The following is a 115343-nucleotide window of genomic DNA, read 5'->3' on the forward strand; positions in this document are numbered from 1 at the left end:
CGTCCGTACCTCGCTGAAGACCGTCCGCGAGATCTGCCCGACGATGTAGTTGTTCGCGTCGTTCGTACGCACCTGGAGGGCGCCCGTCTCCGGGGAGTCGCCCGAACTGGAGGCGATCCTTCTACTGAAGTCGGACGGCATGGTCAGCGACAGGTAGTAGTCGCCGTTCTCGACCCCTTCACGGGCTTCGGCGGCGCTCACCTCGTGCCACTCGAAGGTGTCGCTCCTGTGCAGACCCTTGGTGATCTCGTCGCCCAGCACGACCTTCTCGTCGGCGGCGGTGGCTCCCCGGTCGTCGTTCACGAGCGCCACGGGGATGCGGTCGAGACGTCCGTACGGATCCCAGAACGACCACAGGTAGAGGGCGCCGTACAGCAGGGGCAGCAGCAGGAGCGCGGCCAGCGCAGCGCGCGGGAGCCTGCCCCTGCCGAAGCGCCTGAGTTCAAGCGCGGCCAGTTTCGGCGAGCGCATCCACCGTCTCCTTGTCGTGGTCGTCGGGCTCTTCCTGGCCGCGGTCCTGGTTGCGGGCCGGTGCGGCGGCGGATTCCGTGGACACCACGACCGCGCCCTCCGGGGCCTCGCTGCACACCGCCACGACCGTGGTCCCGGCGTCGGCCAGGGAGCGCAGCAGCGCCCAGGCCTCGGTCCGTTCGGCGTCCGAGAGCTTCAGGTCGGTGTCGTCGATCCCGAGCAGCCGGGGGCGGCCGATCAGGGCGAGGGCGACGGACAGCCGCAGTGCCTCCAGGCGTTCCAGGTCGCGCACGGCGGTCCTGGAGCCCTTGGGCAGCGCCTCCTGGTCGAGTCCGGCGGCGGCCAGCGCGCCGTCGACCCGTAGCCGGGCCTCCGCCAGCCGCTCCTGACGCGGTCGCAGCAGCCCGCGTACGGGGCCGCCGAACCGCCGTTGCAGCAGTGCGCGCTCCCGGAGGTGCTCGGCTACGGACAGGGCGGGCTCCAGGTCGGTGACGCCGGGCACATGCGCCAGCGCGCTGAACCTGCGGACCGCCGCCATCTGCTTCGGCAACTCGCAAGGCCCCACGCGCGCGTGCCCCTCGGTGGGCTTCATCCGCCCGGTGAGGGCCAGCAGCAGACACGTACGGCCCGAGCCCGACGGTCCTTCGACCGCGATCAGCGAGCTGGGCTCCGCGTCGACGTCCACGCCGCGGAACGCCCAGCCGCGGGGTCCTCTGAGCCCGAAGTCCTCGGCCGTGACGCCGAGTCCGTGCGGACCGTCCACAACTTCCCCCACCCTCCGGGTCCTTCGACCGGCTGTCGCACCGGTTGAAGCGCAAAGTTTTGAACTGACTGGTCAGTGCAAAAGCTACTCCGAACCTATGAGCGAAGCAAAAGCCCAGGTCAGAACGGATTGTCAGTGGCATACCGCACGATAGGCACATACGGCATCTCCCGTCGGGTGTGCCGTCACACGACGAGTGGAGGTTCGTCATGGCCAGCTCATCCGCAGCCGCCGCCCGCCGGCGCCGCGCCACCGGCCCTGCCCCCTCACTGACCGGACCGGCGAGCGACGTGCACCCCGTGCTCCGCCGTGCCACGGCCCCGCCCGCCGCCCTCGATCTGCTCGCCCAGGCCCGCGCCGGACTCGACGAAGCGGCCCTGCTGGAAATGCCCAACGACCGGTACGCGACGGCACACCTGGCCGCCCTGCGCACCGCCGCGGCCGTGCTCGCCGCGCGCGGCCGGCCCGAGACCACCGAGAGGCGCCGGGCCAAGATCCGGAGCGCTTGGGAAGTGCTGCCCGAGATAGCGCCCGAACTCGCCGAGTGGAGCGTGCTGTTCGCCTCGGGAGCCCGCCGTCGGGCCCGCGCGGAAGCCGGCATCCAGGGCGCCGCAAGCATCCGGGACGCCGACGACCTGCTGCGTGACGTGGCGATGTTCCTCCGCCTCGTCGAACGCATGCTGGTGCTCCAGCCGGTGCTGCCGCAGCCGCGGCACGAGGGTGGGCAGGGCGGGCACGGGGTCCAGGGCGGCCACCCCGCCCAGGAGACACGCGGCGTCCCGGGGCCCCGGGACGTGCGGGATGTCCCGGACGCGGGGTGATGACGAGGGCCGGGCTCGGGACCGGGTTCGGGCTTGACCCGGCTGCGGGCTTCAGCTCCGGCTCCGGAGGGTGCTTCGACGGAGGTGCGGGGACAGTCAGGGCGGTCGCCCGGCGGTCTGGGGCAGCGGCCCGGGCCGGTCGTCAGGGTTGGTCAGGGGCCGTGCGTCCGGCGCGCGAGACGGGGGGTCGGGCAGCGGGCGTGAGGCAATAGGGTTGGAACGCCTGAATCTCCCCGGCGCCGGACACGGCGGGGGAGGTATGCCCATCGCTCCGCCGTACCGAGGCGGTGCCGCGCCGAGGAGTCAACTGCCGTGTCGGACCCGATGCGCCCGCCCGTCTCCCACCGCCCTCGGCCGGCGTCGCCGCGCTCCGGCCCTTCCAGTCCCCGCGCCTCTCTCCGTACCGCCGTGGTCTGGGACGTTCTGAAGGACGCCCTCGACCGCCAGGTCAAGGCCACGGGCCGGGAGTCGCTGGACGTGCTCGACACCGGAGGCGGCAGCGGCAACTTCGCCGTGCCGGTGGCCCGGCTCGGCCACCGCGTCACCGTCGTGGACCCCAGCCCGAACGCGCTGTTCGCGCTGGAGCGCCGGGCCGCCGAGGCGGACGTCGCCGACCGCGTCCAGGGTGTCCAGGGCGACGCCCACGGCCTCTTCGACGTCGTCGAGCGCGCCGGCTACGACGCGGTGCTGTGCCATGGCGTCCTTGAGTACATGGACGACCCCGCCGAGGGCCTGCGCAACGCCGTCGGCGCGCTGCGCCCCGAGGGCGTCCTCAGCCTGCTCGCCGCCGGGCTGGGCGGCGCCGTCCTCGCGCGGGCCCTCGCCGGACACTTCACGGAGGCTCGCCAGGCCCTGAGTGACCCGGACGGCCGCTGGGGCGAGGGTGATCCCGTTCCGCACCGCTTCACGGCCGACCAGCTCACCGCTCTGGTCGAGGCCGCGGGCCTCGGCGTGGCCTCGGTGCACGGCGTGCGGGTCTTCGCGGACCTGGTCCCCGGGGTCCTCGTGGACACCGAGCCGGGCGCCCTGGACGCCCTGCTGAAACTGGAGACCGCGGCCGCCGAACTAGCCGCCTTCCACTCTGTTGCCACGCAGCTTCATGTGCTCGGTGAGACGCGGGAGTCGGTCGAGGGGTGAGCCGCCACCCGCGTCGCACCGCTGATCAGGGGCGCGACAGCAGATGGAGTACGCCACAGGCCCCCCGATCGGGCGCTCGGAGCCGTATGATCGGGGGAGACCGTCCGGCATGACGGGCCGGTCGCTGGGGAATCTACGCCTCAGTGGATCGGAAAGCCATGGCGGGTTCCGGTTGGCGAATTGGCGCAGAGGGGCGGGTTTCACGGGGGCGATTCCCTGCCTATCCTGAAGGGGCCCCCCGGTCGTCGCCCCGGCGACTGCACGATGAGGAGGACGCCGTGCCGCTCTCGGAGCACGAGCAGCGAATGCTCGAGCAGATGGAGCGAGCGCTGTACGCCGAAGATCCCAAGTTCGCGACAGCGCTTGAGGGAAGCGGGCTGCGTACGTACACCCGGCGACGGGTCTACCAGGCGGTCGCCGGCTTCCTCGTAGGTATCGCGCTCCTCATGGCCGGAATGGTCGCACAGCAGATCTGGGTCAGCGTGGTGGGTTTTCTCGTCATGCTGGGCTGCGCGGTGCTCGCCGTCACCGGTTGGCGCAAAGCCCCCAAGCCGGGTGAACAGCCCGCGGCGGGTGCGCCGGGTGCTCCGCAGGCCCGTGGTCAGGGTCGGCAGCGGCGCTCCATGATGGACCGCATCGAACAGCGCTGGCAGCGGCGCCGTGACGAGCAGGGCGGCCAGTAGCCCACTGGGCTCAGGCCGGACAGACGCACGCAAGAAGGGGTGACCACCGCCGAGGTGGCCACCCCTTCGGCGCGCCCGCCTTCAGCCCGCCTGCCCTCGCCTTCGGCGCGCCCGCCCTCGGCGCGTCCGGCCGCCACGGGGTGGGCCGACGCGGCCGGGCGGGAGCCGAGACCGGCCGAGGACGCGGCTGCGTGATGGGGTGCCTGCGGTGGTGGCGCATCAACGCCGGCCCAGCGCCAAGCGCGCCCAGCGTGGAGCCGTACGACGAAGAGGGGGTGCCGGCCCGCAGTCCGGGTCGGCACCCCCTCTTCGCTGCCTCGGCGGCAGCCGGTCAGCCTCCGCTGCCGCCCTGTTCCGACGGGGGTCGGAGCAGGGCCGTCCAGCGGGTCGCGGCGCGGTACTTCAGCGCGTGCCACCTCTCGGAGGCTGCCCACACCACCCGGACGGACGAGCGTGGTGCGAGCAGTGCGCGCAGGCGCGTGCCGCGGCTGGCGGTGGCCCGCAGGCCCTGCGTCATCCGGCGGACATCGGCGCCCAGCCCCGGGGCCGGCCGGGGGCTCGGCGCGTACAGGACCTGCTCCACCGCGTCGGCGATCCGGTGGACGGAGGCCGCGGCCTCCGGCTCCAGATGCCCGACGCGGACGATCCGCGCCGCCGCCTTGCGCGGTGTCTGCGACTCGTCGGGCGGGATACCGAAGTCCCACGCCGTGTCACTGACCTCCTGCCAGGCCTCCAGCGCGACCGCCGTGGTGCGCGCCTCGCCCCGGCCGTGCGATTCGAGCCGGATGTCGCGCACCCCGTCGCCGCCGATGTCCTGCCCGGCCGAGGCGCCGCCGGTGTCCGCGGTGATCCAGTTGTGTGAACCGAGCCGCACCGACCGGGTCCGCATCCGCCACAGCATCGGCAGCAGCGGCAGCGTGCCCACGGCGAGTCCGCCCGCGAGCCAGAGGAGCAGGGACAGCCACCACGGCGGATCGTCGTTCGTCGCGCCGAACGCCGCCTGCGGGGACTCGCTGGCGCAGGACTGCTCCAGCTTCTTCTCGGCCGCCGTGCACTCCTCGCTGCCCGAAGGGGCGGCGGAGGGCGCCGTGGACGAGGAACGCGACGGCGCGTCCGGGTCGGGGACGGCCGCGCCGGGCGTGTCCGTGCGGGTGTACTCGGGGACCGAGCCCCGGTTCGGTGTCGGCTCGAAGCGGGTCCAGCCGATGCCCTCGAAGTACAGCTCGGGCCACGCGTGCGCGTCCCGCAGCCCCACCGACATCGTGCCGTCCGACTTGGGCGAACCGGGCGTGAAGCCCACCGCGACCCGGGCCGGTATGCCCAGCGTGCGGGCCATGGAGGCCATCGCGAAGGAGAAGTGGACGCAGAAGCCCTCCTTGTCCCTGAGGAAACGCGCTATCGCCTGGGACCCGCTGCCGACCTTGACCTCCGTGTCGTACGTGAAGCCGCCCTCCAGGGCGAACCAGTCCTGCAGCTTCACCGCACGCTCGTAGTCGTTGGCCGCGTCCGCCGTGATCTCCCGTGCCGTGGTGGCCACCACCGGCGGCAGCGAGTTCGGCACCTTGGTGAACTCGCGCTTCAGCACCTCCGGCGCCTCGGGCGCGTTCGCGAGCTGATCCGCGGTCGGCTGCACGATCAGGCTCTTGACCGTGTACTCCTGGCCGCGGGTGGTCTGGCCGTGGTCGCCGACGAGCGTGCGGCCCACGGGCTCGAACCGCCACTTGCCGTTGATGCCCACCTGGCTGGCCGGGTAGGGCAGCGGCAGCCAGTCCTGTGCGTACCAGTCGGCCGCTGAGATCCTCGTCTGCACCTCGGTGCGCTGGACGTCGTCACTGAGACCGGGCGGTGTCGGGAAGGTCCCCGGCACGTCCTCCACGTGGCGCTTGGCCGGCTTCCACGCCGTGCCGTCGAACTCGTCGAGCGAGACGATCCGCAGATAGAGGTTCTGCGTCTCCTCGGAGTTGGTGCGGTAGGACATGACCTCGCGGTCCTCGTCCACGTTCAGGCTGTCGCTGAGCGAGACCAGCGGGTTCACCGCGGAGATGGTGTTGCCCCCGCCGGAACCCGCGGCGACGCCCGTGCGAGCGGCGTCCAGCAGCCCGCCGTCGAGCGCGGGCAGGGCGAGCGGGACGACCAGCGCGACACCGAGTGCGACGGCGCCGATGCGCCGTCCCGTACGCACCGGCGCGGTCAGGCTGCCCGAGGAGTCCCCGCCCGGTGTGCGGGGCCCGCCGCCGAAGACCCGCCCCCACTGCGAGAGCCGGTCACGTCCCTCGGCGAGCAGCAGCACCAGATAACCGGTGGCCGCCAGCAGGAACCAGATCCATCCGGCGCCGCCGTCCGCGAGACCCGCGGCGACGGAGTACAGCGCGAGCAGCGGCAGTCCGGCGGGGGCGGCGCTGCGGAACGTCACCGCGAGCGCGTCCACCGCGAGTCCTATCACCACGACCCCGCCGACCATCATCAGACGGATGCCGTCGGAGAGCGGCGCCGGGATCGAGTACCGGCTGACGTCGTCCGCGCCCGCCTGCAGCAGCTCGCCGAAGTAGCGGAAGACGTCGGGGCCGGGCAGCAGCCCGGCGATGGCCTGCTCCCGGGCGAACGACAGCGTCAGCAGCATCAGGGTCACGAGCGCCTGCACGGCGATCGTCAGCGGTCGTGCGAGCGGCACCCGCCGGGCCGCCGCGCCCACCCCGGTCTGCACCGCGACCAGGAACGCCGCCTGGAGGAACCAGCTCGCCGGATCGACCAGCGGCAGCAGGGCGCAGGACGCCATCAAGGTCGCCGCAGCGGCGCACAGCGCCAGTCGTGCGCGCCCGCTCATGACGTACCGCCTCCTGTCGTACTGCCCGTGGACGCGACCCCGTTGCGCTGTCGGTCCGCCTCCCGCCACAGGTCGGCCAGGCTCACGCCCGGTGGGACGGCCACAGCGGTCCAGCCCGCCTCACGCAGCATCCGAAGCCGCTCCTCGCCCTGTTCGTCGGGGGTGCCCCGCACCCATGCCCCGCTGTCCAGCAGGAAGGCGATCGCCCCGCCGCTGCGCTGGCGCATCTTGGCGAGCACCGACGCCTGCTCCTCGTCCAGGTCGCCGAGGAAGGCCACCAGCAGTCCTTCGTTGCCGCCGCGCAGCACTTCGTACGCCCGCGACAGGCCCGTACCGTCGGAGTGGTCGATCACCGCGAGGGTGTCCATCATCAGCCCCGCCGCGTCCGCCGACTCCTGGCTGGCCCCGGCGAACCCGTCGGCGCCCTCGCCGGGCACCGAGGTGCCGGTGTCGGTCAGGAGACGTACGGAGAAGCCCCGTTCGAGCATGTGCACCAGCGTCGACGCGGTGCCCGAGACGGCCCACTCGAAGGCCGAGTCGGGGCCCGCGCCGTCGAAGGCGATGCCCCGGGTGTCGAGGAGCACCGTGCAGCGGGACCGCTGCGGCTGCTCCTCGCGGCGCACCATCAGCTCGCCGTACCGCGCGGTCAGCCGCCAGTGGACCCGGCGCAGGTCGTCGCCGTAGCGGTATCCGCGCGGGATCACGTCGTCCTCGCCGGCCAGCGCGAGCGAGCGCTGCCGCCCGTCGCCGTACCCCTTCGCCTCGCCGGTCAGCCGGACCGGCGGCAAAGGCTCCACGCGCGGGACGACGGTGAGGGTGTCGTAGGTGGAGAAGGAACGGGTCAGCTCGCACATGCCGAAGGGGTCGCTGAGCCGCAGTTGCAGCGGGCCCAGCGGGTAGCGCCCGCGCAGGTCCGACCGCACGCGGTACGACACCTCGCGGCGGCCGACCGCCTCGACCCGGTCCAGGACGAACCGGGGCCGCGGCCCCAGCACGTACGGCACCCGGTCCTGGAGCATCAGCAGGCCGGTGGGCAGCCGCGAGACGTTGTCCATCCGCAGATGGACCCGTGCCTCGGAGCCCGCGGGCACCCGCGCGGGGGAGAGCCGGCGGCTGCCGGCGACCCGGTAGCGCGTGCGGTACAGCACGGCCGTGCAGACCAGCGGCAGCACGGCGAGCAGGAGTCCCACCCGGAGCAGATCGCTCTGCCCCAGGACGTACGCGCAGATGGCGGCCGCGATGCCGGCGGCCAGGAAGGAACGCCCGCGCGTGGTGAGCCCGGCGAGAGCCGTGCGCATCCCGCCCCGGTCCTCCTCGGCCGTCGCCGCGGGCATCCCGCCGCCGGTCATCACAGCCTCCGGGGCGGCTGCTGGCCGAAGGCGGACGTGCCCCGGCCCATCGCCGGGCCGCCCGGCGCCTGGGGCGCCGCGGGCACGGCCGTGCGCTGAAGGATCTCCAGGACGACCTGCTCGGCCGTACGACGGTTCAACTGGGCCTGGGCGGTGGGCAGCAGCCGGTGGGCCAGGACCGCCACGGCGAGCGCCTGCACGTCGTCCGGCAGTGCGTAGTCCCGGCCGCTGAGAGCGGCGGACGCCTTCGCGGCGCGCAGCAGATGCAGCGTTGCGCGCGGCGAGGCGCCGAGTCTCAGGTCCGGGTGGCTGCGCGTGGCGCCGACCAGGTCGACCGCGTACCGGCGGACCGGGTCGGCGACGTGGACCGTGCGGACCGCGTCGATGAGCTTGACGATCTCGTGCGCGTGCGCCACCGGCTGCAGGTCGTCCAGCGGGGAGGCCCCGCCGTGGATGTCGAGCATCTGCAACTCGGCCTCCGCGCTGGGGTAGCCGATGGAGACCCGGGCCATGAATCGGTCCCGCTGCGCCTCCGGCAGGGGATAGGTGCCCTCCATCTCGACCGGGTTCTGCGTGGCCACCACCATGAAGGGGCTGGGCAGCTCGTAGGTGTGCCCGTCGATGGTGACCTGGCGCTCCTCCATGGACTCCAGGAGCGCCGACTGCGTCTTGGGCGACGCGCGGTTGATCTCGTCGCCGATCACGATCTGCGCGAAGATCGCCCCCGGTTTGAACTCGAACTCCCTGTTCTGCTGGTCCCAGATGGACACCCCGGTGATGTCCGAGGGCAGCAGGTCGGGCGTGAACTGAATACGTCGCACCGAGCAGTCGATGGACCGCGCCAGTGCCTTGGCCAGCATGGTCTTGCCGACGCCGGGGACATCCTCGATGAGCAGATGTCCCTCGGCGAGCAGTACGGTCAGCGAAAGCCGTACGACCTCAGGCTTGCCCTCGATCACTTCCTCCACCGAACTGCGGACTCTCTCCACAGTGGCGGTCAGATCTGTGAGGCTCGCTCGATCGTCATAGGTCGTCACCCGGCCCTCCTCGGCCCGTTCTTTCTCCGGGCCGACACGCTGCGATGCGAACCGGCCCACCCCGAACACGGACGCCACGCTTGAAAAGTTCCGCGCGACGCCACATACGCATTCTTGTTGCCGTTACCGGTTCGTGTCATCCGCCTGTGGATAACTGGCCGTGATATGTCGGGTCTTGCGTTTTATGGCCGGGTCCCACTGGCGTCAGGTGGGGTCTATCTCACTCAGTAGGCCCGTCTTCACGTCGAACACGAAACCACGTACGTCGTCGGAGTGCAGAAGGAACGGGGAGGTCCGCACGCGCTGCATGGACTGCCGGACGTCCTGTTCGACGTCGCGGAACGCCTCGACGGCCCATGCCGGGCGCTGGCCGACCTCCATCTCCAGGTCGTGGCGGAACTCCTCGGTGAGGGACTCCAGGCCGCAGCCGGTGTGATGGATGAGCACGACGCTGCGGGTGCCGAGCGCGCGCTGGCTGATGGTCAGGGAGCGGATCACGTCGTCGGTGACGACGCCGCCCGCGTTGCGGATGGTGTGACAGTCGCCGAGTTCGAGGCCGAGCGCGTCGTGCAGGTCGAGACGGGCGTCCATGCAGGCCACGACCGCGACACGCAGGACCGGCCGGGCGTCCATGCCCGGATCGGTGAACGCGGCGGCGTACCGCTCGTTGGCGTCGACCAGGCGGTCCGTGACGGTGCCGGGGCGGGCCGTGGCGGCCTCGGGCTCGGTGGGAACGGATGCGGAAGTCGTCATACCTATGACGGTAAGGGGCACGTGCTGTTCGGGCCCGCTGTGAGAGGAGACAAAGAACATCAATGAGCGTTGTTGTGAGGTAACCCACAAGGGTGGACCGAGTGCACCCGTTCGGGTGGAAAACACCAGGTTTTCGCTTGATCGCGGGGGAGAGTCGCGACGCGCAGGCCGGTTCATTGACCGCGAGACACCGTGGACTAAAGTGACGCGAAGCGGGAGGCGAGCTGTCCTCCCTGCTGGACTGCTAAACCCCGGAGGCCCGGCGACATGCCGGGATCTCCTCGCGTGCGCGGCGCGTACGTACGGCTCGGCCTCCTCCCGCTCCCGGTCGGCTGACGCTTCCGGCGCCGGCAGGCCTTCCCTTCGGCAAGCCGAGGGGTGTCTCCCGTGACGACCACGGGCGGGCGGGGACCCGGCGGTGCGTACCGGCCGCGCGGACCTGAGAGGGCCCCTTGAGCCAGAGTCGACATGTCCCGGTGATGCTCCAGCGGTGTCTGGACATGCTGGCCCCCGCACTGGAGGCACCGGGAGCCGTCGTCGTCGACTGCACCCTCGGCCTCGGCGGCCACAGCGAGGCCCTGCTCGACCGCTTCCCCGAGTCCCGTCTGATCGCCCTCGACCGCGACAAGGAGGCACTGCGCCTCTCCGGGGAACGGCTCGCGCCCTTCGGTGACCGGGCCGAGCTGGTGCACGCGGTCTACGACGAACTCCCCGACGTGCTCGACCGCCTGGGCCTCACGAGCGTCCAGGGCGTCCTCTTCGACCTGGGCGTCTCCTCCATGCAGCTCGACGAGGCGGACCGCGGCTTCGCCTACGCCCAGGACGCCCCGCTCGACATGCGCATGGACCAGACGACCGGCATCGGCGCGGCCGAGGTGCTCAACACCTACGCCCCCGGCGAACTCGTACGGATCCTGCGGGCGTACGGCGAGGAGAAGCAGGCCAAGCGGATCGTGTCCGCGGTCGTCCGCGAGCGCGACAAGGAGCCGTTCACCAACAGCGCGCGGCTCGTCGAACTGATCCGAGACTCCCTGCCGCAGGCGGCCAAGCGCACCGGCGGCAACCCCGCCAAGCGCACCTTCCAGGCGCTGCGCATCGAGGTCAACGGCGAACTCACCGTCCTTGAGAGAGCGATCCCCGCCGCCGTGAAGGCGCTCGCCGTCGGCGGCCGGATCGCCGTGCTGTCGTACCACTCCCTGGAGGACCGGCTGGTGAAGCAGGTGTTCGCGGCGGGCGCCGCCAACACCGCGCCGCCCGGACTGCCGGTCGTCCCCGAGCGCTACCAGCCCCGGCTCAAGCTGCTCACGCGCGGTGCCGAACTCCCCACCGAGGAAGAGGTCGCGGAGAACCGGCGGGCCGCTCCCGCGCGGCTGCGCGGGGCGCAGCGCATCAGGGAGGACGCCGAGTGACGGAAGGGTGCGTGAGTTGGATGACCGAACTCACCGGGCACAGGGGCCGGAAACCCGGACCCACCGGCCAGGAACCCGAACTCACCTGGAGGGTGAGTGAATAGGAAACCCGAACTGAGGGGCAGAGCGGCCCGGCTCGCGCGGCTCTTCCCGACCGGCTCCGGACAGGCCGCCCGTACCCCCTTCGTCCTCCTGGTCGTGCTGCTGCTCGGCGGCGGTCTGATCGGTCTCCTGGTACTGAACTCCGCCCTCAGCGAGGGATCGTTCCAGCTCGACGACCTCCAGAGGGACACCAAGAGCCTCACCGACGAGGAGCAGGCGCTCCAGCGTGACGTGGACGCCTACTCCGCCCCCGACGCCCTCCAGCGCCGCGCCCGCGAGCTCGGCATGGTGCCCGGCGGAGACCCGGCCTTCCTGAATCCCGACGGCAGCGTCCGCGGTGTCCCCAGCGCGGCCGCCGAGCAGTCGTCCGTGTACGTGCCCGTGATCCGGCCGCCCGAGGCACTCGACCCGGAACCGGCCGGGACGACCCCGGAGCCCACCCCGACGGCCACCGGGACCCCGGCGCAGACCGGGGCGCCGGAGCCGGCCACGGAGACCGCCGCGCAGCCCACGCCGACCTCTACGATCCCCGGCAGGTGACGGAAGTGTCCGACAGGGAACCCCCGCGCCGCAGGGTGCCCGCGCCCGCCCGGTCCTCGAAACCCGGCGGGTCCGCCCGCCCCGCCAAACCCGGCAGCCAGCGCCGCCCCGGGCCGGGCGCCCGCCCCGCCCGCCGTCCCGCGCCGCCCCGCGCCAAGGCGCCGCGCGTCATCCGCCTCGGCAGCCCCCGCCCGCGGCTGCGCCTGGTCAGCCTCGCGCTGGCCCTCGTACTGATCGCCTTCGTCGTACGGCTCCTCCAGGTACAGGCGGTCGACGCGAGCGAGTACACCGCCAAGGCCGAGAAGAACCGGTACCTCAGCCGTACGCTGGCCGCCGCGCGCGGCGGGATCACCGACCGCAACGGCGTCGACCTGGCGATCAGCGTGGACGCCAACGACATCACCGCCGACCCCACGCTCTTCACCAGGAAGGCGACGAGGATCAGCGACGCCCCCGAGCAGGCCGCCGCCCTGCTCGGCCCGATCCTCGGCAAGGACACCGACGAACTCGCCGCCAAGCTCCGGACGGAGAAGACCCGCTACGTAGTGCTCGCCCGCCGCCAGACCCCCCAGGTCTGGACACAGATCAAGGACCTCAAGAGCACCCTCGCCGAGAAGGCCGGCGAAGGCGGTCCGGCGAACATCCTGGCGGGCGTCCTCCAGGAACCCAGCAGCAAGCGGGTCTACCCGAACGGTGACCTCGGCGCCGGGATACTGGGCTGGGTCAATGCCGACGGCAAGGGCGGCGGCGGCATCGAGCAGCAGCTCAACGGCGACCTGTCCGGCAAGGACGGCGAGATCCGCTACGCCCAGTCAGGCGGACGGCAGGTCCCGACGGCCGGTTCCACCGAGAAGCCCGCCGTGGCCGGCTCCGAGGTGGAGCTGACGATCGACCGCGACATCCAGTGGGCCGCGCAGCACGCCATCGCCGAGCAGGTCGAGAAGTCCAAGGCGGACCGCGGGTACGTCATAGTGCAGGACAACAGGACCGGCGAGATCCTCGCGATGGCCAACTCGCCCGGCTTCGACCCGAACGACCTGTCCAGGGCCGACGGGGGAGCCCTGCACAACTGGAGCCTGGAGGACGCCTACGAGCCCGGCTCCACCGCCAAGGTGATGTCGATGGCCGCCGTCCTGGAGGAGGGCGCCGCCACCCCCGCCACGCACGTCACCGTGCCTAACCGGCTGCACCGCGGCGACCGGCTCTTCAAGGACGACATCGACCACCCGACCTGGTACCTGACGCTCAACGGCGTCCTCGCCAAGTCCAGCAACATCGGCACCATCCTGGCCACCGGACAGCTCGGCAAGAGCCAGGAGGCGGCCAACAAGGTCCTCCACTCGTACCTGCGCAAGTTCGGCATCGGCGGCTACACCGGCCTGGACTTCCCCGGTGAGACGAAGGGCATCCTCGCCCCAGCCGACCAGTGGTCGACCTCCCAGCAGTACACGATTCCTTTCGGCCAGGGCGTGTCCGTCAACGCGATGCAGGCGGCCTCCGTCTACTCGACGATCGCCAACGGCGGCGTACGCGTGGAACCGACACTCGTGCGCGGCACGAAGGGAGCCGACGGACAGTTCACCCCGGCCGCCAAGGCCAAGAAGACAAGAGTCGTCAGCGAGAAGACCGCGAAGACCCTGGCGCACATGCTGGAGTCCGTCGTGGACGACGAGGAGGGCACCGGCGCGAAGGCCCGCATCCCCGGCTACCGCGTGGCGGGCAAGACCGGCACGGCCAACCGTGTGGATCCGGCCACCGGCCGCTACCGCGGCTACACCTCGTCCTTCGCCGGTTTCGCGCCCGCCGACAACCCCCGCGTCACCGTGTACTGCGCCATCCAGAACGCCACCAAGGGCAGCTACTTCGGCGGCCAGATCTGCGGACCCGTCTACAAGGAGGTCCTGGAATTCGCACTGAAGACCCTCCAGGTACCGCCCACCGGGGACACCACCGACAGACTTCCCGTCACCTTCACGCCCTGACCGACGCCGGCCACGCCTTCACCGGCACCCCTCGGCACCGCCCGGAACACCCCGTGCACCGCCCGGAACACCGACCAGGAACAAGCTCGTGACAACGATCACTCCCGACCCCGGCAACGACGGCCCGCCGTCCGCACCGCCACGCCCCTCGCTTCGCTCCGGCGGGGGTGTGCCCGGTACGCTCACCGCCGTGCCACACGCCGATCAGTCCCAAACCACCCGGAAGGGCGTCCCTGTGACATATCCGGGGCCGCCGCGACCGGTGCAGAACCCCGCCACACCCCTCGCGGAGCTCGCCGGTCAGCTGGGTGCGGACCACCCGCAGAGCGCCGCGGACGCCGTCGGGGTCACGGGCATCACCCACGACTCCCGCGCCGTCCGTCCGGGCGACGTCTACGCCGCGCTGCCCGGCGCCCGCATGCACGGTGCCGACTTCGTGACGCAGGCCGCCGGCCTCGGCGCCGTCGCCGTGCTGACCGACCCGACGGGAGCCGACCGGGCCCGCGCCACCGGCCTGCCGGTCCTCGTCGTGGACGACCCGCGCGGCTCGATGGGCGAGCTGGCCGCCTCCATCTACGGCCACCCCGGCCGCGACCTGCTGCAGATCGGCATCACCGGCACATCCGGCAAGACCACCACGGCGTACCTCGTCGAGGGCGGTCTCAAGGGCGTCCGCAGCACCGGGCTGATCGGCACCGTGGAGATGCGCATCGGCGACGAGCGCATCAAGTCGGAGCGCACCACCCCCGAGGCCACCGACCTCCAGGCGCTGTTCGCGGTCATGCGCGAGCGCGGCGTCGAGGCGGTCGTCATGGAGGTCTCCAGCCACGCCCTGGTCCTCGGCCGGGTCGACGGCTGCGTCTTCGACGTCGCGGTCTTCAACAACCTCAGCCCGGAACACATGGAGTTCCACTCGGGCATGGAGGACTACTTCCAGGCCAAGGCGCAGCTGTTCACGCCGGAGCGCAGCAGGCTCGGCGTGGTCAACCTCGACGACGAATACGGCCGCAGGCTCGTCAAGGAGGCCGGCGTCCCCGTGGTGACGTTCTCCGCGGAGGGGCACCCCGACGCCGACTGGCGCGCCGAGGACGTCCGGGTCGGCCCGATGGACTCGGTCTTCGTCGCGGTCGGGCCCAAGGGCGAGCGGATCACCGCCAGGTCGCCGCTCGCGGGCACCTTCAACGTGGCCAACACGCTCGCCGCGATCGTCGCCCTCGCCGCCGCCGGGATCGACCCGCAGACCGCCGCCGACGGCATCGCCGCCGTACCGGGCGTGCCAGGACGCCTGGAGCGCGTGGACGTCGGCCAGCCCTACCTCGCGGTCGTCGACTACGCGCACAAGACGGACGCCGTCGAATCCGTCCTCAAGGCCCTGCGCAAGGTCACCGAGGGCAAGTTGCACATCGTCCTCGGCTGCGGCGGCGACCGGGACAGGACCAAGCGGATGCCGATGGGCGCCGCCGCGGTCCGGCTCTCCGACACCGCCACACTGACCTCGGACAACCCCCGCGGCGAGGACCCCCTCGCCATCCTCGCCACGATGCTCGCGGGCGCCGCCGAGGTGCCGGCGCACGAGCGCGGCGAGGTCCAGGTCTTCGAGGACCGGGCCGCCGCGATCGCCGCGGCCGTCGCCCGCGCACAGCCCGGCGACACCGTGCTGATCGCGGGCAAGGGCCATGAACAGGGCCAGGACATCGCCGGGGTGATCCGTCCCTTCGACGACCGCCAGGTGCTCCGCGCAGCTATCCAGAAGACCCAGGGATGAACTTGTGATCGCCCTCTCTCTCGCCGAGATCGCCTCAGTCACCGGCGGGCAGACCCATGACATACCGGATACGTCGGTCCAGGTCACCGGACAGGTCGTCAGGGACTCCCGGGAAGCCGGTCCGGGCAGTCTCTTCGTCGCCTTCGCGGGCGAGCGCGCGGACGGCCACGACTTCGCCGCGGCCGTCGTCGAGGCGGGCGCCGTGGCCGTCCTGGCCTCCCGGCCCGTCGGGGTGCCCGCCATCGTCGTGGACGACGTCCAGCGGGCGCTGGGCGCCCTCGCCCGCCACGTCGTGGAGAGGCTCGGCGCGACGCTGGTCGCGCTCACCGGCTCCGCGGGCAAGACCAGCACCAAGGACCTGATCGCCCAGGTGCTGCGCACCAAGGCGCCGACGGTCTTCACGCCCGGCTCGCTCAACAACGAGATCGGGCTGCCGCTCACCGCGCTCAGCGCCACCGAGGAAACACGTTTCCTCGTCCTGGAGATGGGCGCCCGCGGGATCGGTCACATCCGCTACCTCGCGGATCTGACGCCCCCGAAGATCGGCCTCGTCCTCAACGTCGGCACCGCCCACATCGGCGAGTTCGGCGGCCGCGAGCAGATCGCCCAGGCCAAGGGCGAGCTGGTGGAGGGTCTCCCGGAGGACGGAACCGCCGTCCTGAACGCCGACGACCCCCTCGTACGGGCCATGGCCTCGCGTACGAAAGCACGCGTGCTGCTCTTCGGAGAGTCCGACGAAGCGGACGTACGGGCCGAGAACGTGCGGCTCACCGGGAACGGACAGCCCTCGTTCAGCCTTCACACACCCACCGGGTGCAGCGAAGTGACCATGCGCCTGTACGGTGAGCACCACGTGTCGAACGCGCTCGCCGCCGCCGCCGTCGCCCATGAGCTGGGCATGTCCGCAGACGAGATCGCCACCGCGCTCTCCGAGGCGGGCTCCCTCTCCCGTTGGCGGATGGAGGTCACCGAGCGCCCGGACGGCGTGACTATCGTCAACGACGCCTACAACGCGAACCCCGAGTCCATGCGAGCCGCCCTGCGGGCGCTCGCGGCCATGGGCAAGGGGCGGCGGACCTGGGCGGTGCTCGGTCAGATGGCCGAGCTCGGGGACGAGGCGCTCGCCGAGCACGACGCGGTCGGACGGCTCGCCGTCCGGCTCAACGTCAGCAAGCTCGTCGCGGTCGGGGGCAGGGAAGCGTCCTGGCTGCAACTGGGCGCATATAACGAGGGTTCGTGGGGTGAGGAGTCGGTGCACGTGTCCGACGCACAGTCGGCGGTCGACCTGTTGCGCAGTCAGCTGCGCCCGGGAGACGTCGTACTCGTGAAGGCGTCCCGGTCGGTCGGTCTCGAACGGGTCGCGCAGGCGCTCGTCGAGGGCGCCGAGGGTGAGGTCGCCGTCCGATGATGAATCAGATCCTGTTCGCGGGAGTCATCGGTCTCTTCCTGACCCTGATCGGTACTCCGCTGCTGATCAAGCTGCTGGCCCGCAAGGGCTACGGCCAGTACATCCGTGACGACGGCCCGCGCGAGCACCACGCCAAGCGCGGTACGCCGACCATGGGCGGTATCGCCTTCATCCTGGCCACGCTGCTGGCGTACTTCCTCAGCAAGGTGATCACGGGGAAGCCGCCGACCTTCTCGGGACTGCTGGTGCTCGGCCTGATGGCGGGCATGGGCCTCGTCGGCTTCCTCGACGACTACATCAAGATCGTCAAGCGGCGTTCGCTCGGTCTGCGGGCCAAGGCGAAGATGGCCGGACAGCTGATCGTCGGCATCGGCTTCGCGGTCCTCGCGCTGCAGTTCGCGGACAACCGCAACAACACCCCGGCCTCCACCAGGCTCTCCTTCGTGCAGGACTTCGGCTGGTCCATCGGCCCGGTGCTGTTCGTGGTCTGGGCGCTGTTCATGATCCTCGCGATGTCGAACGGCGTGAACCTGACGGACGGTCTGGACGGCCTCGCCACCGGCGCCGCGACCATGGTGTTCGGCGCCTACACGTTCATCGGCGTCTGGCAGTTCCAGGAGTCCTGCGCCAACGCGCAGACCCTCACCAACCCGGGCGCCTGCTACGAGGTACGAGATCCACTGGACCTCGCGGTCGTCGCCGCCGCCCTCATGGGCTCCTGCTTCGGCTTCCTGTGGTGGAACACCTCGCCCGCCAAGATCTTCATGGGGGACACCGGTTCCCTGGCGCTCGGCGGCGCGCTCGCCGGCCTCGCGATCTGCTCCCGCACGGAGATCCTGGTCGCTCTGCTCGGCGGTCTCTTCGTCCTCATCACCATGTCGGTGGTCATCCAGGTCGGCTCCTTCAAGCTGACCGGCAAACGCGTTTTCCGGATGGCACCGCTGCAGCACCACTTCGAACTCAAGGGGTGGTCCGAAGTCCTTGTGGTGGTCCGCTTCTGGATCATCCAGGGCATGTGCGTCATCGTCGGACTCGGCCTCTTCTACGCGGGATGGGCAGCCAAGAAGTGACCACCGCTTCCGCCTGGCAGGGCATGAACATCACCGTCGCCGGTCTCGGCGTGAGCGGCATCAGCGCCGCCCGCGCCCTGGCCGGCCTCGGCGCGTCGGTCACGGTCGTCGACGGCGGCGACTCCCCGGCGCACCGGGAGCGGGCCGTCCCCCTCGAACAGCAGGGCATCGCGGTACGTCTCGCGGACGCCGACACGCTGCCCGAGGGCACCGACCTGGTGGTCACCTCGCCCGGCTGGAAGCCCGGCAGCCCCCTCTTCCTGGCCGCCGCCGAGGCGGGCGTGGACGTGGTGGGCGACGTCGAGATCGCCTGGCGCCTGCGCGGCCACGACGGCCGCAAGGCCGCCCCCTGGCTGGCCGTCACCGGCACCAACGGCAAGACCACCACGACCCGGATGCTCGCCTCGATCCTGGCCGCCGCGGGCCTGCGTACGGCCGCGGTGGGCAACATCGGCACGCCGATCGTCGACGTGGTGCTGGGCACCGACGAGGAGTACGCCGATCTCGACGTGCTCGCCGTCGAACTGTCCAGCTACCAGCTGCACTGGGCGCCCTCGCTGCGCGCCCACTCCGCGGCCGTCCTGAACCTCGCCCCCGACCACCTCGACTGGCACGGCTCCATGGAGGCGTACGCCGCCGACAAGGGCCGCGTCTACGAGGGCAATCAGGTGGCCTGCGTCTACAACGTGGCCGACCAGGCCACCGAGGACCTGGTGCGCGCCGCGGACGTCGAGGAGGGCTGCCGGGCCGTCGGCTTCACGCTCGGCACCCCCGGGCCCTCCCAACTCGGCGTCGTCGACGGCATCCTGGTCGACCGCGCCTTCGTCGAGGACCGGCACAAGCAGGCCCAGGAACTCGCGGAGATCGCGGACGTCGACCCGCCCGCCCCGCACAACATCGCCAACGCCCTCGCGGCGGCGGCCCTGGCCCGCGCCTTCGGCGTGCCCCCCAAGGCCGTCAGGGACGGCCTGAGGGCCTTCCGCCCCGACGCCCACCGCATCGAGCACGTGGCCGACGTGGACGGCGTCGCGTATGTCGACGACTCCAAGGCCACCAACACGCATGCAGCGGAAGCCTCGTTGGCCGCGTACGAGTCGATCGTGTGGATCGCGGGCGGCCTCGCGAAGGGCGCGACCTTCGACGAACTCGTCGTCCGGTCCGCGAAGCGGCTGCGGGGCGTCGTGCTCTTCGGCGCGGACCGGGCCCTCATCCGTGAAGCCCTCACGCGACACGCGCCGGAAGTACCGGTGGTCGACCTCGACCGGACCGACACTGGTGCGATGCCCGCGGCGGTCCAGGAGGCGGCACGACTCGCCCGCGCCGGCGACACGGTGCTCCTGGCACCGGCCTGCGCTTCCATGGACATGTTCGCCAACTACAACCAGCGCGGTGACATGTTCGCGGAAGCGGTCCGCGAACTCGGCGCCGCGGGCGCCTGACGGCAGGCCCCTGGGCCGGCCCGGGCGCCCGGGATCCTAGGGAGCGACACGTGACGCCATCGTGGTCGGTGCACCGACAGCGGCCTTCCGCCGGTGGCACGGCGCCGGGCCGGCCCGTACCCGCGAGCGGGCCGTGGACGGACCTGTGCGGCACGGGGACTGGGCAGCGCGACGCCGCGCGGATCCGGCCGCGGACCGCCGGGCCCGAGGGCACCGCAGCACCGGCGGGACGCCCTGCCGCACCGAGGGGAGCCCGTCGTGCCCACTAGCCGTACAGGGCGTCCTCCCGTCCAGCGGGCCCCCCGGCGGCCCCCGGCCCCCCGCCCCCCGCGCGACAACCCCGTGGCCCGCCTCTACGGCCGCGCACGCCGTGCCTGGGACCGGCCGCTGACGGCGTACTACCTGATCCTCGGCGGCAGCCTGCTGATCACCGTGCTCGGTCTGGTGATGGTGTACTCCGCCTCCCAGATCACCGCGCTCCAGCTGTCGCTGCCGGGCAGCTACTTCTTCCGCAAGCAGTTCCTCGCGGCCGTGCTCGGCGGTCTGTTGATGCTGGCCGCCTCCCGGATGCCGTCCAAGCTGCACCGGGCGCTGGCGTACCCGATACTGGCCGGCTCGGTCTTCCTGATGATCCTCGTCCAGGTGCCGGGGATAGGAGTCGCGGTCAACGGCAACCAGAACTGGATCTCGGTCGGCGGCCCCTTCCAGCTCCAGCCCAGCGAGTTCGGCAAGCTCGCCCTCGTCCTGTGGGGGGCCGACCTGCTCGCCCGCAAGCAGGACAAGCGGCTGCTGACCCAGTGGAAGCACATGCTGGTGCCGCTCGTACCGGTGGCCTTCATGCTGCTCGGGCTGATCATGCTGGGCGGCGACATGGGCACGGCGATCATCCTCACCGCGATCCTCTTCGGCCTGCTGTGGCTCGCGGGGGCACCGACCCGGCTCTTCGGCGGCGTCCTCGCCATCGCGCTGACCCTCGGCTTCATCCTCATCAGGACCAGCCCCAACCGCATGGCCCGCCTCGGCTGCCTCGGCGCCACCGAACCGGGTCCCGGCGACTCCTGCTGGCAGGCCGTGCACGGCATCTACGCCCTCGCCTCCGGCGGCCTCTTCGGCTCGGGCCTCGGCGCGAGTGTGGAGAAATGGGGTCAACTCCCCGAAGCCCACACCGACTTCATCTTCGCCATCACAGGTGAGGAACTCGGCCTGGCGGGCACTCTGTCGGTACTCGCACTCTTCGCGGCTCTAGGCTATGCGGGTATCCGCGTGGCCGGACGCACGGAGGACCCCTTCGTGAGGTACGCCGCGGGTGGCGTGACCACCTGGATCACGGCTCAGGCCGTGATCAACATCGGTGCGGTGCTCGGTCTGCTGCCGATCGCCGGAGTCCCGCTCCCGCTGTTCTCCTACGGGGGTTCCGCCCTGTTGCCGACCATGTTCGCCATCGGGCTCCTGATCGCCTTCGCGCGTGAGGACCCCGCTGCGCGGACGGCACTCGCGATGCGGCAACCCCGCTTTGGCAGAAAGCGGGCTGCGGTGAGAGGCTCCGCTGTCCGGGGGCCTCGGAAGTGGAACACGATGCGACGGCGTGCCTCGGCGCGTTCGTCCGGAGAGCGGTGAATTTCGGTGCATGTCGTACTCGCCGGTGGGGGGACCGCCGGCCACATCGAGCCCGCGCTCGCCCTCGCGGACGCCCTGCGCAGGCAGGACCCGACCGTGGGAATCACGGCTTTGGGCACGGAGCGCGGACTTGAGACAAGGCTCGTACCGGAACGGGGCTACGAACTCGGGCTGATCCCCGCGGTACCGCTGCCGCGCAAGCCCACCCCCGAGCTGATCACCGTCCCCGGACGGCTGCGCGGCACGATCAAGGCGGCCGAGCAGATCCTGGAACGCACCAAGGCGGACGCGGTCGTCGGCTTCGGCGGCTACGTCGCCCTGCCCGGCTATCTCGCGGCCAAGCGCCTCGGCGTCCCGATCGTCGTCCACGAGGCCAACGCCCGGCCGGGACTCGCCAACAAGATCGGCTCCCGGTACGCGGCCCAGGTCGCCGTCTCCACCCCGGACAGCAAGCTGCGCAATGCCCGCTACATCGGCATCCCGCTGCGCCGCTCCATCGCCACGCTCGACCGGGCCGCCGTGCGCCCCGAGGCCCGCGCCGCGTTCGGCCTCGACCCCTCCCTGCCGACGCTGCTCGTCTCCGGCGGCTCGCAGGGCGCCCGCCGCCTCAACCAGGTGATCGAGCAGACCGCCCCGTACCTCCAGCAGGCCGGTATCCAGATCCTGCACGCGGTCGGCCCGAAGAACGAACTGCCGCAGGTCCACCAGATGCCGGGGATGCCCCCGTACATCCCGGTACCGTACGTGGACCGGATGGACCTCGCGTACGCCGCGGCCGACATGATGCTCTGCCGCGCGGGCGCGATGACCGTCGCCGAACTCTCCGCCGTCGGGCTCCCCGCCGTCTACGTCCCGCTGCCCATCGGCAACGGCGAACAGCGGCTGAACGCCCAGCCGGTGGTCAAGGCCGGCGGCGGACTGCTGGTCGACGACGCGGAACTGACGCCGCATTGGATCCAGGGCAACGTCCTGCCCGTGCTCGCCGATCCGCACCGGCTGTTCGAGATGTCCCGCGCGGCCTCCGAGTTCGGCCGCAGGGACGCCGACGACCTGCTCGTCGGGATGGTGTACGAGGCGATCGCGTCACGCCGCTAGCGCGTGGCAGAAGGCAGGGGAGCGTGGCCGGACCGACCACCGCCGAACGCGGCGAACGGCAGGACCGACAGGGTCCTGGCTCCGGCCCGCCCCGGCCGCCCCTCCTCAAGAGGCTGAAGAGGCCGCCGAGGCCTCGTACGCTCGTCGTCGTGATGGTCTGTCTGGCCCTGCTCGCCGCGGGCGGGGTCTGGATCCTCTACGGCTCCCAGTGGACGCGGGTGGAGCGGGTATCGGCCACCGGGACCCGGGTCCTGACGGCCGGACAGGTCGTCGAGGCGGCCGACGTCCCGGTCGGATCGCCGCTGATCTCGGTCGACACCGACGAGATCGAGGCAGGACTGCGCCGGAAATTGCCCCGAATCGACTCGGTTGACGTCGTCCGTTCCTGGCCGCATGGAATCGGGCTGAAAGTAACTGAGCGTAGGCCGGTCCTGATTGTCGAAAAGGGCGGAAAGTTCGTCGAAGTGGACGCCAAGGGTGTGCGATATGCCACGGTTTCCCGCGCACCCCAGGGCGTACCCGTACTGGAATTGACGGCGTCCCACTCGGCGGGCCTGCGCCGCTTCGGCGCCGACCGGCTGGTGCGCGAGGCGGTGCTCGTGGCCGGTTCTCTTCCGGCCGCGGTCGCCCGCGCCACCCAGGTCGTCAAGGTCCGTTCGTACGACTCCGTCACGCTGGAGTTGAGCGGCGACCGCACCGTCGACTGGGGCAGTGGTGAGAAGGGCCGCGCGAAGGCGCATACGCTCATTGCTCTCATGAAAGCCGCTCCCGAGGCGGGACACTTCGACGTAAGTGTTCCCACCGCCCCTGCGTCATCAGGGAGTTGACGCACATCTGCGCAGGCCAGCACCCTGGTTGGGCAGTGACATGGCTGATCACATAGGGTGAAAAGAAAAACGGGAGGTTCGGCGTGTTCGTTGAACGTGCGCCACTTGTCGACTTAGTGTCCTGTTCGGAAGAGTCCAGGGAACAGGCACACTGGTAACCCTAAACTTCAGCGTTAGGGTTCGGGTCGGCGTTCGGACCGTCCCATTCGGCATCAGTCGTCGGATCGCGACCGTGCGAGGCGACGACACGTAATCGAGGCGAGAGGCCTTCGACGTGGCAGCACCGCAGAACTACCTCGCAGTCATCAAAGTCATCGGTGTCGGCGGCGGTGGTGTCAATGCCATCAACCGGATGATCGAGGTCGGTCTCAAGGGTGTCGAGTTCATCGCCATCAACACGGACGCCCAGGCGCTGTTGATGAGCGACGCCGACGTCAAGCTCGACGTCGGCCGCGAACTCACCCGCGGACTCGGCGCCGGAGCCAACCCGGCCGTCGGCCGCAAGGCCGCGGAGGATCACCGCGAGGAGATCGAGGAGGTCCTCAAGGGGGCCGACATGGTCTTCGTGACGGCCGGCGAGGGTGGCGGCACCGGCACCGGCGGCGCGCCGGTGGTGGCCAACATCGCCCGCTCGCTCGGGGCACTCACCATCGGCGTGGTCACCCGCCCCTTCACCTTCGAGGGCAGGCGCCGCGCCAACCAGGCCGAGGACGGCATCGCGGAACTCCGCGAAGAGGTCGACACCCTCATCGTCATCCCGAACGACCGGCTGCTGTCCATCTCGGACCGCCAGGTCTCGGTCCTCGACGCGTTCAAGTCGGCGGACCAGGTCCTGCTCTCCGGTGTTCAGGGCATCACCGACCTCATCACCACACCCGGTCTGATCAACCTCGACTTCGCCGACGTCAAGTCCGTGATGTCCGAGGCGGGTTCGGCCCTCATGGGCATCGGCTCCGCCCGCGGCGACGACCGCGCGGTGGCGGCTGCCGAGATGGCGATCTCGTCGCCGCTCCTTGAGGCCTCCATCGACGGAGCCCGGGGCGTACTGCTCTCGATCTCCGGCGGCTCCGACCTCGGCCTGTTCGAGATCAACGAGGCCGCCCAGCTGGTGAGCGAGGCCGCGCACCCCGAGGCCAACATCATCTTCGGCGCGGTCATCGACGACGCGCTCGGCGACGAGGTACGGGTCACCGTCATCGCGGCCGGCTTCGACGGCGGGCAGCCCCCGTCCAAGCGGGACACCGTGCTCGGCTCGTCCTCCGCCAAGCGCGACGAGCCCGCGCCGGTGCGGGCGGGCGACAGCCGCCCGTCCTTCGGCTCGCTCGGCAGCGTCACGCCCAAGGAGGCGCCGGAGCCCGCTCCGGAGCCGGCGAGCAACGAACTGCCGCCCGTCTCCCCGCCGGTCCCGCCGTCGCGGACGTACTCCGACAGCGCGGCGGAGGAGCTGGACGTGCCGGACTTCCTCAAGTGATAGGACGGCGCTCCTCGGTGAGCACCGTGAGCGGCGCGCACTTCGCCTTCACCGACAGGTGGGGCGGGGTGAGCGCCGTTCCGTATGCAGAGCTCAATCTCGGCGGGGCGGTCGGCGACGACTCCGGAGCCGTACACACCAATCGTGAACTGGCGGCCAAGTCGCTCGGCCTCGACCCCGCGCGGGTCGTCTGGATGAACCAGGTCCACGGACCCGACGTGGCCGTCGTCGACGAGCCCTGGGGCGAGCGCCCGGTGCCGGAGGTCGACGCCGTCGTCACCGCCCGCCGGGGCCTCGCGCTGGCCGTGCTCACCGCGGACTGCACCCCGGTGCTGCTCGCCGACCCCGTCGCCGGGGTCGTGGCCGCCGCCCACGCGGGACGGCCCGGCATGGTCGCCGGGGTCGTACCCGCCGCGGTCGCGGCCATGGTGGAACTCGGCGCCGAACCGGCCCGGATCGTCGCCCGCTCCGGCCCCGCGGTCTGCGGCCGGTGCTACGAGGTGCCGGACGCGATGCGGGCCGAGGTCGCGGCCGTCGAGCCCGCGGCGCACGCCGAGACCTCGTGGGGTACGCCGGCGGTCGACGTGAGCGCGGGCGTGCACGCGCAGCTGGAGCGGCTCGGGGTGCGCGACCGGGAGCAGTCGCCGGTCTGCACGATCGAGTCGGACGACCATTTCTCGTACCGTCGGGACGGCCTCACCGGCCGGCTCGCGGGCTATGTGTGGCTGGACTGATCGGGCATGACGGACCGTAGGGCCGAACTCGCCGGGAACCTGGCGGACGTGGAGGAGCGTATCGCCGCCGCCTGCGCGGCGGCCGGACGCAAGCGTGAAGAGGTGACCCTGATCGTGGTCACCAAGACCTACCCCGCCGAGGATGTGCGGATCCTGTCGGAACTCGGTGTGCGGCACGTCGCCGAGAACCGCGACCAGGACGCGGCGCCCAAGGCCGCGGCCTGTTCCGATCTGCCCCTGTCCTGGCACTTCGTGGGCCAGCTGCAGACCAACAAAGTGCGTTCCGTGGTCGGTTACGCCGATGTCGTGCAGTCGGTCGACCGGGCCAGGCTCGTCACCGCCCTGTCCAAGGAAGCGCTACGGACCGGGCGCGAGGTGGGCTGCCTCATCCAGGTTGCGCTCGACGCGGAGCAGTCCGCCACGGGAAAGGGTGGACTGGGGGAGCGCGGTGGTGTAGGGGCCGAAGGCGTCGAGGAGTTGGGCGAACTCGTCGCCCAAGCGCCCGGACTGAGGCTCGACGGACTGATGACCGTCGCTCCGCTCACCGGCCCGTACGCGGGGCGTGAACAGGCGGCGTTCGAGCGCCTGATGGATTTGTCGACTGACCTGCGCCGGGCTCATCCGGCTGCCAACATGGTCTCGGCAGGGATGAGTGCGGACCTCGAACACGCGGTGACGGCCGGAGCGACACATGTACGCGTCGGCACCGCGGTACTCGGCGTCCGCCCCAGGCTCGGGTAACGTCGCCAAGAAGTCGGACCACAGCAGAAAATATGGTCATTACCGCCGCTGGCGGGCAGACGACCTCGTGGATCGCGGGCACTTGGCAACAGTCAGCCGATCCACCACAGAGCGGAGGACTCAGAGCATGGCCGGCGCGATGCGCAAGATGGCGGTCTACCTCGGCCTCGTGGAGGACGATGGGTACGACGGCAGGGGCTTCGACCCCGATGACGACTTCGAGCCCGAGCTTGATCCTGAGCCCGAGCGGGACCGCCGACGGCATGAGCCGTCGCATCAGTCGCACCAGCCACACCAGTCCCAAAGGGACGAACCGGTACGAGTGGTGCATCCACCGTTGCAGCGCGAGCCCGTGCCCCATTCCGCTTCGCTGGGCGCGGAATCCGGCCGCCCGGCCCGCATCGCCCCCGTGGCGTCCATCACACAAGAACGTCAAAGCCTGGAGAAGAACGCACCGGTGATCATGCCCAAGGTCGTGTCGGAACGAGAGCCGTACAGGATCACCACGCTGCACCCCCGGACCTACAACGAGGCCCGTACCATCGGGGAACACTTCCGTGAGGGCACCCCGGTGATCATGAATCTGACCGAGATGGACGACACGGACGCCAAGCGACTTGTCGACTTTGCGGCCGGTTTGGTGTTCGGTCTCCACGGGAGCATCGAGCGGGTGACGCAGAAGGTGTTCCTGTTGTCGCCTGCTAACGTCGATGTCACGGCGGAGGACAAGGCTCGCATCGCAGAGGGCGGGTTCTTCAACCAGAGCTGAGACGCAGGACCGGAACAGCAGGGAAACAGGGGAGAGGGACGCACGGAATCATGAGCGTGGTCGGGCAGGTTCTCTACGTCGTGCTGATGTGTTTCCTCATCGTGCTGATCTTCCGGTTGGTCATGGACTACGTGTTCCAGTTCGCCCGCTCATGGCAACCCGGCAAGGCGATGGTGGTCGTTCTTGAGGCGACCTACACTGTCACTGATCCACCGCTCAAGCTTCTGCGGCGGTTCATTCCGCCGCTACGTCTCGGGGGCGTGGCGCTCGACCTGTCCTTCTTCGTACTGATGATCATCGTCTACATCCTGATCTCCGTTGTGAGCCGGCTGTGAACGATACGGTCTTGCCGAACGCCGACGATGCCGACGACTACGTTGAGGTGAAGAGATGCCGTTGACCCCCGAGGACGTGCGGAACAAGCAGTTCACGACCGTCCGCCTCCGAGAAGGCTATGACGAGGACGAGGTCGATGCCTTCCTCGATGAGGTCGAAGCCGAACTGACCCGCCTGCTCCGCGAGAACGAAGACCTGCGCGCCAAGCTGGCCGCCGCCACACGCGCCGCCGCGCAGAACCAGCAACAGGGCATGCGCAAGCCTCCCGAACAGCAGGATCCCCAGCAACAGCAGGGCCCGCCGCAGGGCATGCGCGGAGGACCCGGCGCTCCCGTGCCCGCCGGCATATCGGGTCCGCCGCAGCAGCAGATGGGCGGCCCCATGGGCGGCCCGCCGCAGCTGCCGAGCGGTGCCCCCCAGCTTCCCGCGGGCCCCAGCGCCCAGGGCCAGCAGGGTCCCGGCCAGATGGGTCAGGGCCCCATGGGCCAGGGTCCGATGGGCCAGGGCGGCATGGGTCAGGGTCCGATGGGCCAGGGCATGGGACAGGGTCCCGGCCCCATGCAGGGACAGATGCAGCAGCAGATGCCCCAGCAGATGGGCGGCCCGATGGGCGGTCCCATGGGTGGTCCGATGGGCGGGCACGGCCCGCAGATGGGACAGCCCGGTCAGGGCCCCGGTGGCGACAGCGCCGCACGTGTGCTCTCGCTGGCCCAGCAGACCGCCGACCAGGCGATCGCCGAGGCCCGCTCCGAGGCCAACAAGATCGTCGGCGAGGCCCGCAGCCGCGCCGAGGGTCTGGAGCGCGACGCCCGAGCCAAGGCCGACGCCCTGGAGCGGGACGCGCAGGAGAAGCACCGCGTCGCGATGGGCTCCCTGGAGTCCGCCCGCGCCACGCTGGAGCGCAAGGTCGAGGACCTGCGAGGCTTCGAGCGCGAGTACCGTACGCGTCTGAAGTCCTACCTTGAGTCGCAGCTGCGTCAGCTGGAGACCCAGGCCGACGACTCGCTGGCGCCGCCGCGTACACCGGCGACCGCCTCGCTCCCGTCGTCGCCCAGCCCGTCCATGGCTCCGGCCGGGGCGAGCGCGCCGTCCTACGGTGGCAACCCGATGGGCGGGCCCGGTCCCGGTGCCCCGTCCTACGGTGGTCAGCAGCAGATGTCGCCGGCCATGACGCAGCCGATGGCGCCGGTTCGGCCGCAGGGGCCTTCGCCCATGCAGCAGGCGCCTTCGCCGATGCGTGGCTTTCTGATCGACGAGGACGACAACTGACGGCCTCCCGTACGCCTTAGGCGTCGGCAGCGTTCAGGGCGGAGCCCCCGGTTTTCCGGGGGCTCCGCCCTTTTGTTGCCTCTGCGGCGGGTGACGGCAAAGGCCCCGGGCCACCAGGAGTTCTGGTGGGCCGGGGCCCTTTAGGTGCTCGGTGCTGGTGCTCAGGTCACGGAGTTTTCGTGGGCCTGCGCTTGCAGGGTGCCGCTGCGCCCACCCGTGCCGCCCCTAGCGGCACGCATGCCCGCAGGGGGGTGCGGCGGGTGTGCGCGCAGCGGGTGCGGCGCGCACACCCGCTGAGGGGCGGAGGTGCGCGCCGCACCCGCTGGGGTTATGCCTTGTGCAGGTGGAACGTCAGGGACAGCGGGGTGTCCGTGAACGCGGGGCCGTAGGTGTCGTCCGGTTCGCCCTGGGCGAAGTCCGTGGCCAGGACCTCGTCCGCGATCAGGGTGGCGTGCTCGGTGAGCGCCGCGATGACCTTCGGGTCCGTGGACGTCCAGCGCAGGGCGATCCGGTCGGCCACGTCGAGGCCGCTGTTCTTGCGGGCCTCCTGGATCAGCCGGATGGCGTCCCGGGCCAGCCCCGCCTGCCGAAGCTCCTCCGTCAGCTCCAGGTCGAGCGCGACCGTCGCACCGGAGTCCGAGGCGACGGACCAGCCCTCGCGCGGGGTCTCCGTGATGATGACCTCGTCCGGGGCGAGCGTGACGGTCTCGCCGTCGACCTCCACCGACGCCGTGCCCTCGCGCAGGGCCAGGGACAGCGCCGCCGCATCGGCCTCGGCGACGGCCTTCGCCACCGCCTGGACGCCCTTGCCGAAGCGCTTGCCGAGCGCGCGGAAGTTCGCCTTCGCCGTCGTGTCCACCAGTGAACCACCGACCTCGGACAGTGACGCGAGCGAGCTCACGTTCAGTTCCTCGGTGATCTGCGCGTGCAGCTCACGGTCGAGGGAGCCGAAACCGGTCGCCGCGACCAGCGCGCGCGACAGCGGCTGGCGGGTCTTGACACCCGACTCCGCGCGCGTGGCACGGCCCAGCTCCACGAGACGGCGTACGAGCACCATCTGCTTTGACAGCTCCGGGTCGATGACGGACAGGTCCGCCTCCGGCCAGGTCGACAGGTGCACGGACTCCGGGGCGTCGTCGGACACCGGCACCACCAGGTCCTGCCAGACCCGCTCGGTGATGAACGGGGTCAGCGGGGCCATCAGTCGCGTGACCGTCTCGACGACCTCGTGCAGGGTGCGCAGGGCCGCCTTGTCGCCCTGCCAGAAGCGGCGACGGGAGCGGCGTACGTACCAGTTCGACAGGTCGTCGACGAAGGCCGAGAGCAGCTTGCCGGCCCGCTGGGTGTCGTACGACTCCAGAGCCTGCGTCACCTGGTCGGTGAGCGCGTGCAGCTCGGACAGGAGCCAGCGGTCGAGGACCGGGCGGTCCGCCGGGGCCGGGTCGGCCGCGCTGGGCGCCCAGCCCGCCGTGCGCGCGTACAGGGCCTGGAAGGCGACCGTGTTCCAGTACGTGAGGAGCGTCTTGCGGACGACCTCCTGGATGGTGCCGTGGCCGACGCGGCGGGCCGCCCAGGGGGAGCCGCCGGCCGCCATGAACCAGCGCACGGCGTCCGCGCCGTGCTGGTCCATCAGCGGGATCGGCTGCAGGATGTTGCCCAGGTGCTTGGACATCTTGCGGCCGTCCTCGGCGAGGATGTGGCCGAGACAGACCACGTTCTCGTACGACGACTTGTCGAAGACCAGCGTGCCGACCGCCATCAGCGTGTAGAACCAGCCGCGGGTCTGGTCGATGGCCTCCGAGATGAACTGCGCCGGGTAGCGGCTCTCGAACAGCTCCTTGTTCTTGTACGGGTAGCCCCACTGTGCGAACGGCATCGAACCCGAGTCGTACCAGGCGTCGATGACCTCCGGCACGCGCGTGGCCGTCTGCCCGCAGCCGTCCTGGGGGCAGGCGAAGGTGACCTCGTCGATGAACGGGCGGTGCGGATCCAGTTCCGACTGGTCGGTGCCCGTCAGTTCGGTGAGCTCCGTGCGGGAGCCGACGACGGTGAGGTGGTCGTCCTCGCAGCGCCAGATCGGCAGCGGGGTGCCCCAGTAGCGGTTGCGGGACAGGGCCCAGTCGATGTTGTTGTTCAGCCAGTCCCCGTAGCGGCCGTTCTTGACCGAGTCCGGGAACCAGTTGGTCTTCTCGTTCTCCTGGAGGAGCCGGTCCTTGACCGCCGTGGTGCGGATGTACCAGGACGGCTGCGCGTAGTAGAGGAGCGCGGTGTGGCAGCGCCAGCAGTGCGGGTAGCTGTGCTCGTACGGGATGTGCTTGAAGAGCAGACCGCGGCTCTGGAGGTCCTCGGTGAGCTTTTCGTCGGCCTTCTTGAAGAAGACACCGCCCACGAGGGGGACGTCCTCCTCGAAGGTGCCGTCGGGGCGCACGGGGTTCACGACCGGCAGCCCGTACTCGCGGCACACCCTGAGGTCGTCCTCACCGAAGGCGGGGGACTGGTGGACGAGACCCGTACCGTCCTCGGTGGTCACGTACTCCGCGTTGACCACGTAGTGGGCGGGTTCGTCCTTCGGGAACTCGACGAGCTCGAAGGGGCGCTGGTACGTCCAGCGCTCCATCTCGGCGCCCGTGAAGGACCGGCCGGTGGCCTCCCAGCCCTCACCGAGGGCCTTTCCGACGAGCGGCTCGGCGACGACGAGCTTCTCGGTGCCGTCCGTCGCGACCACGTACGTCACGTCGGGGTGCGCGGCGACCGCCGTGTTGGACACCAGGGTCCACGGGGTCGTCGTCCACACCAGGAGCGCGGCCTCGCCCGCGAGCGGACCGGAGGTGAGCGGGAAACGGACGAACACCGAGGGGTCGACGACCGTCTCGTAGCCCTGCGCCAGCTCGTGGTCCGACAGGCCCGTGCCGCAGCGTGGGCACCAGGGGGCCACGCGGTGGTCCTGGGTCAGCAGACCCTTGTTGAAGATCTCCTTGAGCGACCACCAGACGGAGTCGATGTACTCCGGGTCCATCGTCCGGTACGGGTCGTTCAGGTCGGCCCAGTAGCCCATGCGGGTCGTGAGCTCTTCGAACGCGTCGGTGTGGCGGGTCACGGACTCACGGCACTTGGCGTTGAACTCGGCGATGCCGTACGCCTCGATGTCCTTCTTGCCGTTGAAGCCCAGCTCTTTCTCGACCGCCAGCTCCACCGGAAGGCCGTGGCAGTCCCAGCCGGCCTTGCGGCCCACGTGGTAGCCGCGCATGGTGCGGAAGCGCGGGAAGACGTCCTTGAAGACGCGGGCCTCGATGTGGTGGGCGCCCGGCATGCCGTTGGCCGTGGGCGGGCCTTCGTAGAACACCCACTCCGGGCGGCCCTCGGACTGCTCCAGGGTCTTGGCGAAGATCTTCTGCTCGCTCCAGAAGTCGAGCACGGCGTGCTCAAGGGCGGGCAGGTCGATCTGGGCCGGTACCTGGCGGTACTGCGGCTGTGTACTCGGCTGCGTATCCAACGAACTTCCTCCGGCGGACTTCTGCCTTCCGTCCGGAGGGACGAGAGCTGGGCTGTCACCTGCGCCGTGCGGCGCGCTCCCGCGGTACCACCCTCCTTGGCTCTCCGCCGCTTTCCGCACGCCGGGGAGCCCCCTCATTGGGGTCGCGATACCGGTTCTACCGGCCGCTGCGGGCTCGCTGCGGCTTTCTTCCGGCGGCTCCGGGGTGATCTTCGCGTCGCGCTCGCCCCCGGGCTCACACCGTCCCCGGGTCGCTCCTGGCCGCTTACGCCGCTACTCGTCCCCATCCACGCTTCTCGCTCCGCCCAGTGTACGGCGCCGGGCCGACAGCGACCGACCGGTTTTACGGAGACCGCGGGGGAGGGGCGCGGCCTGGAGGAGGCGGGCGCTGACCCGAATGCCGAGGCGCCGGTTTCGCGTCCCGGGACGGCCGGCACGGCGGATTACCCGGCGGGGAGCTGGGCACAACGCTTGCAGACTCGCCGCGCGGTACGCGCGGGGCGGGCGGATCGGGCGGCGTGCCCCGTTGCCGCGGGACTCAAGTCGATTTATCGTCCCAGCACGATTCGCGTGCAAGGTCACAAAATGTGAAGGGGCCGCGGCCATGGTGGCGAAGAAGACCGCCGTACAGCAGTCGGCGTCCGGCAGATCCATGGGGGCGGCCGGTGACTCCGGAGCGGCTGCCGAGGGTGTCAGCGGCAGGAAGAGCGCCACCGGGAAGACCGCCGGCGCGAGCAGGGGGGAGGCCTCCACGGGGGCGGCCCCTGCGGAAACGGCCTCTACGAAGAAGCCCCGTACGAAAACGGCGGCTACGAAGACGGTCGCCGAGAAGACCGCTGTCAAGAAGACCGCTGTCAAGAAGACGGCTGTCAAGACGACCGCTGTCAAGAAGGCCGCCGTCAAGAAGACGGTCGCCGCGGAGACGGCCGGTACGCGGCCCGTCTCCGCGAAGCCGGAGAAGGCGGACACGGCGGAGAAGGCGGCCGGGAAGTCCGCCGCCCCGGCGAAGCGGGCGCCTCGCAAGGCGGCCGCCGCGAAGGGCACACGCACGGCCAGGAAGGCGGTCGCTTCCGCGGCCGACGGAGCAGCGGCACAGGCCGCCGAGACGACGGGAGCCACGACGGTGGTTGCGAAGAAGACCTCTGGCACGGCCGCTGCGGCGGACAAGCCCACCGCGGTTCCCAAGGCGCGGGTGGCCGCGGCGGAGCCCGGCGAGCTCGCGGTACGCCCCGGCGAGGACCCCTGGACGCCGGAGGAGGCCGCGGAGGCGCGCGAGGAGCTGCTCTCCGAGGCCCTGCGGCTGCGGGCCGAGATCACCCACTCCGAGGAGTCCCTGGCGGGGCTGATGCGCGACTCCGGGGACGGGGCGGGCGACGACCAGGCGGACACCGGCACCAAGAACATCACGCGCGAGAGCGAGATGGCCCTCGCGGCCAACGCGCGGGAGATGCTGGAGCAGACCGAGCGCGCCCTGGAGCGCCTGGACGCGGGTACGTACGGGCTCTGTGAGAACTGCGGCAACGCCATCGGGAAGGCCCGGATGCAGGCCTTCCCGCGGGCCACGCTGTGCGTGGAGTGCAAGCAGAAGCAGGAGCGCCGTTACTGACGTCCAGCTGATCGAACACCGATCCGCCCGGTGTGCCTCCTGGGCACCTGGCCGCGGCGGACCGTGCCGTACCCTCGTGCTCAGTCAGGCACCTAGGTCGAGGGACTCACTCACGTGGCAGAGGCGGAGCGCATCATCGGTACGCCGGATACGCCGGATACGCCGGATACGCCGGAAACCCCGGGCGCGGCGGAGGTCGAGCCGGAGCAGTCCGACAGCGGCGCGACCTCGGACGAGGCCGTGGCGCCCAGCGGCAGGCGCCGGATCGCGGTGCTCTTCACCGTCGCCGCCCTGGCGTACGCGCTGGATCTGATCAGCAAGCTGATCGTGGTCGCGAAGCTGGAGCACCACGAGCCGATCGAGATCGTCGGGGACTGGCTGAAGTTCGAGGCGATCCGCAACGCCGGCGCGGCCTTCGGCTTCGGCGAGGCCTTCACGATCATCTTCACGGTGATCGCCGCCGCCGTGATCGTGGTGATCGCCCGGCTCGCCCGCAAGCTCTACAGCCTGCCCTGGGCGATCGCGCTCGGCCTGCTGCTCGGCGGCGCGCTCGGCAACCTCACCGACCGGATCTTCCGGGCGCCGGGTGTCCTGGAGGGCGCGGTCGTCGACTTCATCGCACCCAAGCACTTCGCGGTCTTCAACCTCGCCGACTCCGCGATCGTCTGCGGCGGCATCCTGATCGTGCTGCTGTCCTTCCGTGGCCTGGACCCGGACGGCACCGTCCACAAGGACTGAGCAGGCCGCGGCAGGACCTGCGAGGGCCGGGCGCTCGGGCTGCCGTGAGCCGGTGTCTCACCCGTCCGGCATACTCGACGGGTGAGTACCGTTCCCGATATCCGTACCCTGCCCGTGCCCGACGGCCTGGAGGGCGAGCGTGTAGACGCCGCCATCTCCCGCATGTTCGGCTTCTCCCGTACGAAGGCCGCCGAGCTCGCCGCGGCGGGGAAGGTCACGGTCGACGGCTCGGTGGTCGGGAAGTCCGAGAGGGTGCACGGCGGCGCCTGGATGGAAGTCGAGATGCCGCAGGCCGCCCCGCCCGTGCAGATCGTCGCCGAACCGGTCGAGGGCATGGAGATCGTGCACGACGACGACGATGTCGTCGTGATCGTCAAGCCGGTCGGTGTCGCCGCGCATCCCAGCCCCGGCTGGTCCGGGCCGACCGTGATCGGCGGCCTCGCCGCCGCCGGGTACCGGATCTCGACCTCGGGCGCCGCCGAGCGCCAGGGCATCGTGCACCGCCTCGACGTGGGCACGTCGGGCCTGATGGTGGTGGCCAAGTCGGAGTACGCGTACACGTCGCTGAAGCGCCAGTTCAAGGAGCGCACGGTCGACAAGCGCTACCACGCGCTCGTCCAGGGCCACCCCGACCCGACCAGCGGCACCATCGACGCGCCCATCGGCCGGCACCCGAACCACGACTACAAGTGGGCCGTCACCGCCGAGGGCAAGCCCTCCGTGACCCACTACGACCTGATCGAGGCGTTCCGCGCGGCCTCGCTGCTCGACATCAAGCTGGAGACGGGGCGCACGCACCAGATCCGCGTCCACATGTCGGCCCACCGGCACCCCTGCGTCGGCGACCTCACGTACGGCGCCGACCCGACGCTGTCCAAGCGTCTCGGACTCACCCGGCAGTGGCTGCAGGCGGTACGGCTCGGCTTCGAGCACCCCGGGGACGGGCAGTGGGTCGAGTTCGAGGCCGGCTACGCCGACGATCTGCAGCAGGCGCTGGACCGCGTCCGGGAGGAAAGCAACGCATGAGCCCGTCGCCGAGCCCGTCGCCCGTTGTGGTGCGGGTCGCCGAGGATCCCGCCGACCGTGAGGCGTGCTTCGCGGTGCGCAACGAGGTCTTCGTCGTCGAGCAGCAGGTCCCCGAGGAGCTGGAGTACGACGCGTACGACGCCGTCGCCGTGCATGTGCTCGCCGTGCGTGCGGACGGGCTTCCACTCGGCGCGGGGCGGCTGCTGTACGGGGAGGCGGCGGCCGGCCGGACCGGTGGGGAGCCCGGCGTCGGCGCGCTGGGGCGGCTCGCCGTCGTGAAGGCCGCGCGGGGGCTGGGCATCGGGGTCGCGCTCGTGCGGGGCATCGAGGACGCGGCGCGTGCGCGGGGGCTTGTGGCGGTGGATCTCCATGCGCAGACGCATGCGCTGGGGTTTTACGAGCGGTTGGGGTACGTGGCCTATGGGCCCGAGTTCCCTGATGCGGGGATCTCGCATCGGGCAATGCAACGTCGCCTTTGAGGGTTTGGGTGGGCTCGGGTTGTTCCATCGGGCGTCGGGCCGGTGGGGGCTTGTCGCGCAGTTCCCCGCGCCCCTAAGGGCGCCCCTGACGGGGCGCCTTCGGTGAGCGGAGTTTTCAGGGCGGCGGGGCGTCTGCGTGTGGAAAGTGATTGCGGTGGCACGCTTGGGGTCTGGCCTGTTGTGAATGTCTAGACCCCTGGAGCCCTGAACGTGGACCAGCTGGCCCTGTTGTTCGTGCTGTTGCTCGGGGCCGTCGTCAGCGTTCCGCTGGGGGACCGCTTCGGGCTTCCCTCGCCGGTGCTGATGACCCTGCTCGGGATCGTGCTGGCCGTCCTCGACTTCGTACCGAACGTGGACATCCCGCCCGACCTGATTCTGCCCGCGCTGCTTCCCCCACTGCTCTACGCCGCCGTACGGCGCACCTCCTGGCGGCAGTTCACCGCCAACAAACGGCCGATCTTCCTGCTCGCCGTGGCCCTGGTGTTCGTCACCACCGCCGTGGTCGCCGCGGTCGCCCACTCGATCGTGCCCGGCCTGCCGATCGCCGCAGCCGTGGCGCTCGGCGCGCTCGTGGCGCCGCCCGACCCGGTCGCCGCGACCGCCGTCGCGGGACAGCTCGGGCTGCCGCGCCGCCTGGTGTCGATCCTGGAGGGCGAGGGGCTGTTCAACGACGTGACGGCCATCGTGCTCTACCACGTGGCCATCGCCGCCGCGATCAGCGGCTCCTTCTCGGTACAGGGCGCGGCACTCGACTTCCTGCTGTCCGCCGTCGTCGCGGTCGCCGTGGGACTCGGGCTCGGCTGGGCCACGAACCGGCTGATGGACTCGCTCGGGGACCCGACGCTGCAGATCAGCCTGACCCTGCTCGTGCCGTACGCGTCCTACGTGCTGGCGGAGGAGCTGCACGGGTCCGGTGTGCTGGCGGTGCTGACCACGGCGCTGTTCCTGGCCGAGTACGCCAACAACGCCGACGACGTCATGACGAGGCTGGCCGGGCACACCTTCTGGAACATCGTCGACACGCTGGTCACCGGGGTGGCCTTCGGGCTCATCGGTCTTGAGCTGCACAACGCGATCCGGACGGCTTCGGGGCGTTGGGGGGAGATGCTCGGCTGGGCCGCCGTGATCGTGGGGGTCGTCGTGTTCGTACGGCTGCTGTGGTTGCTGCCGGCCACGTGGCTGACCAAGCGGTTGCACGCGAAGCGGGATCTCGACGAGGACATCCCGACGAGCTCGCGGGAGACCGTCGTCATGTGGTGGGCCGGGATGCGCGGGGTGGCGTCCGTGGCGCTGGCGCTGGCCATTCCGTTGGAGACGGAGAACGGGGAGCCGTTCCCCAACCGGGAAGAGATGATCTTCATCGCGTTCGGGGTGATCATGGTCACGCTCGTCGTGCAGGGGCTGACTCTGCCGTGGCTGGTGCGGAAGTTGGGTGTGCAGGCCGACACCGACAGCGAGAAGGAGTTCGAGAAGACGCTTGCCGTGCGGGCGGCCAAGGCGGCGAAGCAGCGGTTGCGGGAGCTGGGAGAGACGGAGGATCTGTCCGACGAGCTGACCGAGCAGTTGCTGCGGCGGGCGTTCGACATCGGGTACCGGATCAGTCCGGACCTGGGGGAGGACGAGCGGCGGGAGGCGCATGAGCAGCGGGCCCGGCGCATCAAGCTGGTGCGGCGGATCCAGGGGGAGATGCTGTCGGCTGCCCGGCATGAGGTGCTGGCTGCGCGCAGTGAGCCGGGGGCGAATCCGGAGGTCGTGGACCGGGTCCTACGACATCTGGATGTCCGCAGCCTGAAGTAGGCGGGGTTTTGGCGGCCGTGGGTGGGTGCGGGTCCGGTGGGGGCGTGCCTCAACGATCGCGCAGTTCCCCGCGCCCCTGTTTTCAGGGGCGCGGGGAACTGCGCGGCCAGCCCCCACCGGGGCCGCAGGCGAAGTGGTGCGGAGGGAGGGATCAGCCTCGGCCGGTGCGAGGGGGTTCCACCGCTCGGCCTCGGGACGACGCGCGGGGGCGATGGGGCTCCGCCCCGTTCGTGTGCGGGGCGGACCCCGGCGGAAGGATCGCGTCGGCCGTGTTGACGCGCGGCAGGGCGTACGGATGGTGCACGGTCAGCCAGCGCAGCATCTGCTCGCGGACGGTGACCCGCACCGTCCACACGTCGTCCGCGTCCTTCGCGGTGACGAGCGCGCGCACCTCCATCGTGCTGGGCGTGGAGTCGGTGACCGCGAGGCCGTAGTCGCGTCCGTCCCAGGCCGGGCATTCGCGCAGGATGTCGCGGAGCTTGTCGCGCATCTCCTCGACGGGCGCGCTGTGGTCCAGGTGGAAGAAGACCGTTCCGGTCATCTGCACCCCGCCGCGGGACCAGTTCTCGAACGGCTGCGACGTGAAGTACGACACCGGCATCGTGAACCGGCGCTCGTCCCAGGTGCGTACGGTCAGGAAGGTGAGCGTGATCTCGTCGACCGTGCCCCACTCCCCGTTCACCACCACCGTGTCCCCGAGCCGGACCATGTCGCCGAACGCGATCTGGAACCCGGCGAACATGTTGGCGAGAGTGGACTGCGCGGCCACACCGGCGACGATGCCGAGGATGCCGGCCGAGGCGAGCAGGGAGGCGCCGGCCGCGCGCATCGCGGGGAAGGTCAGCAGCATGGCGGCGACCGCCACGACACCGACGATCGCGGAGACGACGCGCTGGATCAGCGCCACCTGCGTACGGACCCGGCGGACCCGGGCGGGATCGCGGTGGGCGTGCGCGTAGCGGGAGTACGAGGACTCGACGATGGCCGTCGCGATCCGTACCAGCAGCCAGGCCGTGGAGCCGATGAGGACCAGGGTCAGGAGCTGGCCGACCCCCGCGGAGTGCTCCTTGGTGAGTTTGGCCTGGTCGTACGAGCCTCTCAGCAGGGCCGCACACATGACGAACTGCAGCGGAAGACGGCAGCGGCGCAGCAGGCCCCACAGCGGGACCTGGTGGTGGCGTTGATCGGCGCGTCGCAGCAGCAGGTCGACCAGCCAGCCGACGAGCAGCGTCACCACGAGCGAGCCGCCGATCACGATCAGCGGGCGAAGCACGTTCTCCATGCCTTCGACCGTAACCGGCCCATCGGGGTCACTAACCTGTGGGCCCGGTCATATCTGAGGTGATCGCGTTGTCAGTGGTGGCTGGCACCATGGGTTCATGAACATCATGCTCTTCCATTCGACCTTCGGTCTGCGGCCCGCGGTGCGGGACGCGGCGGACCGTCTGCGTGCGGCCGGACACGAGGTGTGGACGCCCGACCTCTTCGGGGGGCGCACCTTCGAGACCGTGGAGGAGGGCATGGCCTTCAAGGATGAGCTGGGCAAGGAGGAGCTGCTCAAGCGCGCCATCCTGGCCGCGGCGCCCTACTCGGAGCGGGGGCTCGTCTATGCCGGGTTCTCGCTGGGCGCGGCGACCGCGCAGACCCTGGCGCTCGGCGACGACAAGGCCCGCGGACTGCTGCTCCTGCACGGCACGTCCGACATCGCGGAGAGTGCCTCGGTGGACGAGCTGCCGGTCCAGCTGCATGTCGCCGAGCCGGACGCCTTCGAGCCCGACGACTGGCTGACGGCCTGGTATCTGCAGATGGGCAAGGCGGGGGCCGACGTGGAGATCTACAGATACGCGGGCGCCGGGCACCTCTACACCGACCCCGGGCTCCCGGACTACGACGAGGAGGCCGCCGAGGCCACCTGGCGGGTGGCACTCGGCTTCCTCGAATCGCTGTAGCCGTTCGGAACTCTGTAGCCGTTCAGAACTGTGGAGGCGTCAAGAGCTCTGTGGGGGCTCAGACCGGGTCGTACGTCCGCTCGACCTTCTGCGTGCCGCTGCGCGTGCGGTACGAACGGGCCCAGGACGCCGTCGCGTTCGCGGTCGTGCGGTCGGAGAGGACGTAGTAGTCCATCTGCGCCCGCTCGGCGGTGAGGTCGAGGACGCCGTAGCCGTGGCGGTCGGTGTCGACCCAGTGGACATGCCGGTTGGCGGCCCGGATCACCGGTGACGCCAGGGCCGAGACCGTGCCCTCGGGCACCTTGACGAGGTCGTCGAGGTTGTCGGAGGTCACCGAGGTGACGACGAACTCGGTGGCGGCGGAGGCCGACAGCGGATACGTACCGGCGTTGTACGGCACGTCGTTGGCCCAGGCCATGTGGATGTCGCCGGTGAGGAAGACCGTGTTGCGGATCGCGTTGTCCCGCAGGTGGGCGAGGAGTTCGCGGCGGTCGTCGGTGTAGCCGTCCCACTGGTCGGTGTTGAGGGCGAGGCCCTCCTTGGGCAGGCCGAGCAGTTCGGCGAGGGGCTTGAGGAGTTCGGCGGAGAGCGAGCCGATGGCGAAGGGGGCGATCATCACGGAGTTGCCGACCAGCCGCCAGCTGGTGTCGGAGGAACGCAGGCCGGCCTTCAGCCAGTCGAGCTGGGCCCGGCCGGTGAGCGTACGGTCCGGGTCGTCCACCGTGCCGTTGCCGACCTTGACCTGCTGCGAGCGGTAGGAGCGCAGGTCGAGCAGGGAGAGGTCGGCGAGTTTGCCGAAGCGCAGCCGCCGGTAGGTGGTGCCCTCGATCGCGGGGCGGACCGGCATCCACTCGAAGTAGGCCTGCTTGGCGGCGGCCTGGCGGGCGGACCAGGTGCCCTCGGCGCCCTCGGTGTGGTTCTCCGCGCCGCCCGACCAGGTGTCGTTGGCGAACTCGTGGTCGTCCCAGATCGCGATGACCGGAGCCACGGCGTGCAGGGCCCGGAGGTCCGGGTCGGTCTTGTAACGGCCGTGCCGGGTGCGGTAGTCGGCGAGGGTGACGATCTCGTGCGTGGGGGCGTGCGGGCGTACGACGGTGTCCCGCGTCGCGTACTCGCCGGTGCCGTACTCGTAGATGTAGTCGCCCAGGTGCAGCCAGGCGTCGAGGTCGCCGCGCGCGGCCAGGTGCCGGTAGGCGGAGAAGTAGCCGGCCTCCCAGTTGGCGCAGGACACCACCCCGAAGCGCATCCCGGCCACGGCCGCGTCATGGGCGGGGGCCGTGCGGGTGCGGGCGGCCGGTGAGTCGGCGGAGCCGCTGGAGAAGCGGAACCAGTAGTCGGTGGCGGGCCGCAGGCCGCGGATGTCCGCCTTTGACGGTGTGGTCGGACGCGGCGGTCGCCGTGGTGGAGCCCTGCGCGACGACCGTCGTGAACGCCTTGTCCGTGGCCACCGTCCAGCCGACCTCGACGTCCGGGCCGAGTCCGGAGCCGGGGGTCGCCTCGGCGGTGGGTGTCACCCGGGTCCACAGGAGGATGCCGTCCGGCAGCGGGTCGCCCGAGGCGACACCGTGCAGGAACGCGGGGGCCTCGGCGGCTCGGGCAGGCAGCGCGGCGGCGAGCGGGGCCCCGAGCACGGCGGTGGCCGCGGCCGCCTTGACCACCGTACGGCGGCTGGGGGCGGCGGAGTCGGGGCCGGCGGGGCTGGTGAGGGATCTGATGCGACTGGTCACGGCCGGTCACATTACTGATGGGTAGGGCTTTCTGTAAGGCGCACGACATGAAGGGCGGGCGAACGTGGAGGAGTTCGCCCGCCCTTCGGGAACGCGCTACCTGGTGTCGCGCTACTTGGTGACGCCCGCGTCCTTGAGCGCCTTCTGCCAGTCGGCGACCGAGCTCGGGTTCGTGATCACCTTGTCGTTGATCTTGATGGTCGGCGTCGAGTCGACACCCTTGGCGTCGTCGAAGGTCTTGCTCATCTTCATCGCCCAGGCGTCGTACGTGCCCTTGTTCACGGCGTCCTGGAACTTCTTGTTGTCCTTCAGCGCGTCCACCGTGTTCGCCACCTTGATCAGGTAGCTGTCCTTGGCGAGGTCGTCGGTCGTCTCCTCCGGGTGGTACTTCGTGGAGTAGAGCGCCGTCTTGTACTCCAGGAACGCCTCGGGGCTGACGTTCAGCGCGGCGCCGAGCGCGCTCACGCCGTTCTTCGAGCCCTCCCCGCCGAGGTTGCCGTCGAGGAACGTACCGAGGGTGAAGGAGAGCTTGTAGTCGCCGTCCGTCATGCCCTTGTTGACGGTCTCGCCGACCGTCTGCTCGAAGGACGCACAGGCCGGGCAGCGCGGGTCCTCGTAGAGGTGGACCGTGTTGTCGGTCTTCGACTCGCCGATGACGACGGTCGAACCGTTCTTGCCGCTGGTGTTGGCGGGGGCGACGACCTTCGCGTCGGCCGCCGCGTCCCACTTCGAGGGCTCGTTGTTCTGTACGACGGCGTAACCGATGCCGCCGGCTATCGCGAGGACCGCGACGATCGAACCGGCGACGATGACCTGCCGCTTGGCCTTGTCGCGCTTGGCCTGCCGCTCGCGCTCGATGCGCAGCCGCTCACGGGCCGCCGACTTCGAGGCCTGGCTGTTCCGCTTGCTCATGATGGGTTCTCCGTGGGTGTGACGGATGGACGGGGACTGGTGTGCTCAGGCGGTGACGGCCGAGCACGGCGGTCCACGCCGTCCCATCGAGTGCACGAAGAGCCGCGTACGCGTGGCGGCGACCCGGCGGGTGGGCCGCGGCAGCCGGCGCACCGGAGTGCGATGCACGGTCACCGCGGCGACCGCGACCAGCAGCGGGCGGAAGGTGGCGGCGGCCATCGCGTCCAGGAGCTGGGCCAGGGCCCGCTCGCCGCGGCGCAGCCAGGCGGCGGCGAGGAGGCCGACGCCGATGTGCGCGCCGAGCAGCAGCCAGGCGGCGCCCGGGTCGGCCTGCGCGAGCAGGGCCGCGGCGGGGGTCGTCTCGCCGCCCGTCACCCGGGCCAGCGGGGTACCGACCTCGCCGCCCCCGCAGAGCACGTCGAGACCGACCGAGCGCAGCGGGCCCGCGACCGGGCCGCCCGCCTTGCCGTAACAGGCGTGCTGGCCCGCGGTGAACAACGTGTCGGCGGCCAGTTCCAGCGGGATCAGCAGGGCGGCGATCCGTCCGAAGCCGCGCTCGCGGCCCGCCAGCGCGTACGCGACGACGAAGACGGCACCGGCGAGCGCGGCCACGGTGGCCAGCGGCAGGGGGACCCGGGACAGCAGCACGTGCGACGCGGTGCTGAGCGTCACGACCAGTGCCGTGAACAGCGCCGCGCGCACGGCTCTGAGCTGGGTCCCTGATATGTCCATGGTTCCGAAGAGTCTGTCACGTACTCCTGTAAGGGACCCCTAAAGGGATCCTGTGGGTGGTCGGGGCACGGCGGTCGCGGGCGCCTACAGCCCCGGGATCCGGCCGTTGCGGAACAGGTCCACGAAGATCTGGTGGTCCTCACGCGCGCGGGCGCCGTACTCGTGCGCGAAGTCCACCAGGAGGTCGCCGAAGTTCTCCTCGTCGCCCGCGATCGCCGCGTCGATGGCGCGCTCGGTGGAGAACGGCACCAGCTCCGAGTGGCCGCTCTCGTCGTCCGCGGCGGCGTGCATGGTGGCGGTGGACCGGCCGAGGTCGGCGACGACCGCCGCGATCTCCTCCGGGTCGTCGATGTCGCCCCAGTCCAGGTCCACCGCGTACGGCGAGACCTCGGCGACCAGCTGGCCCGCGCCGTCCAGCTCGGTCCAGCCCAGCCACGGGTCGGCGTGCGCCTGGAGGGCACGCTGGGAGATCACCGTGCGGTGGCCCTCGTGCTGGAAGTACTCACGGATCGAGGAGTCCGTGATGTGCCGCGAGACGGCCGGGGTCTGGGCCTGCTTGATGTAGATCACCACATCGTTCTCCAGGGCGTCGGTGGCACCCTCCAGAAGGATGTTGTACGAGGGCAGCCCGGCCGAGCCGATACCGATGCCGCGGCGGCCCACGACGTCCTTCACCCGGTAGGAGTCCGGGCGGTCCAGGGACGACTCGGGCAGCGTCTCCAGATAGCCGTCGAAGGCGGCCAGGACCTTGTAGCGGGTGGCCGCGTCCAGCTCGATGGAGCCGCCGCCCGGCGCGAAACGGCGCTCGAAGTCGCGGATCTCGGTCATCGAGTCGAGCAGCCCGAAGCGGGTCAGCGAGCGCGCGTCCCGCAGGGCGTCCAGCAGGGGCCCCTGGGCGGTGTCCAGCGTGAAGGGCGGCACCTCGTCGCTCTTGGCGCCCGTCGCGAGGGCGTGGATGCGCTCGCGGTAGGCCGCCGCGTACGTCCGGACCAGGGCGGTGATCTGCTCGTCGCTCAGCGCCTTCGCGTAGCCGATCAGGGCCACGGAGGCCGCGAGACGCTTGAGGTCCCAGGTGAACGGGCCGACGTACGCCTCGTCGAAGTCGTTCACGTTGAAGATCAGCCGGCCCTGGGCGTCCATGTACGTGCCGAAGTTCTCCGCGTGCAGGTCGCCGTGGATCCACACCCGGGAGGTGCGCTCGTCCAGGTAGGGACCGCCCCGCTTCTCCTGCTCCAGGTCGCGGTAGAAGAGCCCTGCCGTCCCGCGGTAGAACGCGAACGCCGAGGCCGCCATCTTCCGGAACTTCACGCGGAACGCGGCCGGATCGGCGGCCAGCAGATCGCCGAAGGCGGTATTGAAGACGGCGAGGATCTCTTCGCCGCGCTGCTCGGCGCTGAGCTGCGGAACCGACATCGCTGGGTGCCTCCTGGTGCAGGTGGTGCATGACGAGTGGGACGGAATGTGCGGTCCGCCGGAGCGGTTGTCTCCGTCATCCTCCAACGGACGGGTGTGCACAGGAGTGCCCGTTCACCGTCCGATGAAGGTACGTCCGAAGGTACGGGGGAGACGGCTCGGAGTGTCAGTGCTCAGGCATACACTTCGTGGCTGTCCCCCCAGACTGTCCGCAGCCGGTAGGGATCTCGTCGACGCCAGTTCTTCTTGGAGGCCGAAGCCGTGTCAAAGCCGCCGTTCACGCACCTGCACGTCCATACCCAGTACTCGCTGCTGGACGGTGCCGCGCGGCTGAAGGACATGTTCGACGCGTGCAACGAGATGGGCATGTCGCACATCGCGATGTCCGACCACGGCAACCTCCACGGGGCGTACGACTTCTTCCACTCGGCCAAGAAGGCGGGCGTCACCCCGATCATCGGCATCGAGGCGTACGTCGCCCCCGAGTCGCGGCGCAACAAGCGCAAGATCAAATGGGGCCAGCCGCACCAGAAGCGCGACGACGTCTCCGGTTCCGGTGGTTACACCCACAAGACGATCTGGGCGGCGAACAGCACGGGCCTGCACAACCTCTTCAAGCTGTCCTCGGACGCGTACGCGGAGGGCTGGCTGCAGAAGTGGCCCCGCATGGACAAGGAGACCATCTCCCAGTGGTCCGAGGGTCTGATCGCCTCCACGGGCTGCCCCTCCGGCGAGCTGCAGACCCGGCTGCGCCTCGGCCAGTTCGACGAGGCGGTGAAGGCGGCCTCCGAGTACCAGGACATCTTCGGCAAGGACCGGTACTTCCTGGAGCTGATGGACCACGGCATCGAGATCGAGAGCCGGGTCCGTGAAGACCTCCTGCGCGTCGGCAAGAAGCTGGGCATCCCGCCCCTGGTGACGAACGACTCGCACTACACGTACGCCCACGAGGCGACCGCCCACGACGCGCTGCTGTGCATCCAGACCGGCAAGAACCTCTCCGACCCGGACCGCTTCCGCTTCGACGGCACCGGTTACTACCTGAAGTCGACGGACGAGATGTACGCCGTGGACTCCTCGGACGCCTGGCAGGAAGGGTGCGCGAACACCCTCCTGGTGGCCGAGCAGATCGACACGACCGGCATGTTCGAGGCGAAGAACCTCATGCCGAAGTTCGACATCCCCGAGGGCTTCACCGAGGTCACCTGGTTCCAGGAGGAGGTGCGCCGCGGCATGGAGCGCCGCTTCCCCGGCGGCGTCCCCGACGACCGCCAGAAGCAGGCCGAGTACGAGATGGACGTCATCATCCAGATGGGGTTCCCGGGGTACTTCCTCGTCGTCGCCGACTTCATCATGTGGGCCAAGAAGCAGGGCATCGCGGTCGGCCCCGGCCGAGGCTCCGCGGCCGGTTCGATCGTGTCGTACGCCATGGGCATCACCGACCTCGACCCGATCCCGCACGGACTGATCTTCGAGCGGTTCCTGAACCCCGAGCGCGTCTCCATGCCCGACGTCGACATCGACTTCGACGAGCGTCGGCGCGTCGAGGTGATCAGGTACGTGACGGAGAAGTACGGCGCCGACAAGGTCGCCATGATCGGCACGTACGGCAAGATCAAGGCGAAGAACGCCATCAAGGACTCCGCGCGCGTGCTGGGCTACCCGTACGCGATGGGCGACCGGCTCACCAAGGCGATGCCCGCCGACGTCCTCGGCAAGGGCATCGACCTGAACGGCATCACCGACGCCAAGCACCCGCGCTACGGCGAGGCCGGCGAGATCCGGGGGATGTACGAGAACGAGCCGGACGTCAAGAAGGTCATCGACACCGCCAAGGGCGTCGAGGGCCTGGTCCGGCAGATGGGTGTGCACGCGGCCGGCGTGATCATGTCCAGCGAGCCCATCGTCGACCACGCCCCGCTCTGGACGCGCCACACCGACGGCGTCACGATCACCCAGTGGGACTACCCGCAGTGCGAGTCGCTCGGCCTGCTCAAGATGGACTTCCTGGGCCTGCGCAACCTCACGATCATGGACGACGCCATCAAGATGGTGAAGGCCAACAAGGGCATCGACCTGGAGATGCTCTCCCTGCCGCTGGACGACCCCAAGACCTTCGAACTGCTCTGCCGCGGCGACACCCTCGGCGTCTTCCAGTTCGACGGCGGCCCGATGCGCTCGCTGCTCCGCCAGATGCAGCCCGACAACTTCGAGGACATCTCCGCCGTCTCGGCCCTCTACCGGCCGGGCCCGATGGGCATGAACTCGCACATCAACTACGCGGAGCGCAAGAACAAGCGCCAGGAGATCACGCCGATCCACAAGGAGCTGGAGGAGCCGCTCGAAGAGGTCCTGGCGGTCACCTACGGCCTGATCGTCTACCAGGAGCAGGTCCAGAAGGCCGCCCAGATCATCGCCGGGTACTCGCTCGGCGAGGCCGACATCCTGCGCCGCGTGATGGGCAAGAAGAAGCCCGACGAGCTGGCCAAGAACTTCGTCCTCTTCCAGGAGGGCGCCCAGAAGAACGGCTACAGCGCCGAGGCGATCCAGGCCCTGTGGGACGTACTGGTCCCGTTCGCCGGATACGCGTTCAACAAGGCCCACTCGGCCGCGTACGGACTCGTGTCGTACTGGACCGGCTATCTGAAGGCGAACTACCCGGCCGAGTACATGGCCGCGCTGCTCACCTCGGTCAAGGACGACAAGGACAAGTCGGCGGTCTACCTCAACGAGTGCCGGCGCATGAAGATCAAGGTCCTGCCGCCGAACGTCAACGAATCGGAGCAGAACTTCGCCGCGCAGGGCGACGACGTGATCCTCTTCGGCCTCTCCGCCGTCCGCAACGTCGGTACGAACGTCGTCGAGTCGATCATCCGCAGCCGCAAGGCCAAGGGGAAGTACGGCTCGTTCCCCGACTACCTCGACAAGGTCGAGGCCGCCGCCTGCAACAAGCGCACCACGGAATCCCTCATCAAGGCCGGCGCCTTCGACACGATGGGGCACACCCGCAAGGGCCTCACCGCGCACTTCGAGCCGATGATCGACAACGTGGTCGCGGTGAAGAGGAAGGAAGCCGAGGGGCAGTTCGACCTCTTCGGCGGCATGGGCGAGGCGGACAACACCGAGCCCGGCTTCGGACTCGACGTGGAGTTCACCACCGACGAGTGGGACAAGGCCTATCTGCTCGCCCAGGAGCGGGAGATGCTCGGCCTGTACGTCTCCGACCACCCGCTCTTCGGCCTGGAGCACGTGCTGTCCGACAAGGCCGACGCGGGCATCGCCCAGCTCACCGGCGGTGAGCACGGGGACGGCGCGGTCGTCACCATCGGCGGCATCATCTCCGGCCTCCAGCGCAAGATGACCAAGCAGGGCAACGCCTGGGCCATCGCCACCGTGGAGGACCTCGCCGGTTCCATCGAGTGCATGTTCTTCCCGGCCACGTACCAGCTGGTGTCGACGCAACTCGTCGAGGACGCCGTGGTGTTCGTCAAGGGACGCCTCGACAAGCGCGAGGACGTCCCGCGGCTCGTCGCGATGGAGCTCCAGGTCCCGGACCTCTCCAACGCGGGCACCAACGCGCCCGTGATCCTCACCATCCCGGCCCTGAAGATCACCCCGCCCATGGTCAGCAGGCTCGGCGAGATCCTCAGCCACCACCGGGGCGAGAGCGAGGTGCGGATCCGGCTGCAGGGCCCGAGCAAGACCACGGTCCTGCGGCTCGACCGGCACCGGGTGAAGGCGGATCCCGCCCTGTTCGGCGACCTGAAGGTGCTGCTGGGCCCGGCCTGCCTGGCAGTCACCGGCTGACGGCTCACCGGGGCCCGGACCCCGGGTCCCCCCGGCCTCCCGACCGCCGCGAGGGGCGCACCCGTACACGGGTGCGCCCCTCGGCGTGTGCCTGGGCCGCAAGGGCCCGTGCGCTCGGCTCAGTTGTGGCCGAAACGCTTCTGGTGCTTACGGGCGACATCGGCGGGGCTGCCCTGGATCTGCGACACCGGCGACTGCCGCTCCGGTGCCGACGACCGCTCGGACTGCTCCTGCGCGCGCTCCGGCTGCGACGAGCGGTCCTGTTCGCCGCCCTGCTTACGGTTCTTGTTCTTGGCCATGGTGCTGCCTCCTACGGGGTTTTCAGGGGCCAGGGCCGGGACCAGACTCACATAGGCTGACGAGTCACGCATTTCGGAGAATTACCGTGCGTAATAAGGCCTGTGGGCGCGTGACATCCCGATCCGCCACGCCGAAGATCGAGTTCCGGCCGTTAACCTCCGCGTGGTCGGGCAGACTCGAAGGAAGCCCGAAGCAAACCTCCCGGAAAGAGGGTGGATCGCGTGGACCGCTGCATCGTCCTGGTGGACGCCGGTTATCTGCTCGGGGCCGCTGCCAGTCTCCTCGCCGGGGAACCCTCGCGATCCCGGATCACCGTGGACCACGCCGCCCTCATCCAGGGGCTGCGCGAGCGCGCCGAGTCCGAGACGGATCGGCCCCTGCTGCGCATCTACTGGTTCGACGGCGCCCCCGACCGCGTACCGCAGCCGGAACACCGCAGGCTGCGGGTGATGCCCCGGGTCACCGTGCGGCTCGGCGCGCTGACCCGCAGCGACGGGCGGTGGGCGCAGAAGGGCGTCGACGCCGCCATGCACGCCGAGCTGACGGAACTGGCGCGCAACCGGGCCTGCTCCGACGTCGTGCTCGTCACCGGCGACGGCGATCTGCTGCCCGGCATGATGGCCGCCAAGGAACACGGGGTCGCCGTGCACCTGTGGGCCGTACAGGCCGCGGACGGGGACTACAACCAGTCCGAGGACCTCGTCGCCGAGGCCGACGAGCGGCGCGTGCTCGACCGGATCTGGATCACCAAGGCCGTCCGGGCCAAGGAACTCGGCGGGGTCTGCGCGCCGCCCCCCGTGCCGCGGCCCGAGATCGCCGCGATCCTCTCCGCGCCGCTGCCCGAGTCCGCGCTGGGCGCCGGGCTGGGCTCCGCGCCGTCTTCCGCACTGGGCTCCGCCGGTGAGCGGGTCGTGGGGGAGCGGGCCGGGGCCGACGCCGAGCACACACAGGCCGGGCCGGGCGAGAACGGCACGGAGGCGCGGGTGCCGGCCACGAAGGGTGTGCCCACACCGAAGGACCTGGCCGCGCTGCGGGCGCCCGGACCGGCCGGTGCGCCCGGCGGGGCCGCGGCGCAGCATCCCGCGAACGCGACGCTGCGCTGGTCGTCCGACAAGGGGTGGGTGGACCGGCCGGGCGCCGCCGCCCCGGAGAACGCGGACGCCGCGCAGCTGCCCACGCTCGCGCAGCTCACCTCGGCGGAGCAGCGGTGGGCCGACCGGGAGGAGGACATCACCACGGTCGGTGGTGATCCGTTCGAGGTCGGGCAGGTGTTCGCGCGGCGGTGGATGGAGCGGTTGGCCGACCCTACGCAGTTGCCGAAGCTGTCCACGATGTATCCGCGGGTGCCGCATCGCATCGACGGGGAGCTGTTGCGGTACGCGGCGCGGTTCGGGCTGCTCGCGCACAAGGACGATCAGATCGATGAGCACGACCGGTATGCGATCCGGGCGGGGTTCTGGCGGGAGATCGATGTGCGGACCGCTACGGAGCATGCTCCCGCAGGGGAGTAGGTGAGGGTCGCTTGTCGGGTGCGGGCCGGTGGGGGCCGGTCGCGCAGTTCCCCGCGCCCCTTGGGACGGGCTGCGCCCTGTCCCCGCGTCGCGTCTGCGGGTTCGGTGGGGGCTGGTCGCGCAGTTCCCCGCGCCCCTCAGGGGCACTTCGTGCGCCCCTGGCGTCCGTCTCTGGCAGGGTTTGCCCTCCCCGCGCGTCGTTCGGGGGGTGGGACCCCGTAGTCTCGGGTCTCGTGAGTACGCGCACCGCACAGGCAGTCCGGGACGGGCACGGTGGGGATGTCGTGTGTGCCGTGCGGGATCTTACGAAGACGTATCCGGCGGTGCGCGGCCGGCGCGGGCAGCCCGCGACCCCCGAGGTACGGGCCACCGACGGCGTCCGCATCGACATCCGGGAGGGCGAGATCTTCGGGCTGCTCGGACCGAACGGCGCCGGCAAGACCACCCTCGTACGCCAGCTGACCGGGCTGATGCGCCCCGACCGCGGCAGCGTCGAGATCCTCGGGCACGACATCGTGCGCCACCCCGAGCGGGCGTCGCGGATCCTCGCGTACCTCGGGCAGGAGTCCACCGCGCTCGACGAGTTGACCGTGTCGCTCGCCGCGGAGACCACCGGCCGGCTGCGCGGGCTCGACGTGCGCAGCGCGCGTGCCGAGCGGGACGCGGTCCTGGAAGAGCTGGGGCTCACCGCGCTCGCCTCGCGGCCCCTGAAGAAGCTCTCCGGCGGACAGCGGCGGCTCGCCTGCTTCGCCACCACCCTCGTCGGCGCACGGCCCTTCCTCGTCCTCGACGAGCCCACCACCGGGATGGACCCCGTCGCCCGCCGGGCCGTCTGGAGCGCCGTCGACCGGCGCCGGGCCGAGCACGCCACGACGGTCCTGCTGGTCACCCACAACGTCATCGAGGCGGAGACCGTCCTCGACCGGGTCGCCGTGCTCGACCGGGGCCGGGTCATCGCCTGCGACACCCCCTCCGGCCTCAAGGAACAGGTCGCCGGCGAGGTGCGGCTCGAACTCGTCTGGCGCGAGCGCGCCCCGCTCGACGTACCGGAAGTCGCGGCCCTGCGCGACCGCGCCGTAGAGTCGGGCCGTCGCTGGTCGCTGCGGCTCTCTCCCGAGGAGGCCCGCGCGGCCGTCGCGGCGGTCACCGGCGGCGCCGCCTTCGCGGCCCTGGACGACTTCACGCTCGCCACACCGAGCCTGGAGGACGTGTATCTGGCGCTGGGCGGCAGCGCCGGAAGCGTACGGGGGTTGGTCAAGGCATGAGCATGCGGGCCCCCGCAACCGTACGGAACAGGTACAGGACGACAGCCGAAGCGAACAGGAGCCGCTCGACGTGAGTGTCGTACCCGCCGAGGTCCTGCCCGGCGCAGCCCGTACGGACGGGAGCCGGACCGGTCATGGCGCGGACACCGAGGACGGTGCCCGTGCCACAGCCGCGCTCGGGCCGCGCGCGCGGCTGTGGCCGGCGCTGGCCGCCGTCTACCGGGCACAGCTCTCCCGGGCCAGGGTGGCGCGGATCCCGCTGCTGTTCGTGGCGACCTTCCAGTCGATCGGGATCATGGTCCTGATGCGCGGGGTCGTCGACGGCGGCGGCGAGGCACGCGCCGTGGTCGCCGGTTCGTCGGTCCTCGTGGTCGCGTTCGTCGCGCTCAACCTGCTCGCCCAGTACTTCGGCCAGCTGCGCGCAAGCGGCGGTCTCGACCACTACGCGACCCTGCCCGTACCGCCCGCCGCCGTCGTGCTCGGCGCCGCCGCCGCGTACGCCTCCTTCACCGTGCCGGGAACACTCGTCACCGCCGTCGTGGGCAGCGTCCTCTTCCAGCTGCCGCTGACGCACCTGTGGATCCTCGTCGCCGTCATCCCGCTCGCGGGCGCGGCGCTCGCCGGGCTCGGCGCGGCGCTCGGACTCCTCGCGCCCCGCCCCGAACTGGCCACCCTGCTCGGCCAGTTGGGCATGTCCGCCGCGCTGCTGCTCGGCGTGCTGCCGCCGGACCGGCTGCCGACGTTCGTGCAGTGGGCGCGCGATCTGATGCCCTCCACCTACGGGGTCGAGGCGCTCGGGCTGACCTTCGGCCCCGACCCGGACTGGGGTCTCGTACTGCTCGACCTCGCCGTGTGCGCGGGCGTCGGCGTCGCCTCGCTGGCCGTCGCGACCTGGGCCTACCGCCGGGCGGCCGTCCGGTGACGCGCCCGACAGGCGGGCCTGGCACGATGTCGGTGTGACCGCACCGCTGAACCCGCCTCCGCCGCCGCACCACCAGCCGCCGCACGACGCCTGGCAGGCGCCGCCCGCCGGGTACGGGCTCGGTCATCCCGGTTTCGAGGAGGACGGTCCCGGAATGAAGACAGAGCTGCGCGAGGCCGCGATCGTCACGGTCGCGATGGCGGTCGGCGGGCTTCTGCTCGGTGTCCTGTGGTGGTGGCTGGCACCGCACGTGCCGCTGGTCTCGGACGACACCACCGTCTACCTCGCGGACACGGAGGGGGAGCAGGCCATCGGCGTGGACGGAACGTTCACTCTGCTGGCGCTCGGCCTCGGTCTGGTCAGCGCGCTGGCGGTGTTCCTGCTGCGGCGCCGGGGCGGTATCGCGCTCGTCGTCGCCCTCACCGTCGGCGGTGTCCTCGGCTCCCTGGTGGCATGGCGCCTGGGCATCTGGCTCGGCCCCACCCAGGACGTGGTCGCGCACGCGAAGGAGGCCGGCAAGGGCGTCCGCTTCGACGCCCCGCTGGAACTCGGCGCGAAGGGCGCGATGCTGGCCTGGTCGGTCTCGGCCCTGCTGGTCCACCTGGGCCTGACCGCCCTCTTCGCCCCCAGGGACCCGGACCCCTTCGAGACCCGGTCCCCGTACTACCCACAGCCCCCGCAGGCCTGACGGCCACCCAGGGCGGGGCAGCCCCGCAGGGGCGCCCCGAGGGGCGCGGGGAACTGCGCGGCCGGCCACGACGCACCCGCGGCCGACGCACAACCTCGAAGCGGAGCGTTCACGCGGGCCGGCGCCCATGATTCGCCCGCCCCTTACGGATACGCCACTTCCGCTTACGCGTCTTCTTCGACATGTCCTCGGTACTTAACCGAGAACCCGGCCCCCGTCGAGAGGCCGCGCACGCCTGGCGAGAGGCCGCAGGCCGGTGAGAGGGTCAGCCCCGCCCGACGGCGGCCACCACCGCGCCGGTGAGCCGCGCGAGGTCGTCGGGGGCCAGTTCGACCTCCAGCCCCCGCCGTCCCGCGGAGACGCAGATCGTGGCGTGTCCGCCCGCGGACGCGTCCAGCACCGTACGGAGCCGCTTGCGCTGCCCGAGCGGCGAGATGCCCCCGCGGACGTATCCCGTGGTGCGTTCCGCGGCGGCCGGATCGGCCATCGCGGCCCGTTTGCCGCCCACCGCCGCCGCCAGCGCCTTCAGGTCGAGGGAACCCGCCACGGGCACGACGGCCACGGTCAGGTCGCCGTCGACGTCCGCGACCAGCGTCTTGAAGACCCGGTCCGGGGACACGCCCATGGCCTCGGCCGCCTCCTCCCCGTACGAGGGGTGCGCCGGGTCGTGCTCGTAGGCGTGGACCGTGAAATCGACCCCGGCCGCGGCGAGCGCCACGGTCGCCGGCGTCCCGCCCGCCTGCTGCTGCTTCTTCGCCTTCTTGGCCAAGGGACGTTCCTTCAGTTGAGGCTCGTCGGCCCGCGCGTCAGCTCCGACGCGGGCAGCGAGGGCAGATTGCGGATGATCGCGGTCTCCGCCCGCAGCAGCGTCAGCTCCTCGCGCAGCCGGGCCGCCGTGTCCGGTGCCTGGAGCAGTCGCTGCTTCGCCGGGACGTCCAGCATCGCCGCCGCCGCGACCAGGTAGGAGACGACGGACGGCTCGTCGGGGAGGTCGGCCCCGGTGGCGAGCGACCGCTCCCGCGCGCCCGCCAGCCGTTTCTGGTACTGCCGGAAGGCCCGCAGCACCCCTTCCGCCAGCGCTCCGGCCTCTTCGCCGGGCTCCTCGGGCAGTTCTTCGAGGTCGGCCGTCAGATAGGCCCCGGAGGCGTCCACGGAGGCCAGCCGTACCCGGGTCGTCCCGGTGGCCAGTACCTCGAAGCTGCCGTCGGCCCGCTCCCGGATCGTCGCCGCGTCGGCGACGCAGCCCACCGCGTGGAAGGCCTTCAGCGGTTCGTCGCCGAAGCCGGCCGAGGGCCCGCGCTGGGGTACGGCCGTCTGGTCGGGCATACCGGGCGAAGTGGCCGCGACCTCGTGGCCGTCGCGGATGGCGACGACGGCGAACCGGCGCGGTTCGTCCTCGGGGGTCTTGAGCAGATCGCGCATCATCGCGCGATAGCGCTCCTCGAAGATGTTCAGCGGCAGGACGAGCCCGGGAAACAGCACCGAGTTCAGGGGGAAGAGTGGGAGCCGGACGGTGGTCACGACGGGAAAGCCTAATGGTCACCGGAGGACATACGTCCGCCGTGCTCACTCCGTGGATGCGGAAGATCCCCGTTCCGTGTCCGCAGGGGCCGGTCCGAGGCCACCTGGATCCGTATCCCGTCGCGCAGTTCGAGGAACTGGCCCAGCGGATCGTCCGAGACCCGGTCCCAGGGAAACGAGGTGGCGTACGGGCCGATGCGGCGCAGTTGTTCCAGCGCGTCCTCCCAGCGTTCCAGCCTGACCAGCACATAGGTGAGCAGATTGCGGACCTCCGCGGGCCACGGGTCGGCGTCCCGGTACTCGGCGGAGAGGGCGATCGCCAGGTCGGCCGCCGAGTCGAGGCGTTCGCGGCCGACGGCGGCCCCGCCGCCCTCGGTCAGATACGCGAAGGCGGCCCGTACGGGCAGGGCCTGGACCAGGGAGCCGGGCAGGGCGTCGTGGGCGGCGCGCTCGGCGAAGTCGAAGCACTCGCGGTGCGAGCCGTACCAGGCGGCGGACAGGTACTGCAGGGCGGCCACATGGCAGCCGTAGTGGTGCGGGGAGCGGCGCACGGCCTGCGCCCACAGCTGCTCGAACTCGGTGTGCGGCGCGTTCGAGCCCCGGGCGTGGTCCAGCGCGATCCGCCACGGCACGGGGTCGCGCGGGGCGCCCTCGGCGGCGGCGGAGATCAGCGGTCCGACCTGGCGCAGCAGTTCGGCGCGGGCCGGTGACCGCCAGCTCCGGCAGACCGCGAGCTCGGCCTTGACCAGGGCCGCGTCCGGGTCGTGCGGGGCGGCGGAGCGCCAGTCGTCGAACCACTCGCCGCGGGAGAGGGCGAAGGCCGCGAGGCGGGTCGCGTACCGGTCCCGGTTCTCCCACTCGGCGGACTCGCGGGTGGTGGACAGGAGCTTGCCGGCCGGTCCGTACTCGCCGCGGCCCGCCGCGACCAGGGCCGGGCCGAGCCGCTCGTCGGGGGCGTCGAGCAGTACCTCGTCGTCGTCGGGCAGACCGGCGGCGAGACTCGAAGTGTTCCGCGCCATCCGGACCGTACGGAGGAGCGCTCGCAGCAGTGCCATGGTGGGTCCATTGAAAACCGCAGGTCGGACCCGTACCAGGGGGTGTGCGGTGACGCTTTCGTAACCGTGGTTTGGTTGCGTGAGGATTGGTCAAGGGGCGGTAAAAGGTGACTGTTGCTCAGGTGTCGGGCGGCTGTGCGGCGCCCGTGCGGAGGAGCCGCCCACCTCGTGCGAAAGCTGCCGCCCACCGCGTGCGAAAGCCGTCGCCCGGCCGTCGGTCAGCCCCTGCGCAGTGTGCGGGTCGCGCCCGCCGCGACCGTCGTCGCCAGGACCCAGCCCAGCAGGATCACCGCCGCGGCCAGCCACTGCCAGCCGCCGCGCAGCTGCCAGTAGCCGGCCTGGCCGAGGTCGATGAGCGGCAGCAGCAGGTCCAGGGCGAAGATCGACGGGTTCCACGGCGGATGTTCGCCGCTCTTGAGCGGCGGATGGGCGGCGTGCGCGAAGGCGAAGGAGGTCACCGCCCACAGCACGGCCATCCAGATGGCCGCACGCCCCGGCCGGTACCCGTAGGCGACTGTCCAGTCCTGTACGTACCCCCACAGCTTGGCCGCGATCGGCAGGTTCTCGCGGCGGTGGCGCTGCTTGGCGAGCAGCACCTCGCGCGCCTCCTCGTCCTCACCGCCGTTGCGCAGCACGGTCGCCAGCCGTTCGTACGGCTCCGGGCTGTACTCGGGAGTGGCCGCGGCCACCCACTGCAGGCGCCGGGCCAGTGGGAACGGGCCGCGCGGCACGAGGTACTCGTACTGGAAGCCGCCCATCTGCAGCTGGCCCGCGCCCGGCCAGCTGGTCGCCTGGTCGATGAGCGTGACCACCCGCGCCCCGTTCAGCACGACCCGCCCGCGCTGCGGACGCCGGCCGAGGAACCGCAGCTCGGGCACCTGGACGCGGCGCAGCGAGATCTCCTGGTCGTCGCGCAGGGTGAGGCGGGCCTGCTCGAAGTCCACCGCGTCGCCGAACCGGCCGTCGTCGAGCCGGATTCCGCCCTCGCACTCGAACCGCTGCACGCGGGTGCCCCGGGCGGGCGTCCGGCCGCTGGTCAGCACGGGGTCGCCGACGCCCGCGGGCGTCAGGTACATGGTGCGCTCGACGGTCAGCTGCGGTGCGTTCAGCGCCCGGCGCCCGTACGGATTGGCCAGCCGGCTGCCGCGCAGGCTGAGCGAGACGCCGACCTTCGCGCCGCGCAGGCTCAGCTCGCCGTGCGACTCCATCATCTCGGCCTGCAGATCCTGCCCGATGGTCATCCCGTCGCCGACGAGGGAGTTGTCGCGCCGGTCCCGGTAGATCACCGCCTGGTTGAGCAGCAGGTCCGTGCCTATGTGCGCGTCGGTGAGCCGCACGCCGTTGTGGAAGCGGCAGCGCGGCAGATGCAGATCGCCCTCGGTGTGCAGCCGGGCCGCCTCCAGGCGCGGTATCGCGCAGTCCACCAGCCGCAGCGTCGTGAACCGGGACTCCGGCAGCAGGATCTCCTTCTCGAAGCGGCAGCCCTTCATCTCGACGTACGGCTCGACGGTGCCGCCCGCCAGATCGAGCGGGTCGACGATCCGCACCCCGGACAGCTTGAGGGAGGCCACCCGGCCGTCCAGCGCGGGCGGGCCGTTCAGCAGCAGCCAGCACACGATCCTGGCCCGTACCGTGCGCTCCGGGCCCCAGGGATGGCCACCGTGCGGATCGTCGGCGACGGTGTCCCCGGCCCGCAGGTCGTACACGCTGCCGTTGCGGAACGCCTGCCACATGCCCGCCTCGGCCGCGCTCAGGTCGTCGGGCAGTTCGCCGACGCGCAGGCCGGCCCCATCGGTCACGATTTTCTCTCACTCCTCAGTTACTCGCGGGTTCGTTCAGCCGTCCCTGTGATGCCCGCTGAGTCGGCGCCTGAACGCCGAGAGTGACGATGGTCGCTCTCAGTGACTGACGGGGGCCGGATCCAGCCATCCGCCCACCGATGTTCCGCGACGCGTATCAGCGATTGATACAGCCGTCCGACGCTCGACGGCCGTCTGAGAGAATTAGCTACGTGATCTCTCGAATCGATCTGCGTGGCGACGCCCTCCCCGAGGGCCCCGCCCTGCGCGACCTGCTGCCCCGAGCCGACTTCGACGTCTCGGCCGCCCTGGAGAAGGTGCGTCCGATCTGCGAGGCCGTGCATCATCGGGGCGACGCGGCGCTGATCGACTACGCGGAGAAGTTCGACGGCGTCCGCCTGGAGTCCGTACGGGTTCCCGCGCAGGCCCTCACGGACGCGCTCGACCAGCTCGATCCGGACGTGCGCGCGGCCCTGGAGGAGTCGATCCGCCGCGCCCGCATCGTCCACCGCGAGCAGCGCCGCTCCACCCACACCACCCAGGTGGTCCCTGGCGGCTCGGTCACCGAGAAGTGGGTGCCCGTCGACCGCGTCGGGCTGTACGCGCCCGGCGGCCGGTCCGTCTACCCGTCGTCCGTGATCATGAACGTGGTCCCGGCGCAGGAAGCCGGCGTCGGGTCGATCGCGCTCGCCTCGCCCGCCCAGGCCGACTTCGGCGGCCTGCCGCACCCGACGATCCTGGCCGCCTGCGCGCTGCTCGGCGTCGACGAGGTGTACGCGGCAGGCGGCGCGACCGCCGTGGCGATGTTCGCGTACGGCACCGAGTCCTGCCCGCCCGCCAACATGGTCACCGGCCCCGGCAACATCTGGGTCGCCGCCGCCAAGCGCTACTTCGCGGGCCGGATCGGCATCGACGCGGAAGCCGGTCCGACCGAGATCGCGGTCCTCGCCGACGAGAGCGCCGACCCGGTGCACGTCGCCTCCGACCTGATCAGCCAGGCCGAGCACGACCCGCTCGCCGCCGCCGTCCTCGTCACCGACTCCCTCGCGCTGGCCGACGCGGTCGCCAAGGAACTGGAACCGCAGGTCGCCGCCACCAAGCACATCGAGGACCGGATCGTCCCGGCACTCGGCGGCAGGCAGTCCGCGATCGTGCTGGTCGACGGGGTCGAGGAGGGACTACGGGTGGTCAACGCCTACGGCGCCGAGCACCTGGAGATCCAGACGGCCGACGCGCACGCGGTCGCCGACCGGGTCACCAACGCCGGCGCGGTCTTCGTCGGACCCTGGGCGCCCGTCTCCCTCGGCGACTACGCGGCCGGCTCCAACCACGTCCTGCCGACCGGCGGCTGCGCCTGCCACTCCTCGGGCCTGTCCGTCCAGTCGTTCCTGCGGGGCATCCACATCGTCGACTACACGCGCGACGCGCTGGCCGAGGTCGCCCACCACGTGGTGACGCTCGCCGAGGCGGAGGACCTCCCCGCCCACGGCGCCGCGGTCAAGGCGCGGTTCGGCTGGAAGGTGCCCGGCAAGTGAGTACTCTCGGCGGTTCCTCCGACAGCTCCATCGGCAGTTCCATCGGTAGCTCGTCCGGCAGCACTTCCGGCAGCTCCTTCGGTATAGAAGACCTGCCCGTCCGTGACGAGCTGCGCGGCAAGTCCCCGTACGGTGCCCCGCAGCTCGACGTGCCCGTACGGCTCAACACCAACGAGAATCCGTACCCGCTGCCCGAACCGCTCGTCGAGCGGATCACCGAGCGGGTGCGCGAGGCCGCGCGCCACCTCAACCGCTACCCCGACCGGGACGCGGTGGAGCTGCGCACCGAACTGGCCGCCTATCTGACGAAGACCGGCAGGCACGTGGTCGGCGTCGAGAACGTGTGGGCGGCCAACGGCTCGAACGAGGTCATCCAGCAACTGCTGCAGACCTTCGGCGGGCCCGGCCGCACCGCGATCGGCTTCGAGCCCTCGTACTCGATGCACGGGCTCATTTCGCGCGGCACGGGCACGGGCTGGATCTCCGGCCCCCGCAACGACGACTTCACGATCGACGCGGTCGCCGCCGCCGAGGCCATCGCCGAGCACCGGCCCGACGTCGTGTTCATCACCACCCCCAACAACCCCACCGGCAACGCGGTACCGCCCGCCACGGTCCTCGCGCTGTACGAGGCGGCGCAGACGGCCAGGGCCGGCACCGGCGGCGCGATGGTCGTCGTAGACGAGGCCTACGTCGAGTTCAGTCACGGTGAGTCACTGCTGCCGCTGCTCGAAGATCGGCCGAATCTCGTCGTCTCGCGCACCATGTCCAAGGCGTTCGGCGCGGCCGGGCTGCGCCTCGGCTATCTCGCCGCCCACCCGGCGGTCGTGGACGCCGTCCAGCTCGTACGGCTGCCGTACCACCTGTCGGCCGTCACCCAGGCGACCGCGCTGGCCGCCCTGGAGCACACCGACACCCTGCTCGGGTACGTGGAGCAGCTGAAGACCGAGCGTGACCGGCTGGTGGCCGAGCTGCGCGCGCTGGGCTTCGAGGTGACCGAGTCCGACGCCAACTTCGTCCAGTTCGGACGGTTCGACGGCGCGGCCGGCTCGCACGAGGCCTGGCGGCTGATCCTCGACCAGGGTGTCCTGGTCCGGGACAACGGCGTACCGGGGTGGCTGCGGGTCACCGCCGGCACCCCCGCCGAGAACGACGCGTTCCTCGCCGCGGTCCGTGCACTGCCGCGTGAATTGCAGACATCCGTGCCCGTGGGGGACACCCCCGCACCCCCGAAGGAGCAGAGCGCATGAGCCGCGTAGGCCGTGTCGAACGGATCACCAAGGAGACCTCCGTCGTCGTCGAGATCGACCTCGACGGCAGCGGAAAGGTCGATGTGTCGACAGGCGTCGGCTTCTACGACCACATGCTCGACCAGCTCGGCCGGCACGGTCTGTTCGACCTGACCGTGAAGACCGAGGGCGACCTGCACATCGACTCGCACCACACCATCGAGGACACCGCCCTCGCCCTGGGCGGCGCCTTCAAGCAGGCGCTCGGCGACAAGGTCGGCATCTACCGCTTCGGCAACTGCACCGTCCCGCTGGACGAGTCGCTCGCCCAGGTCACCGTCGACCTCTCCGGCCGCCCCTACCTCGTGCACACCGAGCCCGAGAAGATGGCGCCGATGATCGGCGAGTACGACACGACGATGACCCGGCACATCCTGGAGTCCTTCGTCGCCCAGGCGCAGATCGCCCTGCACGTGCACGTGCCGTACGGGCGCAACGCCCACCACATCGTGGAGTGCCAGTTCAAGGCGCTCGCCCGTGCCCTGCGGTACGCCTCCGAGCGCGACCCGCGCGCGGCGGGCATCCTTCCCTCCACGAAGGGCGCCCTGTAAGCCATGAGTGGCCTCTCCACCGTCCTCATCGTCGTCGGGCTCTTCCTGCTCGGCGGCGTCTACTCCTTCGTCAAACAGCAGATGCCCAAGAGCCTGATCATCCTGCTGTCCATCGGCGCGGCCATGTGCCTCGTGGCCGGTGTGGTCCGCCTGGAGGTGTGGAATTGAGTACCCCCGACAGCCCCTCGGGCACCCCTTCGGGCACGTCTTCGGGCACCCCTGCGAAGCGAGTGGTCGTCTTTGACTACGGCTTCGGGAACGTGCGGTCCGCCGAACGCGCCCTCGCGCGCGCGGGCGCCGACGTCGAGATCACCCGCGACTACGACAAGGCCATGGCCGCGGACGGGCTGCTGGTGCCGGGTGTCGGCGCCTTCGCCGCCTGCATGAAGGGCCTGCGGGACGCGCGTGGCGACTGGATCGTCGGCCGCCGCCTCGCCGGCGGGCGCCCCGTCCTGGGCATCTGCGTCGGTATGCAGATCCTCTTCGAGCGCGGCATCGAACACGGCGTCGAGACCGAGGGCCTCGACGAGTGGCCCGGCTCGGTCGAGCCGCTGCAGGCCGACATCGTGCCCCACATGGGCTGGAACACCGTCGAGGCACCGGCCGGCACGAAGCTCTTCGCCGGCCTCGACGCCGACGCGCGCTTCTACTTCGTGCACTCGTACGCCGTCCACGACTGGGCCCTGGAGACCGCGAACCCGGCGATGCGCTCCCCGCTCGTCACCTGGTCCACGCACGGCAAGCCCTTCGTGGCGGCCGTCGAGAACGGCGCCCTGTGGGCCACCCAGTTCCACCCCGAGAAGTCCGGCGACGCCGGAGCCCAGCTGCTCACCAACTGGATCGGAACCCTGTAGACCATGGCCAAGCTCGAACTCCTCCCCGCCGTCGACGTCCGTGACGGCCAGGCCGTGCGGCTCGTGCACGGCGAGTCCGGCACGGAGACCTCGTACGGTTCCCCGCTCGACGCCGCCCTCGCCTGGCAGCGGTCCGGCGCCGAGTGGCTGCACCTGGTGGACCTGGACGCCGCGTTCGGCACGGGCGACAACCGCGCGCTGATCGCCGAGGTCGCCCGCGCCATGGACATCAAGGTGGAGCTGTCCGGCGGCATCCGCGACGACGACACCCTCGCCGCCGCCCTCGCCACCGGCTGCACCCGCGTCAACCTCGGCACCGCCGCCCTGGAGACCCCCGAGTGGGTCGCCAAGGTCATCGCCGAGCACGGCGACCAGATCGCCGTCGGCCTCGACGTCCGCGGCACCACCCTGCGCGGCCGCGGCTGGACCCGCGACGGCGGCGACCTCTACGAGACGCTGGAGCGCCTCGACAAGGAGGGCTGCGCGCGGTACGTCGTCACCGACATCGCCAAGGACGGCACCCTCCAGGGCCCGAACCTGGAGCTCCTGAAGAACGTCTGCGCGGCCACCGACCGGCCCGTCGTCGCCTCCGGAGGCGTGTCCTCGCTGGACGACCTGCGCGCCATCGCCGACCTCGTCTCCCTCGGCGTCGAGGGCGCGATCGTCGGAAAGGCCCTGTACGCCAAGGCCTTCACCCTGGAAGAGGCTCTCGCGGCGGTGGCCGGATGAGCGAGCTGCGACGCGTCACGACCGGCGCCCCCTGGGAGGAGGCCTTCGGCTACTCCCGCGCGGTGGAACTCCCCAACGGCCTGGTGCTGGTCTCCGGCTGCACCTCCGTGGTGGACGGCCAGATCGCCGGCGGCGACCCGTACGAGCAGGCCGTCAACTCCTTCGAGGTCGCCCTCTCGGCCCTGGCGCAGCTCGGCCTCGGCCGCGAACACGTCGTCCGTACGCGCATGTACCTCACGCACGCCCGGGACGTGGAGGACATCGGCCGCGCCCACAAGGAGTTCTTCGACGCGGTCCGGCCGGCCGCCTCGATGATCATCGTCTCCGGCTTCGTGGACCCCGGCCTGGTGGTCGAGGTCGAGGTGGAGGCGTACCGGGAGGCGGTTCCGGGGGAGGCGTCCGCGTCATGACCCTCGCCGTACGTGTCATCCCCTGCCTGGACGTCGACAACGGCCGGGTCGTCAAGGGCGTCAACTTCCAGAACCTGCGCGACGCGGGCGACCCCGTCGAGATGGCCAAGGTGTACGACGCCGAGGGCGCCGACGAGCTGACGTTCCTGGACATCACCGCGTCCTCCGGCAACCGGGAGACCACCTACGACGTGGTGCGCCGCACCGCCGAGCAGGTGTTCATCCCGCTCACGGTGGGCGGTGGCGTACGCACCGCCGAGGACGTCGACAAACTGCTGCGGGCCGGGGCCGACAAGGTCGGCGTCAACACCGCCGCCATCGCCCGCCCCGACCTGATCCGCGAGATCGCGGAGCGCTTCGGACGGCAGGTGCTGGTCCTGTCGGTGGACGCGCGCAGGACGGCCGCCGGGACCTTCGAGGTGACCACCCACGGTGGCCGCAAGGGCACGGGCCTCGACGCCGTCGAGTGGGCGCACCAGGCCGCCGAGCTGGGCGCGGGCGAGATCCTGCTCAACTCGATGGACGCCGACGGCACCAAGGACGGCTACGACCTGGAGATGATCGGGGCGGTGCGCAAGCACGTCACCGTCCCCGTCATCGCCTCCGGCGGCGCGGGCCGGCTGGCCGACTTCGCACCGGCCGTCACCGCGGGCGCGGACGCCGTCCTGGCCGCCTCCGTCTTCCACTTCGGCGACCTGCGCATCGGCGAGGTGAAGCAGACACTCCGGGAGGCGGGACACCCTGTGCGGTGACCGCCCCGCTGACGCTGTACGGAGGGAAGCCCCGGCCGCCGAGGCCGGGGCCGACGTCTCCCTGACCGGCGAGGGCGGTCGCGGCCGGCCTACAGGCCCAGTTGCTTCGTCTCCTGGAGTTTGGTGATCGCGTCCTTGTCGCCGTCCACCTCCACGTCGGCCACGCCCTGGCGGCCGTGGGCGAAGAGGACCAGTTCGGAGGGCTCACCCGTGACCGTCACCACGGGGGTGCCCTTGTGGGCGACGACCGTCTGGCCGTCCGGGCGGCGCAGGACCAGGCCGGTGGGCGCGCCCCGGCCCATCATCCTGGCGACGCGTTCGAGCCGGGACCACAGGGCGTCCTGGAAGACCGGGTCGAGCACCCGGGGCACCCAGTCGGGCCGGGCACGGCGTACGTCCTCGGTGTGGACGTAGAACTCGATCGCGTTCGACGCCTCGTCGATCTGCTTGAGGCTGAACGGCGAGAAACGCGGCGGGCCCGTACGGATGAGCTGGATCAGCTCCTCGTACGGCTTCGCGGCGAACTCCGCCATCACCCGGTCGAGCCGAGACGCGAGCTGCTTGATCAGGAGGCCGCCGGCGGCGTCCGGGCGGCGCTCGCGCACCACGACATGGGCGGCGAGGTCACGGGTGTTCCAGCCCTCGCACAGAGTGGGGGCGTCCGGTCCCTCGGCCTCCAACAGGTCGGCGAGGAGAAGTCGTTCACGCTTCGCATGGGTCGACATGTCTGCCAGCCTACGACCGCCCCGGCGGTCCGCCCACTTCTCCCGGCCACGGATCTGCCGTCAAGGGTCCCCGTCGTGCCGTCCCTCTCAGCCAGTGGACGCCGTCCGGGCGCGTACGGCCGGCGCGGCACAATGGTCCGCATGACCAGCACGCCCACGCCCAGCAGGCCCAGCGGCCTGGACCCCGAGATCGCCGCACGCCTCAGGCGCAGCGCCGACGGGCTCGTACCCGCCATCGCCCAGCAGTACGACACCGGTGAGGTGCTGATGCTCGGCTGGATGGACGACGAGGCGCTGCATCGCACGCTGACGACCGGCCGGTGCACCTACTGGTCGCGCAGCCGCCAGGAGTACTGGGTCAAGGGCGACACCTCCGGGCACTTCCAGTGGGTCAGGTCCGTCGCGCTCGACTGCGACGCCGACACCGTGCTGGTCAAGGTCGACCAGGTGGGCGCCGCCTGCCACACCGGCGACCGCACCTGCTTCGACGCCGACGTGCTCCTCAAGGACGCCGGGAGCGCCGGGAGCACCGGGGACGGCGGGGGCGGCGGGGACGCCGATTCCGGCGTACCCGCCGTGGATCAGTAAGGTCAGCGGCCATGGACCTCGACACCTTCCGCAAGCTGGCCACCGACCGGCGTGTCATCCCCGTCAGCCGCAAGCTCCTCGCGGACGGCGACACCCCCGTCGCGCTCTACCGCAAGCTCGCCGCCGAACGCTCCGGCACCTTCCTCCTGGAGTCCGCGGAGAACGGCCGTACGTGGTCCCGCTACTCCTTCGTGGGTGTCCGCTCGGCCGCCACCCTCACCGAGCGCGACGGACAGGCGCACTGGCTGGGCACCCCGCCCGTCGGGGTCCCGGCCGACGGCGACCCCCTCGCGGCCCTGCGCGCCACCATCGAGACCCTGCACACCCCGCACGACCTCGCCGGCGGCCAGACGCTTCCGCCGTTCACCGGCGGCATGGTCGGCTACCTCGGCTACGACATCGTGCGCCGCCTGGAGAAGATCGGCCCCGGCGAGCGCGACGACCTGAAACTGCCCGAGCTGACCATGCTGCTCACCAGCGACCTCGCGGTCCTGGACCACTGGGACGGCTCGGTCCTGCTGATCGCCAACGCGATCAACCACAACGACCTCGACTCGGGCGTCGACGAGGCATATCACGACGCCGTGGCCCGCCTCGACGCCATGGAGGCGGACCTCTCCCGGCCCGTCTCGCAGCCGCCCGCCGCGCTCCCGCCGTCCGAACTCCCCGAGTACACCGCGCTGTGGGGCGGCCCCGACTACCAGGTCGCCGTCGACGACATCAAGGAGCGCATCCGGGCGGGCGAGGCCTTCCAGGTCGTCCCCTCCCAGCGCTTCGAGACGGCGTGCACGGCGAGCGCGCTGGACGTCTACCGGGTGCTGCGGGCGACCAACCCCTCCCCGTACATGTACCTCTTCCGCTTCGACGGCTTCGATGTCGTGGGGTCCTCCCCGGAGGCCCTGGTCAAGGTCGAGGACGGGCAGGCGATGGTCCACCCCATCGCGGGCACCCGGCCGCGCGGCGCCACCGTCCAGGAGGACCAGGCCCTCGCCGACGAACTGATCTCCGACCCCAAGGAACGTGCCGAGCACCTGATGCTCGTCGACCTGGGCCGCAACGACCTGGGCCGGGTCTGCGAGCCGGGCTCCGTGGAGGTCGTCGACTTCATGTCCATCGAGCGCTACTCGCACGTCATGCACATCGTGTCGACCGTCACCGGCAAGGTCGCCGAGGGGCGTACCGCCTTCGACGTACTGACCGCCTGCTTCCCCGCCGGCACGCTCTCCGGCGCCCCCAAGCCCCGCGCGATGCAGATCATCGACGAACTGGAGCCCTCGCGGCGCGGTCTGTACGGCGGCTGCGTCGGCTACCTCGACTTCGCGGGCGACTCCGACACCGCCATCGCCATCCGTACGGCCCTGCTGCGGGACGGCACGGCGTACGTGCAGGCGGGCGCCGGGGTCGTCGCCGACTCGGACCCCGTCGCCGAGGACACCGAGTGCCGCAACAAGGCGGCGGCGGTCCTGCGCGCGGTCCACACGGCCAACCGGCTCTCCTGACCGACACCCGTACGACGAGGTCGACAAGGAGACATTTGCGGGCAGTGCGACGCGGCTCACGTGTCCTCGGGTGACGGTTCGCCCGGAGTTCAGGCGATAGTGGGGTACGTGACTGCTGTACCGCACCCCCGATCCGAAGCTCCCGGACCCGCCCGCTCCGGCCGCCGAAGCCTCGCCGTCGCCCTGTTGTCCGGCGCGCTCGGCGCGGCCCTCGTGCTGCTCGCCACCCGGCGCGGCTGGTCGGGCGGCACGGCGACCGTGGCCGGCGGCGACTTCCCGCTGAGCGCCTCAGGCAGTGACGTCACGGGCGTCCCCGCCGCGCTCGCGATCGTGGCACTTGCCTCCCTCGTCGCCGTCTTCGCCGTCCGCCGGGCCGGCCGCTTCCTGGTCGCCGGCCTCCTCGCGCTCTCCGGCGCGGGCACGATCGCCTCGGCGCTCCTCGGCCTCTCCGACAGCTCCGCGCTGGACGAGAAGGCCGCGGCGGCGACCGGGGACACGGCCGCGACCGTCGGCACGATGACGCACACCGGGTGGCCGTACGTGGCCGCGGTGGGCGGTCTGCTGCTGCTCCTCGCGGGGCTGCTGGCGCTGCGGTACGGGCGGTTGTGGCCGACGATGTCGGGGCGGTACGAGCGGGACGGGACGCCTCGGGTCCGGCGGGCTCGGGCGCCCGTCGATCCCGACCGGCCGGAGGAGATCTGGAAGGCGCTGGACCGCGGCGAGGACCCTACCGGGGCGTGACCTTCTCTGTTGGGTGCGTTGTTGGGTGCGTTGTTGGGTGCGGGTCCGGTGGGGGCCGTTCGCGCCGTTCCCCGCGCCCCTGACGGAGCGGGGCTGCGCCCCGGCCCCGACGCGTTCGTCGGCTGCGGACCGGTGGGGGCTCGTCGCGCCGTTCCCCGCGCCCCTTGAAAGCGAAAAGATTGCGCCGTTCCCCGCGCCCCTGGGGGTGCCCCCTGGTGAGGGCAAAAGCTGGGGCGCAGCCCCGCTTTTCAGGGGCGCGGGGAACTGCGCGGGTGACCCCCACCGGACCCGCACCCGACGACCCGCCCGCGGCCCCGGCGCACCACCACGTACCCCCTCTCACCGCACACACGACCGTGCGGGACAATGGGAGCGAGCGTCCGGCTCATACACGTACAGCAACGAGGAGCAAGTCATGGCGGGCAGCAGCCACGGCCACACCCCGGCCGCCTGGACCGGTGTCATCATCGCCTTCATCGGTTTCTGCGTCTCCGGTGCCTTCATGGTGCTGGCCAGCCCGCTGGGCTTCTGGGCCGGCATGGTGATCGTCGTCCTCGGCGGCGTGGTCGGCATGGCGATGCGCGCGGCGGGCCTCGGCCAGCAGAAGAACGCGCACCCCACCCACCAGGTGGCGTCGGCCGAGAGCTGACCCCGGCGCACTGCCCAGGAGGCGGGTCCGGCTCGTGGAGCGCCGGGACCGCCTCCCGCCATGTGCGGCCCGCACTCCGGCGCGGCACAATACGACGCGTGAACCCCGAATCCCAGAGGGTGACGCCCGCTCCCGGGTCCGCTCCCGGATCCGCAGCCGTGGCCGCGGTACGGCGGCTCGCCGTGCCCGGCGGGATCCTCCTGGCCGTCGCCGCGGCCTTCGCGTACGTGGCGGCCGTCGACCCGAACGAACCCGGCCACTACCCCGCCTGCCCCCTGCTCCGCCACACGGGCCTGTACTGCCCCGGCTGCGGAGGACTGCGCAGCGCCCACGCCGTCGTGCACGGGGATCTCGGGGCGGCCCTGGGGGCCAACGCGCTCGCCGTGCTCGGCTATCTGGTCTTCGCCGTGCTGTGGACCGTCTGGGTGGTCCGCACGGCCCGCGGCCGCCCGATGCGCGTCGATCCCGGGCCGCCCCTGCTGTGGAGTCTGGGCGCGTTGTTGCTGGTCTTCACCGTTGTCCGGAACCTGCCGTTCGGTGGCTGGCTGCACCCTTGATCAATCAGGGAACGTCCAGGTAGTGGGACCGGCGTCAACCGGATGTGAGGCCGACGCCCTCCTCCGGATACCATCGCAGTGACCACCGGTTTCGTCCGATGCGACAGAACCCCGGTCGACAGCAGAAGCGCTTCAACCGCCACAACGCTTCAACCGCCACACCGCCTCAACCGTTCACCGTCTGGAAGGGGGCCGCTCGCGTGAGTGTGCTCGACGAGATCATCGACGGAGTCCGTGCCGACCTCGCGGAACGGCAGGCGCGCGTCAGCCTCGACGAGCTCAAGGAGCGCGCCGCGAAGGCTCAGCCTGCCAAGGACGGTGTCGCGGCCCTGCGCGGCGACGGCGTCAAGGTCATCTGCGAGGTCAAGCGCTCCAGCCCGTCCAAGGGTGCCCTCGCCGCGATCGCCGACCCCGCGGCCCTCGCCGCGGACTACGAGGCCGGCGGCGCGGCCGTCATCTCCGTGCTCACCGAGCAGCGCCGCTTCGGCGGCTCGCTCGCCGATCTGGAGGCCGTCCGCGCCCGGGTCGACATCCCGGTGCTGCGCAAGGACTTCATCGTCACGTCGTACCAGCTGTGGGAGGCCCGCGCGTACGGGGCCGACCTCGCGCTGCTCATCGTGGCCGCCCTCGACCAGCCCGCCCTGGAGTCCCTCATCGAGCGCGCCGAGTCCATCGGGCTCACCCCGCTCGTCGAGGTCCACGACGAGGACGAGATCGACCGGGCGGTGGACGCCGGGGCGAAGGTCATCGGCGTCAACGCGCGCAACCTCAAGGACCTCAAGGTCGACCGCGGCACCTTCGAGCGCATCGCGCCCGAGATCCCCGCGCACATCGTGAAGATCGCCGAGTCCGGGGTGCGCGGCCCGCACGACCTCATCGCCTACGCCAACGCGGGCGCCGACGCCGTACTGGTCGGAGAGTCCCTGGTGACCGGCCGGGACCCGAAGACGGCCGTCTCCGATCTGGTCGCCGCGGGCGCGCATCCCGCGCTGCGGCACGGACGGGGCTGACCTCTCCCGATGAGCGCCGGCCGTACCCTCGCCGCGACCCGCCGTCCGGGCTCCCGCCCCGACGGCGGTCCGGCGTGCGTCCGGCCTGGCGCCGCGGGACTCCCGGCGGCTGCCGGCCCCTACGCGCGGCTCGCCCGCGGCTGCCGTCCGCGCGGCTGCCGGGCGCCTGCGCGGCGTGTGCACGGGCGTCGGGTGCGGTATGTCATCGGCGATGAGCCGGGTCAAGTGAATGGCATGCGATGGCGTCGGCGCGTGTCACCTGCGGTGAGCTGAACCTCGGCCAAGTACCCCGCTGAAGCCCGGTTATCGACCTGCGGGCCGGTGGGGGCTGGTCGCGCAGTTCCCCGCGCCCCTTCGGGGGCGCTGCCTCAGCGAAGGTGACATGCGATCCACGTGACCCCATTCCTTCCCATCCCGGGGCCGACGCCCCTGTGAGGTATCCGCATGTCCAGCGAGTTCTTCATTCCCGATCCTGAGGGCCGGGTTCCCAGTGCCGAGGGCTACTTCGGCGCGTTCGGCGGCAAGTTCATCCCGGAGGCGCTGGTCGCCGCCGTGGACGAGGTCGCCGTCGAGTACGACAAGGCCAAGTCCGACCCCGAGTTCGCCCGGGAACTGGACGACCTGCTCGTCCACTACACCGGCCGGCCCAGCTCCCTCACCGAGGTCGAGCGGTTCGCCGAGCACGCCGGGGGCGCCCGGATCTTCCTGAAGCGGGAAGACCTCAACCACACCGGCTCCCACAAGATCAACAATGTGCTCGGCCAGGCCCTGCTCACCCGGCGCATGGGCAAGACCCGTGTCATCGCCGAGACCGGCGCGGGCCAGCACGGTGTCGCCACGGCCACCGCCTGCGCGCTGTTCGGCCTCGAATGCACCATCTACATGGGTGAGATCGACACCGAACGCCAGGCCCTGAACGTTGCCCGGATGCGCATGCTCGGCGCCGAGGTCATCGCCGTGAAGTCCGGCAGCCGCACGCTGAAGGACGCCATCAACGAGGCCTTCCGCGACTGGGTCGCCAACGTCGACCGCACCCACTACCTGTTCGGCACGGTCGCCGGACCGCACCCCTTCCCGGCGATGGTCCGCGACTTCCACCGTGTCATCGGCGTCGAGGCCCGCCGCCAGATCCTGGAGCGCGCGGGCCGCCTCCCCGACGCGGCGATCGCCTGCGTCGGCGGCGGCTCGAACGCCATCGGCCTCTTCCACGCCTTCATCCCCGACGCGGACGTACGCCTCGTCGGCTGCGAGCCAGCCGGACACGGCATCGAGACCGGCGAGCACGCGGCCACCCTGACGGCCGGCGAACCGGGCATCCTGCACGGCTCCCGCAGTTACGTCCTCCAGGACGAGGAGGGCCAGATCACCGAGCCCTACTCGATCTCGGCCGGACTCGACTACCCGGGCATCGGCCCCGAGCACGCCTACCTCAAGGACAGCGGCCGGGGCGAGTACCGTGCCGTCACCGACGACGCTGCCATGCAGGCCCTGCGTCTGCTGTCCCGCACCGAGGGCATCATCCCGGCGATCGAGAGCGCCCACGCGCTCGCCGGCGCCCTGGAGGTCGGCAGGGAACTCGGCCCCGACGGGCTGATCGTCGTCAACCTCTCGGGCCGCGGCGACAAGGACATGGACACGGCCGCGCGCTACTTCGGCCTGTACGACGAGGGCGCCGACGCCGTCGTCGAGGCGGACGCCGACAGCGACACCGCGGAGATCGAGGGGGACGTCAAGTGAGCGGCAACGTACAGCTGTTGAGTGACACCCTCGCCGGGGCCAAGGCGGCAGGCCGGTCCGCGCTGATCGCGTACCTGCCGGCCGGCTTTCCGACCGTGGACGGCGGTATCGCGGCGATCAAGGCCGTCTTCGAGGGGGGCGCGGACGTCGTCGAGGTCGGGCTGCCGCACAGCGACCCGGTCCTGGACGGACCCGTCATCCAGACCGCCGACGACATCGCCCTGCGCGGCGGTGTCAAGATCGCCGACGTGATGCGCACGGTCCGCGAGGCGTACGAGGCGACCGGCAAGCCCGTCCTCGTGATGACGTACTGGAACCCCATCGACCGCTACGGCGTCGAGCGTTTCACCGCCGAGCTGGCCGAGGCGGGCGGCGCCGGGTGCATCCTGCCCGACCTGCCCGTCCAGGAGTCGGCGCTGTGGAGGGAGCACGCGGAGAAGCACGGCCTCGCGACCGTCTTCGTCGTCGCGCCCAGCAGCAAGGACGCCCGCCTCGCCGACATCACCGCGGCCGGTTCCGGCTTCGTGTACGCGGCCTCGCTGATGGGCGTCACCGGTACCCGCGCGTCCGTGGGCGCCCAGGCGCAGGAACTCGTCCGGCGCACCAAGGCCACCACCGACCTCCCGGTCTGTGTCGGCCTCGGCGTCTCGAACGCCGTACAGGCACGCGAGGTCGCCGGCTTCGCCGACGGCGTCATCGTCGGATCGGCCTTCGTGAAGCTGATGCTGGACGCCCCCGACGAGAGGGCGGGCCTGGACGCGGTACGCGCGCTCGCCGCCGACCTCGCCGAGGGCGTACGCGGCGCGGTGTAGCCACACGATGTGATGAACGGTTTGCTCACTCGAACGGGTGGACCTGGGGCCGGGGAGGCGCGGTGCGCCTCCCCGGTTCGTTCTGCGGGATGTGAGCGAGAAGAACCGTGAGGGAAAGCGCACCGCCCGCGAGCGGCTGGCGGAAGAGCGAGACAAGCAGAAGAAGTCCGACAAGCGCCGCCGGGTGCTGGTCGTGGGCGGCGCGATCGTCTGCGTACTGGCCCTGGCCGGGGTGGTCGGCGTCCTCGCCGCGAACTCGGGCGACGACAAGGCGGACACCGAGGCGGGCCCGCTGACGGCTCCCTCGGGGGCGAACGGCGACGACAGCCTCGCCATCCCCGTCGGCAAGGAGAGCGCGAGGTCGACCCTCACCGTGTGGGAGGACTTCCGCTGCCCGGCCTGCAAGAGCTTCGAGGACGGGTACCGCTCGACGGTCCATGAGCTGACGGAGTCCGGACAGCTGAAGGTCGAGTACCACCTGGCGACCCTGATCGACGGGAACATGCGGGGCAGCGGCTCCCTGCGCGCCGCCAACGCCGCCGCGTGCGCCCAGGACGCCGGGAAGTTCCCCGCGTACCACGACGTGCTGTTCGAGAACCAGCCCGCCGAGACGGACGACGCGTACGCGAAGAACAGCAAGCTGATCGAGCTGGCCGGCAAGGTCGACGGACTCACCACCGGCACGTTCGAGAAGTGCGTCGAGGGCGGCACGCACGACAGCTGGGTCGCCAAGTCCCACCAGGCCTTCCAGGGCGGCGGCTTCAGCGGCACCCCGACGGTCCTGCTGAACGGGAAGAACATCTACCAGGACCAGACGATGACCCCGGCCAAGCTCAAGCAGCTGGTGCAGCAGGCCGACAAGGCGTGAGCCCGGAGCGGGGCCCTCCGCCGGACAGGGTCCCGCCCGGTCTCGTTATGGACCCGTAGCCCGAGCGGGTTGCCGTACGTGCCGCCCGGCAGGGTAGCGTCGACCCCGCCATGGAATTTGCCTATATCCCCAGTCCTTCGCGCGGTGTGCTGCACCTCGGCCCCATTCCGCTGCGTGGCTACGCGTTCTGCATCATCATCGGCGTCTTCGTAGCCGTCTGGCTCGGCAACAAGCGCTGGGTCGCGCGCGGGGGCCGGCCAGGCACCGTGGCGGACATCGCCGTGTGGGCCGTGCCGTTCGGCCTCGTCGGCGGGCGTTTGTACCACGTCATCACCGACTACCAGCTGTACTTCAGCGAGGGTCAGGACTGGGTCGACGCCTTCAAGATCTGGGAGGGCGGCCTCGGTATCTGGGGGGCCATCGCGTTCGGCGCGGTGGGTGCCTGGATCGGCTGCCGCCGCCGTGGCATCCCGCTGCCGGCCTGGGCCGACGCCCTCGCCCCCGGCATCGCCCTCGCGCAGGCCATCGGCCGCTGGGGCAACTGGTTCAACCAGGAGCTGTACGGGCGCGAGACCGATCTGCCCTGGGCGCTGCACATCACGTCCGTGACGGACGGCCGCGAGCCCGGCTACTACCACCCGACGTTCCTGTACGAGTCGCTGTGGTGCATCGGTGTCGCGGTCCTCGTCATCTGGGCCGACCGGCGCTTCAAGCTCGGCCACGGCCGCGCCTTCGCGCTGTACGTCGCCGCGTACTGCGTAGGCCGCTTCTGGATCGAGTACATGCGTGTCGACGAGGCCCACCACTTCCTGGGACTCCGTCTGAACGGCTGGACCTCGATCGTCGTCTTCGTCCTCGCCGTGCTCTACATCGTGCTGTCGGCGCGACGCAGGCCGGGCCGCGAGGAGGTCGTCGAACCGGCCGCCCCGGACGACGACACGGACGAGGACGGCGCCGCGGTGGACCTGGACAAGAAGTCCGGGGACGAGAAGTCCGAGGACGGCGCCGAGGCAGAGCCCGCCGACTCGGCCGAGGAGAAGCAAAAGACCAAGGTGGACGTTAAGGCGGAAGCCACGGACGAAGCCGAGGCAGCGGACAAGACAGCGGACAAGGTGGAGGAGAAGGACGAGGCCGGGTCGGCCAAGAAGTCCTGACCTCCGCGGGTACGTGGAAGGGGGCGCCCCGAGTTACGGGGGCGCCCCCTTCCACGTACCCGGCGGTCTTCAGAGGCGGCGGGCCAGCGCCAGTGTGCGGTGTGCCCCCGCCACCACCGCCGTGTCGATGAAGCGGCCGTCGGGGAGGGCCTGGGCGCCGGGGTGGGTGGCCGCCGCACCGAGGATCGTCTCGGCCGTTTCGATCTCCTCCGGGGTCGGGAGGTAGGCGGCCTCGATCACCGGGAGCTGACGGGGGTGGATGGCCGCGCGGCCGAAGAAGCCCAGGTCACGGCCGTGGGCGCAGGACGCGGCCAGGCCCGCGAGGTCGCGTACGTCGGGGTGGACGGACTGGGGCGGTGGGGCGAGGCCCGCCGCGCGGGCGGCCACGACGACTCGGGAGCGCGGCCAGTCGAGGCCCGCGTCGGCACGTACGCCCAGGTCGGCCCGTAGATCGGTCTCACCGAGCGCGATGCCGTGCAGGGCGGGATGGGCCGTGGCGATGGCGAAGGCGTGCTCGACGGCCAGGGCCGATTCCAGGAGGGCGTACAGAGGGAGGCCCGGGACGAGTTCCGTCGTACGCAGGATCTCGGTGGGGGAGGAGACCTTCGGCAGGCGCAGGCCCGCGAGGGTGCCGAGCGCGGCCGGGGTGCGCAGGGCGTGCAGGTCGGCGGTGTACTCCGGGCCGTCCAGGGCGTTGACGCGGACGTGCACCGGGACCGGGGGCGGCTCGGTGAGGAGGTCGGCGGTGGCGGCGCGGGCGTACTCCTTGCGGTCGGGGGCGACCGCGTCCTCCAGGTCCACGACGACCACGTCGGCCCCGGCGGCCAGCGCCTTCGTCACCGTGTCGGGGCGGTCGCCGGGGACGTACAGCCAGGTGAGCGGGGCCTCTGTCCTGACCTGTGTGGTCACAGGGCGCCCTCCGCCCGGAGCTTGCCGATCTCGTCGTCGGTCAGGCCGAGTTCGGTGAGGACCGCGTCCGTGTCGGCGCCGTGCGGGCGGCCGGCCCAGCGGATTCCGCCGGGGGTGTCGGTGAGGCGGAAGAGGACGTTCTGCATGCGCAGCGGGCCGAGTTCGGGATCGTCGACGGTGGTGATCGAGTCGAGGGCCGTGTACTGCGGGTCCTCCATGACGTCGCGTACGTCCTGGACGGGGGCCACCGCCGCCTCCGCCTTCTCGAAGGCGTCGATGACGTCGGCGCGGGTGTGCCGGGCGATCCACGAGCCGACCGCCTCGTCGAGGACGTCGTTGTGGCGGGCCCGGTCCGCGCCCGTCGCGAACCACGGTTCGGTGATCAGTTCGGGGCGGCCGACCAGGCGCATCACGCGTTCCGCGACCGACTGGGCCGAGGTGGAGACGGCGACCCAGGTGCCGTCGGCGGTGCGGTAGGTGTTGCGCGGCGCGTTGTTCTGCGAGCGGTTGCCGGTACGGGCCTGGATGTGGCCCAACTGGTCGTACCAGAGCGGCTGCGGGCCCAGCACCGTGAGGATCGGTTCGATGATCGCCATGTCCACGACCTGCCCGCGGCCCGTGCGGTCGCGCGCCGCCAGGGCCGTCATCACCGCGTACGCCGTGGCCAGGCCCGCGATCGAGTCGGCGAGGCCGAAGGGCGGCAGGACCGGCGGGGCGTCGGGTTCACCGGTGATCGCGGCGAACCCGCTCATCGCCTCGGCGAGCGTGCCGAAGCCGGGGCGGCGGGAGTACGGCCCGAACTGGCCGAAGCCGGTGACCCGGGCGAGGACGAGACGGGGGTTCGCCGCTGACAGCTCCTCCCAGCCGAGGTCCCACTTCTCCAGCGTGCCCGGCCGGAAGTTCTCGATGATCACGTCGGTGGAGGCCGCGAGGCGCAGCAGGGTGTCGCGTCCGCCGTACGTGGAGAGGTCCAGGGTCATCGTGCGTTTGTTGCGGCCGAGGAGTTTCCACCAGAGGCCGATGCCGTCCTTCGACGGGCCGTGGCCGCGGGACGGATCCGGTCTGCGGGGGTGCTCGACCTTGACGACCTCCGCGCCGAAGTCGCCGAGCATCGTCGCGGCGAGGGGGCCGGCGAAGAGGGTGGCCAGGTCGAGGACGCGGAGGCCGTCGAGGGGCGCCGCCGGGGTGGTCGGGGTGATCGCACCGGGCATGGTGGGGGTCATGGGTGTGGGGCCTCCGGAGGGCTGGGGCTGGTGGCCGGGCGGGCGGTCAGGCGGGCGGTCAGTTCGGCGAGGGTGTCGAAGCCCGTTCCGTCGAAGTCGCCGATGCTCGTGGCCAGGCGGTTCTTGAGGGGAGTCGTCCAGCGGGCCGGGAGCGCCTCGGGGCTGCCCGCGAGCAGACCCGCGATCGAACCGGCCGTCGCGCCGTTCGAGTCGGTGTCCCAACCGCCCGACACCGCACGGCAGATGGACGCCGTGAAGTCGCCGTCCGCGTGGGTGAGGGCGGCGGCGATCAGGGCCGTGTTGGGGACGGCGTGGACCCAGTGGTACGCGGAGTGGGTGGCGTGCAGTTCGTCCACGACGTGGTCGAAGTCCTGGTGCTGCCCGGCTAGTTGGATTGCCTGGCGGACCGCGTCTGCGAGGCGTGAGTCCGGGGGGACGACCGTGAGGCCCGTACGGAGGCAGGTGTGGATGTCGCTCGTGCCGGTGGCCGCTTCCGCGATGACGGCCGCCGTGAACATCGCCGCGTAGACCCCGTTGGCCGTGTGGGTGAGGACCGCGTCCCGGTGCGCCTGCTCCGCGGCGGTGGCGGGGGCGCCGGGGTTGGTCCAGCCGTGGACGTCCGCGCGGATCAGGGCGCCGATCCACTCGCGGAACGGGTTGCGGTGGCGGGCCGTGTGCGGGGGTTCGACGCCGTCGAGGAGGTTGCGGTAGGCGACGCGTTCCGCCGTGAACGTACGGCCCGCGGGGAGTTCGTCCAGCCAGAGGCGGGCCACGTCCGTGGTGGTGAAGTGTCTGCCGTGGCGTCGGAGAAGGAGGAGGTTCAGGAGGGGGTAGTTGAGGTCGTCGTCCTCCGGCATGCCGTCGATGTTCTCGGCGAGGGAGGTGGGGGCGGAGCGGCGGTTCCAGGGGTATTTCGCTTTGAGCTCGGGTGTCAGGCCGTGCTCTGTGAACCAGGTGGTGAGGGGCCAGTTGCCGGTCGCTTCGGCGAGTTGGCGGATGCCTTTCAGGGGGAGCTTCTCCACCGGTTTGCCCAGGAGGCAGCCGGCTGCTCTGCCCAGCCAGGCGGCTTGCAGGGCTGTTTCTTCCCCAGACCCGCCCCTTCCCGAAAGCGGGGGCTCCGCCCCCACGCCCCCCGGTGACTTGCTGAGGTCCGCCGTCTCTGCTGTGCCCACCCGTTCCGCCCTTGCGGAACGCCTGCCCACAGCTGTGGCGGGGCAGAGGGCACGGATGCCGGCGAGGTCGGTCGGCTCTTTGTCCGCCAACCTGCTTGGCAGGTCTGCCAGTTCGTCCAGGAGGTCCTGGGCCAGGGCTCGTAGGTAGGGGGAGGCCGGTTGGGGGGAGGCGCCTGCCCGGCGGGGGGAGTCGGGGCCGCCCGCTCTGAGCCAGCGGGCCGCGATCGCCCCGGGACTGCGGCCGTCCTCCTCCGCCTGGCGCAGTTCGTGGCCCAGGAGGTCCTCCGGCTGGACCCAGGTCAGGCGCAGCGGGGTCGGACGAGGAAGTGTCATGACAGCTCCGCGTACGCCGTCTCGTGGGCGCGGCGGCGGGTGACGTCCCGCGCGAAGATCTCCTGGGTCACCTTGGTGAGGGTTCGCGCGGGGGCCTTCAGGTCCAGGCGGCTGGCCTCCGTGACCGTCTTGGCCCAGTCGGACGGGATCTCCGCGCCCAGGGCGCCCGCGAGAGCGCCGGACATCGTCGCGATGGAGTCGCAGTCCCGGCCGTAGTTCACCGAACCCAGCACCGCGTGCCGGTAGTCGCCGCCGGAGACCAGCAACATCGCCAGTGCCACCGGCAGTTCCTCGATGGAGTGGATGCGGGACGGGCGGCGGGCGGCGAGGGAGGGATTGCGGTAGTCCGGGCCGACCGTGTCGTACGGGGCGACCGCCTCCCGCAGCGGACGCAGCGCCGACTCGAAGTCCGAGTACCGCGTGGCCGTGTCGCAGACCGTCTCGATCGCGGCCCGCGTGCCGTCCTTCGCCACGGCCAGGCAGGCCTCGACCACCGAGGCCGGGGTCGCGCCGGGGATGCAGGCCGCCGCCACGGCCGCCGCGAAGACACCGGCCGCCTCACGCCCGTACGACGACTGGTGGGCGCCCGCGATGTCGAGGGCCTCGGCGTACGCGCCCGCCGGGTTCGCCGCGTTGACCAGGCCGACCGGCGCCATGTACATCGCGGCCCCGCAGTTGACGATGTTGCCGGTGCCGGCCTCGCGCGGGTCCACATGGCCGTAGTGGATCCGCGCCACCAGCCACTTCTCGGCGAGGAAGATCCGCTGGAGGGGGAGGGCGTCCGCTTCGAGTTCCGGGATCCAGCGGGGCGTCGTCATCAGGTCGGGCACCAGGTGCCGGGCGACGGCGTACGCGTCCAGGTGGTCGCGGACCGTCGCGTAGACCCGTACCAGCGCGTGCGTCATCAAGGTGTCGTCGGTGACGTGTCCGTCGCCCTTGTGGTACGGGGCGACGGGGCGTGCCGTGCGCCAGTCGTCGCCGTGCCAGGGGCCGACGATGCCGTGGACGCGTCCGCCGTGCCGTTCGACGATCTGCTCGGGGGACCAGCCCTCCACGGGGCCGCCGAGCGCGTCGCCGACGGCGGCTCCGACGAGGGCTCCGGTGATCCGTTCGTCGAGGGCCGCTGTTCCTGTCACGGCTCCTACATTCGTACCTGTTTCATGCGTTTTGGGGTTCATGGCGCGCATCATCCCTCCGGGAGGGCCAGTTCCGTCGCTTCCAGCAGATCGGCGAGTCCGATGAGGTCCGTGCCGGTCAGGCGCGGCAGCGTGCAGCCGGAGAGGGTGCGGCAGGCGTCGCGCCAGGCCGCGGGGACGGCCGTGCCGCCGCCGAGTGCGCCGGTCAGCGCGCCTGCGAGGGCCGGGGCCGAGTCCGCGACCCGGGACAGACACGCCGCCGCCGGGACCGCCTCCGCGATCCGGCCGCGGGCGGCGACGGCCAGTGCGAGGGCTACCGGGACGGTCTCGGCGGCGGCGATGCCGTAGCTGTAGACGTGGTCGACGATCTGGTGTTCCAGGAGGGGCACGAGACCGAAGGCGCCGTCCCCGTTCGCGCGGGTGTCGGCTGCGAGTGCCAGGGCGTGGCGGGCGTTGCGGCCGATCTCCGTGGCCTCGGGGAGTTCGGCGAGGGCCGCTGCCGCGCAGGTGTCCACGTCGGCGCCGCCCAGTGCGAGTGCGACGGCCGCGGCCATCGCGCGGGCGCCGTGCACGCCGTCGCCGTCCTGGGTGTAGCGGGCGTCGAACTCGGCGAGGTCCGCGGCGGAGCGGGGGTCTCCGGCGTGGGCGACCGCCAGGACGCAGGCCCGTACGCAGGCCGCGTCGTCGAAGTAGTGGGGGTTGTCGTGGCCCGAGGCGGGTGGGCGCAGGCCGTTGGCGAGGTTGCCGAGGCCCGCTCGTACGGAGATGCGGGCGCGCAGGGGGAGTACCGCCGACTCGACCTCGGGGGCGCGGTCCGCGGCGGCGGCGACCTCGCTGGCGATCGCGTTCCAGGAGAGGTCGATCGCTGCGCGCATGCGGCGGTCTCGGGTGAGGTCGCCCAGGGCGGCGGCGTCCGCGGCGCGTAGGACCGCCTCGGCGGCGAAGGCCGCCCATTCGGCGTCGTCCGAGGGGCCGAGGCGGAGGGGTTCGGGGGGTTGGTTGAGGGCGATGGGGACGGGGAGGGTGGTGGTGGCGTTCTGTTCGGCGAAGGTGTCCAGTTCGCGGGTGAGGCGTCTTGTCCATTCGGGCATGCGGGTTGCTCTGTGCCGTGCCGCCGGCCAGCCGGCGGCGTCGCCGGCCGCGAGGCCGAGTAGGAGGCCCTCGATTCGACGGGGCGAGGTGTGTGGGTGCGGGGGCGTTGTGGCTGGTCGCGCAGTTCCTCGCGCCCCTAGGAGGGCTGGCGCTGAAAGGTCGCACCCCGCGGGGTGCGCCTCTGCAAGGGCTGCCCCCGCGGGGTGGGTCTCTGGGCGGTGTGGGGTGGTCATTGGGTGGGCTCCGGTGGGGTCAGTAGGTCTGCTACGTCCAGGACGTGGTGGCCCTGCATCGAGGGGAGGCAGGTGCCCTTCGCGGGGCCGATCGCCGCTGCCCAGGCGGGCGGGATCGCGGCGGCGCCGCGCGTGGCGCCGGCCAGGGCGCCCGCCACCGCCGCCGTCGTGTCGGCGTCGCGGCCCATGTTGACCGCGGTGAGGACGGCCTCCTCGAAGTCGCCGTCGGCCGCCGCGTACGCGCCGAAGGCCAGGGCGACGGCCTCGGGGGCGAGGTCCGTCCAGGGGTAGCCGCCGATGACGACCGCCGAGCGGACCGCGCGTTCGCCGCGGTGTGCGCAGGCCACCGCCCTGCGCAGGGAGCGGGCCGTCCAGGAGTCGTCGGGGACGACCGCGAGGGCGGAGGCGACGACGACGATCGTGGGGGCGCCCGCCATCGCCGCGGCGACACCCGCCGCGACGGCCTGGCCGCCGTAGATGCCCTCGCCGTCGTGGCTCACGGAACCGTCGATCGCCACCAGCCGCGCCGCCTCCGCGGGGCGGCCCGCCGCGAAGACCCCGAAGGGTGCCGCCCGCATGGCGAGGCCGTCGCTCCAGGCGTGCCGGTGCTGGGCGGAGATGGGGGCGGCGAGCCCCCGGCGCAGGTTCTCCAGGGTGCCTCGTTCGCTGAAGCCCGCGCCCCGGAACGGCCCCTCGTCGCGGTCCGCGATCCACTGGTGCCAGGCGGCCTCCACATGGGCGACCGTGAGCGCCGAGCCGTGCCGGGCGAGCAGCAGACCCGAGAAGATCGCGTACTCCGTGTCGTCCGTACCGGACGGCGTCTCGGCCACGTATCCCGTGATGCGGCCCCAGCGCGCGCGGATCTCGGACGGTTTCATGTTCTCGGCCGGTGCCCCCAGCGCGTCCCCCACGGCGAGTCCCAGCAGTGCTCCGCGCGCACGGTCACGGAGGGCGGTGGCGCCCCTGTCCTCGGGCGCCGGTACCGGCGGAACGCAGGCGATCGATGCCATGGCGGACCCTCTCCGTCGCGGGGGCCCGGGTGATCGGAAGCCGGTCGCAGGCCGATCGGGAGCCCCTTTGCGGATGTGTCCCACGGGAGGGGTGCGGCGGAGCCTCACGTGCCCCAGAGTCACCCGGTCGACATGTGTGCGTAGGTCGGCACGGATGAGCGGAAGGGGGCGAAGGTGCAGGTAAGTACGGCCTTCCTTGCTGGCGGCGGTGGAATTTCAGGCGTACGTTCGCAGTTGTCCAAAAGTAGAAGAAGTCCAAACAGGCAGTGAACGAGCACTTGGGGGACCCCCGCATGGCCATCATCGAGACCGAGGCCGCGCTGCACGAGGCGCACCGCGACAACCACACCCACCGGGACGTCAACGGCGGATGGCTGCGCCCGGCTGTCTTCGGTGCGATGGACGGCCTCGTCTCCAACCTGGCGCTGATGACCGGTGTGGCCGGTGGAGCCGTCTCCCATCGGACCGTCGTCATCACCGGGCTCGCTGGACTGGCCGCGGGCGCCTTCTCCATGGCGGCCGGTGAGTACACCTCCGTCGCCTCGCAGCGCGAACTCGTCGAGGCCGAACTCGACGTGGAGCGGCGGGAGTTGAGGAAGCACCCGCAGGACGAGGAGCGGGAGCTGGCGCTGCTGTACGAGGCGCGTGGGGTGGAGTCCGCCCTCGCCGGTGAAGTCGCCCGGCAGCTGTCCCGCGACCCCGAGCAGGCGCTGGAGATCCACGCGCGGGAGGAGCTGGGCATCGACCCCGGCGATCTGCCCTCACCGGTCGTCGCCGCCGTGTCGAGCTTCGGTGCCTTCGCCGTGGGCGCCCTGCTCCCCGTGCTGCCGTACCTGCTGGGGGCCGCCACCCTCTGGCCCGCCCTGCTGCTCGCCGCTCTCGGGCTCTTCGCCTGCGGGGCGATCGTCGCCAAGGTGACCGCCAGGTCATGGTGGTTCAGCGGGTTGCGGCAGCTCGCGCTGGGCGGGGCCGCGGCCGGTGTGACGTACGCCCTGGGCAGTTTCTTCGGAACGGCCGTAGGATGACCGGCACCGCCTGATCGCGCACCTATGCACGGGACTGCATAAGTAGCCGTTACTCGGCGGTTTCGAACGCTTAACCATTGGGCATGAGCCGTAAGCGCCGCGGGCAATGACGCCCGCGCCGCACCACACGCACATCATCAGCAGCAGGTGACGTTGCCTGCCGCGATCGGGCCCACGGTCATGGATCTGACCGAAAAGGCCCCCTTTTTCAGCCGCCACGAGCGGCGCCCCGCCGCGACCCGTGGCGTCCGCATGATGGAACGCGGTATCCGGTTCACGAGAACCACTCCATCATGTAACCTGCACGAAATTTTGCACTCTCGCTAAGGGCCAACGTCGTCCCTCGGCACTTGCCCCCAGAGCCTCAAGGCCTGGGAGGTGCCCCCCAGACACGACGACGACGGGAGAGCCGATGCGTACGCCGCGCCAGCCGTCCCAGCACTCCGAGAATGGCCAGAACTGGTCCTTCATGGATGCTCGCCCTGCCGCGCAGGGAATGTACGACCCGCGCAACGAGCACGACGCCTGCGGCGTCGGCTTCGTGGCGACCCTCACCGGTGAGGCGAGCCACGCGCTGGTCGAACAGGCGCTGACCGTGCTCCGCAACCTGGAGCACCGCGGCGCGACCGGCTCGGAACCCGACTCCGGGGACGGCGCGGGCATCCTGTCCCAGGTCCCCGACGCCTTCTTCCGCGAGGTGGCCGAATTCGAGCTGCCCGAGGCCGGCTCGTACGCGGTCGGCATCGCCTTCCTGCCCGAGGAGGCCACCGCCGACGCCGTCTCACGCATCGAGACGATCGCCGCCGAGGAGCACCTCACGGTGCTCGGCTGGCGCGAGGTCCCGGTCGCCCCCGGACTCCTCGGCGCCACCGCCCGCTCGACGATGCCGCACTTCCGGCAGGTCTTCGTAGGGGACGGATCCAGCCAGGGCATCGACCTCGACCGCAAGGCGTTCGCGCTGCGCAAGCGTGCCGAGCGCGAGGCCGGCGTGTACTTCCCGTCGCTCTCCGCCCGCACCATCGTCTACAAGGGCATGCTGACCACCGGCCAGCTGGAGCCCTTCTTCCCGGACCTGTCCGACCGCCGCTTCGCCTCCGCGATCGCGCTCGTGCACTCCCGGTTCTCCACCAACACCTTCCCGAGCTGGCCGCTCGCCCACCCGTACCGCTTCGTCGCGCACAACGGTGAGATCAACACGGTCAAGGGCAACCGCAACTGGATGGCGGCCCGCGAGTCCCAGCTCGTCTCCGACCTGTTCGGCGAGCAGGACGGCCTCGACCGGATCTTCCCGATCTGTACGCCCGACGCGTCCGACTCCGCCTCCTTCGACGAGGTCCTGGAACTGCTGCACCTCGGCGGCCGGTCCCTCCCGCACTCCGTGCTGATGATGATCCCGGAGGCCTGGGAGAACCACGCCTCCATGGACCCGGCCCGCCGCGCCTTCTACCAGTTCCACTCCACGCAGATGGAGCCCTGGGACGGCCCGGCCTGCGTCACCTTCACCGACGGCACCCAGGTCGGTGCGGTCCTCGACCGCAACGGCCTGCGCCCCGGCCGCTACTGGGTCACCGACGACGGCCTCGTCGTCCTCGGCTCCGAGGTCGGCGTCCTCGACATCGACCCCGCGAAGGTCGTCCGCAAGGGCCGCCTGCAGCCCGGCCGCATGTTCCTCGTGGACACCGCCGAGCACCGGATCATCGAGGACGACGAGATCAAGGCCGGCCTCGCCGCCGAGAACCCGTACGCGGAGTGGCTCGAAGCCGGCGAGATCGAGCTCTCCGACCTCCCCGAGCGCGAGCACATCGTGCACACCCACGCCTCGGTCACCCGCCGCCAGCAGACCTTCGGCTACACCGAGGAAGAGCTGCGCGTCATCCTCGCCCCGATGGCCAAGACCGCCGGCGAGCCGCTCGGCTCCATGGGCACGGACTCGCCGATCGCGGCCCTGTCCGAGCGCCCCCGGCTGCTCTTCGACTACTTCACCCAGCTGTTCGCGCAGGTCACCAACCCGCCGCTGGACGCCATCCGCGAAGAGCTCGTCACCTCGCTGCGCTCCTCGCTCGGCCCCGCGGGCAACCTGCTGGAGCCGACCGCCGCCTCCTGTCGAAGCGTCACCCTGCCCTTCCCGGTGATCGACAACGACGAGCTGGCCAAGCTCATCCACATCAACGCCGACGGCGACATGCCCGGCATGAAGGCCGCGACGCTCTCCGGCCTGTACCGCGTCTCCGGCGGCGGCGACTCCCTCGCCGCCCGCATCGCGGAGATCTGCACCGAGGCCGACGCCGCCATCGAGAACGGCGCCCGTCTGATCGTCCTCTCGGACCGGCACTCCGACGCCGAGCACGCACCGATCCCCTCGCTGCTGCTGACCGCCGCCGTCCACCACCACCTCATCCGCACCAAGCAGCGCACCCAGGTGGGCCTGCTGGTCGAGGCGGGCGACGTCCGCGAGGTCCACCACGTGGCCCTCCTCATCGGCTTCGGCGCCGCGGCCGTCAACCCCTACCTCGCCATGGAGTCCGTCGAGGACCTGGTCAGGGCCGGTACGTTCCTCCCGGGCATGGAGCCCGAGCAGGCCATCCGCAACCTGATCTACGCGCTCGGCAAGGGCGTCCTCAAGGTCATGTCCAAGATGGGCATCTCCACCGTCGCCTCCTACCGCGGCGCCCAGGTCTTCGAGGCCGTCGGCCTCGACGCGGCCTTCGTGCAGAAGTACTTCAGCGGCACCGCCACCAAGATCGGCGGCGTCGGCATCGACGTCGTCGCCAAGGAGGTCGCCGCCCGCCACGCGAAGGCGTACCCGGCCAGCGGCATCGCGCCCGCGCACCGCGCCCTCGACATAGGCGGCGAGTACCAGTGGCGCCGCGAGGGCGAGCCGCACCTGTTCGACCCCGAGACGGTCTTCCGCCTCCAGCACTCGGCGCGCAGCAACCGCTACGACATCTTCAAGAAGTACACGGACCGCGTGAACGAGCAGTCCGAGCGCCTCATGACGCTGCGCGGCCTGTTCGGCTTCGACTCGGGCCGCGAGGCCATCTCGATCGACGAGGTCGAGCCGGTCAGCGAGATCGTCAAGCGCTTCTCCACCGGCGCCATGTCGTACGGCTCCATCTCCAAGGAAGCCCACGAGACGCTCGCCATCGCCATGAACCAGCTGGGCGCCAAGTCCAACACCGGTGAGGGCGGCGAGGACCCGGACCGCCTCTACGACCCGGCGCGCCGCTCGTCCATCAAGCAGGTCGCCTCCGGCCGCTTCGGCGTCACCTCCGAGTACCTGGTCAACGCCGACGACATCCAGATCAAGATGGCCCAGGGCGCCAAGCCCGGCGAGGGCGGCCAGCTGCCCGGCCACAAGGTCTACCCCTGGGTCGCCAAGACGCGTCACTCCACACCTGGCGTGGGCCTCATCTCCCCGCCCCCGCACCACGACATCTACTCCATCGAAGACCTCGCCCAGCTGATCCACGACCTGAAGAACGCGAACCCGCAGGCGCGGATCCACGTGAAGCTGGTCTCCGAGGTCGGCGTCGGCACGGTCGCCGCGGGTGTCTCCAAGGCCCACGCGGACGTCGTCCTCATCTCCGGCCACGACGGCGGAACGGGCGCCTCCCCGCTCACCTCGCTCAAGCACGCGGGCGGTCCCTGGGAGCTCGGCCTCGCCGAAACCCAGCAGACGCTGCTCCTCAACGGCCTGCGCGACCGCATCGTCGTGCAGACCGACGGCCAGCTGAAGACCGGCCGTGACGTCGTCATCGCCGCGCTGCTCGGCGCCGAGGAGTTCGGTTTCGCGACCGCGCCGCTCGTCGTCTCCGGCTGCGTCATGATGCGCGTCTGCCACCTCGACACCTGCCCGGTCGGCATCGCCACCCAGAACCCCGTCCTGCGGGACCGGTTCACGGGCAAGGCCGAGTACATCGTCAACTTCTTCAAGTTCATCGCCGAAGAGGTCCGCGAGATCCTCGCCGAGCTGGGCTTCCGCACCATCGAGGAGGCCGTCGGCCACGCCGAGGCGCTCGACGTGGCCCGCGCGGTCGACCACTGGAAGGCGCAGGGCCTGGACCTGGCCCCGCTCTTCTACGTGCCCGAGCTGCCCGAGGGCGCGTCCCTCCACCAGACCATCGAGCAGGACCACGGCCTGGAGAAGGCGCTCGACAACGAGCTGATCAAGCTCGCCGCCGACGCCCTCAACGCGACCGGCGCCACCGACGCCCAGCCGGTCCGCGCCCAGGTCGCCATCCGCAACATCAACCGCACGGTCGGCACCATGCTCGGCCACGAGGTGACGAAGAAGTTCGGTGGCGCGGGCCTGCCCGACGACACCGTGGACATCACCTTCACCGGTTCCGCGGGCCAGTCCTTCGGCGCCTTCCTGCCGCGCGGTGTGACGCTGCGCCTGGAGGGCGATGCCAACGACTACGTCGGCAAGGGCCTCTCCGGCGGCCGGGTGATCGTCCGTCCCGACCGGGGCGCCGACCACCTCGCCGAGTTCTCCACCATCGCGGGCAACACCATCGCGTACGGGGCGACGGGCGGCGAGCTGTTCCTGCGCGGCCGCACCGGCGAGCGCTTCTGCGTCCGCAACTCCGGTGCGACCGTGGTCGCCGAGGGCGTGGGCGACCACGGCTGCGAGTACATGACCGGCGGCCACGCCGTCGTCATCGGCGAGACGGGCCGCAACTTCGCGGCCGGCATGTCCGGCGGCATCGCATACGTCATCGACCTCAACCCCGACAACGTCAACGCCGGCAACCTCGGCGCGGTCGAGGAACTCGACGACACCGACAAGCAGTGGCTGCACGACGTCGTGCGCCGGCACCAGGAGGAGACGGCCTCCACCGTCGCCGAGAAGCTCCTGGCCGAGTGGGACACCGCGGTGGACCGCTTCAGCAAGATCATCCCCAGCACGTACAAGGCAGTGCTCGCCGCCAAGGACGCCGCCGAGCGAGCCGGACTCGACGAGTCCGCGATCACCGAGAAGATGATGGAGGCGGCGACCAATGGCTGATCCCAAGGGCTTTCTGAACCACGGCCGAGAGGTCGCCAGGACCCGCCCCGTCGAGGAGCGCGTCAGGGACTGGAACGAGGTCTACGTCCCGGGCTCCCTCCTGCCCATCATCCCCACGCAGGCCTCGCGCTGCATGGACTGCGGCATCCCCTTCTGCCACAACGGCTGTCCGCTCGGGAACCTCATCCCCGAGTGGAACGACTTCGCGTACCGCGAGGACTGGTCCGCGGCCTCCGAGCGGCTGCACGCCACGAACAACTTCCCGGAGTTCACCGGCCGGCTGTGCCCCGCCCCTTGCGAGTCGGCGTGCGTGCTGGGCATCAACCAGCCCGCCGTCACCATCAAGAACGTCGAGGTCTCGATCATCGACAAGGCCTGGGACAGCGGCGACGTCGCCCCCCAGGCCCCCGAGCGCCTCTCCGGCAAGACGGTCGCCGTCATCGGCTCCGGCCCGGCGGGCCTCGCCGCAGCACAGCAGCTCACCCGCGCCGGCCACACGGTCGCCGTCTACGAGCGCGCCGACCGCGTCGGCGGCCTCCTGCGCTACGGCATCCCCGAGTTCAAGATGGAGAAGCGGCACATCAACCGCCGCATCGAGCAGATGCGCGCGGAGGGCACCCGCTTCCGTACCGGCATCGAGATCGGCCGCGACCTCAAGGCCACCGACCTGCGCAAGCGGTACGACGCCGTCGTCATCGCCGCCGGCGCCACCGTCTCCCGCGACCTGCCGGTCCCCGGCCGCGAGCTGAACGGCATCCACTTCGCCATGGAGTACCTGCCGCTCGCCAACAAGGTGCAGGAGGGCGACTTCGTGGCGCCCCCCATCACCGCCGAGGGCAAGCACGTCGTCGTCATCGGCGGCGGCGACACCGGAGCGGACTGCGTGGGCACCGCCCACCGCCAGGGCGCTGCCTCCGTCACCCAGCTGGAGATCATGCCCCAGCCGGGCGAGGACCGCGCTCCGCACCAGCCCTGGCCGACGTTCCCCATGCTCTACAAGGTGACCTCCGCGCACGAGGAGGGCGGCGAGCGGGTCTACGCCGTCTCCACCACCCACTTCGAGGGCGACGAGGACGGCAACGTCCAGTGGCTGCACCTCGGCGAGGTCGAGTTCATCGACGGCAAGCTCACCCCGAAGCCGGGCACGGAGCGCAAGATCCCCGCCCAGCTCGTCACCCTCGCCATGGGCTTCACCGGCACCGACCAGGAGAACGGGCTGGTCTCCCAGTTCGCCCTCGACCTCGACGAGCGCGGCAACATCGCCCGCGACCGCGACTACGCGACCAACGTGCCCGGCGTGTTCGTCGCCGGTGACGCCGGGCGCGGCCAGTCCCTCATCGTCTGGGCCATCGCGGAAGGCCGCTCGGCCGCCCGCGGGGTCGACCGCTTCCTCACCGGCGTCAGCGAACTCCCGGCGCCGGTCCGCCCGACGGACCGTTCCTTGATGGTCTGACGCCCCACCCCCCATAGACGTCCCGTACAACGGTGTACGGAACTGAGCGCGGCGCCTGCCCTCGTCCCCGACCGGACCTGGTGGGCGCCGTGGTGCGTCCGCACGGGTTTGCGTCCGCGGGTCCGGTGGGGGCGAGCCTCAACGATTGCGCAGTTCCCCGCGCCCCTAGGTGGTCTTCAGGGGCGCGGGGAACTGCGCAACGGGGGGCGAGGGGGCGGAGCCCCCGTGCGTGGACGGGAACGGGTAGGGGCGGCGGGGGCGAGAAAAGCCGGGCTACTCCACTTCGTACGACTGACCGTAGACCTTCCACTTCAGGGGGGTGTCCAGGTCCAGATTGCCGTCGTACAGGAACCGCCGCTGAGCCGTGTCCACACGAGACGTGTCCCCGCGCCCCTCGTCCTCCATCGTCTTCTTCCGCATGTCAAGGAAGATGTCGAGGTACGCGACCTCCTTGCCCCCCTCCGCAGGCGTGTCCGCCTCAGCCATCGCCCGCTTACGGATGCCGTAGAAGCCGGGATCACTGCCGGGCCCGTGCATCACCATGGCGTCGTAGTAGATGAACTGACCCAGCACACCCAGCCCGTCCCGCCGCGCAAGCCGCACCGCGGGATCGAAATACACCCGGTCCCGCTCAGCGTCCTGCACCCGCTGGAACGCGGCCTTCCGCGCCTCCGCCTTCCACGCAGCCACGAACCCGTCGCCCAGCCCCTCATGCGACTCCGACCCGTCGACCTCCCGCAGAGCGGGCAGATACCGCGCCAGCGCATTGCCCGAATGCGCCTTCGTGTAACGCTCGACCAGGACGAGCAGATCGTGCGTACCGGTGGTGAACCCGATGATGCCCGCGGTGTACCCACGGCCGTCGTCGATGTCCTCGATGTACGCGTACTGCGCACGCCAGTCCAGGCTGGAGTTCTCGGCGCTGGACACGATCCGCTGCGCCAGCTCCTTCTTCTCCGGCGAGTCCAGCCCGCCCCCACGCGCATCGGGACTGGCGCTCCGGCTGTCCGAACGCGCCCCGTCGTCACCCTGGCCGGGCACGACGGAGCAGGCCGCCAATGCGAACAGGGGGACGACGACGAACAACAGACGGCCAGCGCGTTTCATGAGCAAAGAGTACGATCGGCCGAGGGTGCCGTGCCGCACCGGGTGGATTCGCTGTGTACGCCGGGGGAGGTTCTGTGAGCGCGGAGGAACTGGCGCTGCTGCGGGCGGAGTTGGACGTTCCACTACCGGACGGCTTTACGGAACTGGACGGCGCACAGGCCCTGTTGCTCGCCCAGGCACTGCGCCGGGCACGGGAGCGCCGAGCCTCCGGACTGCACGAGTCCGTCGAGGACGCACTCACCCTCGTACCGGCCCTGACCAGGGAACCCGTCCGCCGGATGCTCTTCCGCTAGGGGAATCCGTATGGACACACTGCGCGGCAGAGCCGAGACCCTGAAGCTCGCCCGGCTGCTGGACGTCGAGCCACAGCGACTGGCGTTCCTCGAAGAGCTGCCCACCGACGACGTACGCCTCTTCCGTGAGAGCGCCGTAGCCGCGCTCTTCGACGAGGACCCCGCCCTGCTCGACCGCATCGCAGGCGTGACGAAAATCCTGCCGGCCGCCGTCGCCGCGGGCATCGCCCAGAAAGCCCTTGGGCCGCGCCTGGCCGCCGCGCTCGCCGGACGCCTCGAACCGGCCCGAGCCGCCGACATCATCGACAAACTCCCCGTCGACTTCACGGCCCGCTGCTGCCACCACGTCGACCCGCGCCGCATCGCCGGGATCATGGGCAGGCTCGACGACGACATCGTCGTACGCATCGCCCTCGTCCTCGCCGAACGCGGCGACCACCTCACCATGGGCCGGTTCGTCGGCCACCTGCGCGACTCGGCGCTCAAAAGCATCCTGCCGCAGCTCACGGAAACGACTCTGCTGCGCACGGGGTTCGTCATCGACCACCCCGAGCGGCTCGGACACATCGTCGAACTGCTCGACGACCAGCGGATCTCCGCGGTCATCGAGGCCGCCGCCGACCACGATCTATGGCCCGAGGCCATCGCCGTCGCGAGCATGGCGGCGGGTGAGCAGCGGGCCCGGATCGCGTCGCTGACCGCCGCACAGCCAGAGGTCCGGCTCGACTCCCTGATACGCGCCACGGCCGGACAGGACCTGTGGGAGTCGCTGCTGCCGATCGTGTCGCTGCTGAGCGAGGACGAACTGCGGGCCGTCGCCGCGCTGCCCGCGCTGCGGGACCCTGCGGTGCTGGGCGGGCTCGTCCATGGAGTGGTGGCCACCGGGCTGTGGGGGGACTTCCTGCCGCTGGTGCGGGTGTTGCCGCCCAGTGCGCGGCGGGTGGTGGCGGGGGTTGCGGGGGCGCTCGACGATGCGGGGCTTGATGCGTTGGCCCGCGGGGTCGACAAGGAGGACCTGTGGGATCTGGTCCTCCCCCTCATCGAGCTGATGTCCGACGCGGCGCGGGAACGGGTCCTTGCCCTGAGGGCGTTCCAGGAGCGGCCGTCCGGCTAGGGGGCCCGCCCCCACCGGACGCACGACTCGTTCCACACCGCGCGGCCCGGCGGGGGCGGGCCCAAACGATTACGCAGTTCCCCGCGCCCCTAGGTGTGCGGCCCGGCGGGGGCGGGCCTAAACGATTGCGCAGTTCCCCGCGCCCCTAAAAGCCATGAGACTGCGCAGTTCCCCGCGCCCCTGAGTGTGCGGATCGGTGGGGGCGGGCCTAAACGATTGCGCAGTTCCTCGCGCCCCTAAAGGCCAAGAGACTGCGCCGTTCCCCGCGCCCCCAAAGGGCAAAGGATTGCACCGTTCCCCGCGCCCCTGAATGCGGAATGCGGACCGTACGTTTCATTCAGGGATGTCGGCTCTCCGGCGTGAGGGGGTGTGTCGGGATGTGTGGGCGCCGCGGCAACACGGTTCGACCCGACTTTGCGAGAGCGGCGACCGGACGTCCCGGCGCACCCCCGCCCCACCACGCACCTCAGGGGCGCGGGGAACTGCGCAATCCTTCGGGCCCGCCCCCACCGACGGTGAGTCAAGAACACCGACCGAACAACCCCTTCGCCTCCGCAGAACTCCGTGCCACCCTGAACGACGAGCCACGAGCCACGAGCGGCGAGCGACGACGCGGCGAGCGGAGCCGACGGGGAGGGCCACCTATGGACGCGCGGAGCGCGAAACGACCGGCGGACGCAAACCGCGGCGAACGCGTAGCCGACTGGGCAGACGGCCGCCTCGGCATCTACACCCTCGCCAAGACCCAGATGCGCAAGGTGTTCCCGGACCACTGGTCGTTCATGCTCGGCGAGATCTGCCTCTACAGCTTCCTCATCCTCATCCTCACCGGGGTCTACCTCACCCTCTTCTTCGAACCCAGCGGCGTGGAAGTGGTCTACAACGGCTCGTACGAACCCCTCAACGGCGTCATCATGACCAGGGCCTACGAGTCCACCCTCGACATCAGCTTCGACGTACGCGGCGGACTGCTGATCCGCCAGATCCACCACTGGGCAGCAGTCGTCTTCGTCGCCGCAATGCTCGTCCACATGATGCGCGTCTTCTTCACCGGCGCGTTCCGCAAACCCCGCGAGCTGAACTGGGTCTTCGGCTGGACCCTGCTGTTCCTCGGCATCCTCACCGGCCTGACCGGCTACTCGCTCCCCGACGACCTGCTCTCCGGCACCGGCATCCGCTTCTCCCAGGGAGCGATCCTGTCCGTACCCGTCGTCGGCACGTACCTCTCCTTCTTCCTCTTCGGCGGAGAGTTCCCGGGCCACGACATCATCTCCAGGCTCTTCCCGGTCCACGTCCTCCTCCTGCCCGGGATCATGCTCGGCCTGGTCGTCGCCCACCTGATCCTGGTCTTCTACCACAAGCACACGCAGTACCCCGGCCCCGGCCGCGACCAGAAATCGGTCGTCGGCATGCCGTTCATGCCGGTCTACATGGCCAAGGCGGGCGGCTTCTTCTTCCTGGTCTTCGGCGTCCTGTCGATGATGGGCGCGATCGCCACGATCAACCCCGTGTGGGCTTTCGGCCCCTACCGCGCGGACCTGGTCACCACCGGCGCCCAGCCCGACTGGTATCTCGGTTTCTCCGAGGGCCTGATCCGCGTGATGCCGGGATGGGAGATCGACGCCTGGGGCCACACTCTGCAACTGGGTGTCTTCATCCCCTTCACCCTCTTCCCCCTGATCCTGCTCGCCATCGGCGTCTACCCGTTCATAGAAGCGTGGATCACCGGCGACAAACGCGAACACCACATCCTCGACCGCCCCCGCAACGTCCCCACCCGCACCGCACTCGGCGTGTCCTGGCTGAGCCTGTACGCCGTACTCCTCATCGGCGGCGGCAACGACATCGTCGCCACCCACCTCCACCTGTCGATCAACGCGATCACCTGGTCCGTACGGATCGCCGTCATCCTCGTACCGCTCCTCGCCTTCGTCATCACCAAACGCGTCTGCCTCGGCCTCCAGCGCCGCGACCGGGACAAGGTGCTGCACGGCAGGGAGTCCGGCACGATCAAACGGCTGCCGCACGGGGAGTACGTCGAGGTGCACGAACCCCTCACCCAGGCCCAGCGGTTCACGCTCACCCAGCACGACCAGGTCCCGCCGTACGACGTGGGCCCGCTCGTCGACGCGAACGGCGTGGAACGCAGGGTCAAAGCCACCCGCCGCCTGCGGGCGCGCCTCGCCCGCGCCATGTACGGCCAGAACGCATACATCCCCAAACCGACCCCCGAGGAGTACCGCGAACTCACCAGCAGCGACGACCACCACTGAGGTCGTTCAGAAGCCCACGGGCGTCAGCCCGACGCGGCACCCCCGGCACCACCCAGCACCACCCCCCGGCACTCACCAGGACTGCCCCAGGCGGACCGCAACGCCCGCGCCTTGGTCAGCCACAGCGACAGGTCGTACTCCGCGGTGTACCCGATCGCCCCGTGCAGCTGCAGGGCCGTACGGGCCGTCGCGTACGCCGCCTCGCAGGCCGTGACCTTGGCGGCGGCGACGTCGGCCGGCTCCATCGACAGCGCGGCGCCGAAGACCAGCGGACGGGCGAACTCCAGCGCGATCTTCGCGTCGGCCAGCCGATGCCGCACCGCCTGGAACGAGCCGACGGGCACACCGAACTGGCTGCGCTGCTTCACATACGCCACGGTCCGATCGAGCAGGGCGAGCCCCACTCCGAGGGCCTGCGCGGCGATCGCGAGCCGCGCCCATCGGACGGCCTCGGCGGCACCCGCCACGACCTGTGGCCCGCAGGCCAGCAGCTCACCCCCGGCACGGGGGACGCACAGACGCCGAGCCGGATCGAGGGACCGCCCCACACCCCGACCGCCGCCCCCTTCACGACCCCCACCCCCCTGCGCCACCCACAACTCCCCACCCCCACCTCCATCCCCAGCCAAAGCCCTACCTCCACCCCCACCCCCGCTTCCGCCCCCGCCGACGCGCAACTCCACATCCGCCGCGTCCCCGTCCAGGGCGTACGGCCCCCCACCCGGCAGAGCCACCGTCGCGACCGTCTCCCCCGAGGCCACCCCCGGGAGAAACCTCTTCGCGAGGTTCGCCAACCCCGGCTCGGAGAGCAGCGCACCCGCGGCCACCGTCTCCACCAGCGGACCCGGCACCGCATGCCTCCCCAACTCGACGAACGCCAGCGCGAGTTCGACGGGCCGCGCCCCTACCCCCTCGTACGCCTCGGGCACCGCCAACGCGAACACCCCCAGTTCAGCCAGCCGCGACCACAGCGCCCGCCCGGCCGCATGGTCGCCGGCGCCCCAGGACCGTACGGCCGCGGGCGTGTCCGCGGCCGTCAGCAGGGCGTCCAGCGAGCGCGCGAAGGCGGTCTGTTCGTCGTCCAGGAGGAACCGCATCAGCGACGCCCCCTCGGCAGACCGAGCAGCCGCTCGGCGATGATGTCGCGCTGGATCTCGTTCGTGCCCGCGTAGAGGGGCCCCGACAGCGAGAAGACGTACCCCTCGCCCCATCCACCGTCGCCACCCGCCAACTCCCCGTCCCCGCCGAGCAGGTCGAGCGCGGTCTCGTGCAGGGCGATGTCGTACTCGGACCAGAAGACCTTGTTCAGGCTGGACTCCGGGCCGAGGGGTTCGCCGTCGAGGAAGCGGGACGCCGCCGCGTACGTGAACAGCTGGTACGCGCGGGCGCCGATCACCGCGTCGGCCACCCGGTCACGCGTGTACGGGTCCCGGCCGCGCTCGTGCCACAGCGCGGCCAGCCGGTCCGCCGACGCGAGGAAACGGCCGGGGGAGCGGAGGGTCAGCCCGCGTTCGTTGCCCGCCGTGGACATCGCCACCCGCCAGCCCCGGCCGGGCTCGCCGATCACGTCCTCGTCCGGCACGAACACCTCGTCCAGGAAGAGTTCGGCGAAGGCCGGCTTCCCGTCCAGCCTGCCGATCGGGCGGACGGTCACGCCCGGCGCCCGCAGGCCGAACATCAGGTAGGTGAGGCCCTGATGGGGCTTCGGCGTGTCCGGCTCGCTGCGGAAGAGGCCGAACGCGCGGTCGGCGAACGCGGCCCGCGACGACCACGTCTTCTGTCCGCTCAGCAGCCAGCCGCCGTCCGTACGCACCGCTCTGGACCTGAGCGAGGCGAGGTCGGACCCGGCCTCCGGCTCGGACCAGGCCTGCGCCCAGACGACCTCGCCGCGGGCCATCGGCGGCAGGATCCGCGCGCGCTGCTCCTCGGTGCCGTGGTCGAAGAGGGTCGGTGCGAGAAGGCTGACGCCGTTCTGCCCGACCCGGCCAGGGGCGCCCGCCGCCCAGTACTCCTCCTCGAAGACCAGCCACCGCATCAGCCCGCAGTCCCGCCCGCCGTACACCGCCGGCCAGGACACCACCGACCAGCGGTCCGCGGCGAGTTCGGCCTCCCAGGCCCGGTGGACCGCGAAGCCCTCCTCGGTCTCCAGGGAGGGCAGCGGTCCGGCCGGGACGTGCGCGTCGAGCCAGGCCCGGGCCTCGGCGCGGAACGCCTGATCGGCGGGGGAGTACGTGAGATCCACGGAACCACCTTCCCTAACAAGTGTTTGGTAGGTTAGCGTGGCCCTATGACAGACGTCGAGGGTCCGGTGTACGAGCCCGGGCACGGGCTGCTGAAGGGACGCACCGCCGTCATCACGGCCGCCGCCGGCGCGGGCATCGGCGGTGCCACGGCCCGCCGCTTCCTGGAGGAGGGCGCACGCGTACTGATCAGCGACGCGCACGAGCGACGGCTCAAGGAGTACGAGGCGGAGCTCGCGGCCGAGTTCGAAGGGGTCGCGGCGCTCACCTGCGACGTCACCGACGAAGCCCAGGTGCAGGCGCTCTTCGGCACGGCCCTGCGGCTGCACGGGCGGCTCGACATCGTGGTCAACAACGCGGGACTCGGCGGTACTTCGCACCTCGTCGACATGAGCGACGAACAGTGGTCGAGAGTGCTCGACGTGACACTGAACGGCACGTTCCGGTGCATGCGCGCGGCTCTGCGCGCCTTCCGCGACGGCGGCGACGGCCAGGGCGGCAACGGCGAGGGCGGCCACGGCGGTGTGATCGTCAACAACGCCTCCGTCGTCGGCTGGCGCGCCCAGGCCGGCCAGGCGCACTACGCGGCGGCGAAAGCGGGCGTGATGGCGCTGACCCGCTGCGCGGCGGCGGAGGCGGCGGAATTCGGAGTACGGGTCAACGCCGTCTCACCGAGCCTCGCCATGCATCCGCATCTGGTGAAGGTGACGACCCCCGAACTGCTGGCGGAGCTGACGGCCCGCGAGGCGTTCGGGCGGTATGCGGAGCCGTGGGAGGTGGCCAATGTGATCGTGTTCCTGGCGTCCGGGTACTCCTCGTATCTGACGGGTGAGGTGGTCTCCGTGAGCAGCCAGCATGCGTGAGCGCTCCGCTGGGGTTGGCCATGGGGTCGGGGGTGGTGGTGTGGTGGTGCGTCCGCAGGGCCGTGGGGGTCGGCCTCAACGATTGCGCAGTTCCCCGCCCCCCTTGAGGGGCGGGGGCTGCGCCCCGCGGCCCTTGAGAGGCCCACGGCCCACAATGGGGGCGTGCCTACCAAGAAGAAGCCCCAGGTGACCGCCTCGCCCGCGCGGCGCCGTGAACTCCTCGGCACCGCCGCCGAGGTCTTCGCCGAGCAGGGCTACAACGCCACCACCGTGCGCAAGATCGCGGACCACGCGGGGATGCTCGCGGGCAGCCTCTACTACCACTTCGACTCCAAGGAATCGATGCTGGAGGAGATCCTGCGGACCTTCCTCGACGAGCTGTGGGACGGCTACGACACCGTCCTCGACGCCGAACTGGGCCCGCGCGAGACGCTGGAGGCCCTGGTCACCGAGTCGTTCCGGGAGATCGACCGGCACCGCGCGGCCGTCGCGATCTACCAGAAGGAGTCCAGGCAACTCGTCGCGCAGGAGCGCTTCGCGTTCCTCGCCGAGTCGCAGCGCAAGTTCGAGAAGGCGTGGCTCGCCACGCTGGAGCGGGGCGTGGCCGGCGAGGTCTTCCGGGACGACCTCGACATCCGGCTCACCTACCGGTTCGTGCGCGACACCGTGTGGGTCGCCGCGTCCTGGTACCGGCCCGGCGGACAGCACAGCCCGGACGAGATCGCCCGCCAGTACCTGTCGATGGTGCTGGACGGGATCGCCGTACGCGGTTGATCGCACCCGAACGCAGCTGATCCAGGGGAGTTGGCATGGCCGAGGCCTACATCGTCGAAGCGGTCCGTACACCCGTGGGGCGTCGCAAGGGCGGCCTGAGCGGAGTCCACCCGGCCGACCTGGGAGCGCACGTGCTGAAGGCACTGGTCGCGCGCTCCGGAGTCGACCCGGCCGCGGTCGAGGACGTCGTCTTCGGCTGTCTGGACGCGGTGGGACCGCAGGCCGGTGACATCGCCCGCACGTCCTGGCTGGCGGCCGGACTGCCCGAGGAGGTCCCGGGCGTGACGATCGACCGGCAGTGCGGCTCCTCGCAGCAGGCCCTGCACTTCGCCGCCCAGGGTGTCCTGTCGGGCACACAGGACCTCGTCGTCGCGGGCGGCGTCCAGAACATGACGCAGATCCCCATCGCCTTCGCCTCCCGCCAGGCCGCCGAGCCGCTGGGCCTCACCGAGGGACCGTTCGCGGGCAGCGAGGGATGGCGCGCCCGGTACGGGGACCGGCCCGTCAACCAGTTCCTCGGCGCCGAGTCCATCGCGGCCAAGTGGGGGATCAGCCGGCGGGACCAGGAGGAGTTCGCCCTGCGGTCCCACCAGCGGGCGCTCCGCGCGATCGACGAGGGCCGCTTCGCCCGGGAGACCGTGCCGTTCGGGGACGTCACGGTCGACGAGGGGCCGCGGCGGGACACCTCGCTGGAGAAGATGGCGGGCCTGCGACCGGTGGTCGAGGGCGGCACCATCACCGCGGCCTGCTCCTCACAGGTGTCCGACGGGGCCGCCGCGATGCTGCTCGCCTCCGAACGGGCCGTCCGGGAGCACGGGCTCACCCCCCGGGCGCGCGTGCACCACCTCTCCGTACGGGGAGAGGACCCGATACGGATGCTGTCGGCGCCGATTCCCGCGACCGCGTACGCCCTGAAGAAGGCCGGGATGTCCATCGGCGAGATCGATCTAGTCGAGATCAACGAGGCGTTCGCGCCTGTCGTCCTCGCCTGGCTGAAGGAGACGGGTGCGGATCCCGACCGGGTCAACGTCAATGGGGGCGCGATCGCGCTGGGGCACCCCCTGGGGGCCACGGGGGTGAAGCTGATGACGACCCTGCTGCACGAACTGGAGCGGGTCGGGGGGCGGTTCGGGTTGCAGACGATGTGTGAGGGCGGGGGGCAGGCGAACGTGACTGTCGTCGAGCGGCTGTAGGTCTCTTGTCGGGTGCCGGCCGGTGGGGGCCGTTCACGCAGTTCCCCGCGCCCCCAGGACAAGCACCCCTAGCGGGGCGCCCTCAGTGGGCCCGGATCAGGGAGTGCGCGGAGTGTCCGGTGGGCTTCGGCCATCACCCTCTCCACCAGGTCCGCGCACGACGGCACGTCGTCGATCACACCTGCCACCTGGCCCGACGCCATCACCCCCAGGTCCGTACGGCCCTCCACCATGGACGCCCGCAGGAGCATGGGCGTGTTGGCGGCCAGCAGGACCTGGCTCCAGGTCAGGTCCTTGCCGTGCTTCATCGCCAGGCCGTCGCGGATCAACTGGGGCCAGCCGAGACCCGAAAGCCTTCTGAAGGCGGCGGCCCTGCGCACCGCCCGGGTCAGCGTTCTCGTACGGCCCGCTCCCTCCAGGGAAGCGACCAGCTCCGTACGGAGCATGCGGTGCGGCAGGCCGTCCACGGCGGTCGTCACCGTGACGTCCTTGACCGTGGCCGCGAGATACCGGGCCTTCACCGCGTCCGGCACCGTCGAGTCCGAGGTGAGCAGGAACCGGGTGCCCATGGCGACGCCCGCCGCGCCGTACGCGAGCGCCGCGACCAGACCCCGGCCGTCGAAGAAGCCGCCCGCGGCGACGACGGGTATGCCGACCGCGTCCACGACCTGGGGGAGGAGCACGCTGGTCGCCACCTCGCCGGTGTGGCCGCCGCCCTCGCCGCCCTGCACGATCACCGCGTCCGCTCCCCACGCCGCGACCTTCTCGGCATGACGGCGGGCCCCGATCGAGGGGATGACGACCACACCCGCGTCCTTCAGCTCGGCGATCAGCTCACGGGACGGCGCGAGCGCGAACGAGGCGACCTTCACCCCCTCCTCCACGATGATCCGGACACGCTCGCGGGCATCCCCCGCGTCCGCCCGGAGGTTCACCCCGAACGGGGCCTCCGTACGGGATACGACCTCGCGGATCGCCGCCCGCAGCTGGTCGGGCGTCATCGTCGCGGAGGCGAGTATGCCCAGCGCGCCCGCGTTCGCCGTCGCGGAGACCAGGCGCGGGCCCGCCACCCAGCCCATCCCCGTCTGCACGATCGGACACCGGACACCGACGAGCCGCGTGAGGGCGGTCTCCATCAGCCCTTGACCTCCCGGTCGCGCAGACCCTCCGGGTCCAGGTCCTCGCGGATCGTCCTCAGTTCCGCCGGGGACGGCTCACGGGTGTACGGGACGCCGTCCGGGACGCTCAGCTCGAAGCCCGTCGCCGCGACCACCTCCTCGACCGTCACCCCCGGATGCAGCGAGGCGAGCCGCATCGAACGGTCCGCGGTCGCGAAGTCGAACACCCCGAGGTTCGACACCACCCGCGGGATGCGGTGGAAACGGGTCGCCGTGGGACCCGCCGCCGCGGCGCTGTCGTACCCCACCCCGCCGATCATGTCGACCTTCGCCACGAAGACCCGCGCCGAGTGTCTGGGCACCCAGTAACTGACCGGGTTGTTCAACGTGTTGACCGGACCGCCCCGCACCCCGAGCAACTGCCGGGTGGGCCGCTCCCAGTCGCCCACGCAGGAGATGTTCTGGTTGCCGAAACGGTCGATCTGGCTCGCGCCCATCATCACGTGCCGGCGCCCGCCGGCCACCAGGGCCAGATGCTGCCGGTACGGCAACCAGCCCTCCGGGGCGCCGTCCGGACCGACCAGCAGCGCCTCGCCGTCGGTCAGCAGCAGCTCGGGCGAGAAGGTGCGCCGGGCGAGGCGGGCCCCTATCGACGGGATCGGGCCCATCGGGCTGGCCAGTATCTCGCCGTCGCCGCGCCACGCCTCCGCGCAGGCGATCACGCAGTACTCGGCACGGCTCACACCATTCCGGGACACGCTCGCGGTCGCGCCCGACGATGCGTCCGGAGCCGCGCCCGGGGACGTGCTCGGCACCGCGCTCATGACTGCTCCTCGCTCATGTCTGCTCCTCGTGCCACGCCTCGACGGCGGTCCGGTAGGCCTGTTCGTCGCCCGCGAGGAACCTCTCGGCGAACTCGGACCACGGCATGGACGCGTAGAGCCGCTGGAAGGCCTCGTCCCGGTCGTGGTCGGGCGCGCACGACGTGAAGTGCGCGCCGCCCGGTGCCTCCACCACACCGCTCACGTTCAGTCGCTTGATCAGCAGGGTCTGGGGCGGTGCCACCTTCGTCAGCTCCGCCGTGTCGACGATCCGCTCACAGGACACGTACGCCGTCCGGGCCGCCTCGCAGAACAAGTCGTCGAAGTACGGATCGGGGCCCAGATACTGGCCGTTGCCCGCGCGGTCGGCGCGGTTCACATGCACCAGCGCCGCGTCCAGCCGCAGGGCGGGCATGGCCACGAAGGTCTCGTGCACGCCCGTCGACTCGTCCTCGTACGGCGAAGTGACCGTACGCAGACCGGGGTTGACCCGCATCACGTCCGAACCGATGCCGGCCCGCACCGGCAGGAAGGGGAGGCGGTTGGCGGCTGCCCGCAGTCCCCACATGAACATCGCCTCGTCGATCTCCATCAGTTCGAGCGAGCCGCTCTCCCGGGCCGCCCGGTAGTGCGGTTCGAGCGGGATCGAGTCGAGCGTCGCGAAAGGGGCGACCAGTTTCCGTATCCGCCCGGCCGCCGCCAGCATGCCGACGTCCGGGCCGCCGTACGACACGACCGTGAGATCGGTGACCGGGGTGCGGAGCAGCGCCCGTACGAGAGCCATCGGTTTACGGCGGGAGCCCCAGCCTCCGATGCCGAGGGTCATCCCGCTCTCCAGCCGGGAGACGGCCTCGTCGGCGGTCATCGTCTTGTCGCCCATCCCTACCCGCCCTCCTTCCCGAGGGTGTCCTGGACCCCGTGTGGGTCCCGGTTCTGGGCCGTGTCCCGGGCTCCGGCCGTGTCGCGGGCTTCGGGCCCGGCCCCGGCTCCGAACGTGTTCCGCACACGCTCGCCCGTGCCGTCGAGGGCCGCCTCGAACGTGAAGCCCTGCTCGAAGCGGTAGCTGCGGCGCACGTCGACGGAATCGATGCCGTTGATCGCGGCCTTGGCGAGCCGGATCAGCCGGCCGTCCTTGCCCGCGATCTCCCGGGCCAGCTCCAGCACGGCCGCGCGCAGCCGGTCGCGCGCCACGACGCGCCACACCGAGCCGTGCCCGTGCAACTCCGCCGCGGTCGCCGTGCGCGAGGTGTAGTACAGCGCGCGCATCAGATGCTGAGGCACCAGCCGGGACAGATGGGTGGCCGCGCCCAGCGCGCCCCGGTCCAGCTCGGGCAGCCCGAAGGTGGCGTCGTCGCTCGCCACGATCGCGTCCGCGTTGCCCACCAGTCCTATCCCGCCGCCCAGGCAGAAGCCGTGCACCTCCGCCACCACCGGCACCTCGCACTCGTACACCGCCGCGAAGGCCTCGGCGCAGCCGCGGTTGGCGCCGAGCAGGGCGCCGTCGCCCTCCGCCTGTATCTCCTTGATGTCCACGCCCGCGTTGAACCCCCGGCCCTCGGCGGCCAGCACCACACAGCGGTTCCCGGCGTCGCGGCCCGCCGCGCGCACGGCGTCGGCCAGCTCCGACCAGCCGCTCACCGGCAGCGCGTTCACCGGCGGGAAGTCGACCGTGACGACGGAAATCCCCTTTTCCGGGGACGAGGTGGAGACACCCATGGACGCATCAGCTACCTTTCCACCAAACGTTTGTTAGGTGCGATCTCAGTCGAAGGTAACAGCGAATGCCGACGGGCGGGAGGCCCTGTGGACAACTGGCCGGGCGGGCGATCGGACGGGGTGCCCGGCGAGCGGCCGGGCAGGCGGCTCGTGGTGGTCACGGGCGGGACCAAGGGCGTCGGCGCCGGGATCGCGCGGGCGTTCGCCGAGGCGGGCGACGAGGTGGTGGTCTGTGCCCGCAGACCGCCGCAAGCGCCGCTCGACGGCGTCGAGTTCGCCCCCCTCGACCTGCGGGACCCGCCGGCCGTCCGGGCCTTCTTCGGGCGGCTGACCCGGCTCGACGTTCTCGTCAACAACGCGGGCGGCGCCCCCCACCGGCTGCTCGCCGGGACGGAGGCCGAGCGGCACGCGCGCGTGATCGACCTCAACCTCGTCGCACCGCTCACGGCCTCCCTGGCGGCGTACGACCTGCTCAAGCGTGCCCGGGGTTCCATCGTGATGATCGGCAGCGTCAGCGGGACCCGGCCCTCGCCCGGCACGGCGGCCTACGGGGCCGCGAAGGCCGGACTGGAGAACCTGGCCCGCTCGATGGCCGCGGAGTGGGCACCGGAGGTGCGGGTCAACACGCTCGTGGTCGGGATGGTCCGCACCGAGCTGTCGCACCTCCACTACGGCGGCGAGGACGGCATCGAGGCCGTCTCCCGCACCGTCCCGCTGGGGCGCCTCGCGGTGCCCACGGACATCGGCAGGGCGGCCGTCTTCCTCGCGTCGGACGCCGCCGCGTACATCACCGGGGCCGGCCTCCTCGTCCACGGCGGCGGCGAACGGCCCGCCTTCCTGGACGCCGCGACCGTCAACAAGCCCGACAGGGAGCACTGACATGACCTCAGGCACAAGCACAGGCGCAGGCACGGGTCCAGGTCCAGGCACAGGCGCCGGCGCCGGTCTCTGCGACGGGCGGGTGGTGGCCGTCACGGGCGCCGGGCGCGGGCTCGGGCGGGCCCACGCGCTCGCCTTCGCGGCCGAGGGGGCGCGCGTCGTCGTCAACGACCTGGGCGTCGGACTCGACGGTTCCCCGGGCGCCGACACCCCGGCCCGGCAGGTCGTCGAGGAGATCCGCGCGGCGGGCGGCGAGGCCGTCGCGCACGCCGGGGACATCGCGACGACCGAGGGCGCCGCGTCCCTCGTGCAGGCGGCGCTCGACGCCTTCGGACGACTCGACACACTCGTGAACAACGCCGGGTTCCTGCGCGACCGCATGCTGGTCAATCTCGACGAGGACGACTGGGACGCCGTCATGCGCGTCCACCTGAAGGGCCACTTCCTGCCGCTGAAGCACGCCGCCGCGCACTGGCGGACGCAGGCGAAAGCGGGGCTCGTGCCGCAGGCCCGGATCGTCAACACCAGCTCCGGAGCCGGTCTTTCCGGGTCCGTCGGGCAGGGCAACTACAGCGCGGCCAAGGCCGGCATCATCGGGCTCACCCTGGTGGCCGCCGCCGAAATGGGGCGCTACGGAGTGCAGGTCAACGCCATCGCGCCGGCCGCGCGGACCCGGATGACCGAGACGGCCTTCGCCCAGGCCATGGCCGCGCCGGACAGCGGTTTCGACGCCATGGCCCCCGAGAACGTGTCACCGCTCGTCGTCTGGCTCGGCTCGGCCGCGAGCGCCGGGGTCACCGGCCGGGTCTTCGAGACCGAGGGCGGCCGGATCACCGTCATGGACGGCTGGCGGCCCGGCCCCGGCGTCGACAAGGGGTCCCGGTGGACCCCCGCCGAGGCCGGAGCCACAGCACGGGAACTCCTCGCACGGTCCGAGGCCCCGACCCCGGTCCACGGAACGCAGTAAGTACAGGACGCGAGCGCCCACGCGGGGCAGCCCCGGCGCTTACTGCACCTTTAAGGGGCGCGGGGGAACTGCGCGCCCAGCCCCGACGCGCCCGCACCCGCCCACGTCCCCAGGCGGCCCCAGGCCCCAGGCCCCAGGCCCCAGGCCCCAGGCCCCAGGCCCCACGGCCGTAGGCCCCACAACCCCGGCCCCCGGCCCCCGGCCCCCGCCCCAAGGTCACGGCGACCGGCACGCCCACGCCAGTGCTACGTGTCGCACTCCAGCACCGTGCGGCAGAGCCCGCAGCGCGCCCGCACCCGCCCCCTGACCGGCACCCGGATCCGCTGATGACAGGTCGGGCACGGGAACGAGACCCGTAGCGGACCGTGCCCGTCCGGAGTGAAGGCGTACGACGCGCCCGCAGACGCGGACGCGGAACCGGGCACGGCCGCGACGACGCGGCCCTGGGCGTGGCGGCGGTCCTTCGCGTAGCGGCGCCGCCCCGCCCACCCCGCCGCGGTCAGCGGCGGCTGCCGCTCGTCCTCCCTGGCCTGCGCCAGGCCGCGCGTGTACGCCGTGTACGCCTGCGGACTGGTGAACCAGGTCGCGGGATCCTCACCGAACACCAGGGACCGCTTGGCCAGCACGTACCCGAACTCCTCCGGCGTCAGATAGCCGAGCTTCTGCGAGGACGACGCGTCCTCCCGGTACGCGTCCAGCAGCAGCCAGCCCGCACCGAGATACGTCGTCGCCGTGTCCGTGAGGATCTCGTTGTCCCGGGTGCCGGGGAACGACAGGTCCAGGCGGTGCAGACAGACGTGCATCACCTCGTGCGCCAGCGCGGCGCCGATGTCCCGCCGATGGGTACGGAAGCGGTCGTTCAGCTCGATGAAGTACTCCGGGCCCGCGGCCAGCTCGACACTCGCCGCGTGCTCCATCTCCCGGAAGCTCACGATCATGCGGGCGTCCGGCAGCCGGAAGTGGCGCACCAGCTCGCGCGCCACCCGCTGCGCTCCCAGATACAGGTCGTCCGTGTCGCAGAACGCCACGTCGGCGGGGGCCACGCTGGCGGCGAACGTGTGGACCGTGTCGTACGAGAGCCGCTTGTACAGCGCGGTGACCGCCGCGCGCACCGTCTCCAGGTGCGGGTAGCCGTGCTTGACCGGACCGCCGTTCGCCACGCCCGAACCCCCAAAGCCCCGAAGAGGCCCCGAACCTCATTCCACCTTAAGGGGACGCGAGCGAATTCTCTCGGGTTGGGTTGCCCGACGTGTACGTGACATCCACCCTTGCCTCACATGCCGCATGATCTTCATACTTCTGTGCGCTCTTTTGTGCACTCTTCTGTGCGCCCAACCCCCCGCGAAAGGGAACAAGTTGACCAATAGCATGCTCGGTCTCCTCAGGAGATCCGCCTTTCGGCGGGCCGCGGCGGTCGGTGCCGTCGCTCTCGCGACCGCCAGCCTCCAGCCCGTCGCCGCGCACGCCGCGCCCACCCCCATAGTCGGCGGCGCGCCCGCGGCGCAGGGTGAGTTCCCGTTCATGGTCAGCCTGTCCATGGGCTGCGGCGGCTCGCTCTACAAGAAGGACGTCGTCCTGACCGCCGCGCACTGCGTGGACGGCTCGGGCAACACGACCCGTATCACCGCGACCGCGGGGGTCGCCAACCTCGGTGCGTCCGGTGCGATCAAGGTCAAGTCGACCAAGGTCGTGCAGGCGCCGGGCTACAACGGCAACGGCAAGGACTGGGCGCTCATCAAGCTCGCCCGGCCCATCGACCTGCCGACGCTGAAGATCGCGACGACCACCCGGTACAACAGGGGGACGTTCACCATCGCCGGGTGGGGTGACCCCGCGGAGAACGCGAACACCGGCTCTGTGAAGCTGCTCAAGGCCAAGGTGCCGTTTGTGGCCGACCGGCAGTGCAAGCGGCACTACGGGGGGCGGTTGATCGCCTCGCAGGAGATCTGTGCGGGGGTTCCTCGTGGTGGGGTCGACACCTGTCAGGGGGATTCCGGGGGGCCGATGTTCCGCAAGGACGATGCGGGGAAGTGGCTTCAGATCGGGATCGTCAGCTGGGGTGATGGGTGTGCGCGGCCCATGGTGCCGGGGGTTTATACCGAGGTGTCGACGTTTGCCTCTGCGATAGCTCGGGCTGCCGCTTCGCTTTAGCTTGCACTTCCAGTGGGGGGCGTTCCCGGTTTTTGCCGGGGGCGCCCGATTTTTGTCTGCGGGCGCGTTGTGGCTGGTCGCGCCGTTCCCCGCGCCCCTTAAAAGCCAAAAGACTGCGCCGTTCCCCGCGCCCCTTAAGGGCGAAAGGCCCAAAGATTGCGCCGTTCCCCGCGCCCCTAAAAGGCGAAAAGCCAAAGACTACGCCGGTCCCCGGTCCCCGCGCCCCCGAAACGAAACAGAAGCCCCGCTGACCTAGAAGTCAATAGGTGAAAGCGTTGGTGGGAGTGCGGTGGATTCCAGTTCCAGTAGCCAGATCTCGTTTTGGCCCTGCCTCAAGGTCGGGGCCGGGACGTGGAGGGTCGGCTGGGGGCCCGCCGACCAGTAGCGGCCCAGGTTGAAGCCGTTCAGCCAGGCGAAGCCCCTGGTCCAGCCGGGGAGTTCGAGGCGGGCGTCGCCGGGGGCCGACACCGTGACCGTGCCGCGGTAGAGGCCGGGGGCGGACCGCGAGGGCACCGGCTCGAACGGCACCCCCGCCACCCCCGCGTCGAACGCGTCCAGCCGCAGCGCCCGCGCCCGCACCCCGTGCAGATACTGCCGTTCGTGCAGCACACCCCCTGTGATGCCCTTCGGCTCGCCGGTCCGCGGACCGTAGTTGACCCGCCCCAGCGACTCCACCCACAGGTCCACCCGCGCGGGGCCCGCGACCGGCTCCGTCAGCTCCGGCTCGTGCTCGGTGACCACCCCGGCCCGCACCCCGTCGACGTACACGACCGCCAGATCCCGCAGCCCTCGTACCGTCAGCGGATACGGGCGGCGCGGCCCCGGCACGTCGACGGTGTAGCGCACGAGGCCCCGGTCCACGTTCAGTTGTTCGAACGTGGGCGGTACGGGGGTCTCCGTCTCCGGTCCGCCGAGCGCGTCGAGGACGGCCGGGAGAGGCGCCCAGTCCGTCAGGTCCACGGTGGCGGGGGTGCTCAACGAAGCCGGCGGGGGCGGCAGTTCGGGCAGGGGGCCGTCCGTGTGCGCGGACAGGAGCGTGCGGAACCGCCAGAACTTCTCGGTGGGGCGGCCGGCCTCGTCGATCGGCGCGTCGTAGTCGTACGACGTCACGTCCGGCTCCAGGACCCCGTCGTGCAGCGCGCCGCCACTCCGGTTGGCACCCGCCCAGCCCGCGAAACTCGTACCGCCGTGCGCCATGTACAGGTTCACCGACGCCCCGCACTCCAGGAGCTCCCGCAGCGCGTCCGCCGCGTCCAGCGGATCACGTACCGCGTGCTCACCGCCCCAGTGGTCGAACCAGCCGCACCAGAACTCCATGCACATCAACGGCCCCGAAGGCCGGTGCCGACGCAGGGTTTCGAAGGCCTCGCGCGCCTGCGAACCGAAGTTCACCGTCGCCAGTACGCCGTCCAGGGACCCGCCCGTCAGCATGTGGTCCTCGGGGCCGTCCGACGTGAACAGCGGCACCCGTACGCCCCCCGCACGCAGCAGCCTGGCGAGGCGGCGCAGATACACCTGGTCCGAGCCGTAACTGCCGTACTCGTTCTCCACCTGCACCATGACCACCGGGCCGCCGCGGTCGAACTGCCGGGGCACGACCTGCGGCAGCAAGCGCGCGAACCACCGCTCCACCGGCCCCATGAATTCCTCGTCCCGGGTGCGGATCCGCGCGCCGAGCCCACCGGTCACCCAGTGCGGCAGCCCGCCGTTCTCCCACTCGGCACAGATGTACGGACCCGGCCGCACGATCGCCCACAGCCCGGCCGCGTGCGCCGCGTCCAGGAACCTGCCCAGCGCGTCCACGTCCCGGTACACGCCCGGCGCCGGCTCGTGCAGATTCCAGGGGACGTACGTCTCCACACAGTTGAGGCCCATCGCCCGCAGCATCGCCAGCCGGTGCCCCCACTGCCCCTCGTGCACCCGGAAGTAGTGCAGCGCCCCCGACAGCAGCCGCACCGGCCGCCCGTCCACCAGGAAATCGGTGTCCCCCACCGTGAACTCGCTCATGCACACCACCCTCACCCCTGGCGGCCGGCCCGGTCCATGGACAAAGATCGGCATCGATTGGACGCAGCTGACCGGTCGCCCTGAGCAGCCCGTGGGAGGGAGACAGCGGATGTACCACACCTGGATGCGGTTCTTCACTCCCGGCCCGGCCCACCACCGGCTCGGCCTCGTCTGCCTCGGTGTCGGACTCCAGCACGGGACCCTGCCCACCGTCGGACCCCGCACCCTCGACCACCACGTCGCCGTCGTCGTCAGCACCGGCCGCGGCTGGTTCCGTACCCCCGACGGACGGCGCACCGCGGTCACCGCGCCCGCACTGCTCTGGCTCACCCCCGGCGTACCGCACCACTACGGGCCCGACCCCGACACCGGCTGGGACGAGGCCTTCGTCGACTTCACCGGACCCACCGCCGACACCTACACCGAACTCGGCTACATCGAACCGCACCGGCCCGTCGTCGCCCTCTCCGACGCCGGCGCCGCCCGCGCCACCGTCGGCCGCATCGTCCGCGCCGCCCGCCGCGGCAACCCCCTCCTCGAAGTCGAGACCAGCGCCGCCGTCCACGAACTCCTCGTCACCCTGCGCCGCGCCCGCGCCGACACCGCCCCCGACGGCGAACAGGTCCTCCAGGCCCTCGCCCGCGACGCCTGCAAACCCCTCACCGTCGCCGACCACGCCACCCGGCACGGCATGACCCCCGCCGAACTGCGCACCGCCGTCCGCCGCGGCGCCGGCTGCAGCCCCAAGGACTACCTCCTCGGCATCCGCCTGGGCCACGCCAAGGAACTCCTCGCCGCCACCGAACTCCCCGTCGCCGCCGTCGCCCGGCGCGTCGGCTACGACGACCCCGCCTACTTCTCCCGCCTGTTCACCCGCCGCGTCGGCATGGCACCCGTGCGCTTCCGGGAACAACAGGCCCACACGGTCCCCGGCGGCTGGAGCGACCAGGTCCCCGACCCCGACGATCCCCCGATCATCGGGAGGACCCCCACCGGCTGAGACACCCGACGTAGGGTTGGCATCCATGACCACCAGCAACACCGACAACAGCAGCGGCGCGGGCGACAAGCGCGGCGCGGGCACCGACAGCGACGCGGGCGACAACAGCGGCGCGGGCGACAACAGCAGTGCCGGCAACAGCACGGGCAGTACCGGCAGCACGGGTAGCACCGGCAGCACCGGTGGCATCGACCCCGCCGTCCGTGCCGACCTCGACCGGCTGCGCGAGAGCATCGACAACATCGACGCCGCCGTCGTCCACATGCTCGCCGAGCGCTTCAAATGCACCCAACAGGTCGGCCACCTCAAAGCGGCCCACCAACTGCCGCCCGCCGACCCCTCCCGCGAGGCCCAGCAGATCGCCAGACTCCGACGACTGGCCGAAAACGCCAACCTCGACCCGGCGTTCGCGGAGAAACTCCTGAACTTCATCATCGCCGAGGTCATCCGCCATCACGAGCGCATCGCGGAGGACACCAACACCCGCGAATGACCACTCCCGGCCCCCGGCGCGCACCCGTTCTCAGGCCGTTGTGAGCCCCGCCCCTCGGCGTGCGCGCCGAAATGAGGCATCCTGCGCTGAGCACTCCCTGTCAGTCGGTTCGGACTTAAGCTGGTTGGTCCAAGCGAGGGGACTTCGCTCCATGCCGCCGGACGCCAAGATCCTCATAGTGGACGACCACGAGGACACGCTCTACGCACTGGAAAGCGCCCTGGCCCCCCTCGGCTACCAGCTGACCCGGGCGACCAGCGGCGACGAAGCGCTGAAGGAAGTCCTGCGCGGGCAGGTCGGCCTGCTCTTGCTCGACGTGCACATGCCCGGCGTCAGCGGCCTCGACGTCGTCCGCTACATGCGGGGCGTCGAACAGACCCAGCTCATCCCGATCATCCTCGTCACCGGATTCGGCGGCAGCACCGCACTCACCTCGGCCGCGTTCCGTCTCGGCGTCGCCGACCTCGTCATGAAACCCATAGACCCCTGGACCCTCCGCACGAAAGTCCGCTACCTGTACGACTCCCACCAGCGATACCGGTCCATGGAGAGAGAGGTCCGCGAACTGCGGGCCCTCGTGAAGGAACCCACCGCCCACTACGGCCCCCCGATCACCGCCCAGCGCCCCGCTCCCCGCAAACAGGAACAGGGCCGCACGGCGTAGGCGCCCCCCACCCCCGGCGCACGGCCGCCGTACCAGGCCGCCCCTGTGCCGAGCCCCGCCCATCAGGCAGCATGGCACCCATGTCCGTACTGACGCGCGACGAAGCGCAGACCCGTGCCACACTCCTCGACGTCCACCGCTACCAGATCGCACTCGACCTGACGCGCGGCGACGAGACGTTCCACTCCCACACCACCATCACCTTCACGGTCCGCGGCGACCAGGGCGGGAACCACGACGGGGACGACAGCGGTGACCACGACGGGGACCACAGGGACCACAGTGGTGACCGTGACGGAGGCCACGGTGGCGGGAACACCTTCGTCGAGCTCAAGCCCGCCGAACTGCGCTCCGCCACCCTCGACGGACACCCCCTCGACCCGGCAGCCCTTCACGAGAACCGGCTCCCCCTCACCGGCCTCACCGCGGGCACCCACGAACTGACCGTCGACGCCGACATGCGCTACTCCCGCACCGGCGAAGGCATGCACCGCTTCACCGACCCCACCGACGGCGAGACCTACCTCTACACCCAGCTGTTCATGGACGACGTCCAGCGCGTCTTCGCCGCCTTCGACCAGCCCGACCTTAAGGCGGTCTTCGAACTCACCGTCACGGCCCCCGACAACTGGACCGTCCTCAGCAACAGCGTCACCACCCGCACCGCCGACGGCACCTGGCAGGCCGCACCCACCCCGCTCATCTCCACCTACCTCGTCGCCGTCGCCGCCGGACCCTGGCACTCCGTACGCACCGAACACCGCGGCCTGCCCTTCGGCATCCACTGCCGCCGCTCGCTCGCCCCCCACCTCGAAGCCGACGCCGACGAAATCCTCGACATCACCCGCGCCTGCTTCGACCGCTACCACGAGAAGTTCGAGGAGCCCTACCCCTTCGACTCCTACGACCAGGCGTTCGTCCCCGAATTCAACGCCGGCGCCATGGAGAACCCCGGACTCGTCACCTTCCGCGACGAATTCGTCTACCGCTCCGCCGTCACCGACACCGAACGCCAGACCCGCGCCATGGTCATCGCCCACGAAATGGCCCACATGTGGTTCGGCGACCTCGTCACCCTGCGCTGGTGGGACGACATCTGGCTCAACGAGTCCTTCGCCGAGTACATGGGCTACCAGACCCTCACCGAAGCCACCCGCTTCACCGGCACCTGGACCGACTTCGGGATCGTCCGCAAGGCCTGGGGCTACGACGCCGACCAGCGCCCCTCCACCCACCCCGTCGCCCCCGACCCCGAAGCCGTCCCCGACACCGCCTCCGCACTCCTCAACTTCGACGGCATCTCCTACGCCAAGGGCGCCTCCGCCCTGCGCCAACTCGTCGCCTGGCTCGGCGAGAAGGACTTCCTCACCGGCATCAACACCCACTTCGCCCGCCACAAGTTCGCCAACGCCACCCTCGCCGACTTCATCGAATCCCTCGCCGCCGGCACCGAACGCGACGTCCACGCCTGGGCCGAAGCCTGGCTGCGCACCACCGGCGTCGACACCCTCACCGCGACCGTCACCGCCCAGCCGGGGGAGTGGACCCTCACCGTCGACCGGAACGGCAGCCGCCCCCACCGCGTCAACGTCGGCGTCTACGACCGCGACCTCGGCAGCGACCGCGCACTCGTCCTGCGCGAACGCTACGAGACCGACATCCCGCAGAACGGACCGGCCGCACCCCGCCCCGGCACCCGCCCCGCCCTCGTCGTCCCCAACGACCACGACCTCACCTACGCCAAGATCCGCCTCGACGACGACTCCGAGAAAACCGTCCTGCGCGGCATCTCCGGCGTCCCCGACGCCCTCACCCGGGCCGTCCTGTGGAACACCCTGCGCGACATGGTCCGCGACGGCGACCTCGACCCCGCCTCCTACCTGGACACCGTCCGCACCCACCTCCCCGAAGAGACCGACCTCGCCATCGTCCAGGGCGTCCTCGCCTTCGCCGCCGGCCAGGTCGCCGACCGCTTCCTCCCCGCCCACGACCGGCCCGCCGCCCTCACCACCCTCACCTCCCTGGGCCGCGACCTGCTCCGCCGCACCGAGGACGGCGACCACCCAGGACTGCGGCTCCTCGCCGTACGCCACCTCATCGACGTCGCCGCCCAGCCCGACACCATCAGCGCCTGGATCTCCGAAGGCACCGTCCCCGGCGGACCCGAACTCGACCCCGAACTGCGCTGGCGCATCCTCGGCCGCCTCGCCGTCCTCGGAGCGATCGACGATGCCGTCATCGACACCGAACTCGTCCAGGACCCCAGCGCCACCGGCCAGGAGGGCGCCGCCCGCTGCCGCGCCGCGCTGCCCGACCCGGTCGCCAAGCAGGCCGCCTGGGAGGCGATGTTCGCAGGCGACGACCTGTCCAACTACCTCTTCACCGCCACCGCGCGCGGCTTCTGGCAGCCCGAACAGGCCGATCTGGTACGTGCATACGTGCCGCGGTACTTCGAGGACGCCGTCGCGGTCGCGGCTCGCCGGGGGCCGGCCATCGCGGACGCGGCGGGGCGGTGGGCGTTCCCCGCGTACGCCATCGACGCCGAGACCCTCGCCCTCGGCGAACACTGCCTCGCGGAATCCGACCCCAGCCCGTCCCTGTCCCGCAAACTCACGGACCAACTGGACGACTTGTCCCGAGCACTACGCTCACGCGTGCGGTAGCGCGGCGCTAGCGGGCGCGGGGGTTTGGCTGCGGGCCGGTGGGGGTGATCCGCGCAGTTCCCCGCGCCCCTGGGGGCGCGTTCGTCTGCGGCCCGGTGGGGGTGACCCGCGCCGTTCCCCGCGCCCCTCAAAAGCGGGGCTGCGCCCCCAGCTTTTGCCCCTTCAGGGGCGCGGGGAACTGCGCGGCCCACCCCCACCGGGCCGCACTCGCCCACCCACCCGCGGACGGGGGCCCCGGGGGCCAAAAGCCACCACCACACTTTCGGGTACCGATCACCGAACTACCTGGCACACCCCCGCGGACGCGACAAGCTGGGAACCCCGTCGCGCGCCCCGGAGACCCCCATGAGCACAGCCCTCGCTTCGGGCCCCCAAGGCCCGGACAACCTGAGCCCGTTACTCGCAACCGTGCTCGCTGCACTGCGGACGGGTGCCGCCACCCGCCCCGGCCCCCTCCCCGCCGGCGGCCCCGCGGACGTGGCCGCCCGCCTCCGCGAAGCCCTCGGCGACCCCTTCCCCGAGCACGGCGACGACCACGCACTGCACACCCTCGTGCACGCCTTCGCCGCAGGCGCCGCAGACCCCGCCCACCCCCACTGCACGGCCCACCTCCACTGCCCACCCCTCGCGATCGCCACCGCCGCCGACCTCGCCGCCTCCGCCCTCAACCCGTCCCTCGACTCCTGGGACCAGGCCCCCGCCGCCTCCGCACTGGAAACCCTCGTCGCCCGCGCCCTCGCCGCCGAGGTCTATCCCCCCACCGGACGGACCGCCACCCCCGACGCCCTCGTCACCACCGGCGGCACCGAGTCCAACCAGCTCGCCCTCCTCCTCGCCCGCGAACGACACCCCCACGTACGACTCGTCCAGGCCGAGAACGCCCACCACTCCCTCCACCGCGCCACCTGGCTCCTCGGCCTCCCCGAACCGGTCACCGTGCCCGCCCCCGCCGGCACCATGGACCCCGCCGCCCTCGACCAGGCCCTCACCGCCCTCGGCGGCCCACCCGGCACCGTCCTCGTCGCCGCCACCGCCGGCACCACCGACGCCGGCCTCATCGACCCGCTCCCCGACATCGCCGGCATCTGCGAAACCCACGGCGCCCGCCTCCACATCGACGCCGCCTACGGCGGAGGCCTCCTCCTCAGCGACCGCCACCGCCCCCAACTCGACGGCCTCGCCCGCGCCCACACCGTCACCCTCGACCTGCACAAACTCGGCTGGCAGCCCGTCGCCGCAGGCCTCCTCGCCGTCCGCGACCCCGACGACCTGCACGCCCTCACCCACCACGCCGACTACCTCAACGCCGACGACGACACCGAGGCCGGCCTCCCCGACCTCCTCGGCCGCTCCCTGCGCACCACCCGCCGCGCCGACATCCTCAAAATCGCCGTCACCCTCAAGACTCTCGGCCGCCAGCGGCTCGGCGCACTCGTCGACCAGGTCTGCGCCCACGCCACCGCACTCGCCGAACTCATCGACGTACACCCGCACTTCGAGCTCTACGACCGCCCCACCATCAGCACTGTCCTCTTCCGCCCCACCCACGCCACCGACACCACCGTCGCCGACGTACGCCGCACCCTCCTCGCCCAAGGCCGCGCCGTCCTCGGCCGCGCCCGGCTCGACAACCGGCTCTGGTTCAAAGCCACCCTGCTCAACCCGCACACCCAACCCGACGACCTCACCGCACTCCTCGAACTGGTGGAAGGACACACCGCCCGATGACGCCGCCCGCCACACCCCCCACGCACCCCGTGCACCACCAGCCCGAAGCCCCCCGCGACCTCGTCGGCATCGGCATCGGCCCCAGCAATCTCTCCCTCGCCGCCCTCGCCCACCCCCTCACCGAACTCGACACCGTCTTCTACGAACAACACCCCACGTTCGACTGGCACCCCGGCCTCCTCCTCGAAGGCGCCACCCTCCAAGTCCCCTTCCTCGCCGACCTCGTCACCCTCGCCGACCCCGCCAGCCCCTGGACCTTCCTCAACTACCTCAAGACCCGCGAACGCCTCTTCCCCTTCTACTTCGCCGAGCGCTTCCACATCCACCGCGCCGAGTACGCCGCCTACTGCCGCTGGGTCAGCGACAGCCTCCCCGGACTCCACTTCGGCCACCAGGTCGACGCCGTCCGCTGGAACCCCGAACGCGACATCTTCGAAGTCGACTTCACCCAACTCGACACCGACGGCGAAGCCGAAGCCCTCGGCCGCACCTACACCAGGAACATCGCCCTCGGCATCGGCACCGCCCCCCACATCCCCGAACCGATGCGCCCCCTCGCCGAAGCACCCGGCGTCCCCGTCATCCACGCCGCCGACTACCTCAAACACCGCGAGAACTTCCTCGCCGCCGACCACATCACCGTCATCGGATCAGGGCAGTCAGGCGCCGAAGTCTTCCTCGACCTCCTCAGAAACCGCCCCGTCGGCCGCGAGAGAATTCACTGGCTCGCCCGCACCGAAGCCTTCGCGCCCATGGAGTACTCAAAACTCGGGCTCGAACACTTCACCCCCGACTACACGCGCTACTTCCACGCCCTGCCCGAACCCGTACGCGACCGGCTCGTCCCCGCCCAATGGCAACTCCACAAAGGCATCGACGCCGACACCATCGCCGCCATCCACGACGAGCTCTACCGCCGCACCCTCGACGGCGGCTGGCCCGACACCGTCCTCACCCCCGGCGTCCACGTCCGCACCGCGGGACGCATCGGCAGCACCAAGATCGAACTACACCTGGAACACGTCCAACAGGCCAGCCGGTCCCGTATCACCACCGACGCCGTCGTCCTCGCC

The 115343-nt window shown here is 71.2% G+C and carries 99 protein-coding genes and 1 pseudogene (2 of these 100 only partly in view); 67 read left to right on the plus strand and 33 right to left on the minus strand.

Features of this window, described 5'->3' with window-relative positions; genetic code table 11:
• On the minus strand, positions 1–471 hold the 5' end (the start) of the coding sequence (locus C6Y14_RS16580) for a YhgE/Pip family protein (RefSeq protein WP_107017471.1). 1620 nt of this gene lie to the left of the window's left edge; 471 of the gene's 2091 nt are visible here — the first part of the coding sequence; the start codon lies at positions 469–471; its stop codon lies beyond the left edge, outside the window.
• Positions 443–1234 carry an ATP-binding cassette domain-containing protein gene (locus C6Y14_RS16585; protein ID WP_107017472.1) on the minus strand — a complete coding sequence of 264 codons (792 nt, stop codon included), beginning with the start codon at positions 1232–1234 and terminating at the stop codon, positions 443–445. Before C6Y14_RS16585 ends, C6Y14_RS16580 begins: the two co-directional genes overlap by 29 nt.
• A 209-nt stretch (positions 1235–1443) precedes the next feature.
• Between C6Y14_RS16585 and C6Y14_RS16590 the strand changes: the two genes are divergently transcribed.
• The 3 genes from C6Y14_RS16590 to C6Y14_RS16600 all read left to right on the plus strand — a co-directional run bounded on the left by C6Y14_RS16590 (position 1444) and on the right by C6Y14_RS16600 (position 3875).
• Positions 1444–2055 carry an SAV_6107 family HEPN domain-containing protein gene (locus C6Y14_RS16590; protein ID WP_107017473.1) on the plus strand — a complete coding sequence of 204 codons (612 nt, stop codon included), beginning with the start codon at positions 1444–1446 and terminating at the stop codon, positions 2053–2055.
• A gap of 312 nt (positions 2056–2367) precedes the next feature.
• Positions 2368–3192 carry a class I SAM-dependent methyltransferase gene (locus C6Y14_RS16595; RefSeq protein WP_199854759.1) on the plus strand — a complete coding sequence of 275 codons (825 nt, stop codon included), beginning with the start codon at positions 2368–2370 and terminating at the stop codon, positions 3190–3192.
• 278 nt (positions 3193–3470) lie between these two features.
• Positions 3471–3875: a DUF3040 domain-containing protein gene (locus tag C6Y14_RS16600; protein ID WP_107017474.1), complete on the plus strand. Its 405-nt coding sequence runs from the start codon at positions 3471–3473 to the stop codon at positions 3873–3875.
• A gap of 331 nt (positions 3876–4206) precedes the next feature.
• Here the strand turns inward: C6Y14_RS16600 and C6Y14_RS16605 are convergent, their stop codons facing one another.
• From C6Y14_RS16605 to C6Y14_RS16620, 4 genes are all read right to left on the minus strand, one after another.
• Entirely contained in the window at positions 4207–6699 is a 2493-nt protein-coding gene (locus C6Y14_RS16605; RefSeq protein WP_107017475.1) for a transglutaminase TgpA family protein, read from the minus strand.
• The gene (locus C6Y14_RS16610) at positions 6696–8048 is read right to left on the minus strand and encodes a DUF58 domain-containing protein (RefSeq protein ID WP_107017476.1); all 1353 of its coding nucleotides are present in this window, start codon (positions 8046–8048) and stop codon (positions 6696–6698) included. Before C6Y14_RS16610 ends, C6Y14_RS16605 begins: the two co-directional genes overlap by 4 nt.
• Positions 8048–9085: an AAA family ATPase gene (locus tag C6Y14_RS16615; protein ID WP_107017809.1), complete on the minus strand. Its 1038-nt coding sequence runs from the start codon at positions 9083–9085 to the stop codon at positions 8048–8050. Before C6Y14_RS16615 ends, C6Y14_RS16610 begins: the two co-directional genes overlap by 1 nt.
• Positions 9086–9289: 204 nt before the next feature.
• Positions 9290–9838, minus strand: a complete 549-nt coding sequence (locus C6Y14_RS16620; RefSeq protein WP_107017477.1) for a beta-class carbonic anhydrase — start codon at positions 9836–9838, stop codon at positions 9290–9292.
• Positions 9839–10290: 452 nt separating this feature from the next.
• Between C6Y14_RS16620 and rsmH the strand changes: the two genes are divergently transcribed.
• The 16 genes from rsmH (at position 10291) to C6Y14_RS16705 (ending at position 28412) form a co-directional block, all read left to right on the plus strand.
• Complete coding sequence (gene rsmH, locus C6Y14_RS16625) at positions 10291–11247, plus strand: 16S rRNA (cytosine(1402)-N(4))-methyltransferase RsmH (protein WP_107017478.1); 957 nt, start codon at positions 10291–10293, stop codon at positions 11245–11247.
• A 96-nt stretch (positions 11248–11343) separates the two neighbouring features.
• Positions 11344–11889, plus strand: coding sequence for a septum formation initiator family protein (locus C6Y14_RS16630; RefSeq protein WP_107017479.1), 546 nt, complete (start codon positions 11344–11346; stop codon positions 11887–11889).
• A 5-nt stretch (positions 11890–11894) separates the two neighbouring features.
• Positions 11895–13871 carry a peptidoglycan D,D-transpeptidase FtsI family protein gene (locus tag C6Y14_RS16635; RefSeq protein WP_404828802.1) on the plus strand — a complete coding sequence of 659 codons (1977 nt, stop codon included), beginning with the start codon at positions 11895–11897 and terminating at the stop codon, positions 13869–13871.
• 88 nt (positions 13872–13959) lie between these two features.
• A complete protein-coding gene (locus C6Y14_RS16640) occupies positions 13960–15636 on the plus strand; it encodes a UDP-N-acetylmuramoyl-L-alanyl-D-glutamate--2,6-diaminopimelate ligase (protein WP_107017481.1) in 1677 nt (558 codons plus the stop codon).
• Positions 15637–15640: 4 nt separating this feature from the next.
• Positions 15641–17044 (plus strand): UDP-N-acetylmuramoyl-tripeptide--D-alanyl-D-alanine ligase, encoded by a 1404-nt coding sequence (locus C6Y14_RS16645; RefSeq protein WP_107017482.1) that lies wholly within the window; start codon positions 15641–15643, stop codon positions 17042–17044.
• The gene (gene mraY / locus C6Y14_RS16650) at positions 17044–18114 is read left to right on the plus strand and encodes a phospho-N-acetylmuramoyl-pentapeptide-transferase (RefSeq protein ID WP_199854770.1); all 1071 of its coding nucleotides are present in this window, start codon (positions 17044–17046) and stop codon (positions 18112–18114) included. Before C6Y14_RS16645 ends, mraY begins: the two co-directional genes overlap by 1 nt.
• The gene (murD, locus tag C6Y14_RS16655; RefSeq protein ID WP_107017484.1) at positions 18096–19553 is read left to right on the plus strand and encodes a UDP-N-acetylmuramoyl-L-alanine--D-glutamate ligase; all 1458 of its coding nucleotides are present in this window, start codon (positions 18096–18098) and stop codon (positions 19551–19553) included. The genes mraY and murD overlap by 19 nt, the downstream gene beginning before the upstream one ends.
• A 258-nt stretch (positions 19554–19811) precedes the next feature.
• Positions 19812–21170: a putative lipid II flippase FtsW gene (gene ftsW / locus C6Y14_RS16660; RefSeq protein WP_107017485.1), complete on the plus strand. Its 1359-nt coding sequence runs from the start codon at positions 19812–19814 to the stop codon at positions 21168–21170.
• A 6-nt stretch (positions 21171–21176) separates the two neighbouring features.
• The gene (murG, locus tag C6Y14_RS16665; RefSeq protein WP_107017486.1) at positions 21177–22265 is read left to right on the plus strand and encodes an undecaprenyldiphospho-muramoylpentapeptide beta-N-acetylglucosaminyltransferase; all 1089 of its coding nucleotides are present in this window, start codon (positions 21177–21179) and stop codon (positions 22263–22265) included.
• A 23-nt stretch (positions 22266–22288) separates the two neighbouring features.
• Complete coding sequence (locus tag C6Y14_RS16670) at positions 22289–23092, plus strand: cell division protein FtsQ/DivIB (RefSeq protein ID WP_107017487.1); 804 nt, start codon at positions 22289–22291, stop codon at positions 23090–23092.
• 274 nt (positions 23093–23366) lie between these two features.
• On the plus strand, positions 23367–24563 hold the full coding sequence (ftsZ, locus tag C6Y14_RS16680) for a cell division protein FtsZ (protein ID WP_107017489.1): 1197 nt from the start codon (positions 23367–23369) through the stop codon (positions 24561–24563).
• A gap of 26 nt (positions 24564–24589) precedes the next feature.
• On the plus strand, positions 24590–25297 hold the full coding sequence (pgeF, locus tag C6Y14_RS16685) for a peptidoglycan editing factor PgeF (RefSeq protein ID WP_404828803.1): 708 nt from the start codon (positions 24590–24592) through the stop codon (positions 25295–25297).
• Between the two features lie 6 nt (positions 25298–25303).
• A complete protein-coding gene (locus C6Y14_RS16690) occupies positions 25304–26038 on the plus strand; it encodes a YggS family pyridoxal phosphate-dependent enzyme (protein WP_107017491.1) in 735 nt (244 codons plus the stop codon).
• Between the two features lie 127 nt (positions 26039–26165).
• Entirely contained in the window at positions 26166–26807 is a 642-nt protein-coding gene (locus C6Y14_RS16695; RefSeq protein WP_107017492.1) for a cell division protein SepF, read from the plus strand.
• 50 nt (positions 26808–26857) lie between these two features.
• Complete coding sequence (locus C6Y14_RS16700; protein ID WP_107017493.1) at positions 26858–27142, plus strand: YggT family protein; 285 nt, start codon at positions 26858–26860, stop codon at positions 27140–27142.
• 55 nt (positions 27143–27197) lie between these two features.
• A complete protein-coding gene (locus C6Y14_RS16705) occupies positions 27198–28412 on the plus strand; it encodes a DivIVA domain-containing protein (RefSeq protein WP_107017494.1) in 1215 nt (404 codons plus the stop codon).
• Between the two features lie 328 nt (positions 28413–28740).
• Here the strand turns inward: C6Y14_RS16705 and ileS are convergent, their stop codons facing one another.
• On the minus strand, positions 28741–31905 hold the full coding sequence (gene ileS, locus C6Y14_RS16710) for an isoleucine--tRNA ligase (RefSeq protein WP_107017495.1): 3165 nt from the start codon (positions 31903–31905) through the stop codon (positions 28741–28743).
• Positions 31906–32509: 604 nt separating this feature from the next.
• On the opposite strand from ileS, the gene C6Y14_RS16720 reads away from it, so the two are divergent.
• The 5 genes from C6Y14_RS16720 to C6Y14_RS16740 all read left to right on the plus strand — a co-directional run bounded on the left by C6Y14_RS16720 (position 32510) and on the right by C6Y14_RS16740 (position 37551).
• Positions 32510–33511 (plus strand): TraR/DksA family transcriptional regulator, encoded by a 1002-nt coding sequence (locus C6Y14_RS16720; RefSeq protein ID WP_107017496.1) that lies wholly within the window; start codon positions 32510–32512, stop codon positions 33509–33511.
• Between the two features lie 114 nt (positions 33512–33625).
• Positions 33626–34249 (plus strand): signal peptidase II, encoded by a 624-nt coding sequence (lspA, locus tag C6Y14_RS16725; RefSeq protein WP_107017497.1) that lies wholly within the window; start codon positions 33626–33628, stop codon positions 34247–34249.
• An 81-nt stretch (positions 34250–34330) separates the two neighbouring features.
• Positions 34331–35275, plus strand: coding sequence for an RluA family pseudouridine synthase (locus tag C6Y14_RS16730; protein ID WP_107017498.1), 945 nt, complete (start codon positions 34331–34333; stop codon positions 35273–35275).
• Positions 35272–35754 carry a GNAT family N-acetyltransferase gene (locus tag C6Y14_RS16735; RefSeq protein WP_107017499.1) on the plus strand — a complete coding sequence of 161 codons (483 nt, stop codon included), beginning with the start codon at positions 35272–35274 and terminating at the stop codon, positions 35752–35754. The genes C6Y14_RS16730 and C6Y14_RS16735 overlap by 4 nt, the downstream gene beginning before the upstream one ends.
• A 210-nt stretch (positions 35755–35964) precedes the next feature.
• A complete protein-coding gene (locus C6Y14_RS16740; RefSeq protein WP_107017500.1) occupies positions 35965–37551 on the plus strand; it encodes a Na+/H+ antiporter in 1587 nt (528 codons plus the stop codon).
• A 151-nt stretch (positions 37552–37702) separates the two neighbouring features.
• On the opposite strand, the gene C6Y14_RS16745 is transcribed toward C6Y14_RS16740, so the two are convergent.
• Positions 37703–38833: a mechanosensitive ion channel family protein gene (locus C6Y14_RS16745; RefSeq protein ID WP_107017501.1), complete on the minus strand. Its 1131-nt coding sequence runs from the start codon at positions 38831–38833 to the stop codon at positions 37703–37705.
• 97 nt (positions 38834–38930) lie between these two features.
• On the opposite strand from C6Y14_RS16745, the gene C6Y14_RS16750 reads away from it, so the two are divergent.
• Positions 38931–39500, plus strand: a complete 570-nt coding sequence (locus tag C6Y14_RS16750) for a dienelactone hydrolase family protein (protein ID WP_107017502.1) — start codon at positions 38931–38933, stop codon at positions 39498–39500.
• Positions 39501–39558: 58 nt separating this feature from the next.
• Here the strand turns inward: C6Y14_RS16750 and C6Y14_RS16755 are convergent.
• From C6Y14_RS16755 to C6Y14_RS16770, 4 genes and pseudogenes are all read right to left on the minus strand, one after another.
• Positions 39559–41227 (minus strand): annotated as a pseudogene (locus C6Y14_RS16755) (alkaline phosphatase D family protein).
• 111 nt (positions 41228–41338) lie between these two features.
• Positions 41339–42139, minus strand: coding sequence for a DsbA family protein (locus tag C6Y14_RS16760; protein ID WP_107017503.1), 801 nt, complete (start codon positions 42137–42139; stop codon positions 41339–41341).
• 45 nt (positions 42140–42184) lie between these two features.
• Complete coding sequence (locus C6Y14_RS16765; RefSeq protein ID WP_107017504.1) at positions 42185–42871, minus strand: hypothetical protein; 687 nt, start codon at positions 42869–42871, stop codon at positions 42185–42187.
• 84 nt (positions 42872–42955) lie between these two features.
• Positions 42956–44284: a DUF2252 domain-containing protein gene (locus C6Y14_RS16770; protein WP_107017505.1), complete on the minus strand. Its 1329-nt coding sequence runs from the start codon at positions 44282–44284 to the stop codon at positions 42956–42958.
• A 261-nt stretch (positions 44285–44545) separates the two neighbouring features.
• Here C6Y14_RS16770 and dnaE point away from each other — a divergent pair, with 261 nt between their 5' ends.
• Positions 44546–48091: a DNA polymerase III subunit alpha gene (dnaE, locus tag C6Y14_RS16775; RefSeq protein ID WP_107017810.1), complete on the plus strand. Its 3546-nt coding sequence runs from the start codon at positions 44546–44548 to the stop codon at positions 48089–48091.
• A gap of 119 nt (positions 48092–48210) precedes the next feature.
• Here dnaE and C6Y14_RS16780 read toward each other — a convergent pair whose 3' ends face one another.
• Complete coding sequence (locus tag C6Y14_RS16780) at positions 48211–48390, minus strand: hypothetical protein (protein ID WP_107017506.1); 180 nt, start codon at positions 48388–48390, stop codon at positions 48211–48213.
• A 222-nt stretch (positions 48391–48612) separates the two neighbouring features.
• On the opposite strand from C6Y14_RS16780, the gene C6Y14_RS16785 reads away from it, so the two are divergent.
• From C6Y14_RS16785 to C6Y14_RS16800, 4 genes are all read left to right on the plus strand, one after another.
• Complete coding sequence (locus C6Y14_RS16785) at positions 48613–49902, plus strand: NYN domain-containing protein (protein ID WP_107017507.1); 1290 nt, start codon at positions 48613–48615, stop codon at positions 49900–49902.
• Positions 49903–50135: 233 nt separating this feature from the next.
• Positions 50136–51167, plus strand: coding sequence for an ABC transporter ATP-binding protein (locus tag C6Y14_RS16790; RefSeq protein WP_199854760.1), 1032 nt, complete (start codon positions 50136–50138; stop codon positions 51165–51167).
• Positions 51168–51237: 70 nt separating this feature from the next.
• Complete coding sequence (locus C6Y14_RS16795) at positions 51238–52089, plus strand: ABC transporter permease (RefSeq protein WP_107017509.1); 852 nt, start codon at positions 51238–51240, stop codon at positions 52087–52089.
• Between the two features lie 34 nt (positions 52090–52123).
• Positions 52124–52777: an AAA family ATPase gene (locus tag C6Y14_RS16800; RefSeq protein WP_107017510.1), complete on the plus strand. Its 654-nt coding sequence runs from the start codon at positions 52124–52126 to the stop codon at positions 52775–52777.
• 265 nt (positions 52778–53042) lie between these two features.
• Here the strand turns inward: C6Y14_RS16800 and ybaK are convergent, their stop codons facing one another.
• The 4 genes from ybaK to C6Y14_RS16820 all read right to left on the minus strand — a co-directional run bounded on the left by ybaK (position 53043) and on the right by C6Y14_RS16820 (position 57152).
• Positions 53043–53546: a Cys-tRNA(Pro) deacylase gene (ybaK, locus tag C6Y14_RS16805; protein ID WP_107017511.1), complete on the minus strand. Its 504-nt coding sequence runs from the start codon at positions 53544–53546 to the stop codon at positions 53043–53045.
• Positions 53547–53557: 11 nt separating this feature from the next.
• Positions 53558–54298, minus strand: a complete 741-nt coding sequence (locus C6Y14_RS16810) for an LON peptidase substrate-binding domain-containing protein (protein WP_107017512.1) — start codon at positions 54296–54298, stop codon at positions 53558–53560.
• Positions 54299–54309: 11 nt separating this feature from the next.
• Positions 54310–55353 carry a hypothetical protein gene (locus tag C6Y14_RS16815; RefSeq protein WP_107017513.1) on the minus strand — a complete coding sequence of 348 codons (1044 nt, stop codon included), beginning with the start codon at positions 55351–55353 and terminating at the stop codon, positions 54310–54312.
• Between the two features lie 218 nt (positions 55354–55571).
• The gene (locus C6Y14_RS16820) at positions 55572–57152 is read right to left on the minus strand and encodes an oxidoreductase (RefSeq protein WP_107017514.1); all 1581 of its coding nucleotides are present in this window, start codon (positions 57150–57152) and stop codon (positions 55572–55574) included.
• Between the two features lie 212 nt (positions 57153–57364).
• Here C6Y14_RS16820 and hisD point away from each other — a divergent pair, with 212 nt between their 5' ends.
• Genes hisD through hisF form a run of 8 tightly spaced genes read left to right on the plus strand, consistent with a single transcriptional unit; the run spans position 57365 to position 63272 of the window.
• The gene (gene hisD / locus C6Y14_RS16825; protein WP_107017515.1) at positions 57365–58687 is read left to right on the plus strand and encodes a histidinol dehydrogenase; all 1323 of its coding nucleotides are present in this window, start codon (positions 57365–57367) and stop codon (positions 58685–58687) included.
• 41 nt (positions 58688–58728) lie between these two features.
• Positions 58729–59937, plus strand: coding sequence for a histidinol-phosphate transaminase (locus C6Y14_RS16830; RefSeq protein WP_107017811.1), 1209 nt, complete (start codon positions 58729–58731; stop codon positions 59935–59937).
• Positions 59934–60527, plus strand: a complete 594-nt coding sequence (hisB, locus tag C6Y14_RS16835; protein ID WP_107017516.1) for an imidazoleglycerol-phosphate dehydratase HisB — start codon at positions 59934–59936, stop codon at positions 60525–60527. The genes C6Y14_RS16830 and hisB overlap by 4 nt, the downstream gene beginning before the upstream one ends.
• 3 nt (positions 60528–60530) lie before the next feature.
• Positions 60531–60695, plus strand: a complete 165-nt coding sequence (locus tag C6Y14_RS44540; protein WP_189769981.1) for a hypothetical protein — start codon at positions 60531–60533, stop codon at positions 60693–60695.
• The gene (hisH, locus tag C6Y14_RS16840; protein WP_107017517.1) at positions 60692–61381 is read left to right on the plus strand and encodes an imidazole glycerol phosphate synthase subunit HisH; all 690 of its coding nucleotides are present in this window, start codon (positions 60692–60694) and stop codon (positions 61379–61381) included. The genes C6Y14_RS44540 and hisH overlap by 4 nt, the downstream gene beginning before the upstream one ends.
• 3 nt (positions 61382–61384) lie before the next feature.
• On the plus strand, positions 61385–62110 hold the full coding sequence (gene priA / locus C6Y14_RS16845; RefSeq protein ID WP_107017518.1) for a bifunctional 1-(5-phosphoribosyl)-5-((5-phosphoribosylamino)methylideneamino)imidazole-4-carboxamide isomerase/phosphoribosylanthranilate isomerase PriA: 726 nt from the start codon (positions 61385–61387) through the stop codon (positions 62108–62110).
• A complete protein-coding gene (locus C6Y14_RS16850; RefSeq protein ID WP_107017519.1) occupies positions 62107–62520 on the plus strand; it encodes a RidA family protein in 414 nt (137 codons plus the stop codon). The genes priA and C6Y14_RS16850 overlap by 4 nt, the downstream gene beginning before the upstream one ends.
• Positions 62517–63272 carry an imidazole glycerol phosphate synthase subunit HisF gene (hisF, locus tag C6Y14_RS16855; protein ID WP_107017520.1) on the plus strand — a complete coding sequence of 252 codons (756 nt, stop codon included), beginning with the start codon at positions 62517–62519 and terminating at the stop codon, positions 63270–63272. Before C6Y14_RS16850 ends, hisF begins: the two co-directional genes overlap by 4 nt.
• An 89-nt stretch (positions 63273–63361) precedes the next feature.
• On the opposite strand, the gene C6Y14_RS16860 is transcribed toward hisF, so the two are convergent.
• Entirely contained in the window at positions 63362–63997 is a 636-nt protein-coding gene (locus C6Y14_RS16860) for a TIGR03085 family metal-binding protein (protein ID WP_107017521.1), read from the minus strand.
• Positions 63998–64138: 141 nt separating this feature from the next.
• Between C6Y14_RS16860 and hisI the strand changes: the two genes are divergently transcribed.
• From hisI to lgt, 11 genes are all read left to right on the plus strand, one after another.
• Positions 64139–64585 (plus strand): phosphoribosyl-AMP cyclohydrolase, encoded by a 447-nt coding sequence (gene hisI, locus C6Y14_RS16865; protein ID WP_225891130.1) that lies wholly within the window; start codon positions 64139–64141, stop codon positions 64583–64585.
• Between the two features lie 11 nt (positions 64586–64596).
• Positions 64597–66084, plus strand: coding sequence for an anthranilate synthase component I (locus tag C6Y14_RS16870; protein ID WP_107017522.1), 1488 nt, complete (start codon positions 64597–64599; stop codon positions 66082–66084).
• A 99-nt stretch (positions 66085–66183) separates the two neighbouring features.
• Entirely contained in the window at positions 66184–66825 is a 642-nt protein-coding gene (locus C6Y14_RS16875) for a TIGR02234 family membrane protein (protein ID WP_199854761.1), read from the plus strand.
• A 415-nt stretch (positions 66826–67240) separates the two neighbouring features.
• Complete coding sequence (locus C6Y14_RS16880) at positions 67241–67474, plus strand: HGxxPAAW family protein (protein ID WP_107017523.1); 234 nt, start codon at positions 67241–67243, stop codon at positions 67472–67474.
• Positions 67475–67563: 89 nt separating this feature from the next.
• Complete coding sequence (locus C6Y14_RS16885; protein ID WP_107017813.1) at positions 67564–68031, plus strand: DUF2752 domain-containing protein; 468 nt, start codon at positions 67564–67566, stop codon at positions 68029–68031.
• A gap of 200 nt (positions 68032–68231) precedes the next feature.
• Complete coding sequence (trpC, locus tag C6Y14_RS16890; protein ID WP_107017524.1) at positions 68232–69041, plus strand: indole-3-glycerol phosphate synthase TrpC; 810 nt, start codon at positions 68232–68234, stop codon at positions 69039–69041.
• Between the two features lie 9 nt (positions 69042–69050).
• Complete coding sequence (trpM, locus tag C6Y14_RS45040; protein ID WP_107017525.1) at positions 69051–69314, plus strand: tryptophan biosynthesis modulator TrpM; 264 nt, start codon at positions 69051–69053, stop codon at positions 69312–69314.
• Between the two features lie 171 nt (positions 69315–69485).
• Positions 69486–70778: a tryptophan synthase subunit beta gene (gene trpB / locus C6Y14_RS16900; RefSeq protein WP_107017526.1), complete on the plus strand. Its 1293-nt coding sequence runs from the start codon at positions 69486–69488 to the stop codon at positions 70776–70778.
• Complete coding sequence (gene trpA / locus C6Y14_RS16905) at positions 70775–71590, plus strand: tryptophan synthase subunit alpha (protein WP_107017527.1); 816 nt, start codon at positions 70775–70777, stop codon at positions 71588–71590. Before trpB ends, trpA begins: the two co-directional genes overlap by 4 nt.
• Before the next feature lie 91 nt (positions 71591–71681).
• Complete coding sequence (locus C6Y14_RS16910; protein WP_107017528.1) at positions 71682–72458, plus strand: DsbA family protein; 777 nt, start codon at positions 71682–71684, stop codon at positions 72456–72458.
• Positions 72459–72568: 110 nt separating this feature from the next.
• Complete coding sequence (lgt, locus tag C6Y14_RS16915) at positions 72569–73612, plus strand: prolipoprotein diacylglyceryl transferase (protein ID WP_107017529.1); 1044 nt, start codon at positions 72569–72571, stop codon at positions 73610–73612.
• 69 nt (positions 73613–73681) lie between these two features.
• Here the strand turns inward: lgt and C6Y14_RS16920 are convergent, their stop codons facing one another.
• Genes C6Y14_RS16920 through C6Y14_RS16945 form a run of 6 tightly spaced genes read right to left on the minus strand, consistent with a single transcriptional unit; the run spans position 73682 to position 80720 of the window.
• Positions 73682–74521 carry an HpcH/HpaI aldolase/citrate lyase family protein gene (locus C6Y14_RS16920; RefSeq protein ID WP_107017530.1) on the minus strand — a complete coding sequence of 280 codons (840 nt, stop codon included), beginning with the start codon at positions 74519–74521 and terminating at the stop codon, positions 73682–73684.
• The gene (locus C6Y14_RS16925) at positions 74518–75744 is read right to left on the minus strand and encodes a CaiB/BaiF CoA transferase family protein (protein ID WP_225891131.1); all 1227 of its coding nucleotides are present in this window, start codon (positions 75742–75744) and stop codon (positions 74518–74520) included. The genes C6Y14_RS16920 and C6Y14_RS16925 overlap by 4 nt, the downstream gene beginning before the upstream one ends.
• Entirely contained in the window at positions 75741–77249 is a 1509-nt protein-coding gene (locus C6Y14_RS16930) for an ADP-ribosylglycohydrolase family protein (RefSeq protein WP_107017531.1), read from the minus strand. Before C6Y14_RS16930 ends, C6Y14_RS16925 begins: the two co-directional genes overlap by 4 nt.
• Positions 77246–78427: an ADP-ribosylglycohydrolase family protein gene (locus C6Y14_RS16935; protein WP_107017815.1), complete on the minus strand. Its 1182-nt coding sequence runs from the start codon at positions 78425–78427 to the stop codon at positions 77246–77248. The genes C6Y14_RS16930 and C6Y14_RS16935 overlap by 4 nt, the downstream gene beginning before the upstream one ends.
• Positions 78428–78435: 8 nt before the next feature.
• Entirely contained in the window at positions 78436–79710 is a 1275-nt protein-coding gene (locus C6Y14_RS16940; protein WP_107017532.1) for an ADP-ribosylglycohydrolase family protein, read from the minus strand.
• Positions 79707–80720, minus strand: coding sequence for an ADP-ribosylglycohydrolase family protein (locus tag C6Y14_RS16945; protein ID WP_107017533.1), 1014 nt, complete (start codon positions 80718–80720; stop codon positions 79707–79709). Before C6Y14_RS16945 ends, C6Y14_RS16940 begins: the two co-directional genes overlap by 4 nt.
• A gap of 293 nt (positions 80721–81013) precedes the next feature.
• Between C6Y14_RS16945 and C6Y14_RS16950 the strand changes: the two genes are divergently transcribed.
• The 3 genes from C6Y14_RS16950 (at position 81014) to C6Y14_RS16960 (ending at position 88206) form a co-directional block, all read left to right on the plus strand.
• Positions 81014–81745: a VIT1/CCC1 transporter family protein gene (locus tag C6Y14_RS16950; RefSeq protein ID WP_107017534.1), complete on the plus strand. Its 732-nt coding sequence runs from the start codon at positions 81014–81016 to the stop codon at positions 81743–81745.
• A gap of 412 nt (positions 81746–82157) precedes the next feature.
• Positions 82158–86753, plus strand: coding sequence for a glutamate synthase large subunit (gene gltB / locus C6Y14_RS16955; RefSeq protein WP_107017535.1), 4596 nt, complete (start codon positions 82158–82160; stop codon positions 86751–86753).
• The gene (locus C6Y14_RS16960; RefSeq protein WP_107017536.1) at positions 86746–88206 is read left to right on the plus strand and encodes a glutamate synthase subunit beta; all 1461 of its coding nucleotides are present in this window, start codon (positions 86746–86748) and stop codon (positions 88204–88206) included. Before gltB ends, C6Y14_RS16960 begins: the two co-directional genes overlap by 8 nt.
• A gap of 273 nt (positions 88207–88479) precedes the next feature.
• On the opposite strand, the gene C6Y14_RS16965 is transcribed toward C6Y14_RS16960, so the two are convergent.
• Entirely contained in the window at positions 88480–89313 is an 834-nt protein-coding gene (locus C6Y14_RS16965; RefSeq protein ID WP_107017816.1) for a chitosanase, read from the minus strand.
• Between the two features lie 74 nt (positions 89314–89387).
• On the opposite strand from C6Y14_RS16965, the gene C6Y14_RS16970 reads away from it, so the two are divergent.
• The 3 genes from C6Y14_RS16970 (at position 89388) to qcrB (ending at position 92993) form a co-directional block, all read left to right on the plus strand.
• The gene (locus C6Y14_RS16970) at positions 89388–89606 is read left to right on the plus strand and encodes a hypothetical protein (RefSeq protein WP_107017537.1); all 219 of its coding nucleotides are present in this window, start codon (positions 89388–89390) and stop codon (positions 89604–89606) included.
• Between the two features lie 10 nt (positions 89607–89616).
• On the plus strand, positions 89617–90720 hold the full coding sequence (locus tag C6Y14_RS16975) for a hypothetical protein (protein ID WP_107017538.1): 1104 nt from the start codon (positions 89617–89619) through the stop codon (positions 90718–90720).
• A 644-nt stretch (positions 90721–91364) separates the two neighbouring features.
• Positions 91365–92993 (plus strand): cytochrome bc1 complex cytochrome b subunit, encoded by a 1629-nt coding sequence (gene qcrB, locus C6Y14_RS16980; RefSeq protein WP_107017539.1) that lies wholly within the window; start codon positions 91365–91367, stop codon positions 92991–92993.
• 23 nt (positions 92994–93016) lie between these two features.
• Here qcrB and C6Y14_RS16985 read toward each other — a convergent pair whose 3' ends face one another.
• Both C6Y14_RS16985 and C6Y14_RS16990 read right to left on the minus strand, forming a co-directional pair.
• Positions 93017–94090, minus strand: coding sequence for an acyl-CoA dehydrogenase family protein (locus C6Y14_RS16985; protein WP_107017540.1), 1074 nt, complete (start codon positions 94088–94090; stop codon positions 93017–93019).
• On the minus strand, positions 94090–95235 hold the full coding sequence (locus C6Y14_RS16990) for an acyl-CoA dehydrogenase family protein (RefSeq protein WP_107017541.1): 1146 nt from the start codon (positions 95233–95235) through the stop codon (positions 94090–94092). The genes C6Y14_RS16985 and C6Y14_RS16990 overlap by 1 nt, the downstream gene beginning before the upstream one ends.
• Positions 95236–95280: 45 nt before the next feature.
• Here C6Y14_RS16990 and C6Y14_RS16995 point away from each other — a divergent pair, with 45 nt between their 5' ends.
• The 3 genes from C6Y14_RS16995 to C6Y14_RS17005 all read left to right on the plus strand — a co-directional run bounded on the left by C6Y14_RS16995 (position 95281) and on the right by C6Y14_RS17005 (position 98063).
• Positions 95281–96096, plus strand: coding sequence for an SDR family oxidoreductase (locus C6Y14_RS16995; RefSeq protein WP_107017542.1), 816 nt, complete (start codon positions 95281–95283; stop codon positions 96094–96096).
• 162 nt (positions 96097–96258) lie between these two features.
• Positions 96259–96870, plus strand: coding sequence for a TetR/AcrR family transcriptional regulator (locus C6Y14_RS17000; RefSeq protein ID WP_107017543.1), 612 nt, complete (start codon positions 96259–96261; stop codon positions 96868–96870).
• 35 nt (positions 96871–96905) lie between these two features.
• On the plus strand, positions 96906–98063 hold the full coding sequence (locus C6Y14_RS17005; protein ID WP_107017544.1) for an acetyl-CoA C-acetyltransferase: 1158 nt from the start codon (positions 96906–96908) through the stop codon (positions 98061–98063).
• A 68-nt stretch (positions 98064–98131) separates the two neighbouring features.
• Here the strand turns inward: C6Y14_RS17005 and C6Y14_RS17010 are convergent, their stop codons facing one another.
• Genes C6Y14_RS17010 through C6Y14_RS17025 form a run of 4 tightly spaced genes read right to left on the minus strand, consistent with a single transcriptional unit; the run spans position 98132 to position 101718 of the window.
• Complete coding sequence (locus tag C6Y14_RS17010; RefSeq protein WP_107017545.1) at positions 98132–99199, minus strand: NAD(P)H-dependent flavin oxidoreductase; 1068 nt, start codon at positions 99197–99199, stop codon at positions 98132–98134.
• Positions 99199–100005, minus strand: coding sequence for a CoA-transferase subunit beta (locus C6Y14_RS17015; protein ID WP_107017546.1), 807 nt, complete (start codon positions 100003–100005; stop codon positions 99199–99201). Before C6Y14_RS17015 ends, C6Y14_RS17010 begins: the two co-directional genes overlap by 1 nt.
• A 13-nt stretch (positions 100006–100018) precedes the next feature.
• Positions 100019–100882: a CoA transferase subunit A gene (locus C6Y14_RS17020; RefSeq protein ID WP_107017547.1), complete on the minus strand. Its 864-nt coding sequence runs from the start codon at positions 100880–100882 to the stop codon at positions 100019–100021.
• Positions 100883–100884: 2 nt separating this feature from the next.
• Positions 100885–101718 (minus strand): enoyl-CoA hydratase family protein, encoded by an 834-nt coding sequence (locus tag C6Y14_RS17025; RefSeq protein ID WP_107017548.1) that lies wholly within the window; start codon positions 101716–101718, stop codon positions 100885–100887.
• 87 nt (positions 101719–101805) lie between these two features.
• Here C6Y14_RS17025 and C6Y14_RS17030 point away from each other — a divergent pair, with 87 nt between their 5' ends.
• Together C6Y14_RS17030 and C6Y14_RS17035 are read left to right on the plus strand one after the other, a co-directional pair.
• A complete protein-coding gene (locus tag C6Y14_RS17030) occupies positions 101806–102597 on the plus strand; it encodes an SDR family oxidoreductase (protein ID WP_225891132.1) in 792 nt (263 codons plus the stop codon).
• A 1-nt stretch (position 102598) separates the two neighbouring features.
• Entirely contained in the window at positions 102599–103564 is a 966-nt protein-coding gene (locus C6Y14_RS17035; RefSeq protein WP_107017549.1) for an SDR family oxidoreductase, read from the plus strand.
• A 245-nt stretch (positions 103565–103809) separates the two neighbouring features.
• Here C6Y14_RS17035 and C6Y14_RS17040 read toward each other — a convergent pair whose 3' ends face one another.
• A complete protein-coding gene (locus tag C6Y14_RS17040) occupies positions 103810–104724 on the minus strand; it encodes a hypothetical protein (RefSeq protein WP_107017550.1) in 915 nt (304 codons plus the stop codon).
• Positions 104725–104932: 208 nt separating this feature from the next.
• Here C6Y14_RS17040 and C6Y14_RS17045 point away from each other — a divergent pair, with 208 nt between their 5' ends.
• Positions 104933–105715 (plus strand): S1 family serine peptidase, encoded by a 783-nt coding sequence (locus C6Y14_RS17045; protein WP_107017551.1) that lies wholly within the window; start codon positions 104933–104935, stop codon positions 105713–105715.
• 252 nt (positions 105716–105967) lie between these two features.
• On the opposite strand, the gene C6Y14_RS17050 is transcribed toward C6Y14_RS17045, so the two are convergent.
• Positions 105968–107722 (minus strand): glycoside hydrolase family 35 protein, encoded by a 1755-nt coding sequence (locus C6Y14_RS17050; RefSeq protein WP_107017552.1) that lies wholly within the window; start codon positions 107720–107722, stop codon positions 105968–105970.
• A 109-nt stretch (positions 107723–107831) separates the two neighbouring features.
• On the opposite strand from C6Y14_RS17050, the gene C6Y14_RS17055 reads away from it, so the two are divergent.
• The 6 genes from C6Y14_RS17055 to C6Y14_RS17085 form a co-directional block, all read left to right on the plus strand.
• Positions 107832–108722: a helix-turn-helix domain-containing protein gene (locus tag C6Y14_RS17055; protein WP_107017553.1), complete on the plus strand. Its 891-nt coding sequence runs from the start codon at positions 107832–107834 to the stop codon at positions 108720–108722.
• Between the two features lie 187 nt (positions 108723–108909).
• Complete coding sequence (locus C6Y14_RS17065) at positions 108910–109215, plus strand: chorismate mutase (RefSeq protein ID WP_107017818.1); 306 nt, start codon at positions 108910–108912, stop codon at positions 109213–109215.
• Between the two features lie 151 nt (positions 109216–109366).
• Positions 109367–109879 (plus strand): response regulator, encoded by a 513-nt coding sequence (locus C6Y14_RS17070; RefSeq protein ID WP_199854762.1) that lies wholly within the window; start codon positions 109367–109369, stop codon positions 109877–109879.
• 71 nt (positions 109880–109950) lie between these two features.
• Complete coding sequence (gene pepN, locus C6Y14_RS17075) at positions 109951–112542, plus strand: aminopeptidase N (RefSeq protein WP_107017819.1); 2592 nt, start codon at positions 109951–109953, stop codon at positions 112540–112542.
• Between the two features lie 345 nt (positions 112543–112887).
• Positions 112888–114270, plus strand: a complete 1383-nt coding sequence (locus tag C6Y14_RS17080; RefSeq protein ID WP_107017554.1) for a pyridoxal phosphate-dependent decarboxylase family protein — start codon at positions 112888–112890, stop codon at positions 114268–114270.
• Positions 114267–115343, plus strand: partial view of a lysine N(6)-hydroxylase/L-ornithine N(5)-oxygenase family protein gene (locus tag C6Y14_RS17085; RefSeq protein WP_107017555.1) — the 5' portion only. It continues 351 nt past the right edge of the window; only the first 1077 of its 1428 coding nucleotides appear in the window; its start codon is at positions 114267–114269; its stop codon lies off the right edge, out of view. Before C6Y14_RS17080 ends, C6Y14_RS17085 begins: the two co-directional genes overlap by 4 nt.

Origin of the sequence: Streptomyces dioscori, from assembly GCF_003024195.1 — a bacterium.
In the GTDB taxonomy this organism is placed as follows: Bacteria; Actinomycetota; Actinomycetes; order Streptomycetales; family Streptomycetaceae; genus Streptomyces; species Streptomyces dioscori.

Excerpts from the sequence above, each read along its gene's own strand:
- C6Y14_RS16590 (WP_107017473.1), top strand. The coding sequence starts at position 1,444 with ATGGCCAGCTCATCCGCAGCCGCCGCCCGCCGGCGCCGCGCCACCGGC.
- C6Y14_RS16605 (WP_107017475.1), bottom strand. The coding sequence starts at position 6,699 with ATGAGCGGGCGCGCACGACTGGCGCTGTGCGCCGCTGCGGCGACCTTG.
- C6Y14_RS16610 (WP_107017476.1), bottom strand. The coding sequence starts at position 8,048 with ATGACCGGCGGCGGGATGCCCGCGGCGACGGCCGAGGAGGACCGGGGC.
- C6Y14_RS16620 (WP_107017477.1), bottom strand. The coding sequence starts at position 9,838 with ATGACGACTTCCGCATCCGTTCCCACCGAGCCCGAGGCCGCCACGGCC.
- mraY (WP_199854770.1), top strand. The coding sequence starts at position 17,044 with ATGAATCAGATCCTGTTCGCGGGAGTCATCGGTCTCTTCCTGACCCTG.
- murD (WP_107017484.1), top strand. The coding sequence starts at position 18,096 with ATGGGCAGCCAAGAAGTGACCACCGCTTCCGCCTGGCAGGGCATGAAC.
- C6Y14_RS16690 (WP_107017491.1), top strand. The coding sequence starts at position 25,304 with ATGACGGACCGTAGGGCCGAACTCGCCGGGAACCTGGCGGACGTGGAG.
- C6Y14_RS16695 (WP_107017492.1), top strand. The coding sequence starts at position 26,166 with ATGGCCGGCGCGATGCGCAAGATGGCGGTCTACCTCGGCCTCGTGGAG.
- C6Y14_RS16700 (WP_107017493.1), top strand. The coding sequence starts at position 26,858 with ATGAGCGTGGTCGGGCAGGTTCTCTACGTCGTGCTGATGTGTTTCCTC.
- C6Y14_RS16705 (WP_107017494.1), top strand. The coding sequence starts at position 27,198 with ATGCCGTTGACCCCCGAGGACGTGCGGAACAAGCAGTTCACGACCGTC.
- C6Y14_RS16720 (WP_107017496.1), top strand. The coding sequence starts at position 32,510 with ATGGTGGCGAAGAAGACCGCCGTACAGCAGTCGGCGTCCGGCAGATCC.
- C6Y14_RS16735 (WP_107017499.1), top strand. The coding sequence starts at position 35,272 with ATGAGCCCGTCGCCGAGCCCGTCGCCCGTTGTGGTGCGGGTCGCCGAG.
- C6Y14_RS16745 (WP_107017501.1), bottom strand. The coding sequence starts at position 38,833 with ATGGAGAACGTGCTTCGCCCGCTGATCGTGATCGGCGGCTCGCTCGTG.
- C6Y14_RS16750 (WP_107017502.1), top strand. The coding sequence starts at position 38,931 with ATGAACATCATGCTCTTCCATTCGACCTTCGGTCTGCGGCCCGCGGTG.
- C6Y14_RS16760 (WP_107017503.1), bottom strand. The coding sequence starts at position 42,139 with ATGAGCAAGCGGAACAGCCAGGCCTCGAAGTCGGCGGCCCGTGAGCGG.
- C6Y14_RS16765 (WP_107017504.1), bottom strand. The coding sequence starts at position 42,871 with ATGGACATATCAGGGACCCAGCTCAGAGCCGTGCGCGCGGCGCTGTTC.
- C6Y14_RS16770 (WP_107017505.1), bottom strand. The coding sequence starts at position 44,284 with ATGTCGGTTCCGCAGCTCAGCGCCGAGCAGCGCGGCGAAGAGATCCTC.
- C6Y14_RS16780 (WP_107017506.1), bottom strand. The coding sequence starts at position 48,390 with ATGGCCAAGAACAAGAACCGTAAGCAGGGCGGCGAACAGGACCGCTCG.
- C6Y14_RS16815 (WP_107017513.1), bottom strand. The coding sequence starts at position 55,353 with ATGGCACTGCTGCGAGCGCTCCTCCGTACGGTCCGGATGGCGCGGAAC.
- hisB (WP_107017516.1), top strand. The coding sequence starts at position 59,934 with ATGAGCCGCGTAGGCCGTGTCGAACGGATCACCAAGGAGACCTCCGTC.
- C6Y14_RS44540 (WP_189769981.1), top strand. The coding sequence starts at position 60,531 with ATGAGTGGCCTCTCCACCGTCCTCATCGTCGTCGGGCTCTTCCTGCTC.
- priA (WP_107017518.1), top strand. The coding sequence starts at position 61,385 with ATGGCCAAGCTCGAACTCCTCCCCGCCGTCGACGTCCGTGACGGCCAG.
- C6Y14_RS16850 (WP_107017519.1), top strand. The coding sequence starts at position 62,107 with ATGAGCGAGCTGCGACGCGTCACGACCGGCGCCCCCTGGGAGGAGGCC.
- hisF (WP_107017520.1), top strand. The coding sequence starts at position 62,517 with ATGACCCTCGCCGTACGTGTCATCCCCTGCCTGGACGTCGACAACGGC.
- C6Y14_RS16860 (WP_107017521.1), bottom strand. The coding sequence starts at position 63,997 with ATGTCGACCCATGCGAAGCGTGAACGACTTCTCCTCGCCGACCTGTTG.
- hisI (WP_225891130.1), top strand. The coding sequence starts at position 64,139 with ATGACCAGCACGCCCACGCCCAGCAGGCCCAGCGGCCTGGACCCCGAG.
- C6Y14_RS16870 (WP_107017522.1), top strand. The coding sequence starts at position 64,597 with ATGGACCTCGACACCTTCCGCAAGCTGGCCACCGACCGGCGTGTCATC.
- C6Y14_RS16880 (WP_107017523.1), top strand. The coding sequence starts at position 67,241 with ATGGCGGGCAGCAGCCACGGCCACACCCCGGCCGCCTGGACCGGTGTC.
- trpM (WP_107017525.1), top strand. The coding sequence starts at position 69,051 with ATGAGCGCCGGCCGTACCCTCGCCGCGACCCGCCGTCCGGGCTCCCGC.
- trpB (WP_107017526.1), top strand. The coding sequence starts at position 69,486 with ATGTCCAGCGAGTTCTTCATTCCCGATCCTGAGGGCCGGGTTCCCAGT.
- lgt (WP_107017529.1), top strand. The coding sequence starts at position 72,569 with ATGGAATTTGCCTATATCCCCAGTCCTTCGCGCGGTGTGCTGCACCTC.
- C6Y14_RS16925 (WP_225891131.1), bottom strand. The coding sequence starts at position 75,744 with ATGACCCCCACCATGCCCGGTGCGATCACCCCGACCACCCCGGCGGCG.
- C6Y14_RS16930 (WP_107017531.1), bottom strand. The coding sequence starts at position 77,249 with ATGACACTTCCTCGTCCGACCCCGCTGCGCCTGACCTGGGTCCAGCCG.
- C6Y14_RS16935 (WP_107017815.1), bottom strand. The coding sequence starts at position 78,427 with ATGAACCCCAAAACGCATGAAACAGGTACGAATGTAGGAGCCGTGACA.
- C6Y14_RS16940 (WP_107017532.1), bottom strand. The coding sequence starts at position 79,710 with ATGACCACCCCACACCGCCCAGAGACCCACCCCGCGGGGGCAGCCCTT.
- C6Y14_RS16945 (WP_107017533.1), bottom strand. The coding sequence starts at position 80,720 with ATGGCATCGATCGCCTGCGTTCCGCCGGTACCGGCGCCCGAGGACAGG.
- C6Y14_RS16950 (WP_107017534.1), top strand. The coding sequence starts at position 81,014 with ATGGCCATCATCGAGACCGAGGCCGCGCTGCACGAGGCGCACCGCGAC.
- gltB (WP_107017535.1), top strand. The coding sequence starts at position 82,158 with ATGCGTACGCCGCGCCAGCCGTCCCAGCACTCCGAGAATGGCCAGAAC.
- C6Y14_RS16960 (WP_107017536.1), top strand. The coding sequence starts at position 86,746 with ATGGCTGATCCCAAGGGCTTTCTGAACCACGGCCGAGAGGTCGCCAGG.
- C6Y14_RS16965 (WP_107017816.1), bottom strand. The coding sequence starts at position 89,313 with ATGAAACGCGCTGGCCGTCTGTTGTTCGTCGTCGTCCCCCTGTTCGCA.
- C6Y14_RS16975 (WP_107017538.1), top strand. The coding sequence starts at position 89,617 with ATGGACACACTGCGCGGCAGAGCCGAGACCCTGAAGCTCGCCCGGCTG.
- qcrB (WP_107017539.1), top strand. The coding sequence starts at position 91,365 with ATGGACGCGCGGAGCGCGAAACGACCGGCGGACGCAAACCGCGGCGAA.
- C6Y14_RS16985 (WP_107017540.1), bottom strand. The coding sequence starts at position 94,090 with ATGCGGTTCCTCCTGGACGACGAACAGACCGCCTTCGCGCGCTCGCTG.
- C6Y14_RS16995 (WP_107017542.1), top strand. The coding sequence starts at position 95,281 with ATGACAGACGTCGAGGGTCCGGTGTACGAGCCCGGGCACGGGCTGCTG.
- C6Y14_RS17005 (WP_107017544.1), top strand. The coding sequence starts at position 96,906 with ATGGCCGAGGCCTACATCGTCGAAGCGGTCCGTACACCCGTGGGGCGT.
- C6Y14_RS17010 (WP_107017545.1), bottom strand. The coding sequence starts at position 99,199 with ATGGAGACCGCCCTCACGCGGCTCGTCGGTGTCCGGTGTCCGATCGTG.
- C6Y14_RS17015 (WP_107017546.1), bottom strand. The coding sequence starts at position 100,005 with ATGAGCGCGGTGCCGAGCACGTCCCCGGGCGCGGCTCCGGACGCATCG.
- C6Y14_RS17020 (WP_107017547.1), bottom strand. The coding sequence starts at position 100,882 with ATGGGCGACAAGACGATGACCGCCGACGAGGCCGTCTCCCGGCTGGAG.
- C6Y14_RS17025 (WP_107017548.1), bottom strand. The coding sequence starts at position 101,718 with ATGGGTGTCTCCACCTCGTCCCCGGAAAAGGGGATTTCCGTCGTCACG.
- C6Y14_RS17035 (WP_107017549.1), top strand. The coding sequence starts at position 102,599 with ATGACCTCAGGCACAAGCACAGGCGCAGGCACGGGTCCAGGTCCAGGC.
- C6Y14_RS17045 (WP_107017551.1), top strand. The coding sequence starts at position 104,933 with ATGCTCGGTCTCCTCAGGAGATCCGCCTTTCGGCGGGCCGCGGCGGTC.
- C6Y14_RS17050 (WP_107017552.1), bottom strand. The coding sequence starts at position 107,722 with ATGAGCGAGTTCACGGTGGGGGACACCGATTTCCTGGTGGACGGGCGG.
- C6Y14_RS17055 (WP_107017553.1), top strand. The coding sequence starts at position 107,832 with ATGTACCACACCTGGATGCGGTTCTTCACTCCCGGCCCGGCCCACCAC.
- C6Y14_RS17070 (WP_199854762.1), top strand. The coding sequence starts at position 109,367 with ATGCCGCCGGACGCCAAGATCCTCATAGTGGACGACCACGAGGACACG.
- pepN (WP_107017819.1), top strand. The coding sequence starts at position 109,951 with ATGGCACCCATGTCCGTACTGACGCGCGACGAAGCGCAGACCCGTGCC.
- C6Y14_RS17080 (WP_107017554.1), top strand. The coding sequence starts at position 112,888 with ATGAGCACAGCCCTCGCTTCGGGCCCCCAAGGCCCGGACAACCTGAGC.